This window comes from Mangrovibacterium diazotrophicum (assembly GCF_003610535.1).
In the GTDB taxonomy this organism is placed as follows: domain Bacteria; phylum Bacteroidota; class Bacteroidia; order Bacteroidales; family Prolixibacteraceae; genus Mangrovibacterium; species Mangrovibacterium diazotrophicum.
In genome coordinates, this window is sequence record NZ_RAPN01000001.1 from 1,903,156 (window position 1) to 2,018,498 (window position 115,343).

At 45.2% G+C, this 115,343-nt stretch carries 115 protein-coding genes (2 of these 115 only partly in view); 53 read left to right on the forward strand and 62 right to left on the reverse strand.

Annotation, left to right across the window (positions count from 1 at the left end; genetic code table 11):
* From BC643_RS07290 to BC643_RS07355, 14 genes are all read left to right on the forward strand, one after another.
* On the forward strand, positions 1-559 hold the 3' end of the coding sequence (locus BC643_RS07290; protein WP_120272464.1) for a SusC/RagA family TonB-linked outer membrane protein. Its footprint begins 2,894 nt before the window's first position; 559 of the gene's 3,453 nt are visible here — the last part of the coding sequence; the start codon falls outside the window, past its left edge; it ends in the stop codon at positions 557-559.
* Between the two features lie 31 nt (positions 560-590).
* Positions 591-2,483, forward strand: a complete 1,893-nt coding sequence (locus BC643_RS07295; protein ID WP_120274191.1) for a SusD/RagB family nutrient-binding outer membrane lipoprotein — start codon at positions 591-593, stop codon at positions 2,481-2,483.
* A 239-nt stretch (positions 2,484-2,722) separates the two neighbouring features.
* A complete protein-coding gene (locus BC643_RS07300) occupies positions 2,723-3,955 on the forward strand; it encodes an ROK family transcriptional regulator (protein ID WP_120272465.1) in 1,233 nt (410 codons plus the stop codon).
* Between the two features lie 88 nt (positions 3,956-4,043).
* Positions 4,044-4,550 (forward strand): RNA polymerase sigma factor, encoded by a 507-nt coding sequence (locus BC643_RS07305; RefSeq protein ID WP_120272466.1) that lies wholly within the window; start codon positions 4,044-4,046, stop codon positions 4,548-4,550.
* A complete protein-coding gene (locus BC643_RS07310) occupies positions 4,540-5,085 on the forward strand; it encodes a hypothetical protein (RefSeq protein WP_120272467.1) in 546 nt (181 codons plus the stop codon). The genes BC643_RS07305 and BC643_RS07310 overlap by 11 nt, the downstream gene beginning before the upstream one ends.
* 2 nt (positions 5,086-5,087) lie before the next feature.
* Positions 5,088-5,600 (forward strand): DUF4252 domain-containing protein, encoded by a 513-nt coding sequence (locus tag BC643_RS07315; protein WP_120272468.1) that lies wholly within the window; start codon positions 5,088-5,090, stop codon positions 5,598-5,600.
* A gap of 148 nt (positions 5,601-5,748) precedes the next feature.
* Positions 5,749-6,540 carry a DUF432 domain-containing protein gene (locus BC643_RS07320; protein WP_170154490.1) on the forward strand — a complete coding sequence of 264 codons (792 nt, stop codon included), beginning with the start codon at positions 5,749-5,751 and terminating at the stop codon, positions 6,538-6,540.
* A gap of 11 nt (positions 6,541-6,551) precedes the next feature.
* Positions 6,552-7,409, forward strand: a complete 858-nt coding sequence (locus BC643_RS07325; RefSeq protein WP_120272470.1) for a mechanosensitive ion channel family protein — start codon at positions 6,552-6,554, stop codon at positions 7,407-7,409.
* Between the two features lie 146 nt (positions 7,410-7,555).
* Complete coding sequence (locus BC643_RS07330) at positions 7,556-8,152, forward strand: TetR/AcrR family transcriptional regulator (protein WP_120272471.1); 597 nt, start codon at positions 7,556-7,558, stop codon at positions 8,150-8,152.
* Between the two features lie 4 nt (positions 8,153-8,156).
* Complete coding sequence (locus tag BC643_RS07335; protein WP_120272472.1) at positions 8,157-8,906, forward strand: outer membrane lipoprotein-sorting protein; 750 nt, start codon at positions 8,157-8,159, stop codon at positions 8,904-8,906.
* Between the two features lie 67 nt (positions 8,907-8,973).
* Complete coding sequence (locus BC643_RS07340) at positions 8,974-10,254, forward strand: ABC transporter permease (RefSeq protein ID WP_120272473.1); 1,281 nt, start codon at positions 8,974-8,976, stop codon at positions 10,252-10,254.
* Positions 10,255-10,272: 18 nt separating this feature from the next.
* Positions 10,273-11,493 carry an ABC transporter permease gene (locus BC643_RS07345; RefSeq protein ID WP_120272474.1) on the forward strand — a complete coding sequence of 407 codons (1,221 nt, stop codon included), beginning with the start codon at positions 10,273-10,275 and terminating at the stop codon, positions 11,491-11,493.
* 179 nt (positions 11,494-11,672) lie between these two features.
* A complete protein-coding gene (locus BC643_RS07350) occupies positions 11,673-12,368 on the forward strand; it encodes an ABC transporter ATP-binding protein (protein WP_120272475.1) in 696 nt (231 codons plus the stop codon).
* 358 nt (positions 12,369-12,726) lie between these two features.
* Positions 12,727-13,896: a hypothetical protein gene (locus BC643_RS07355; protein ID WP_147377163.1), complete on the forward strand. Its 1,170-nt coding sequence runs from the start codon at positions 12,727-12,729 to the stop codon at positions 13,894-13,896.
* 96 nt (positions 13,897-13,992) lie between these two features.
* Here BC643_RS07355 and tnpA (BC643_RS07360) read toward each other — a convergent pair whose 3' ends face one another.
* Both tnpA (BC643_RS07360) and BC643_RS07365 read right to left on the reverse strand, forming a co-directional pair.
* Positions 13,993-14,454 (reverse strand): IS200/IS605 family transposase, encoded by a 462-nt coding sequence (tnpA, locus tag BC643_RS07360; protein WP_120272477.1) that lies wholly within the window; start codon positions 14,452-14,454, stop codon positions 13,993-13,995.
* A gap of 440 nt (positions 14,455-14,894) precedes the next feature.
* Positions 14,895-16,007 (reverse strand): TlpA family protein disulfide reductase, encoded by a 1,113-nt coding sequence (locus BC643_RS07365; RefSeq protein ID WP_120272478.1) that lies wholly within the window; start codon positions 16,005-16,007, stop codon positions 14,895-14,897.
* A gap of 511 nt (positions 16,008-16,518) precedes the next feature.
* Here BC643_RS07365 and BC643_RS07370 point away from each other — a divergent pair.
* The 5 genes from BC643_RS07370 to tnpA (BC643_RS07395) all read left to right on the forward strand — a co-directional run bounded on the left by BC643_RS07370 (position 16,519) and on the right by tnpA (BC643_RS07395) (position 25,069).
* Positions 16,519-17,670 (forward strand): COG1470 family protein, encoded by a 1,152-nt coding sequence (locus BC643_RS07370; RefSeq protein ID WP_120272479.1) that lies wholly within the window; start codon positions 16,519-16,521, stop codon positions 17,668-17,670.
* Positions 17,671-17,673: 3 nt separating this feature from the next.
* On the forward strand, positions 17,674-18,630 hold the full coding sequence (locus tag BC643_RS07375; RefSeq protein ID WP_120272480.1) for an ABC transporter ATP-binding protein: 957 nt from the start codon (positions 17,674-17,676) through the stop codon (positions 18,628-18,630).
* A complete protein-coding gene (locus tag BC643_RS07380) occupies positions 18,623-19,651 on the forward strand; it encodes an ABC transporter permease (protein ID WP_120272481.1) in 1,029 nt (342 codons plus the stop codon). Before BC643_RS07375 ends, BC643_RS07380 begins: the two co-directional genes overlap by 8 nt.
* Before the next feature lie 275 nt (positions 19,652-19,926).
* A complete protein-coding gene (locus BC643_RS07385) occupies positions 19,927-24,156 on the forward strand; it encodes a peptidase associated/transthyretin-like domain-containing protein (protein WP_120272482.1) in 4,230 nt (1,409 codons plus the stop codon).
* A 424-nt stretch (positions 24,157-24,580) separates the two neighbouring features.
* Positions 24,581-25,069 (forward strand): IS200/IS605 family transposase, encoded by a 489-nt coding sequence (tnpA, locus tag BC643_RS07395; RefSeq protein ID WP_245994884.1) that lies wholly within the window; start codon positions 24,581-24,583, stop codon positions 25,067-25,069.
* Positions 25,070-25,149: 80 nt separating this feature from the next.
* On the opposite strand, the gene BC643_RS07400 is transcribed toward tnpA (BC643_RS07395), so the two are convergent.
* From BC643_RS07400 to BC643_RS07440, 9 genes are all read right to left on the reverse strand, one after another.
* The gene (locus BC643_RS07400; RefSeq protein ID WP_120272484.1) at positions 25,150-25,701 is read right to left on the reverse strand and encodes a 2-oxoacid:acceptor oxidoreductase family protein; all 552 of its coding nucleotides are present in this window, start codon (positions 25,699-25,701) and stop codon (positions 25,150-25,152) included.
* Positions 25,698-26,513, reverse strand: a complete 816-nt coding sequence (locus BC643_RS07405) for a thiamine pyrophosphate-dependent enzyme (RefSeq protein WP_120272485.1) — start codon at positions 26,511-26,513, stop codon at positions 25,698-25,700. The genes BC643_RS07400 and BC643_RS07405 overlap by 4 nt, the downstream gene beginning before the upstream one ends.
* 3 nt (positions 26,514-26,516) lie before the next feature.
* Positions 26,517-27,611: a 3-methyl-2-oxobutanoate dehydrogenase subunit VorB gene (locus tag BC643_RS07410; protein ID WP_120272486.1), complete on the reverse strand. Its 1,095-nt coding sequence runs from the start codon at positions 27,609-27,611 to the stop codon at positions 26,517-26,519.
* A complete protein-coding gene (locus tag BC643_RS07415) occupies positions 27,608-27,850 on the reverse strand; it encodes a 4Fe-4S dicluster domain-containing protein (RefSeq protein ID WP_120272487.1) in 243 nt (80 codons plus the stop codon). The genes BC643_RS07410 and BC643_RS07415 overlap by 4 nt, the downstream gene beginning before the upstream one ends.
* 194 nt (positions 27,851-28,044) lie before the next feature.
* Positions 28,045-28,605 (reverse strand): Crp/Fnr family transcriptional regulator, encoded by a 561-nt coding sequence (locus BC643_RS07420; RefSeq protein ID WP_120272488.1) that lies wholly within the window; start codon positions 28,603-28,605, stop codon positions 28,045-28,047.
* 12 nt (positions 28,606-28,617) lie between these two features.
* The gene (locus tag BC643_RS07425) at positions 28,618-29,931 is read right to left on the reverse strand and encodes an aminotransferase class I/II-fold pyridoxal phosphate-dependent enzyme (RefSeq protein WP_120272489.1); all 1,314 of its coding nucleotides are present in this window, start codon (positions 29,929-29,931) and stop codon (positions 28,618-28,620) included.
* Between the two features lie 159 nt (positions 29,932-30,090).
* A complete protein-coding gene (locus tag BC643_RS07430) occupies positions 30,091-30,621 on the reverse strand; it encodes a flavodoxin (RefSeq protein ID WP_120272490.1) in 531 nt (176 codons plus the stop codon).
* A gap of 11 nt (positions 30,622-30,632) precedes the next feature.
* A complete protein-coding gene (locus BC643_RS07435) occupies positions 30,633-31,472 on the reverse strand; it encodes a prephenate dehydratase (protein ID WP_211338005.1) in 840 nt (279 codons plus the stop codon).
* 181 nt (positions 31,473-31,653) lie between these two features.
* Positions 31,654-32,922 carry a DcaP family trimeric outer membrane transporter gene (locus tag BC643_RS07440; protein WP_147377164.1) on the reverse strand — a complete coding sequence of 423 codons (1,269 nt, stop codon included), beginning with the start codon at positions 32,920-32,922 and terminating at the stop codon, positions 31,654-31,656.
* 253 nt (positions 32,923-33,175) lie between these two features.
* On the opposite strand from BC643_RS07440, the gene BC643_RS07445 reads away from it, so the two are divergent.
* Positions 33,176-34,684, forward strand: coding sequence for a PepSY-associated TM helix domain-containing protein (locus BC643_RS07445; protein WP_120272493.1), 1,509 nt, complete (start codon positions 33,176-33,178; stop codon positions 34,682-34,684).
* A 95-nt stretch (positions 34,685-34,779) separates the two neighbouring features.
* On the opposite strand, the gene tamL is transcribed toward BC643_RS07445, so the two are convergent.
* The gene (tamL, locus tag BC643_RS07450; RefSeq protein WP_170154491.1) at positions 34,780-37,107 is read right to left on the reverse strand and encodes a translocation and assembly module lipoprotein TamL; all 2,328 of its coding nucleotides are present in this window, start codon (positions 37,105-37,107) and stop codon (positions 34,780-34,782) included.
* 213 nt (positions 37,108-37,320) lie between these two features.
* On the opposite strand from tamL, the gene BC643_RS07455 reads away from it, so the two are divergent.
* Entirely contained in the window at positions 37,321-38,085 is a 765-nt protein-coding gene (locus BC643_RS07455; protein WP_211338006.1) for a TrmH family RNA methyltransferase, read from the forward strand.
* A gap of 70 nt (positions 38,086-38,155) precedes the next feature.
* On the opposite strand, the gene BC643_RS07460 is transcribed toward BC643_RS07455, so the two are convergent.
* The 4 genes from BC643_RS07460 to BC643_RS07475 form a co-directional block, all read right to left on the reverse strand.
* On the reverse strand, positions 38,156-39,712 hold the full coding sequence (locus BC643_RS07460) for an NAD(P)/FAD-dependent oxidoreductase (protein WP_120272495.1): 1,557 nt from the start codon (positions 39,710-39,712) through the stop codon (positions 38,156-38,158).
* Between the two features lie 51 nt (positions 39,713-39,763).
* Positions 39,764-40,543, reverse strand: a complete 780-nt coding sequence (gene porT / locus BC643_RS07465) for a type IX secretion/gliding motility protein PorT/SprT (RefSeq protein ID WP_170154492.1) — start codon at positions 40,541-40,543, stop codon at positions 39,764-39,766.
* Between the two features lie 75 nt (positions 40,544-40,618).
* A complete protein-coding gene (gene ubiE / locus BC643_RS07470; RefSeq protein WP_120272497.1) occupies positions 40,619-41,341 on the reverse strand; it encodes a bifunctional demethylmenaquinone methyltransferase/2-methoxy-6-polyprenyl-1,4-benzoquinol methylase UbiE in 723 nt (240 codons plus the stop codon).
* Entirely contained in the window at positions 41,342-42,379 is a 1,038-nt protein-coding gene (locus BC643_RS07475) for an AIR synthase-related protein (RefSeq protein WP_120272498.1), read from the reverse strand.
* 111 nt (positions 42,380-42,490) lie between these two features.
* Here BC643_RS07475 and BC643_RS07480 point away from each other — a divergent pair, with 111 nt between their 5' ends.
* Positions 42,491-43,249, forward strand: coding sequence for an SDR family NAD(P)-dependent oxidoreductase (locus BC643_RS07480; RefSeq protein WP_120272499.1), 759 nt, complete (start codon positions 42,491-42,493; stop codon positions 43,247-43,249).
* A 138-nt stretch (positions 43,250-43,387) separates the two neighbouring features.
* Positions 43,388-44,467 carry an Ldh family oxidoreductase gene (locus BC643_RS07485; RefSeq protein WP_120272500.1) on the forward strand — a complete coding sequence of 360 codons (1,080 nt, stop codon included), beginning with the start codon at positions 43,388-43,390 and terminating at the stop codon, positions 44,465-44,467.
* A 106-nt stretch (positions 44,468-44,573) separates the two neighbouring features.
* Here the strand turns inward: BC643_RS07485 and BC643_RS07490 are convergent, their stop codons facing one another.
* Complete coding sequence (locus tag BC643_RS07490; protein ID WP_147377166.1) at positions 44,574-45,245, reverse strand: hypothetical protein; 672 nt, start codon at positions 45,243-45,245, stop codon at positions 44,574-44,576.
* A 232-nt stretch (positions 45,246-45,477) separates the two neighbouring features.
* Between BC643_RS07490 and katG the strand changes: the two genes are divergently transcribed.
* Entirely contained in the window at positions 45,478-47,727 is a 2,250-nt protein-coding gene (katG, locus tag BC643_RS07495; RefSeq protein ID WP_211338007.1) for a catalase/peroxidase HPI, read from the forward strand.
* A 451-nt stretch (positions 47,728-48,178) separates the two neighbouring features.
* Here the strand turns inward: katG and BC643_RS07500 are convergent, their stop codons facing one another.
* Complete coding sequence (locus BC643_RS07500; protein ID WP_120272502.1) at positions 48,179-49,390, reverse strand: cation:proton antiporter; 1,212 nt, start codon at positions 49,388-49,390, stop codon at positions 48,179-48,181.
* Positions 49,391-49,606: 216 nt separating this feature from the next.
* On the opposite strand from BC643_RS07500, the gene BC643_RS07505 reads away from it, so the two are divergent.
* Entirely contained in the window at positions 49,607-50,428 is an 822-nt protein-coding gene (locus tag BC643_RS07505; protein ID WP_170154493.1) for a CHAD domain-containing protein, read from the forward strand.
* On the opposite strand, the gene BC643_RS07510 is transcribed toward BC643_RS07505, so the two are convergent.
* The 3 genes from BC643_RS07510 to BC643_RS07520 form a co-directional block, all read right to left on the reverse strand.
* Positions 50,419-51,468: a glycosyltransferase family 9 protein gene (locus tag BC643_RS07510; RefSeq protein ID WP_120272504.1), complete on the reverse strand. Its 1,050-nt coding sequence runs from the start codon at positions 51,466-51,468 to the stop codon at positions 50,419-50,421. The genes BC643_RS07505 and BC643_RS07510 overlap by 10 nt on opposite strands.
* Position 51,469: 1 nt before the next feature.
* On the reverse strand, positions 51,470-51,844 hold the full coding sequence (locus BC643_RS07515; RefSeq protein ID WP_120272505.1) for a DUF6165 family protein: 375 nt from the start codon (positions 51,842-51,844) through the stop codon (positions 51,470-51,472).
* Positions 51,845-52,012: 168 nt separating this feature from the next.
* Entirely contained in the window at positions 52,013-52,987 is a 975-nt protein-coding gene (locus BC643_RS07520; protein ID WP_170154494.1) for a glycosyltransferase family 2 protein, read from the reverse strand.
* Positions 52,988-53,215: 228 nt separating this feature from the next.
* Between BC643_RS07520 and BC643_RS07525 the strand changes: the two genes are divergently transcribed.
* Positions 53,216-54,253 (forward strand): sensor histidine kinase, encoded by a 1,038-nt coding sequence (locus BC643_RS07525; protein WP_120272507.1) that lies wholly within the window; start codon positions 53,216-53,218, stop codon positions 54,251-54,253.
* Between the two features lie 18 nt (positions 54,254-54,271).
* The gene (locus tag BC643_RS07530) at positions 54,272-54,991 is read left to right on the forward strand and encodes a LytR/AlgR family response regulator transcription factor (RefSeq protein ID WP_211338008.1); all 720 of its coding nucleotides are present in this window, start codon (positions 54,272-54,274) and stop codon (positions 54,989-54,991) included.
* Between the two features lie 26 nt (positions 54,992-55,017).
* On the opposite strand, the gene BC643_RS07535 is transcribed toward BC643_RS07530, so the two are convergent.
* From BC643_RS07535 to BC643_RS07705, 35 genes are all read right to left on the reverse strand, one after another.
* Entirely contained in the window at positions 55,018-56,043 is a 1,026-nt protein-coding gene (locus BC643_RS07535) for a glycosyl transferase family 90 (protein ID WP_120272508.1), read from the reverse strand.
* 199 nt (positions 56,044-56,242) lie between these two features.
* Positions 56,243-56,758, reverse strand: a complete 516-nt coding sequence (rplQ, locus tag BC643_RS07540; RefSeq protein WP_120272509.1) for a 50S ribosomal protein L17 — start codon at positions 56,756-56,758, stop codon at positions 56,243-56,245.
* Between the two features lie 6 nt (positions 56,759-56,764).
* Entirely contained in the window at positions 56,765-57,757 is a 993-nt protein-coding gene (locus tag BC643_RS07545) for a DNA-directed RNA polymerase subunit alpha (protein WP_120272510.1), read from the reverse strand.
* Positions 57,758-57,777: 20 nt separating this feature from the next.
* Entirely contained in the window at positions 57,778-58,386 is a 609-nt protein-coding gene (gene rpsD / locus BC643_RS07550) for a 30S ribosomal protein S4 (protein WP_120272511.1), read from the reverse strand.
* 21 nt (positions 58,387-58,407) lie between these two features.
* On the reverse strand, positions 58,408-58,797 hold the full coding sequence (rpsK, locus tag BC643_RS07555) for a 30S ribosomal protein S11 (protein ID WP_120272512.1): 390 nt from the start codon (positions 58,795-58,797) through the stop codon (positions 58,408-58,410).
* Between the two features lie 14 nt (positions 58,798-58,811).
* A complete protein-coding gene (rpsM, locus tag BC643_RS07560) occupies positions 58,812-59,189 on the reverse strand; it encodes a 30S ribosomal protein S13 (protein ID WP_120272513.1) in 378 nt (125 codons plus the stop codon).
* A 27-nt stretch (positions 59,190-59,216) separates the two neighbouring features.
* The gene (ykgO, locus tag BC643_RS07565) at positions 59,217-59,333 is read right to left on the reverse strand and encodes a type B 50S ribosomal protein L36 (RefSeq protein WP_081782363.1); all 117 of its coding nucleotides are present in this window, start codon (positions 59,331-59,333) and stop codon (positions 59,217-59,219) included.
* 10 nt (positions 59,334-59,343) lie between these two features.
* On the reverse strand, positions 59,344-59,565 hold the full coding sequence (gene infA, locus BC643_RS07570; protein ID WP_107820959.1) for a translation initiation factor IF-1: 222 nt from the start codon (positions 59,563-59,565) through the stop codon (positions 59,344-59,346).
* An 84-nt stretch (positions 59,566-59,649) separates the two neighbouring features.
* Positions 59,650-60,993, reverse strand: a complete 1,344-nt coding sequence (gene secY / locus BC643_RS07575; RefSeq protein ID WP_120272514.1) for a preprotein translocase subunit SecY — start codon at positions 60,991-60,993, stop codon at positions 59,650-59,652.
* Between the two features lie 5 nt (positions 60,994-60,998).
* Entirely contained in the window at positions 60,999-61,445 is a 447-nt protein-coding gene (gene rplO, locus BC643_RS07580; protein ID WP_120272515.1) for a 50S ribosomal protein L15, read from the reverse strand.
* 20 nt (positions 61,446-61,465) lie between these two features.
* Positions 61,466-61,645 (reverse strand): 50S ribosomal protein L30, encoded by a 180-nt coding sequence (gene rpmD, locus BC643_RS07585; RefSeq protein WP_120272516.1) that lies wholly within the window; start codon positions 61,643-61,645, stop codon positions 61,466-61,468.
* Positions 61,646-61,651: 6 nt separating this feature from the next.
* A complete protein-coding gene (gene rpsE, locus BC643_RS07590) occupies positions 61,652-62,167 on the reverse strand; it encodes a 30S ribosomal protein S5 (protein ID WP_120272517.1) in 516 nt (171 codons plus the stop codon).
* 5 nt (positions 62,168-62,172) lie between these two features.
* Positions 62,173-62,529: a 50S ribosomal protein L18 gene (gene rplR, locus BC643_RS07595; protein WP_120272518.1), complete on the reverse strand. Its 357-nt coding sequence runs from the start codon at positions 62,527-62,529 to the stop codon at positions 62,173-62,175.
* A 14-nt stretch (positions 62,530-62,543) separates the two neighbouring features.
* Positions 62,544-63,101 carry a 50S ribosomal protein L6 gene (rplF, locus tag BC643_RS07600; protein WP_120272519.1) on the reverse strand — a complete coding sequence of 186 codons (558 nt, stop codon included), beginning with the start codon at positions 63,099-63,101 and terminating at the stop codon, positions 62,544-62,546.
* A 16-nt stretch (positions 63,102-63,117) separates the two neighbouring features.
* A complete protein-coding gene (rpsH, locus tag BC643_RS07605) occupies positions 63,118-63,516 on the reverse strand; it encodes a 30S ribosomal protein S8 (RefSeq protein ID WP_120274196.1) in 399 nt (132 codons plus the stop codon).
* Between the two features lie 27 nt (positions 63,517-63,543).
* Positions 63,544-63,813, reverse strand: a complete 270-nt coding sequence (rpsN, locus tag BC643_RS07610) for a 30S ribosomal protein S14 (RefSeq protein ID WP_120272520.1) — start codon at positions 63,811-63,813, stop codon at positions 63,544-63,546.
* A gap of 3 nt (positions 63,814-63,816) precedes the next feature.
* Positions 63,817-64,374: a 50S ribosomal protein L5 gene (gene rplE / locus BC643_RS07615; protein ID WP_120272521.1), complete on the reverse strand. Its 558-nt coding sequence runs from the start codon at positions 64,372-64,374 to the stop codon at positions 63,817-63,819.
* Positions 64,374-64,697 (reverse strand): 50S ribosomal protein L24, encoded by a 324-nt coding sequence (rplX, locus tag BC643_RS07620; protein WP_120274197.1) that lies wholly within the window; start codon positions 64,695-64,697, stop codon positions 64,374-64,376. The genes rplE and rplX overlap by 1 nt, the downstream gene beginning before the upstream one ends.
* A 17-nt stretch (positions 64,698-64,714) precedes the next feature.
* The gene (rplN, locus tag BC643_RS07625; RefSeq protein WP_120272522.1) at positions 64,715-65,080 is read right to left on the reverse strand and encodes a 50S ribosomal protein L14; all 366 of its coding nucleotides are present in this window, start codon (positions 65,078-65,080) and stop codon (positions 64,715-64,717) included.
* A gap of 2 nt (positions 65,081-65,082) precedes the next feature.
* Entirely contained in the window at positions 65,083-65,340 is a 258-nt protein-coding gene (rpsQ, locus tag BC643_RS07630; RefSeq protein WP_120272523.1) for a 30S ribosomal protein S17, read from the reverse strand.
* Between the two features lie 12 nt (positions 65,341-65,352).
* The gene (gene rpmC / locus BC643_RS07635) at positions 65,353-65,550 is read right to left on the reverse strand and encodes a 50S ribosomal protein L29 (RefSeq protein ID WP_120272524.1); all 198 of its coding nucleotides are present in this window, start codon (positions 65,548-65,550) and stop codon (positions 65,353-65,355) included.
* A gap of 2 nt (positions 65,551-65,552) precedes the next feature.
* Complete coding sequence (rplP, locus tag BC643_RS07640; RefSeq protein WP_120272525.1) at positions 65,553-65,987, reverse strand: 50S ribosomal protein L16; 435 nt, start codon at positions 65,985-65,987, stop codon at positions 65,553-65,555.
* Between the two features lie 26 nt (positions 65,988-66,013).
* Positions 66,014-66,736: a 30S ribosomal protein S3 gene (gene rpsC, locus BC643_RS07645; RefSeq protein WP_120272526.1), complete on the reverse strand. Its 723-nt coding sequence runs from the start codon at positions 66,734-66,736 to the stop codon at positions 66,014-66,016.
* A 10-nt stretch (positions 66,737-66,746) separates the two neighbouring features.
* Positions 66,747-67,160, reverse strand: coding sequence for a 50S ribosomal protein L22 (gene rplV / locus BC643_RS07650; protein WP_120272527.1), 414 nt, complete (start codon positions 67,158-67,160; stop codon positions 66,747-66,749).
* A gap of 37 nt (positions 67,161-67,197) precedes the next feature.
* On the reverse strand, positions 67,198-67,464 hold the full coding sequence (gene rpsS, locus BC643_RS07655) for a 30S ribosomal protein S19 (protein WP_120272528.1): 267 nt from the start codon (positions 67,462-67,464) through the stop codon (positions 67,198-67,200).
* A 15-nt stretch (positions 67,465-67,479) separates the two neighbouring features.
* Complete coding sequence (gene rplB, locus BC643_RS07660) at positions 67,480-68,304, reverse strand: 50S ribosomal protein L2 (RefSeq protein WP_120272529.1); 825 nt, start codon at positions 68,302-68,304, stop codon at positions 67,480-67,482.
* Between the two features lie 9 nt (positions 68,305-68,313).
* Positions 68,314-68,604: a 50S ribosomal protein L23 gene (gene rplW / locus BC643_RS07665; RefSeq protein WP_120272530.1), complete on the reverse strand. Its 291-nt coding sequence runs from the start codon at positions 68,602-68,604 to the stop codon at positions 68,314-68,316.
* 12 nt (positions 68,605-68,616) lie between these two features.
* Positions 68,617-69,246: a 50S ribosomal protein L4 gene (rplD, locus tag BC643_RS07670; protein WP_120272531.1), complete on the reverse strand. Its 630-nt coding sequence runs from the start codon at positions 69,244-69,246 to the stop codon at positions 68,617-68,619.
* Entirely contained in the window at positions 69,246-69,863 is a 618-nt protein-coding gene (gene rplC / locus BC643_RS07675) for a 50S ribosomal protein L3 (RefSeq protein WP_120272532.1), read from the reverse strand. The genes rplD and rplC overlap by 1 nt, the downstream gene beginning before the upstream one ends.
* A 21-nt stretch (positions 69,864-69,884) precedes the next feature.
* On the reverse strand, positions 69,885-70,190 hold the full coding sequence (gene rpsJ, locus BC643_RS07680; protein ID WP_027472457.1) for a 30S ribosomal protein S10: 306 nt from the start codon (positions 70,188-70,190) through the stop codon (positions 69,885-69,887).
* A gap of 23 nt (positions 70,191-70,213) precedes the next feature.
* Positions 70,214-72,322: an elongation factor G gene (gene fusA, locus BC643_RS07685; RefSeq protein ID WP_120272533.1), complete on the reverse strand. Its 2,109-nt coding sequence runs from the start codon at positions 72,320-72,322 to the stop codon at positions 70,214-70,216.
* A gap of 35 nt (positions 72,323-72,357) precedes the next feature.
* Entirely contained in the window at positions 72,358-72,834 is a 477-nt protein-coding gene (rpsG, locus tag BC643_RS07690) for a 30S ribosomal protein S7 (protein WP_120272534.1), read from the reverse strand.
* Between the two features lie 115 nt (positions 72,835-72,949).
* On the reverse strand, positions 72,950-73,330 hold the full coding sequence (gene rpsL / locus BC643_RS07695; protein WP_120272535.1) for a 30S ribosomal protein S12: 381 nt from the start codon (positions 73,328-73,330) through the stop codon (positions 72,950-72,952).
* A gap of 206 nt (positions 73,331-73,536) precedes the next feature.
* Complete coding sequence (locus BC643_RS07700; RefSeq protein WP_120272536.1) at positions 73,537-74,844, reverse strand: HlyD family secretion protein; 1,308 nt, start codon at positions 74,842-74,844, stop codon at positions 73,537-73,539.
* A gap of 4 nt (positions 74,845-74,848) precedes the next feature.
* Entirely contained in the window at positions 74,849-77,038 is a 2,190-nt protein-coding gene (locus BC643_RS07705) for a peptidase domain-containing ABC transporter (protein ID WP_120272537.1), read from the reverse strand.
* A gap of 205 nt (positions 77,039-77,243) precedes the next feature.
* On the opposite strand from BC643_RS07705, the gene BC643_RS07710 reads away from it, so the two are divergent.
* Positions 77,244-77,648, forward strand: a complete 405-nt coding sequence (locus BC643_RS07710) for a hypothetical protein (RefSeq protein WP_120272538.1) — start codon at positions 77,244-77,246, stop codon at positions 77,646-77,648.
* A gap of 68 nt (positions 77,649-77,716) precedes the next feature.
* On the opposite strand, the gene BC643_RS07715 is transcribed toward BC643_RS07710, so the two are convergent.
* Complete coding sequence (locus tag BC643_RS07715; RefSeq protein WP_120272539.1) at positions 77,717-78,736, reverse strand: 2-hydroxyacid dehydrogenase; 1,020 nt, start codon at positions 78,734-78,736, stop codon at positions 77,717-77,719.
* Positions 78,737-79,063: 327 nt separating this feature from the next.
* Here BC643_RS07715 and BC643_RS07720 point away from each other — a divergent pair, with 327 nt between their 5' ends.
* Entirely contained in the window at positions 79,064-81,220 is a 2,157-nt protein-coding gene (locus BC643_RS07720) for an elongation factor G (protein ID WP_120272540.1), read from the forward strand.
* Positions 81,221-81,333: 113 nt separating this feature from the next.
* Here BC643_RS07720 and BC643_RS07725 read toward each other — a convergent pair whose 3' ends face one another.
* On the reverse strand, positions 81,334-82,617 hold the full coding sequence (locus tag BC643_RS07725) for a T9SS type B sorting domain-containing protein (RefSeq protein ID WP_120272541.1): 1,284 nt from the start codon (positions 82,615-82,617) through the stop codon (positions 81,334-81,336).
* Positions 82,618-82,928: 311 nt separating this feature from the next.
* Between BC643_RS07725 and BC643_RS07730 the strand changes: the two genes are divergently transcribed.
* The 21 genes from BC643_RS07730 (at position 82,929) to BC643_RS07830 (ending at position 105,001) form a co-directional block, all read left to right on the forward strand.
* Positions 82,929-85,262, forward strand: a complete 2,334-nt coding sequence (locus BC643_RS07730; protein WP_120272542.1) for an ATP-dependent helicase — start codon at positions 82,929-82,931, stop codon at positions 85,260-85,262.
* A gap of 166 nt (positions 85,263-85,428) precedes the next feature.
* Complete coding sequence (locus BC643_RS07735; RefSeq protein WP_120272543.1) at positions 85,429-86,043, forward strand: DUF4290 domain-containing protein; 615 nt, start codon at positions 85,429-85,431, stop codon at positions 86,041-86,043.
* 24 nt (positions 86,044-86,067) lie between these two features.
* Positions 86,068-87,375 (forward strand): UDP-N-acetylglucosamine 1-carboxyvinyltransferase, encoded by a 1,308-nt coding sequence (murA, locus tag BC643_RS07740; protein ID WP_120272544.1) that lies wholly within the window; start codon positions 86,068-86,070, stop codon positions 87,373-87,375.
* A gap of 112 nt (positions 87,376-87,487) precedes the next feature.
* Positions 87,488-88,012 carry a TlpA family protein disulfide reductase gene (locus BC643_RS07745; RefSeq protein ID WP_120272545.1) on the forward strand — a complete coding sequence of 175 codons (525 nt, stop codon included), beginning with the start codon at positions 87,488-87,490 and terminating at the stop codon, positions 88,010-88,012.
* 161 nt (positions 88,013-88,173) lie between these two features.
* Positions 88,174-88,758 (forward strand): nucleotide exchange factor GrpE, encoded by a 585-nt coding sequence (locus BC643_RS07750; RefSeq protein WP_120272546.1) that lies wholly within the window; start codon positions 88,174-88,176, stop codon positions 88,756-88,758.
* Positions 88,759-88,779: 21 nt separating this feature from the next.
* Complete coding sequence (dnaJ, locus tag BC643_RS07755; protein ID WP_120272547.1) at positions 88,780-89,943, forward strand: molecular chaperone DnaJ; 1,164 nt, start codon at positions 88,780-88,782, stop codon at positions 89,941-89,943.
* A 329-nt stretch (positions 89,944-90,272) separates the two neighbouring features.
* Positions 90,273-91,133 carry an ATP phosphoribosyltransferase gene (gene hisG / locus BC643_RS07760; RefSeq protein WP_120272548.1) on the forward strand — a complete coding sequence of 287 codons (861 nt, stop codon included), beginning with the start codon at positions 90,273-90,275 and terminating at the stop codon, positions 91,131-91,133.
* Positions 91,134-92,033 (forward strand): DMT family transporter, encoded by a 900-nt coding sequence (locus BC643_RS07765; protein WP_120272549.1) that lies wholly within the window; start codon positions 91,134-91,136, stop codon positions 92,031-92,033.
* Positions 92,030-93,319 carry a histidinol dehydrogenase gene (gene hisD / locus BC643_RS07770; RefSeq protein WP_120272550.1) on the forward strand — a complete coding sequence of 430 codons (1,290 nt, stop codon included), beginning with the start codon at positions 92,030-92,032 and terminating at the stop codon, positions 93,317-93,319. Before BC643_RS07765 ends, hisD begins: the two co-directional genes overlap by 4 nt.
* A 15-nt stretch (positions 93,320-93,334) precedes the next feature.
* The gene (hisC, locus tag BC643_RS07775; RefSeq protein WP_120272551.1) at positions 93,335-94,366 is read left to right on the forward strand and encodes a histidinol-phosphate transaminase; all 1,032 of its coding nucleotides are present in this window, start codon (positions 93,335-93,337) and stop codon (positions 94,364-94,366) included.
* Between the two features lie 42 nt (positions 94,367-94,408).
* The gene (locus tag BC643_RS07780) at positions 94,409-94,777 is read left to right on the forward strand and encodes a four helix bundle protein (protein WP_120272552.1); all 369 of its coding nucleotides are present in this window, start codon (positions 94,409-94,411) and stop codon (positions 94,775-94,777) included.
* A gap of 46 nt (positions 94,778-94,823) precedes the next feature.
* Positions 94,824-95,945 carry a bifunctional histidinol-phosphatase/imidazoleglycerol-phosphate dehydratase HisB gene (gene hisB, locus BC643_RS07785; protein ID WP_120272553.1) on the forward strand — a complete coding sequence of 374 codons (1,122 nt, stop codon included), beginning with the start codon at positions 94,824-94,826 and terminating at the stop codon, positions 95,943-95,945.
* Positions 95,946-96,010: 65 nt separating this feature from the next.
* Positions 96,011-96,895 (forward strand): formyltetrahydrofolate deformylase, encoded by an 885-nt coding sequence (gene purU / locus BC643_RS07790; protein WP_120272554.1) that lies wholly within the window; start codon positions 96,011-96,013, stop codon positions 96,893-96,895.
* Positions 96,896-96,906: 11 nt separating this feature from the next.
* On the forward strand, positions 96,907-97,443 hold the full coding sequence (locus BC643_RS07795; protein ID WP_245994890.1) for a TlpA family protein disulfide reductase: 537 nt from the start codon (positions 96,907-96,909) through the stop codon (positions 97,441-97,443).
* Positions 97,444-97,445: 2 nt separating this feature from the next.
* Positions 97,446-98,045, forward strand: coding sequence for an imidazole glycerol phosphate synthase subunit HisH (hisH, locus tag BC643_RS07800; RefSeq protein WP_120272555.1), 600 nt, complete (start codon positions 97,446-97,448; stop codon positions 98,043-98,045).
* 34 nt (positions 98,046-98,079) lie between these two features.
* On the forward strand, positions 98,080-98,451 hold the full coding sequence (locus tag BC643_RS07805) for a four helix bundle protein (protein ID WP_120272556.1): 372 nt from the start codon (positions 98,080-98,082) through the stop codon (positions 98,449-98,451).
* 37 nt (positions 98,452-98,488) lie between these two features.
* On the forward strand, positions 98,489-99,214 hold the full coding sequence (hisA, locus tag BC643_RS07810) for a 1-(5-phosphoribosyl)-5-[(5-phosphoribosylamino)methylideneamino]imidazole-4-carboxamide isomerase (RefSeq protein ID WP_120272557.1): 726 nt from the start codon (positions 98,489-98,491) through the stop codon (positions 99,212-99,214).
* Between the two features lie 91 nt (positions 99,215-99,305).
* Complete coding sequence (gene hisF, locus BC643_RS07815; RefSeq protein WP_120272558.1) at positions 99,306-100,061, forward strand: imidazole glycerol phosphate synthase subunit HisF; 756 nt, start codon at positions 99,306-99,308, stop codon at positions 100,059-100,061.
* Between the two features lie 19 nt (positions 100,062-100,080).
* Positions 100,081-100,695, forward strand: coding sequence for a bifunctional phosphoribosyl-AMP cyclohydrolase/phosphoribosyl-ATP diphosphatase HisIE (gene hisIE, locus BC643_RS07820; RefSeq protein WP_262697256.1), 615 nt, complete (start codon positions 100,081-100,083; stop codon positions 100,693-100,695).
* Positions 100,696-100,832: 137 nt separating this feature from the next.
* The gene (locus tag BC643_RS07825) at positions 100,833-103,736 is read left to right on the forward strand and encodes a PEP/pyruvate-binding domain-containing protein (protein ID WP_120272560.1); all 2,904 of its coding nucleotides are present in this window, start codon (positions 100,833-100,835) and stop codon (positions 103,734-103,736) included.
* On the forward strand, positions 103,733-105,001 hold the full coding sequence (locus BC643_RS07830) for a serine hydrolase (protein ID WP_120272561.1): 1,269 nt from the start codon (positions 103,733-103,735) through the stop codon (positions 104,999-105,001). The genes BC643_RS07825 and BC643_RS07830 overlap by 4 nt, the downstream gene beginning before the upstream one ends.
* Here the strand turns inward: BC643_RS07830 and BC643_RS07835 are convergent, their stop codons facing one another.
* Together BC643_RS07835 and BC643_RS07840 are read right to left on the reverse strand one after the other, a co-directional pair.
* The gene (locus BC643_RS07835; protein WP_120272562.1) at positions 105,002-107,857 is read right to left on the reverse strand and encodes an MFS transporter; all 2,856 of its coding nucleotides are present in this window, start codon (positions 107,855-107,857) and stop codon (positions 105,002-105,004) included. It lies immediately after the preceding gene.
* A 12-nt stretch (positions 107,858-107,869) separates the two neighbouring features.
* Positions 107,870-108,826 carry a serine hydrolase gene (locus tag BC643_RS07840; RefSeq protein ID WP_211338011.1) on the reverse strand — a complete coding sequence of 319 codons (957 nt, stop codon included), beginning with the start codon at positions 108,824-108,826 and terminating at the stop codon, positions 107,870-107,872.
* Between the two features lie 295 nt (positions 108,827-109,121).
* Here BC643_RS07840 and BC643_RS07850 point away from each other — a divergent pair, with 295 nt between their 5' ends.
* Together BC643_RS07850 and BC643_RS07855 are read left to right on the forward strand one after the other, a co-directional pair.
* Positions 109,122-109,943, forward strand: coding sequence for a carboxylesterase family protein (locus BC643_RS07850; RefSeq protein ID WP_120272564.1), 822 nt, complete (start codon positions 109,122-109,124; stop codon positions 109,941-109,943).
* Positions 109,944-110,351: 408 nt separating this feature from the next.
* Positions 110,352-110,921 carry a c-type cytochrome gene (locus tag BC643_RS07855; RefSeq protein WP_120272565.1) on the forward strand — a complete coding sequence of 190 codons (570 nt, stop codon included), beginning with the start codon at positions 110,352-110,354 and terminating at the stop codon, positions 110,919-110,921.
* Between the two features lie 99 nt (positions 110,922-111,020).
* Here the strand turns inward: BC643_RS07855 and BC643_RS07860 are convergent, their stop codons facing one another.
* Positions 111,021-112,226 carry a GNAT family N-acetyltransferase gene (locus tag BC643_RS07860; RefSeq protein WP_120272566.1) on the reverse strand — a complete coding sequence of 402 codons (1,206 nt, stop codon included), beginning with the start codon at positions 112,224-112,226 and terminating at the stop codon, positions 111,021-111,023.
* Positions 112,227-113,690, reverse strand: a complete 1,464-nt coding sequence (pdxR, locus tag BC643_RS07865) for a MocR-like pyridoxine biosynthesis transcription factor PdxR (protein WP_120272567.1) — start codon at positions 113,688-113,690, stop codon at positions 112,227-112,229.
* A gap of 217 nt (positions 113,691-113,907) precedes the next feature.
* On the opposite strand from pdxR, the gene typA reads away from it, so the two are divergent.
* Positions 113,908-115,343 carry the 5' portion of a translational GTPase TypA gene (gene typA / locus BC643_RS07870; protein WP_120272568.1) on the forward strand. It continues 370 nt past the right edge of the window, so the window shows 1,436 of its 1,806 coding nt (coding positions 1-1,436); it begins with the start codon at positions 113,908-113,910; its stop codon lies off the right edge, out of view.

Genomic DNA, 115,343 nt, shown 5'->3' on the forward strand with positions numbered 1-115,343 from the left:
TAGCAAATACGGTACAGCTTATGGCTATACCGAAGCATCTTTGAAATATTCTGCACCTGAATACGGCGGTATTACCTGGACTTCTCAGTACGACAACCAGACATATTCTGACGGTGTTGTACCTGAAGGTATTTTTGCCGGAGGAACAAGCATTACTCTCCCTAGTGGTTCTTCTTATACTGTTGCCGACGGTGGTGAAACCTACGCAGCCCTTTACGAAAAAGGCGTTATTGAGCCAACTCATGCTTCTGCCTGGACCTATTTCAAAAACAGTTGGAGCAGAGGTGTTGTAAACGACGACTGGGTGAAAGAATTGAACTACATTTCTCTTCGTCAAGTTTCGCTTTCATACAACTGCTCTAAACAATTCGCCAGCAAAATCGGCGCAAAAAGCCTGGGCTTCAAACTATCAGGACATAACTTGGGGTACTTGTTAAATACTGCTCCCGGTGGCGAAAACCCGGAATCAGTTCGTGGAACAACAGCGTACTCATTCCGCATGCGTTCATACTCTGCTTTTACAGCAAGCTACATGTTCTCAATTAATGCTTCATTCTGATAACTAAGTTCTCGACTTTAAAACAATGAATATGAATTACAAAAAAATAGCAGCGATGACAGTGATTGCGGCCTCTGCACTATCCTTTAACGGATGTCGCGACAAATTCGCTGAAATAAACTCAGATCCCGCATCTGTTTCCACAGGGGACGTTAACTTTCTGTTCACTCAGGCAGAGCTCAACTTTGAGCCGTCTGGTTATACATTCTGGTTTTACAACGCACCCATGATGTACAAATGGGGCGAGGTTGGTATCGGCTCTAGCGGCTATTCTTCAACTTACCAGGAGACCACCGAATATGGCAGTCAGGGTTCTCAAACGTTGAACGTTCTGAACTATGCCAGAGATATGGAATACCTGGTTAGTCAAATGTCAGAGGAAGACGCTGCAACCTACCAAAACCAACTTGCAGCAGCAAGAATCCTGTGTATCTACCTGGGGATCTTCGACACCGACATGTACGGAGATATGCCTTACAGCGAAGCTTCTCTGGCCCGTTACACCAGTCCATCGTTGTTGACACCGGCTTATGACACCGTTGAAGACTTGTACACCGGATGGTTGGAAGATCTTGAAACATACATGACGACTTTAGCAACATCTGAAGATCAAACCTGGATTGCAAAGCAAGATATCATCTACGGTGCTGATGCTACAAAATGGGCTAAATTGGCGAACTCTCTTCGTTTGAAAATTGCTGTTCGCCTGCTTTCACAAGATAAAGCAAAAGCATTGGAGATTGCTCAGGCAGTCGCTGAAAGTTCAGTTGGTGTGATTGACGGAAGCGATGATGATTTCCTTTTCAACAAAGCTTCTGCCGGTTCTGATGATGGTGATGCAACTTACCACTTTGGTAACTCTATTACAACAATCTATCCGACACAAATGGTTACCAATTTCATGATTGAAAACCAAGACCCTCGTGTTCGTTTCTTCTTCACCAAGAATGATTACAACTCAACAGTAGTACAAGCATTCTTTGACCAAGGAGTAGACTTGCCATCTTTTGTTTCTGATAATGTTGAATACACTGAAGATGCAGAAGGTAACAAAACGTTCACAGGATGGAAAGGTCTGGGCGAACCTTGGGTACGCTACTATGGTATGCCAACTGTCATGAACGCAAACCAGGATAGTCAATACGACGGTTATTTCAAGACAACTCCTTATACTCTGGTAAACTCAGCTGGCGATGTTGAATACAACTATACCGCAACGTCATACATTAACCCAGAGATGATCCAGGGGCGTTATGACTATACTGTTCCAAATGCACCGGATGATACACCAGTAACTGACACAAACGAAAACCCTTGGTATGGTATGTACATGTCAACCGCAGAGGTTAATCTTTATTTTGCCGAGTTGTCGTTATTGGGTGCAACGCTCCCAAGCAGTGCCCAAGACTACTACGAAAAAGCTGTTGAGGCATCAGTTGAAGAATACGATCGTTTGGCGAACCTGAACCAGATTCCATACTATGGAACAACATACGGTTACGACCCATACGACAAAGAAATCGACCTGCAAGATGGCGAAATCGCAACGATGATGGCCATGCCTAACGTTGAGTTTACAGGAACTACTGCTGAGAAACTGGAAAAAGTATATGTACAGGAAATCCTGCATTTCATGTTTGCTCCAACTGATCAGTTTGTTGCTGTTCGTCGTTCTGGAGTACCAACCAGAACAAGTGAATTCTTCCAATGGACTGACTACACAGAACCAGCATACACAGAAATTCCTCGTCGTTTTGAAGTACTTGTTCCGTCGGTTACCGACATCATGTACGAAATCAAAACCGAAGCTTACGCAAGCCAAGGATTTACTGCTGGTACCGGTATCGCAACCAGCTTGCTGAACAGCGAACGGGTATGGCAAGACCTGAATGCTCCGAACTTTGGAGAAGGTCCTAACAATTAATTTGAATAGCCATACGCTATCATTCAATCTATAGAAAGGTTGCAAGTCTGTTTTTGACTTGCAACCTTTTCATTAGAAAACAATCAAATATAAGTATTCGGAATCACAAAAGTCAAGGTAATAATTCAACAAAAGCTGTTATGCCCACCCCTTCATTCTTCCCAAGTAGAAATGCCTTTACACTAGCTTTTCAGTGAAGAAATTATTCATTACTTTCGTGAACCTGCTAAAGTGAACTTATGTCGCCACAATCCCTAAAAAATCCTGCCAACCAAGCTTTGAGTGAGCTGAAGCGTCACAAGCTACGCATGCAAATCATCCGGTTGCTTTACAAAAAGAGCCCGCAATCGGCCGCTCACTTGTGTAAAAAGGTCAACATAAGCCTTCCTTCAGCACGCAGTATTCTGAATGAATTAATTGAAGAAAAAGTTGTCTTCATCACCGGAACGGGTGAATCGAGCGGAGGACGGAAACCTGTTTTGTACAGTTTGAACGGCGAGGCATTCTACATTATGGCTGTCGAGATGGACCAGTACAAAGCCAAAGCAATCTTCCTGAATTGCCTGAATGAAACGTCAGGTGCTCCCGTCGAATTTGAGACGAACATCAACGATCCCGAATTTATCTTCAAACTGGAACAAGCCTTCAACCAACTGCAACAGGATTCCGGTGTCAACAAATCGCGAATTCACGCCATCGGAATCGGCATGCCTGGTTTGATTGACCCCAAAAACGGAATCAACCAAACCATCAAAGATCCCGAAAAGCAAAATATTGCAGAGCGGGTTTCGCGTCATTTTGGATTGGCAACTTACATTGAAAACGACGCCCGTATGCAAACCATGGGTGAATTTGTTTTCGGGAAAGCCAAAAACACACGCAACACCCTGGTCATTAACTGGAGCTGGGGACTTGGTTTAGGGATGATTATCAACGGCGAAATTTTTGAGGGCAGCAACGGCTGCTCGGGCGAATTCAGTCATATCCGCATTGTCGAGGATGGAGATCTTTGTGAATGCGGGAAACGAGGTTGTCTGCAAACGATTGCCGGTGCACGTCACCTACTCGACCTAGCCAGACAAGCCGTTAACGACGAAAACATTTCTCAACTCACCAACGATTTCATCGGACGAACCGACGAACTTACCGTCAAAGACATTATTGCCAGCGCGATCAAAGGCGACGAGTTATCCATCAATCTGATCAACACCATCGGTAAAAATATGGCCTGGGGGCTATCCATCCTCATTCAGCTTTACAACCCGGAGCTAATCCTACTTAGCGGACCACTTTCCGTGCCGAAACAATACCTGCAGGTAACCATCCAACAAGCCCTGCAACAATATTGCCTCAGCAACATCCTCTCCAATGTTAAGATCGAAATCTCGGAACTGGCTGAAAATTCAGGCCTAAAAGGGACCGGAGTTATGGTCTTCAAAAATCTCTTCAACCAACAAGACGCTGTCATCTAGCAACTTCCCACAAAAATACATTCCCCATGTAATGAATTCCTGAGCCGCTCGTCTTACCTTTGAAACAAACAGAGAAACAAACAAGCGGATGCTAGCCAGCGAATTTAAAACAAAGGTACTCCCGCTCAGTAACAAGCTGATGCGTTTTGCCACACAAATGTTGCACGATGAAGAACAAGCGCGCGACATTATTCAGGATGTATTCCTGAAACTCTGGCAAAAGAAAGACTCGTTGCGGGAGGTCGACAACATGGAAGCCTTTGCCATGCGCATGACCCGCAACCGCTGTCTGGATCTGTTTAAAGCGAAAAAGCCGGTTTTGGCCGAGGATGATTTTCTAAAACGAAATAGTACCGAAAGCCGCGACCTGCAAAACGAAATTGAACTATCGGAGTCGGCCTTGCTCGTTCGGAAATTAATCCGGAATTTACCCGACATTCAACGAACAGTGATGCACCTGCGAGACATTGAGCAATACGAATACGAAGAAATTGCCCAAATGACCGACCTGACCGTAAATACCATCCGCGTCAATTTATCAAGGGCTCGGAAAAAAGTGAGGGATGAATTAATTAAAAGAGAGTATGGAAACTAACAAAATAAAAGAATTGCTGGAACGCTACTTCGAAGGGCAAAGCAGTCTGGAGGAAGAACAGTTGCTCCACAGGTATTTTGCTTCAGCAGAAGTCGACGCCGAGCTTCGTCCATACAAAGAGTTGTTTGGTAGCCTGGACGAACTTCAACAAGATCGGGATTCAGTTTTGGAGGATGACCTGATGGACTTCATCCTCGAAAGTGAACACAAGGAAAAGAACAAATTACGTTTCCTGTGGCAAGCCGTTAGCTCTGTTGCAGCAATCCTAATCGTCGCACTGTTGGTTTTCAACTGGCAACAAAGCGATACCAAGTGGGAAGATACCTACAGCGATCCGAACATGGCGTACACTGAGGCCAGCAAAACCCTGCAATATGTTGCCGGGAAGTACCTGGCCGGAATGGAACAACTGAAACCCATGGGCAAAATAAACCAGGCTGTCAAGCCACTCGACAACGGACTTCAATCCGTGAATAAAGGATTCCGCGAAGTGGAATCACTGCAACAGATTCATAAAAAACTAAAACAAGAATAGCTATGAAAGCAACTATGAAATCCATCTTTCGCGCAATGATCTTCGTTCTGCTGCTGGCCCCCATCGCAGCAATGGCACAGAAGAGCCCGGTGGATAAACTATTCGAAAAATATGCCAACCGCGATGGCATTACAACGGTGAACATCAGTGGCGCATTGCTGTCGTTTGCAGCACAAGCCGATGGCAACTCGGCCGAAGCCGACATGATCTCTAAGCTGAAAGGAATTCGGATTCTAACGGTTGAAGACAGCGAGCTTAACAAACAGCTCGATTTCTTCAAAGAAATGGAAGGCGATAGTTTCTTTAAAAATAACAATTACGAATCGCTGATGGAAATCACCGACAAAGATGAAATTGTACGGTTCTATGCCCGCAAAGCCGACGGCGGCAAATTCTCCGAGTTGTTGCTTATCGTTGGAGGCGATGAAAATACACTCATCAGCATCCAGGGGTTGATTGACCCCGCCAACATCGGAAAGATTACCGGAGCACTCGATATCGACATCAACCCATAACAATATTCAGGACACAACAGCAAAGAGCAATTTCTGAAAGGGGGTTGCTTTTTCTTTTTTATTTTCTGCTGTTAACTTCCGTTGTGAGCCTGGTTATATGGAATCAGTCAAAATAATTTATTTTTGTGTGAAGCATTTAAATAATCCCATGCCAAGACAAAAAAACATTTGGGGGAAACACGAAGGAAAACTGAATCAACAAATTCAGTTTGAAAGTGGATTTTGTTCCCTGCAACTTAAATATTTTACCGGTGGCTGGTCTGTGGTCCAGCAAAAAAAAGCGGAACCTGTTGCCGAGGCGACCTTCCAGATCCTGAATGAAGATACAAATTTGCCGGATGCGCATTTGTTTCAAACGGGCCGATCGGCAAACCTGTTCATTCAACCTGCTTTGCCTCCGAAGTCGGTCGTATTCCGGGGTAACAAAAAGATTATCATCCGCCCGCACCAAACCCTGCGAATTTACATCGCCACGCCGATCTACATTCAGCTCTACTACAAGCAAGTTGATGCCGATCATTTTTTGGCAGAATACGAAACCGAGCGCATCACCGACACCTGGTTTGGCGAACCCGACAGCGGATCACCGGCATTTTCAGTTGGCTCGCGCTTCGCGACTACCCCGGAAGAACTGGATGCAACCAAATATGAAATCATCGTGCCTGTCAACATCCAGAACAATACTACACAATTGTTGGATCTTCAGCGCCTGCTAATCCGCGTGGAGCTGATGAATGTTTACCTGGTCGGTGATCACCTCATGGCTGATCTGGAAACCATCGAATTCAAAGGACAGGGACAGGTCGGCAATCTTCACTTCTCGACCGACAAAGCCGTGCATGGTAGCTCGCCACTGCTCATCAGCAAAGCACGACAGGCGTCGAACCGAACCATTTTGGGACACAGTTTCCATTTTATTAAACAAATGACCCAGCTTTAATCACTTGAACTATGGATTTCGATTTTTCCAAATACTTTAATATCGCCAATCTCGACAAAATCATTCGGATTGCCATTTTAATTCTCATATCCGTCATCGTCATTCAAGGGGTGGCCTACCTGGTCAAGCGAAGTATCACTTATCGCCTGTCCAAACAATCCCGAATGATCATCAACCGCATCATCGTTTACACCGGTTATACCCTGCTCTCATTCATGGTACTGAAGGAATTAAACTTCGACATTACCGCGTTGTTTGGTGCTGCCGGAGTGGTTGGTATCATCATTGGTGTGGCCTCGCAAACCAGCATCGGCAACATCATCAGCGGCTTTTTCCTCGTATCCGAAAAGTCGTTCGAATTGGGCGATGTTGTGCGGATCGGCGATAAAGCCGGAACCGTTTACTCCATCGATTTGCTGAGTATCAAAATCAGAACCTACGATAACCTATTGCTCCGGATTCCCAATCAAACGGTTATCAGCAGCGAACTGATCAACGTCACCCGCTTCCCCATCCGGCGCATGGACATTAATGTTGGTGTGGCCTACAAGGAAGATCTCCGGAAAGTCTTTGAAGTACTGAAAGAAGTGGCCCGCAAAAATCCGCTTTGTTTGGAAGAGCCGGAACCACTCATCCTGTTACAGGGTTACGGTGCCAGCAGTATTGATATTCTCTTCGCTGTTTGGTTTGAAAAGAACAACTTCCGGGATGTGAAGAACAGCGTTATCATCGACATCAAAGAAGCCTTCGACCGAGAAGGTATCGAAATTCCGTTCCCGCACGTCAGTCTTTATACCGGCGAAGCCACTAAGAACTTCCCGGTTGAGTTGGTGCAGAAAAAAGAAACTGTCGGAAAAAAGTCATCCTGACGATCATTACCAAACAAGCCCTGAAGGGATAAAATATATTCAAAAGGTGTTTTAATTGACCAACTGGTCATTTTTAACACCTTTTTCTTTGATAAATCACTTCCAGGTTTTAACTTTGACCAACCGTTCAGTCAAAAATAAATTTTATGCCTCGCACTGAAGAACAATTCGAACAAATAAGAACCGAGAAGAAACAGAAAATCATGGAGGTTGCGCTGGAACTATTTGCAACCAACGGGTTTCATGCCACTTCTATGAGCCAGATTGCCAAGCAAGCCGGAATTTCAAAAGGCCTAGCCTACAACTACTTTGAAAGCAAGAATGAGCTGCTGATCGAAATCATAGACATGGGCTTCAACGAGATTACCAATTTCACTTCTGTCAAACAAGATCAACTTGTTACTGAAGAAGAACTGATTGAATTCGTGGAAAGAAGTTTCGATCGGGTTGGTAAAGATATCAAGCACTGGAAGCTTTTTTATTCACTGATGCTTCAGCCTCATATCGTTGAAAATTTCAACGAACGCTATGCACAGGCGGCCGAACCATTCTTCGCCATGATCTACCAGTTTATCGCCTCCAAAGGTAACACGGATCCTGAAGGCGACCTGATGATCATTAGTATGATGATCGAGGGCGCTTTTTTATATGCGGTGGCTGCTCCGGGAATTTTCCCGCTGGAGCAAATGAAGCGCAAAGTCATCGACGGCATTTTCAGAATTGTAGAAACAGGAAAAAAATAAAACCATGAAGCGAATCCTTTCATTTTTCACCTTTTTGCTAATCTGTATCTTTGCACAAGCGCAGGATCTGGATATCAAAACGATCGTTCAACGCGCCGACGAAAAATTCAGGGGGCAATCGAGCGAAAGCACGATGAGCATGACCATTCAACGCCCCGGCTGGTCACGAACAGTAGAGATGAAAAGCTGGACCCTGGGGACCGAGTACTCGATGATTTACATTACAGCACCGGCAAAAGAGCGTGGACAGGTTTTTCTGAAGCGTGAAAGCGAAATGTGGAACTGGATGCCCAACATCGAGCGAACCATTAAAATTCCACCATCAATGATGATGCAATCGTGGATGGGCTCCGATTTCACCAATGATGACCTGGTAAAAGAATCATCGCTCGTCAAAGACTACGACCATAAACTGCTGGGAACGGATGAGATCGAAGGTTACCAATGCTACAAAATTGAATTGTTGCCACATGAAGATGCCGCTGTTGTTTGGGGCAAAATCCTAATGTGGGTAACTAAGGAAGATTACTTGTGGCTGAAAGCGGAATACTACGACGAAGACGGCGAGTTAATCAACACCGAAATTCTCTCCGACATCAAGCACATGGATGACCGCATGATGCCAACTCACCTGGAGATGATTCCCGAGGACAAACCGGGACAAAAAACCATCATGGTATTTGAGCAAATCAAATTCAATGTGGACCTGAAGGAAGATTTCTTCTCCATTCAAAATATGAAAAGAATAAAGTAAGGAGCCCCCTCCGACTCCCCCTTGGGGGAGAGAATTTAACAACGCATTTAGGTAAACTCAAAATAAAATGAAACCAAATAATCAAAAACACGCTCGGGGTTTTCTTTTCTCCCCTCCTCTGGAGGGGCTGGGGGAGGCTTTTAAATTGGCCTGGCGAAACATTTGGCGCAACCGCAAGCGGACGGTCATCACGGTGGCTTCCGTTTTCTTCGGGGTACTGTTGAGCACCTTCATGACCTCGATGCAGGAAGGAACCTATTCGAAAATGATCGACAATGTGGTCAGTTCATACTCCGGCTACATCCAAGTTCATCACCCGGAATACTGGGACAATAAAACGATCGACTACAGCTTCACGCCGAGCGACAGCCTGATTGAAGCACTCGAAAAGAATCCCAAAATCACCTCGTTCGTACCCCGCTTGCAATCTTTCGCACTCCTATCCTATGGTAGCAATACCAAAGGTGGTGCTTTAATCGGCGTCGATCCGGTGAAAGAAAACAACATGAGCAAGCTCTCGCAATGGGTTATTGAAGGAAACTACCTGAAACCCGGAGACGACGGGATTTTACTCGCCGTCAACTTAGCGAAAAACCTCGGCGTCGAAGTCAACGATACTCTTGTATTGATTAGCCAGGGATACCACGGTTCCACAGCTGCGGCACTCTTTCCCGTTCGCGGCATCCTGAAGTTCCCCTCACCAGCCATGAACAACATGGGTGGTTACATCGACCTTAAAAACGCCCAAAACTTCTTTTCGGTTCCCAATCAGTACAGTTCCTTGGTACTGATGGTCACCGATTATTCGGAAGTGAACAAACAAAAGCACCTGCTGCAAAACGAATTTAAGGATCAATACGAAATCATGACCTGGGATGAAATGGATCCGCTCACCAAAAATATGATCGATGCCGACCGGTCCGGAGCCTACATCACTAAAGGGATTCTTTATGCACTGGTGGGATTCGGTATTTTCGGTACTGTCATCATGATGATGGCCGAGCGCCGCAAAGAAATGGGCATCATGATCGCGATTGGTATGCAGAAGAAACGACTTAGCTCCATTCTCTTTTTCGAGATCGCGCTAATCGGGTTCATCGGCGTTTTGGTCGGCTTTGCGGTTAGTCTGCCGTTCATCTCGTACTTCGTCTACCACCCTATTCCGCTGACGGGCGAATCAGCCAAAGCCTACGAAGAATTCGGCTTTGAACCGGCCATGTACTTCTCGGCTCAATGGTTCATTTTTGCCCGACAAGTACTGATCATCTTCATCATCACCCTGCTTGTTTACCTCTACCCGCTGGTGAAAACCTACGGCATGAAACTGACAAAAGCACTTCACGCATAACCTGAAAAAACCAACACAATGATACTCGCAATTGCCTGGAGAAATATTTGGAGAAGCAAAACCCGGAGCCTCGTTATCCTGACCGCGTTGACGCTGGGACTCGCATCCGGCATCTTCTACATGGCCTTTTACAAGGGCATGATCGATCAGCGGATTAACTCGGCGATTCGCACCGAAGCGTCACACATCCAAATCCACCATGCTCAATACTTGCAAAACCCCGACAAGAAATTTGTTATTGCCTCAACGGACTCGGTCATTCAGCTTATTCAAGCTGAAAAAGACGTGAAAGCTGTTAGCTACCGCACCATTGTCAATACCATGATCCAGTCGCCAACAAGCGGATCTGGCGCGAAAGTCACCGGAATTGATCCGACGCAGGAAGCGCAGGTAACCAATCTTCATTCCAAGCTGATTGATGGAGACTATTTCGACACCAACCGCCGCAACCCGATCATCATTGGCAAAAAACTGGCAGACAAACTGAAGGTGAAACTGAAGTCGAAGGTCGTGATTACCCTGCAGGATCTGAATGGCAACATTACCGGGGCCGCGTTCAAAGTCGCGGGAATTTACGAAACCTCGAATACCACCTTCGACGAGATGAACGTTTTCGTTCGCAACGCTGACATCAACCGGGTGCTCGGACTCGACATGAACAGTTGCCACGAGATCGCCATCCTGCTGCAACAAAATGAAGACTTAGCCAGCGTTGAAAGCGACCTGCAAAATGAGCTGCCGAAACTCGATATCAAATCCTGGCGCGAAGTCATGCCCGAAGTCAGCCTATTGGAAAGCAGCTTCGGCCTGACGATGTTAATCTTCATCGGAATAATCCTGCTGGCCCTGCTTTTCGGGATCATCAATACCATGCTAATGGCTGTGCTCGAGCGAACCAAAGAGCTTGGCATGCTGATGGCCATCGGCATGAATCGCATCCGCGTTTTCTCCATGATTATGGCCGAAACGGTGATGCTATCCGTCTTTGGTGGTATGTGCGGCATGGCACTCGGCTGGCTCCTCAACCTCTACTTTGGCGTAAAAGGAATCGACCTCGGCGCATGGTCCACGGCCTACAAATCCATGGGCTTCGAAACCCTCGTTTACACCCGACTCTCGTGGTCCATCTCGCTCGAAATTGGTGCCATGGTATTCATCACCGGCATCATTGCATCCATTTACCCGGCCGTGAAAGCCTTACGTTTAAACCCTGGCGAAGCCATCCGAATCGACATGTAGTAGAAGAAGAGACGTGAGATATGAGTCAAAAGGCACAAGGCAAGCCCAAAAGCCCATTGACTATTACAAATGAAATAGATACAAAACAGAACAGGAGAATCGGGTCTTGGAACTTGAAATTTAAAACGTGGAATTCAAAACCTGCTACTCGAAACGCATAACCCGTAACACGAAACACAATGAAAGTAATTGAAGTCAAACAACTGAAAAAAATATACAACACCACCGAGGTGAAAGTAAACGCGTTAAACGGCGTTGACCTGACTTTCGATGAAGGTGAATTTGCCGCCATTGTTGGCCCTTCCGGATCTGGGAAAACGACCTTGCTGAACATGCTGGGCGGATTGGATGAACCCAGTGAAGGGGAAATCAACATTGACGGAACCAACATTCGGACGCTTTCATCGTCGAAGCTGATCGATTTCCGCCTGCACAACATTGGCTTTGTTTTCCAGGCCTACAACCTGATTCCGGTATTGACTGCATTGGAAAACGTGGAATTCATCATGCAGCTACAGGAGATTCCGAAGAAAGAACGACAACAGCGGGCCCAGGTTCTGTTGGAACAAGTCGGCTTGGGTGACCGGATCAACAGCCGCCCATCGAAACTATCGGGCGGACAGCAACAGCGCGTTGCCGTGGCCCGGGCATTGGCCTCGAAACCCAAGTTTGTGCTGGCCGACGAGCCAACAGCCAACCTCGACTCCAAATCGACAGCTAACCTGCTGGACATTATGGAAGAGCTGAACCGGAAAGAAAACATCACATTCATTTTCAGCACACACGATCAGCGCGTTGTCAACAAAGCACGCCGCGTGATCACCCTCGAGGATGGTCAGATCATCTCCGATGTCCGCAAAGAACAATCAGAATAGACAAGAATAAAAATTGAGATGGAGATGCCGGAAAATAAACTTTCAGACATGACAAGTGACCGTTTTCTCGAAGCGAGCCGGCCTATTTTTATCAAAACCGGAATCAAAATGAAAGCTTAGTGCAAACGAGAAGTTCCGACGACAGGAAGAAATCACTCGTTGAACTTAGCTTTTATGAAGATGGAGATTGCAGATAAAAATCAGCCTTGACTTTTCTGTTTACTCTTTGTGTCAAGCCGGCAGCGTAAAATCCGCCTGATAAGGCAAGAAGACGAACATGAATAACCTCTCAATTAAAAAGAAAATATTGATGAGACTTTCAAAAGGAAACGGATCCGTTGAGTTAAAACATAGAGCGTTGAAACCAAAAATTCTTGCTTTATGCGCTATGTTGATATTGTTCTCAACAACCTCACACGCGCAAGACAGAAACTGGACGCTCACCGGCTATGTGAAGGATCTGTTTATGTACTACCATCCCAAACAGATACCCGGTTTCCAGATCGACAACCAGTATACCAACACCATTCACAACCGCCTCAACTTTGCCTGGTATCCGACCGACAAGCTCACGGTCGTCATCGAAAACCGCAACCGGTTTATCAATGGTAATCTGGTTCGCGATTATCCCGAATACCAAAGCTACGTGGCTACCGACAACGGCTTCTTTGATCTGTCGGTGGTGCCTGCAGAGGGAGATTCCTGGTTTCTGCATTGCATGATTGACCGCGCTTACCTTGACTGGACTTCCGGCAAATGGCAAGTCCGGCTGGGACGCCAGCGCGTGAACTGGGGTGTCAACCTGGTTTGGAATCCCAACGATGTGTTTAACTCGTTCTCCTATTTCGATTTCGACTATGAGGAACGCCCCGGCACCGACGCGGCACGAATTCAATATTACACTGGCACCACCTCGTCGGCAGAATTGGTCTACAAACTGGGCAACAATGCCTACGGAATGGCGCTGGCCGGTCTTTACCGCTTCTCTCAATGGAGTTACGATTTCCAGTTTCTGGGCGGTTGGGTTGGCCCCGACTGGATGGCTGGCGTTGGCTGGGCGGGCGACATCAAAGGTGCCGGATTCCGAGGCGAACTGAGCCAGTTTATTCCCCGCGATTCGAACTCGGATTCGGAAGCGGCTACCGTGGCGTCCATTTCTGCCGATTATTCGTTCCCCAATTCGTTGTACCTGCAAATCTCAGGGCTGTACAACAGTTTGGGCGAAAACGACCAATCCGGTGGGCTAAGCCCGATTCTCAATCCGGAGCTAAGTGCCAAATCGCTGTCGTTAGGAAAATACGAGCTGTTTGCCCAATGCTCCTTCCCCATCACCCCCTTGTTTAATGCTGATTTTTCAACGATTATCAATCCCGGCGACGGTTCGTTTTTCCTGGGGCCATCGTTTAGCTACTCGCTCCAAACCAACCTGGAGTTGATGCTTTCCGGACAACTGTTTTTCGGGGATACGACGAGCGAATACGGCTCGGTTGGGCAACTGGCTTTTGCAAGGTTAAAGTGGAGTTTTTAATGTCATCCCTACCAGCGTGAATTCAGCACCAGCGCTGCTAAATACTTGTAGACCGTGCGTTCGTCGAATGAACGAAGGTGCAGCGCACCGAAACGTTTAATCAAAATATTCAAATAAGTAATCGCCGTTATATTGAACATCGTTTTTCTGCAGAATTTCCAAATACTCCTCTCTGAACGATTTCTTTTTGTGATGCTGTTCCTGGCTCAACACATATTTCACCACCGCATCTATTTGTGAGTGTGAATGTGTAAAAGCCCCATACCATTTTTGCCATTCAAATTTACTGTTGGATAAGTTGTTTTGTTTTATCCAGGCGTTACTCGATGTTTTGATATTTTCTACTAAATCGGGGATGAGTTGGGTTAAATTATAGCCGATAAAAATATGAATGTGATCGGGCATGGAGCCAATTGCCAGTAATTTATGATTGTTGTTTTGTATAATTCCCGTAATGTATTTTTCCAGTTCATTAGCCCAGAGCCTGCTGATCAAAGCATCGCGGTTTTTGGGTGAGAATACCAGATGAAAATAGGCTTGTGAATAGGTATTTGCCATCGGAAAACGGTTTAAAAGGTCGCGGTGCGCTGCACCTAATTTTTGTTTGTACTACATAAAGCTACAAATTTTACCGGTGCGCTGCACCTTTGCGACTTCCTGATTTACAACCTGCAAATGTATCGATGCGACGTACCCGTGTTTGTCTTAGTGATATTTAATCCATAAATGTTATCGGTGCGCTGCACCTCTGCTCCGCGTCGCACTCTAAAACCCTACAAATAGATCGGTGCGCTACACCTTGTGAATATGCGTTTCTCCTAAAAGCCGGATCATTTTTAGTAGCAGAGCTGCGAAATACTTGTAGCCACAAATGCGAATAGAGAAATGAAGGTGCAGCGCACCGAAACCTCAATACAAAATCCCCTAGGCCTTGGTTACCACACGATTCAGTCGAGCGGTGGCTTTCATTAAAGTTCAGATGAAGCGCAGGAGAATTGTTAGTTAAATAATTCATCCAGCATATCGTAAAATTCTTGGTCCTCTCCGCTACTTTTCAATACGATGTTCCCTTCCCTATCAATTATAAATTTTGTCGGATAATTGGTAATGCCGTAATTTTCAGTGATTACTTTATTCGCAGCAAAGAGATTTGTCCAGTTCAGTTCATATTTTACAACTGCATTTTTCCAAAGCTCTTCATGATCCTGACAATCTATTCCGATGAATTCAACTCGATCTTTATATTTTGAATAATACTCTTTTAATTTTGGAAATCCTCCCACACAAGAGCCACACCATGTACCCCAGAAATCCAGAACCACATATTTCCCTTTGTAATCAGATAGCGAATGAATTTTACCTGTTGTATCAGGAAGGGAAAACGATGGGGCAGGTAAATCTTTTTTAGACGCAGTCAGTGCATTTGAAACATGAGCACCAAAAATTGAGTTTTTAACTGTTGGCGTGAATCTATTGTAATATTTCTCAATCGTATCATTAGGAAACTTAGCGAGTAAATCTGCAGAGTATTCCCAATCCGAATGTTTGGCTATTATTTGTAAATCAATACTGTCTAATTGATCGTTAACGGATTGTAGTTCTTTATCTAATTCCGCAATCTTATTGCTTCCTTCAGGTTCCTTTTCCTTTTGAATCGTTAATTGGTTAAATCTTTCGGAATACGGAAATTTTGCTTCTTTTACTTGATTCATTTGCCGACCAATATCGTTTCCTGTGATGCTACATTTGATTCCATAATCGGCAAATGAAGCGGAAACCACTATGTCCTCAACGGGTTTTATAAAGAATCGGATATCCCTGTTTTGAAGTTCTTGTTTACTACTTTTTTCTGAACCGAAAAAAGCATTAAACGAATCGCTACTAATTATAACCAAGTGCCACATGTTAACACCATAATTCAGTGTATAGTTAAATTTCCCATCCGTGCACGAGGTGGTGTCAAAAATTGGTTTTGCCCCTTCTTTTAATGGTAAAGCAAGGATATGTATTGTAGCATTGTCAATTCCATCAATTGTTCCTTCAATATGTGACTTTTGAGCAAATGCAATAAGGGATAAAGAAATTAGAAATAAGGTAAGCTTTAGTTTCATTGTTGTAGTTGTAGTGTAGTTTATATAACCAAATAAATATCTCCAGCTATTAACGGGAACTATTTCGTCACCCAATTTACCATTTATATTTTACAAAACATCGATGAGGTAAGCTGCCGTTTAGCGCAGTGCTATTTCATGATTAGCCATGTGAGGAATTGCCCAGACAATCAGAATTCGAAATAGCCTAAAAAATCGTTTTTTACGTTTGAAGACCAACGTGAGTGCTTCCTTTTTCGACACAAATTATATTCATAATAAAAATCTAATAAGATAACACTTAGGCGAAAACAGTCCCCTTTTTCTCGTTTTCTACATCAAAAAGCATATTTTCGCGAGTGCTTTTCACCTTCCTCATCAACAAAACAAATCTCTATAACACTCAGTATCACTGTCAATTTAAAATTTCATTTAATTTTTTTGATATCTTTTAACAGCGAACGAATTTAATTCATGCTTAAACTTGTTGACCGTATTGAGACGTCTAACCAAAATTCATGGAGGAAATTTTATGTCAATACGGAAAACCTTTTCTCGTTTATTTCTCTTTGCCCTGCTGGGCGTAGTCGCAGCAAACTCGAATGCTGCCGACGAAAAAACATCTGTCACACTTTACACGCCGTACACCCAGATTTCGGTTCCCCCCGGCCAATCGATCAAGTATACGATTGAGCTGATCAACAACACGCCCAACGTGCTGGATGACAACATCCGGATTACCGGCTTGCCGCGGAGTTGGGACTACAGTTTGAAATCGGGGAACTACAACATCGAGCAACTGGCGGTGCTACCCGGTGACAAGAAGACCTTTACACTCGACGTTCAGGTTCCGCTGAAAGTCAACAAAGGCAACTATCATTTCACTGTTTCGGCCGGAGCTGACAACCAGCTTCCACTGACGGTGACTGTTTCCAAACAAGGTACGTTCAAAACGGAATTTACCACCGACCAGGCTAACATGTCGGGGCATTCCAACTCGTCGTTTACCTTCAAGGCAAACCTCAACAACAGTACCGACGACAAACAGGTTTATGCGCTCGAAGCACACTCGCCACGTGGTTGGGACGTGACTTTTAAAGCCAACTACAAGGAAGTTGCCTCGGTAAATGTTGACGAAAACAGCACCAAGGATGTGACCATCGAGATTAAGCCGCCGGCAGAAGTTGAAGCCGGCAGGTACAAAATTCCGGTGACTGCAGCTACAAACGGCATGACTTCGCAGCTGAACCTGGAAGTAGTGATTACCGGATCGTACGGTATGGAAATGAGCACACCAACAGGCTTGCTGAGTACCAAAGTTACCGCCGGCGATGAGCGCACGCTCGACTTAGTGATCCGCAACACGGGAACGGCGCCGCTGGAAGACATTAAACTAAGCTCGGCCAAGCCGTCGGACTGGGATGTTTCGTTTGATCCGAATGCCGTGATCCGCATTGAGCCCGGTCAAAAAATGACCGTTCATGCCAAAGTCAAAGCTTCGAAAAATGCCATTGCCGGCGACTATGTTGCCAAAATTACGGCAAAAACACCCGAAGCAACTTCCAATGCTGAGTTCCGCATTTCGGTTCGCACCCCCACTATCCTGGGAGGCATGGGCATCCTTGTGATTATGCTCGCCCTCGGAAGTGTGACCTTTTTGTTTCGCAAATACGGAAGGAGGTAAGTTGTGAGTGAGTCAATTATTGAGCTCGTCGGTCTGACCAAAAAATACGGATCGTTCACAGCCGTTGACCAACTCAACCTGGAGATCCGTAAAGGGGAAGTTTTTGGTTTGCTCGGTCCCAATGGTGCCGGTAAATCAACCACCATCCTGATGATGCTGGGATTGACTGAACCCACTTCAGGCACGGTACGCGTGTGCCAGACCAACTCGACCGAAAATCCGATTGAGGTCAAACGGAGAGTCGGTTACCTGCCCGAAGATGTGGGTTTCTACCAGGATCGCACTGGCTGGGAAAACCTGATGTTCATTGCCCAGCTAAACGGCTTGTCGCCCAAAGAATCGGCCGACCGGGCCGAACAATTGCTGAAACGTGTCGGGCTGCTGGAGCAGGCCAACAAGAAAACCGGTGCCTACTCTCGCGGGATGCGTCAACGCCTGGGACTGGCCGAGGTGCTGATCAAAAATCCGGAAGTGATTATCCTCGACGAACCCACCTCGGGCATCGACCCCAAAGGAATCCAGGAGTTCCTCGAGCTGATCGTTCAGCTGAGTAAAGAGGAAGGCATTACGGTGCTGTTCTCCTCGCACAACCTGCATCAGGTGCAGCAAGTATGTGACCGCGTGGGCATTTTTGTTCGCGGAAAGCTGATTGCCGAGGGACATATTCATGAGTTATCGCGACAGCTGTTCGAAAATGAACCGTACACCATTCATGCTGAAATTGCTCCAACCGAAGCAGTTAAAAGCAAGGCTTTGACCGAGAAGCTGCAACAGCTGGAAGGTGTTCTCACCCTGCAACAGAACGGGGCCAAAATGCAGTTGGGCTGCTCGGCCGACATTTCTGAAAATATTGCCCGAACCATCGTTGAAAGCGGAGCCGGATTGCGGTCGCTGCACCAACGCGAACACGGGCTCGACGATATTTATAACCGCTATTTCCAGGGAGGTGCCTATGCGTAACATCAACCTTGCGATTGATTTGAAAAGCGTTACTGAACCAACAAAAACCCGGCAGCGAAAACTCAGCACCAAGCCCATTCACCCGTTTCGGGTACTGGTGCAAAAGGAAGTTTCGGACCAGGTTCGAAGCTGGAAGTTTGTTATCTTACTTGCTATTATTGCACTCACCTGTCTGGGATCGTTGTACACCTCACTAAGCAACATCGGGCATGCCATTAAGCCCAATGATCCGGATGCTGAATTCCTTTTTTTGAAACTCTTCACGCTGACTGACGGCTCGTTGCCATCGTACACGGTGTTCATCAGTTTCCTGGGGCCGTTGCTGGGTATCAGCCTGGGCTTCGATGCCATTAACTCGGAACGCAACCGGGGTACACTGAGTCGGGTGATGGCCCAGCCCATCCACCGCGACTACCTGATCAATGCCAAGTTCATGGCATCATTGATTGTTATCAGCGTGTTGTTTTTCGCACTGGGATTCCTGGTCATGGGACTTGGGATGACCATCATCGGCATTCAGCCCACTGCGGAAGAATTCTGGCGAATCGTTTTCTTCATTGTGTTGAGCATTTTTTATGTGGCTTTCTGGCTCAACCTGTCTATTTTCTTTTCCGTCAGGTTTAAGCAGGCTGCTACATCGGCGCTGGCCGGTATTGCCGTTTGGCTGTTCTTCAGTGTCTTCTTTGTCATGATCATTAACCTGATCAACAAGGCAAGCATGCCGTCGCCTTACGCAGCACCAGCTTTCATTATGGGGCATGAGCACCTGATGTTGAACCTGACACGCATCTCGCCAAGCACTTTGTTTAGCGAAGCAACGTCAACCATGCTGATGCCATCGGTACGCAGCCTTGGCCCGTTAACCGTGCAACAAGTGCAGGGAGCCATACCAAGCCCGCTGCCACTGGGGCAGAGTTTACTATTGGTATGGCCACAGGTTACCGGCCTCATTGCTGCAACTGTTGTGTGTTTTGCCCTCAGTTACGTCAGCTTTATGCGCCGCGAAATTCGCTCTCGTTAGTTGTCCATACATATCCCTTTCATTCCTAAAGCCGGTCTGTTGAGATCGGCTTTTTCATTTTCTGCGGTCGCCATTTTCAGAATGGGAAGAAAAGCTATCGAGGGCGTTCACCTGTAAAAAGACTGTTTCCCTGAGTTTTTCACTCAGCTGCGAACTTGTACGAAAACAAATTTTCCTAAAACAACATTAAATCCAGAAAACTTCATCAACCCCTATTAAACATTTTGTAAATTTAGAAGTCTAAAAACCTCGAACGACTACTAAAGCTACTACTCATGCAATCAAAACTTAAACTGGTTTTGCTCTTCATCGTCATCAGCGTATGCAAAGCCTACCCACAGAACAATTTCCCACAACAAGCAGTGAGCCAACTCAACCGGTATATTCTGGGCAATATTCAGGAGAAGCTTTATGTCCAGACCAACTCAAACCAATATCTTCCGGGTGATACGGTTTGGTTGAAGCCCAGCCTGGTAAATGCGATTAACCACAAACCAGTTGGTATCGAATACCTGTTTTATGTTGATCTGATTTCACCCGACAACAAACTTGTCGCTCACCAGCTTCTCACGCTGGAAAACGGTTTTTCCCAGGGGGCACTTATCCTCGATCAAAAGCTTGCAGCCGGCAAGTACAAACTGCTGGCCTACACGAACTATATGCGGAATTTTGACGCCGACTTTCTCTTCCAAAAAACAATTACGGTGTTATCCAATGCCAACGATCAAACAGAATGGGAGTTCAGCTCCAAAATCAAAGCAACGGAAAACGGCGACTCCGTTTATGTGAAGATGTACGCTAAAACCCGCAACGGGCGCGAGCTCAATGAATCGATTAACGTTTACCTGCAATTGGCCCGCGGGACGATTCTGGGTGGCAGTTGCCCGCTTATCAACAATGCCGGAAGCTTTCACTTTTTTGTTCCGGATTCATTGAGACTTCCCGTTGCACTGCTATCGGTAAAGCCGAAAAGAGCGACAACTGCTTCTGAGAAATATCGCATCAGCTTGTCGGTTCAACAGCCCGATCTTCAGTTCCTGCCGGAGGGTGGCAACCTGGTTCCGGATCAGGAAAACCGAGTCGCATTCAGATGCGTTGATTCTGATGGTAATCCACTAAATGTAGAAGGTGCGATAATAAAGAATGATGGAACAACTGTCTGCTCGTTTGCCACCGAATACGAAGGCACAGGTAGTTTGAACTTGCCCCCAAAAGCCGGACAAACATATTCAGCCCTGATTACCTACCGGGACTCAGTTTTCAGCTACAACTTGCCCGAGATATACGAGAATGCTTACAGTTTGCAATTAATCGAACAGGATGCAGACAGCGTCCATTTTGCCATGCTAAAAAGCGGCGATACCACGCCCAACTTCCTGTTACTGGGGCACTGCCGCGGCAATACCAAATACATGGGAACCGGTGTTTTGGAAAGCCCGCGAACCGAAATCACTGTTCCAACCAAAGACTTCCCCGAGGGCATTCTGACTTTCACCCTTTTTGTCAACCGCATTCCTTTGGCCGAACGACTGGTTTACCTGGACAAAGACGAGGAAATCCGCTTCAAATTGATGAAATCGTTGACAGCAGATTCCAATGCAACTTCCAATTACAGGCTTCAGGCTTCCCGCAAAGACGGTAGCCCGGTCAATGGTAACTTTTCAGTTGTTGGCTGGAACAGTAAACTCGAAAACTCGCTGGACAGCCTGGAAAATATCCACAACTACCTCCAGCTTTCATCCGACTTGCAAGGTGAAGTTTTGAGCAATACGGAGGTCTTCAATTCAACCAATCCAAACAGAAACCACCTACGCGACCTGATGCTGATGACCTACGGTTGGCGTCGGTTTAACTGGGTAGATATTATGAGGTTTGGGAACGAACAACTCGCCTATCAACCTGAAAAAGAGCTTTACATGCAAGGGACGATATACCGCGCACTGAGCGGGAAACCTGTTCCCGAAAATTTTGAAATATCAATTGTACTTCAACAGAAAAACTCTGTGCATATTGACAAAACCGCTACAGATTCAAACGGTCGATTTCGTTTCACAATTCCCGCTTTTGCTGATTCGGCTAATTTGACTTTTCAAACTAAAAATAAGAAAGAAAAACCCAAGGACTACCTTGTTGATTTAGAAACAAACCTCGAACAATTCCACATCAATTCCATCAATTTCGATAAAGTAACCAAGATCTATTCGGCCCCATTAGTATCCAACCGCGCTTCCGTGTCAAAGGTAGAAGAACTCAGTAACGCCGCCAAAGAAGCTAATGCAGCCGATTTAATTGCCGAGATTCATCCGCCCCGAAAGGATAACTATTACTATCCCGGAAAGGACACCTTTCTGATTGAAGAAGTGGAAGCCCGGTCAAACTATATCAACAAAAGAGATTCTCTAATCGATCTAATTGGTCAATCCGACGCTGCCATTGAATCGACGCAGCTTCGCCAGATCATCGAAGAACGCCCCTGGTATTCCAATATTTGGGATTTGCTGGACGATCAGATTCCCGGCCTTAAAATCGAGCAAAACTTATTTGACCCAGCAGGAATCAAGGAAGGTTTCTTTGTCGAAGGCATTCAATACAATCTTGTATTTTCAATTGATCCTTCAAGAAGCATTTACTTCAGGGTACCTGATAATCCTTCTGGTTACTTGTATATTTTCGTTGACCATGACCTGGTCAATGACTCGCGGATTCCGAAGTATACTTACCTGGAGAACATGGATCCGGGCGAAATTGAATCCATCGATTTCATAGCCCGTCCAAAATACTACGATGCGAGCCTCAATTCCAGCAAATCAACAACCGATATCATCGGAAACATATTGCGGGAAAATATCGGGGAAGAAATCGATAACCATCTTTCAACCGATGTATCAACACTCATCTTTGATTTGACACGAAAGCTCGACGACCGTATTGCCTTTCCGCCCTCCTTCCTTTTTATCCGGACGAAGTCGAAATCCGGCCTCATTTACGACCGTGCCAAAGGGCTGCAATCGCTTTTCCTCACCGGAATTTCACCTCAACGGGAATTCTACGTCCCCAAGTACAGAGCTTCCGCTAGCAATCCGGCTAACCAATTCCGAAAAACAGCTCTTTGGGAACCTGAAATCGTAACCGACACAGCAGGATTCGCTACAATCTCCATCCCTACAGGAGTAATTAATTCAAATACCATCCTGCAAATTCAGGGTATTTCGGCACTGGGAGAAAGCGGCTCTCAGACATTTACCTTTGAAGAAACAGAAGAGCCGGTTAGAAATCTGTCGGCAGCACCACCAGTTGCCGAAAGTAAGAAATCACTATCGGGAGAAACCAATCCATTTGCAAATCTCAACCTGTTTTATGGCCAAATTACCGATGCTGAAACCGGGTCCCCAATCTCGTTTGCCGACCTGAGCCAGGCTTCGCCGTATTACCACGAATGCACCAACAGCGCCGGCGAGTTTTTCATTTCAGCCGACAGGTTGAAAAAGGATCAGCCGATTCAGGTGTCATCACCGGGCTATCAATCGCAAAATATTAGCCTACCAGCCGATAAAAATTCGGTTATTCATATTGAACTGAAAAAAGAACCAATTGCAAAGGCAGAAAAGTCAACCAAAGCGATCAGCATTGTTCGGAACGCGATTCGCAGTTCACGACAACTTTATGCCTCTGAAGAAACTTACCAGGGCTACAACCGCGAAACTGTGGCTATTGATGGCAATGTTTACGGCATTTACGAAATGGCCTTCAACTATTCCAACGCCGGCTCTCCCGGCATCCCTTCCGCCATTCGATTCGAGACCGCCAAGTTCAAAAACATGGAGGATAAAAACGGGCATAAGCTGATGATGCTGAAGCCCAATCACCGCAGCTTATTCTATCCGCTGAAAGCCGACGTGCTGGCTATGGCACCCGAGTTCTGGCAAGCAGGAAATTCCGATGATTTCGACTACGAAGAGATCGGTCAAGTTGAATACGACGGTGAACCTTGCTACAAAATACAATTCAGGCAGAACGATAAATTGGTTCTGGCGCTGCAAAGCGGCATTCTCTATATTGGCAAACAAAGCGGAGCCCTGCGCTACGCAGCCTGGGGTACTTCGCCCGATAAGCGCAAATATGTCAGCTACACCAGCTACCTGCAATCCAACCCGATGGAATACGATGTGCAGGTAACAGACGACTACAACGAGGCTAGCTACGCTATGCAAAACGGACAACTTCAGCTACAGGGAACCAGCAGACAATTAACTGTTTTAGTGAATGGGCAAAACTACCTGCAGTTCAACAACCGGTTGTCAATCGTCGGGAAAAGCCAACGGAGCTATAAAAATTTAACTCAGAAAAATTCCGACCTGTTGATTGAAGACCTTCAAAGTAAACACATGCTAGTAAAAGATGCAGCTTACCAAATTGAGCCTTGGGTGAACCAGGGAATCGTCAAACCGGAGCAAAAGTTAATGAATGATGCAGCGTATTTGCATGATATTGGCTTGTACAGGTAGAAGACATTTAAAATCATGAGTTAATGACGGGCATTTGTCCGTCATAGCTTTTTTGTCGTTCTGAGACTTCTTGCCGAGCCGAAATTTTCGAAAAGTTGAAACGTTTCAATTTTCGGGTTTCGAAATTTTCGACAGGAAGAAAATAACGGATTTGAGCCTTTCGAAATTTTCGACAGGAACAAACGGCAAAAAAAGGCTGTCCAAAAGACCAGTGAGCTTTTTTGCCAGCCTCTTTTCCTGCATCGTTTTTATTTCACCCCTTCAGGGTTGGTCTTATTCTGCCAATTCTATTCTAAAATAATACCATCCCTTCGGGATTGAGAAAGATTCCGCATAGAGAATAAAAAACATATCAAAGGCAAAATCCGAAGGATTGAAATTATTGTAGAAATGCTGTAATTTTAAGGAAACGAACCCCAAAGGGGTGAAATATCAGACTAAGCCAACAACCATGCCCGGAACCTATTCCAAAATCTATATCCAAATCATTTTCGCGGTAAAAGGCAGGACAAACCAAATTAGCACAAACTGGCAACACGAACTTTACAGCTACATTGCAGGCATTGTTAAAAACAAAGGGCACAAACCAATCATTGTCAACGGGGCAAAAGATCACATTCATATATTTGTTGGATTAAATCCGTCGAGAGCTCTATCCGATTTGGTGAGAGATATCAAAAATAACTCAAGTAACTTCATCAACTCAAAAGGATTTCTACCCGGAAAATTCGCATGGCAGGAGGGTTATGGCGCATTTTCATACTCTGAGTCACAAATCGAGCACGTGTATCAATATATTCTGAACCAAGATAAACACCACAAAACAAAGACTTTCAAGGAAGAATATATCGGATTCTTGTCTAAGTTTCAAGTTGACTACGACGAACGTTACCTGTTTGAATGGCTAGAATAAACTGTGCTTTTCAACAAAAAAGCCTGCCTTGCGTGCAAGACAGACTCTTCTATTCAATATAGGCGATAAAAATAAAAATGTCAAAGTTCCAGAACGGGTTCCAGGTGTTCCTGCCCGGCTTCAATCGCTTCTAGGTTCATCGGGATCAGTTTATGGTGACGCTCGGGAAGTGATTTTTCCAGTCCTTTGCGAATACTATCGAGTGCCACAACCGGCTTCACTCGAAGGTAAGCTCCAAGCACCACCATGTTGAAGGTTTTCACGTTGCCCATCTCGGCGGCAATTTTGGTCCCGTCAATTTTGTAAATATTGATATCGGTACGTGTTGGCGGGTGTACAATTCCATTGGGGTCGTACAACAAAGTACCGCCCGGCTTCACCTCGTGTTCAAACTTATCCAGCGACTGCTGATTCAGGATGATGGCTGTATCGAACTCGTGCAGAATGGGCGAACTGATTCGGTCGTCGCTCAGGATGACTGTCACGTTAGCTGTTCCGCCACGCATCTCCGGTCCGTAGGAAGGAAACCAGGTTACCTCCTGCCCTTGCATAACACCCGAATAGGCCAGAATTTTTCCCATGGATAGCACGCCCTGACCACCAAATCCGGCTATGATAATTTCTTCTGTCATACTAATTCAGATTTAAGGTTTTGTTGAAAATAAGCTTCCGGTCCCGCTTTCTCGCCGTCTTTGATATCTCCGATCGGGTAGAACGGGAACATGTTATCTTCCATCCATTTGTTGGCTTCGATGGGCGTCAGACGCCACCCGGAGCTACAGGTGGAGACCACCTCAACAAAGGAAGTTCCTTTTTTCGCCATCGCATTTTCAAACGCTTTTTTCAGCGCTTTGCGGCACCGGCGCGATGACGCGGGTGTGTGAACCGATTGACGGGTCACGTAGCTTGTGCCCGGCAGCTGACCAATCAGCTCGGTTATTTTCAACGGATAACCATTGCGATCCAAATCCCGGCCACAAGGTGTAGTTGCGGTGACTTGCCCCAGCAAAGTGGTTGGCGCCATCTGCCCACCGGTCATCCCGTAAATGGCATTGTTAATGAAAACCACCACGATATTCTCGCCGCGGTTGGCTGCGTGCATAATTTCGGCTGTACCAATCGACGCCAAATCACCGTCCCCCTGATAGGTAAACACGACCTTTTCGGGGTTCACGCGTGAGATTCCGGTAGCAACGGCCGGCGCACGACCGTGAGCAGCTTCGTGCCAGTCAATATCGATGTAATTGTAGGCGAACACGCTACAGCCCACCGGCGACACGCCAATGGTTTTATCCTGGATTTCCAGTTCTTCGATGACTTCGGCCAACAGTTTGTGCACTACCCCGTGACTACAGCCCGGGCAGTAGTGCATTATTTTATCGTTGAGCAACTTTGGTTTCGAATAAATCAGGTTTTCTTCTTTGATGATATCCTTTAGTTCCATGGCTTACCCTCCGATTAGTTTTTTTTCCAACGCTTCAACCACTTCGCCCGGTGAAGGAATGATACCTCCCATCCGTCCGAAGTACAGCACCGGCTTCGACTCGCCGGCACAACCAACAGCCAGCCGAACATCTTCGATCATTTGTCCGGCATTCATCTCAACAGTCAAAAATCCCTTTACCCGTTTGGCCAATTCTGCAATCGGCTTGCTAGGGAAGGGGAACAGCGTGATCGGACGAATCAGGCCAACTTTCAGCCCTTTTGCCCGTGCAATATCAACAGATTTTTGGCAGATGCGTGATGAAGATCCAAAAGCCACGAGGATGTACTCGGCATCGTCGCATTGAATCATTTCATAACGAACTTCCTCGTCCTGCATCTTCTGGTATTTTTGCTGAAAACGCAGGTTATTTTGTTCCATCAGGGCTGAATCCAGCTCTAATGATGTAATCACATTTTTGGAACGATTGGCTTTCTTGCCGGTGGTTGCCCAGCTTCCGTATTCAACCTCTATTTCAGCATCCGATTTTCGTGGGACGAATTCGCTCAGCTCTACTTTTTCCATCATCTGACCGATAGCACCATCAGCAAGAATCATCGCCGGATTCCGGTATTTGAAGGCCAGTTGAAAAGCCAGTTCCACAAAGTCATTCATCTCCTGAACCGAAGATGGTGCCAAAACAATCAGGCGGTAGTCGCCATGTCCTCCCCCTTTGGTCGACTGAAAATAGTCGGCCTGTGAAGGTTGGATGGTCCCTAAGCCCGGCCCGCCACGCTGCACGTTGACAATGACGCAAGGCAGCTCTGCCCCTGCTATGTACGAGATTCCTTCAGCCATCAGGCTGATCCCCGGACTCGACGACGAGGTCATTACTTTTTTTCCGGTGCCTGCAGCACCATAAACCATATTAATGGAGGCCACTTCACTTTCGGCCTGTAAAACCACCATGCCGGTTTCGTCCCATGGCTCGCGGGCCATCAGGGTTTCCATTACTTCCGACTGTGGCGTGATGGGGTAACCAAAGTAAGCATCGCAGCCGCAACGAATCGCAGCTTCGGCAATCACCTCGTTACCTTTCATTAATCTTAACTCTTTCATAGTTCAGCATTTTGAGGTTTCTTCACTCGGTAAACCGTAATGCAGGTATCCGGACATATGACCGCGCAATTCGCGCATCCGATACATGCTTCCGGATTGTCCATAAATGAATAGTGATATCCCCTGCTGTTGACTTGCTTGTTCTGCGCCAAAACCTGGTGAGGGCAAGCGACCACACACAGGCCACATCCTTTGCAGGCTTCAACATCAACCACAACAGCACCGATTACATTTGCCATAGTTTTATTGTTTTAGATAGCGGTCTTTTCATACCGTTTCCACCAATTTGCTCATAGTTTTACAGAAAAAACATGACAAATTTTAGACGTGCCGCACAACATGAAAAGGCCGTTCGGTGATAAACCTTTGTTCACTCTCTCACAAAGCTATTCGATAGCGACAGCTTAGACCGCAACAATTGTTGCAAAACCGATCAAATCTTATTGAGTATACGAGTGAAGATGTTGCGATGGATACCTAAGTACGAAGCAACATGTTGGCGCTGTACGCGGGAAACAATTTCACTATGTTCTTTAACAAACATTTTTACCCGCTGCGATGCCGTAAGTGATTGAAGGGTGTGAACACGACGGAGGGCCATAACATAACTTTCCTCGGCCATGATGCGCACAAGCCGGTGAAGATCCGGGTGCTTTTCGAGCAAGTCGTCGTACTCGCTACGGTCGATATAAATCAATTCGGAATCTTCGTAAGCCCGAATAATTTCGGTCGATTCCTGCCCTGTCATAAAAGTTTCGTGACTGCTGATGATGCCATTGTCGGGGCAATAGAAAAAGCGGGAGATCCACTCTTGTCCCGACTCGGAAGTATAAGAGGCGTATAGCAGTCCGTTCAGCAACAAACCCAGCTTACGATTGGGTTCGCCGTAGTCCAGAAATACTTCGCCTTTTTTCAATTGAATTGGCTGGCGAGAAGCGAAAAAATCTTTGAGTTGCTCAAATGTTTGCTTGTATCCCGATCCAATGCCAGTCATATTCTGAGTTTATTAATTTAGAGGAAAATCGTTGTGGAATTGGACCAATCGTTTTTCCAGATCGTCAAACTGATCGCGGCTCACATGTGACACACAGGCGCGCAAGCCTTCTTTTTCACTACCTGTGTTTTTCAAGCTGATGGCGCTAACCCCGTAATAAAGCAGATTGTGCAACAATTCTTCGCCAGTCATGCCCGGGTAGCCAACCGTGAAGTAAAAGCCATCGGCCACCAATTGATCGCCGTCTTTTTCATACACGATATGAAAACCATTTTTCAGAAAAAGGTCTTTCATGATTCGGGCTTTCTCGCCATATTCCTTCACATCGTCCACAAAATTGAACTTGCCCTCGTTGGCCGCTTTAAACATGGCTGCCAAAGCGTATTGCGCCGAATGGCTGGTTCCGGATGAGATGGCATAAAGCACACGCTGCGTAATGGTATTTCCAAACGAATTACTGTGGAAACGCGGCTTCAGGTTTTCGTAATCGCGATTGTACAAAGCATCTGAAATGACCATGATGCCAATACGCTGACCGGCGTAGGAGAATATTTTAGAGCTGGAAATGAACAGCACGTAGTTGTCGGTGTAATGTGCAACCGTTGGCTGGTAGGGCGGCTCACCCGGTGTGTACAGGTTCTGTCGGAAATCCATGGCGAAATACGCCAAATCCTCCATCACAATCACATCGTACTTAGTAGCCAATTCGCCAATAATTTGCAATTCAGCCTCGGTAAAACAAATCCAGCTTGGGTTATTCGGGTTTGAATAAACAATCGAATTGATGTTTCCTTTGCTCAGGATACTTTCGAGTTTTGTCCGAAGACCTTCGCCACGGTAACTGAACACATCGAAAGTTTCGTAACGGCAGCCCATCACGAACATCTGCTGCTTTTGCACCGGAAAGCCCGGATCGATAAACAGCAACGTGTCCTTCTTCGGATCTACGTGACTGGCAACCATAAAGGCCGAGTAAGTTCCCTGCATGGAACCAACGGACGGAATGCAACCCTGCGGCTTCACATCCACATTCATGAATAATTTTACAAAACGGGAAGCTTCTTCTTTCAACGGTTTGATACCGTCGATCATCGGGTACTTGGAGGCTACGCCCGATTTCAGCGCTTCAATTTCAGCCTCAACACCGACTTTGGCTGGTGGCAATCCGGGAACCCCCATTTCCATCCGAATAAACTTATCCGAACTTTTTTCTTCGACCGCATTGACCAGTGCTACAATTTCGCGGATCGTCGCATTTCCGACTTCGTCAATACGCAGTTGAGAAATACATTCATCAACCAGTTCCCGACTAAAAGGTGTGCTCATTGTGTAAAATCTTTCAGAAACCGCCACGCGCGGTCGTTAGTTTTTTCAGATCGATGGCAACTCTGCTGCGTCTATAGCAACAAAAGCCATTTGCATACAAATGTACCGCAATACAACTTGCCCGCAAATGACTATTCTTATTTTTTAAAGGTGATCTTCTTAGAGACCGAAAGCAGCTTTCACTTCAGCCGCCCAGGCAGCTACGCGTTCGTCGGTCAATTCCGGTTCAAAATCTTCGTCAACCGGCAGTCCCACGAATTTGTCGTCGACCAAAGCTTCCGAATCATCAAACTCGTAGCCTTCGGTATCAACAGGAGCAACAATAGCAGCATCAGGACTTACACTTTTAATTTCTTTGTACAAGCGTCCCATAGCATTCACAAAATGTCCAGGGTATGTAATGTGGTCGCCCAAACCAAAGATCGCGATGGATTTTCCGGCGTAGTCAGCCTGAGAGATTTCAGGAAAAAACTTAGCCCAATCGGTATTTGAATATTCAGAATCCCAGGTTTCTTTACCAACTGTTGAAATTCCGAAAATGATTTTATCGTATTTTTCAATATCGGCCGCAGAAGCATCGTTTACCGATACCAGATCAACTAATTCCTCGCCGATAGCAGCCTGTACCTTTTGAGCTACCCGGTGAACTGATCCTTTCTCTGGGCCAAAGAATAATCCTACTTTACTCATATTACTATTTTTTACTGGTTAGTGATTTCCATTTCTGCACGGACATATTCCCCTAAAATAGACAAACTGGAAACATTTTTCAAGATTCGGTGGATCGCTTTTTCATAATTTTCCTCGGCGTTGAACTCAACGTCCACATGAATGGTGTATTCGTTTGGCTTACCCACAATCGGAATCGACTGAATTTTATTCAGGTTGATCTGATTTTCAGCAAAAATATTCAAAACGCGAGCCAGAGCTCCGTAATAGTGCCCAACCTCGAAAGCCAACGAGGCCTTGTTCGCACCACCATTTTGGTTGGCGTGTTTGCTCAGCACCCAAAAACGGGTATAATTTTTCTTGTTGGTTTCGATGCCGCTGTCCCAAACGTTCAGCCCGTAAATTTCGGCTGTACGCAGGTTGCCAATAGCTGCAGCATCCATCAGTTGGTCTCTCACCAGGATCTTGCCGGACATGGCCGTATCCTGATTTTCAATAATGCGGGCATTCGGAAAGTATTTTTCAATGTATTCCACACACTGACGAATTGCCACCGGATGCGAATAGATGGTTTTTACATCTTCACGCTTTACTCCCGGCAACGTCATCAAATTGAGTTGAATATGCACGTATGTCTCGCCAATAATTCTTAAATGATAATCGCGAATCAGGGAGTAGTTTTGCAGGATGCTTCCGGCAATTGAGTTTTCGATGGCCATCACCGCAATGTCCACCTGGTCGGTATCCACCAATTCGCACACACTTTGAAATGAACGGCATTCCACAATTTCAATTTCATCTGTTCCGAAATATTTTCGGGCAGCATCTTCGTGGAAAGAACCCGCCACTCCTTGTATTGCAACTTTCTTCATAATTACACAGTAGTTTTAAAATCCTCCTTGGATTTTTGATCGGCACAAGTTACACAAAAAAGCCGCTCGAAAGGCGGCAGTAAAAAGAACAACAGGGGAAAATTAACACAAAGTCATCTTCATGTTTAATTTTCCCCTGTCCCTATTTTGAGATTCCCCGTATTGGGAATTTTACAGTCGCCTAAAAAGCGTAGACCATCGACAAACTAACGCGCTTGTTGGTTGTCCAGTGTGTATCGGCATAGGTTCCGTCGCTGAAATCGAAACCACCAATTCCATAGTTAGCCGATGTTACCTCGCACTCGGCTACAAAACGCAATTTCGAGATGTTGTAAGCCAGGTGAACAGATCCTCTGGCTGCTTCCTGAATATTCGGCAATAAACCGGCGGTTAAAGCTGCTCCAGAGTTGTTGTATACTTCGTCGGTTGTACCCAGGTTCTTCAGGTAGGCGACGAACATTCCAACCTGCCATTTCTTACCGTAAACGATGTTCAGCAAGCTTGAACTGGTGTTGTAATTGGTATACGTTTCGGCACCGGTTTCAGCGTCTTTTGTTGCCACGGCATAACCACCCAAAATACACAGGTGAGTCATGTTCTGTCCGTAGAATGTTTTGGCAGTCAACTGAAACATTTCACTCTGATACTTCAGGTAACCCATTGCAGCTTTACTTGTCAGGTACTCATCGGCTTTGTAAGTTCCGGCTGTTCCTGTTGTGCTCATGCGAGGTTTTATTTGCTTGATCTCGCCACCTGCACCAATTGTCAGTCCGTTTGATTTATATTCCGCTGTCAGCGTCAGCTCCGGCCAAATACCGTTTCTTTTTGCCTGGTTTGCTGTTGAATAAGAACCCGAGTCGAACGACTTCGAAGTATACTGACTTTCGTAAACGGCAGCTGCTGCAACCGACATTTTTCCGAAGTTATAATCGTATCGAACTTGCGGCGAACGATTGAAAGCCTGAAATGGTGCACCGGTGTTAAATGCTCCCACTGCCGGGAAAACGCCTCCACCAAAGAAAGGGTGCCATCCCTGGCCAACCATTAACTTGTCCTTTTCCCAGTTGAAGACAACGTAGGCGTGACGAATACGAAACAAAGTAGGTTCAGACTTGGTGATACCGCCAAAATCAAATTCGAAAACAGCGCTGGTTTTTGCCCCCAACAATTCAGGTCCCTGAATTTTCAAGCCCAAACGCGACGCCAAAGCCGTGAGGTTGGCACTGGTTTGCTCATTCAAATCTTCGCCATTCGCGTCCTGTCCGGTGTAAAGTGGAACCAGGTAAAAGTCTTCGTGAGCAACATCATTGCCTTTGTAAGTATCCAGGTAAAAATCGGTGCGGACAAAGCCGTAGAAATTTAGTTTGAAGTCGTCTTTGCTAATATCTTGCGCAAAAACAGAAATACATAGAAAGAACGCCACGAGCGCTCCCGTAATCTTTTTGTACATGAGATAAATCCGGTTAATTGATGGTTTTTCTTTTCCGGGAAGAATGCTCGGAACTCGGCCAATTTCACAATTCACAAAACTTGTCCTGCTTTCATCCTCTCAAATCGGCCGCAAATGTATTCGCTTTCGATGCATAACCATCAAGTCGGCATGTACTTTAACCCTGATTTTACATTTTATTTAAACAAAATACCTCGTTTGTAACATCGGTTACAGTGTGCAAGCTTCGAGGAACACTATTTTAGCACGAACTATGAAAAACAGATCGCTGAGGCTTTTTCGTAAACTACATAAATGGCCGGGGATCGTTATCGCGGTTCTGGCCATTCTTTTTGCCCTGTCCGGTGTCGTCATGAATCACCGGTCGTTGTTTTCATCGGTTGATGTGAACCGAAGCCTGTTGCCACCCGGCTACCAGTATGAAAACTGGAATCTGGCTGCGGTGAAAGGAAACCTGGTTACACAGGATAGCAGCGAGCTCATTTACGGGAGCATCGGCGTTTGGAAGCGAAATGGTGAAGATTTTTCGGACTTCAACCAGGGATTTCCCGATGGAGTTGATCACCGGAAGATTTCCAAGCTCGCCCAAATGCCCGATGGCGATTTGTTTGCAGCCACCCTGTTTGGACTTTACAAACGCCCGGCGAAAGGCGAAAACTGGGAGAAGGTTGCAATACCGATCCGGGAGGAACGCCTGACCGACCTGTTTCTGAAACAGGACAGTCTGATCGTTCTCAGCAGAAGCCTTCTTCTTAAATCAGCCAACGGAAAAGATTTTGAATGCATCCGGTTGCCTGAGCCGGAAGGCTACTTGCGAAAAGCGGGGCTCTTCCAAACCTTGTGGCAACTGCACAGTGGTGAGCTGTTCGGCTTGCCCGGTAAGCTTTTCGTGGATGTGCTCGGCCTGGTCACCATCTTTTTAGCGGTCACTGGCCTGCTGCATTTTTTCTTTCCCAAGATTGCGCGACGACGCAAGGAAAAGCAAAAAGCAACGCAAAAGCTCACGGCCGCACGGCGCCTCAACCTGCGCTGGCACAATGTAGTTGGTTATGTAGCAATCGCCTTTTTGATCATCAATACAACTGCAGGAATTTTCCTGCGCCCGCCACTGTTGATCCCGATTGCGTACTGCAAAGTCGGCCTGATTCCCGGCACAACACTCGACAACCCGAATCCCTGGTTTGACAAGCTGCGCTGTGGCACTTGGGATGAGGAGCTCGGAAAATTCATCCTTTCAACTTCCGAAGGCTTTTACTTCTTTAATGAAAGTTTGAACGAAAAGCCTCAACCGGCAACGATCGAGCCGCCAGTAAGCGTGATGGGGTGCAATGTCCTGCAGCAAACCGCTCCTGCTCAGTATTTGGTTGGTTCATTCAGCGGCCTGTTTATTTGGGATATTCGGAAGAATGTAGTTGTAGATGCGTTTACCGGGAAGACTCCTATCAACACCGGCGGACGCCCGATTTCCGACCACCTGATTAGCGGTTATGCTGAAACGTCTGAAGGTGATCACATTCTTTTCGATTACAGTCAGGGAATGCAAAACCTGGGAGAAAACCGGAATTGGGAAATGCCCGCTAATATTCTGGCTTCTTCCCCGTTTTCATTGTGGAATACAGCCCTGGAAATTCACACTGGACGCATCTTTGAACACCTAGTTGGGCCATTCTACATTCTGTACGTTCCACTTTCGGGTTTGTGCCTGTTAATGGTACTGATCAGCGGATTCCTGATTTGGTGGAAAGCCTACAAAGGCAAATGAAATATGGGAGAAATTCCAAAGGACAAATTCCAAAATCCCAGATTCAATAAATGATGAATGCTCAATATCCAATAATGAGCAACAAGCAACCAGTATCAGAACGGATAGCCGATTGCGAAGTTGAAGTTAAGTTGATCGCCTGAAAGTGGATAATTTCCGAAAATGAATCGTTTTCCGGCAGGCAACGAGGGGTCGCGCATTTTCACACCGAGATCGAAGCGGAAAACGAAGTAGTTGAAATCGAAACGCAGACCGGTTCCTGTACCAATCGCGATTTGTTTGTAAAACTGATTGAACTTGAACTGAGCACCTTCCCGGTTATCCTTCGAATTGATCGCCCAGATATTTCCTGCATCCAGGAAGAAAGCTCCTTCGATAAAACCAATCAGGCGGAAACGGTATTCCAGGTTGCCCTCCAGCTTGATATCGGCAGATTGGTTCGGGTACTCATCCGAGGCTGCTTTGTATGTTCCCGGCCCCAACGTGCGTACCTGCCAGGCACGAATTCCGTTGGCACCACCGCCAAAGTACTTCTTCTCAAACGGCATCAAATCGAAGTTACCGTAAGGCAATGCAACCCCCAGAAATGCGCGACTAACGAACGAGTTTGCCTTGTCCGGTCGGTAACCAAACCGAAACTCCAGGTCAGTTTTCAAATACTGTGCATAGCGGTTTCCAAACACCCGGTAATAACTCGTCGTTTCGCCGGTCGTTTCATCCACCTCCTCGTATTTCGAACGCCCCGTTAAATGAACCAAGCCCGAAAGAATGTTACCTGCCGACTCGGCCGTCCATCTAAAATAATGGTAAGTATAGTCTTTCTCCGTATTCTGGGTATTATCCACCAAGGCATAATTGATCGCCATAATCAAGTGCGAAGTGAAACTGCTCTTGATATACAAGTCCTCAATCGAATTAATAAAATCCTCGTTAAACTCGGTCATGTCTACCAGGTTCCAATCAAAAACATTGAGGTAATTGGTACGGAAAGCCTTGCTCTTCCAGACATAGCCCGCCCGCATAGTGGTAATGGTCCGGGTGTAATCGGGACGCCGCTGGTAGTTGTAACCGGCAGAGAAAACCGTTTGCGGAACCTGGTAATTAAAAAAGCGTTTGGCATTAAACGGGCTCAAAAACTTCGGGAGCGTAATGGAAGCCTCCAAACCCAACTCGCGGGTATTGAAGTTCAATGCACTATTCGAAATAAAAGCCTCTTGCCGTTCATAAGCCGATTTCAGGGTGATGTTGAGAAGCTCGGCTCCGCGGAACAAGTTTAAATGCTGGTAGCTAAGATTACCCGCAACCCCGAGGTTTCCCGAAGAGTTGGTTCCCTCAACCTCCACCGTAAAACCCTGCCGCGGCAACGAATTCAATTGAATGTTGGCATCCAACACCCCAACCGAATCATTGCCCAATTCCGGTACCGGATCAAAACTCATATTCACCAGCTTAAACTGCTGCAATTGGTTCAACGAACGAAAAGTCCGCTCCACATTCAGCAACGAATAGTAGGTACTGTCCTTCAATCGGTTTACATTCTCCAGCAACTCCGGTTTGTATTTCAGCTTTTTGTGGTAAATAAAGGTGTACGGCGGTTCGAAAATGGTATCTGTCGGTGCATCCTCCGGATCACCGAAGGCCTTCAGCGGCGTAAATACCGTATTGTATTTATAGTTGCGCACTACAAACTTCCGAAGGTGCTGCACGCTTTCTTTGGTATCTTCCAAATCCGCATCGCTGATTTGAATCGTCAAATCAACCTGTTTGTTGTTTAGCGCCGTGTCTGCCACGTACTGAATGTGGTCGGTACTGAAACCATAATAGCCTTTGTTTTTCAGTAATGTCGCCAGCCTGGCCCGTTCGCTGTTCAACTGGTCAACATCAAAAATGTCGCCTGACTTCACCACCTGTTCGGCCGTGTCTGCTAAAATGGTCGGTTCCAGTTTCCAGTCTTCAATTTCGTAATCGTAATTTCGAACGATATAAGGATCTCCGGTCCGAATATCAAAAATGAGATGTGCTTTGCGTTTGCGCGAATGATAAATCACCGTATCGCTTACTGCAGCATCATAATATCCTTTGTTTTGCAGGTACACCTTCAGGTGTTGAAGCGAACGATCGGTTTGATAATCCTGGTAAATGACAGGGGCCTCCCCGATTCGTTTAAACCAGTCATTGTCTTTTTTCTTCGACGATAAGTTATACAAGCCCAGGTGAAATTTGAAAAACCCGAGGATTTTAAGGTTTTCGGTTTGCCGAACCTGCTTTTTCAGGTCTTCCTTGCTGACCGCTTTATTGTCAACATTAATGTCAACCTTGTTCAGCAAATAATTTCCTTCGGGCACAAACTTAGTGGAAGAACAGGCAGAAACCACAACCACCAGTAGCACCACCAGTAGTCTTTTCCTATATTTCCACGCCATCAAAGTCATAATTTCGCTGTCTTTCTGTTTTCTGTAATTAATCAATCGAACCGTCTGACTGCAAAGATTGAAAGAATTTTGAATTTAGAAGAGAAATCTCCAGAAATGCTGGAAATTTCCTTTGAGACCACCCACCAACAAAAATAAATACATCGTTTGGCTATCAAATCTTTTCAAGCTTTATATTTTTACCCTCTCAAGCAAATTCTGTTCATGCTAAGTAAAAACAAGATCAAGTTTATCCAGTCGCTGGCGCGCAAGAAGAACCGCGAGGCCGAGAAGCTGTTCCTGGTTGAAGGTGATAAAATGGTCGTCGAAGCATTGGAGTCGTCGCTTTCGGTTCGGCTGCTGGCTGCCACCGACGATTTTTTAGCCACCAATAGCCGGATCGCACGAAAAGCCGCCGAAGTTGTTGACGCCACCGCAGAGGAGATCCGCAAAGCGAGTTTGCTGCAATCGCCGCAACATGCATTGGCCGTAGTGGAGATGCCGCAAACCGGATTCGAGCAATCGATGCTTACCAGTCAACTTAGCCTGGCACTCGATTTTATCCAGGACCCTGGAAACCTGGGCACCATCATTCGCCTGGCCGACTGGTTTGGCATTGAACACCTGCTATGCTCCGAAAACACGGTCGACTGTTTCAACCCGAAAGTGATCCAGGCCAGCATGGGCGCTATTTTCCGGGTCAAAGTGCATTACCTCAACCTTCCCGAAGTGCTGAAAAAAGCACAAACTGAAAAATTACCGGTTTACGGTGCTTTCCTTGAAGGGGAAAACATTTACGAGCACAACCTAGGCAAGGCGGGCATTTTAGTCATGGGTAACGAGGGAAATGGCATCAGCCCGGAAGTGGAGCAAACCGTTACCGACAAGATCCACATCCCGTCCTTCGCCACCAACGGAACCGGTAGCGAATCGCTCAACGTGTCGATGGCCACCGGAATTTGCTTATCGGAATTTCGGAGAAGGAATTAGTATACAGTCGCAGTTTTCAGTCATTCAACTTCGATATTGTCCACAGCTGAACACTGAGACTGATCACTGATCACTTCTTAGCTCTCTCTACAAACGCTTCGGCGCAACGCTCACCATCAATGGCCGACGACGCGATCCCTCCGGCATAACCGGCACCTTCACCACAAGGATAGAGATTTTTGATGCGAATGTGTTCCAGCGTATCTTCATTTCGGGGAATACGCAAAGGCGACGACGTGCGCGACTCAACACCCACTACAACCCCCTGATCGGTATGAAAACCGTAGGCCTTTTTGTCCATTTGTACAATACCTTCGCGCAACCGCGAACTGATTCGTTTGGGCAGTTTGTCGTGCAAAGCCGATGACACCAATCCCGGCTTGTAAGATGATTCCGGCAAATCGGCCGATTTCCGTCCAGCCACAAAGTCGCTGATGCGTTGGGCAGGAGCAAACTGGGTATTGCCATTCAGCTGAAAGCACAATTTCTCAATCGACTTTTGAAACTCCAGACCGGCAAAAACACCCAAATGCTGAAATTCTCGCAAGTCTTCCGGACGTACCTCAACCACCAGGCCAGAATTAGCAAAGGGTGAGTTCCGTTTTGATGGAGACATCCCGTTGACCACCAACTCGCCGGGAGAGGTTGCTGCCGGCACAATAAATCCACCGGGGCACATACAGAAGGAGTACACGCCGCGATCATTCACCTGCTCGACAAACGAATAAGTTGCCGCCGGCAAGTACGGTCCGCGTTGCGGTTGATGATATTGAATGCTATCGATCAATTCCTGCGGATGTTCGATCCGCACACCCATGGCAAATGGTTTTGCTTCCAGGTTGACGCCATTTCGGTAAAGCATTTCGTAGATATCGCGTGCCGAGTGGCCGGTAGCCAGAATAACTGCCGCACAATCGAAGCGGGTGCCATCATTCAGCACCACCCCAGTACATTGGTCACCTTTCAATATTAAATCGGTCACCCGTGTGTTAAAATGGATTTCGCCACCACTGGCCAGAATCTGTTCACGAATCCGGGCAATTACCCCGGGCAGTTTATTGGTTCCGATGTGGGGATGGGCGTCAATCAGAATCTGCGGATCGGCTCCAAACTGAACCAAAATCTCCAGAATCTTTTCAACACTTCCCCGCTTCTTGGAGCGTGTGTAGAGTTTGCCGTCCGAGAAAGTTCCGGCACCACCTTCGCCATAGCCGTAATTCGAATCCGGATCGACCAAATGCTCGCGATGGATTTTGGCTATGTCACGTTTGCGATCGCTCACGTTCTTGCCACGTTCGAACACGACCGGCTTGTAGCCCAATTCAATTAAACGCAAGGCCGCAAACAAACCTGCAGGGCCACTGCCTACAATTCCGACCGGCGTTTTTCCGGCCACATTGCCGTAATGGTAAGTTTGATATTGAGCCTCGGGTTCCTCACCTAGGTAGACCATTACCCCAAGGTTAATCTTGATTTGTCGCTGGCGCGCATCAATAGAACGACGGCGAACGACAATCGCGGTAATCTCTTCGGGATCAACTCCCAGTTTTGTGGCTATAATCGGGCGATAATACTGCTCCTCCGAAGCTTGTTTCGGCGTCAGCGATAAATTGAAATCTTTCTTCATGAATCGTCAAAACTCTAAGCCGCAAAAATAGGGATAAAAAGGCAGAGTCAGTTATTCGAAATGGAAACTGAGGGTAAAGATATGCGAGCTGATGCTTTTGATGGACTGCGAGTAGTATTGACGTTGCTCAATGGGCGTGTCGCCAATGAGGTTATTCAAGCCAAGACTCACTTTCAATTCGGTTGAAAAACGGAAGAAACGCAGGTAACTGTCCAGCCCCACCCCGGCCTCGAGGTAAAGCCCGCCTTTTTTCAACTGCACCAAATCTTCCTCACCCGACTTCGAAATATCGAGTCGGTAAGCAAAACCACCGATGATGTAGGGGCGCTGGTTGTTCAATCGGCTCGACTTATATTTGACCATCAGCGGAAAATCAAGGTAAGTCGATTTGACGGATACAACTTCCAAATCAGTTGTTCCGGCATAGATATCGTAAACCGGCAGGTATTCGCCATTCTTGGTGAATGTCAGGCGGCGCTCGCCAAATGAAAGACCGGGAAGGAAGCGTAAATCGAAATATTCACCCAAACGCAGGTTGATTACCACCGCTACCGTCAATCCGGGAACCGTTGTAGCAATGTCGGTCCGAACGGTATCCACCATGGTCACCTGTCCGCCTTCAGGGTTGGTAAAATCTTTCTCAACAAATTCAGGGTTAGCTCCAATCGGCGACCAGCTCTCCAACCGGTAATCCTGCACATTCATACCCAAACTAAACCCGAAGTGAATTTTCTTATTGTCGAAATTTGTCAGGTTCAGCACATGAGGCTTCTGCGCGTAGCTTGCCAGGCCAATCAGAATAAACAGGTAAAGTGTTATTTGTTTTTTCAAAGGATACACGTTTGCATTCTTATTCAAAACACGAATTTTACAAAAATATTGTCCGGTGTACCTTGAAAACAAAATTTATTTCCGGCCCAGGTAAATGGTCGCAATCCCCATGGTCAGGCGCCACTGGCGGCTTTCGGAAAAGCCGACTTTAGCCAGAACTTTCAGAAATTCCTGATCGTCAGGAAATGCCATGACCGACTCGGGCAAATAGCTGTAAGCCGAAGCATCCTTGGAGATCATACCTCCAAGGCGAGGCAGAATATGAAAGAAGTAAAATTTGTACAGTTGCTTAAACGGAAAATATTTGGGCTTCGAAAATTCGAGTACAATCGCCACGCCCCCCGGACGCAAAACCCGGTAAAATTCCTGCAGGCCTTTCTCCAGGTTCTCGAAGTTACGCACACCAAAAGCAACGGTAATCGCATCGAAGGACTGATCCTCGAAAGGCATGTCTTCAGAATCGCCTTTTTTGAAGCTGATCAGGTGATCCAGTTTCAGGCGTTTCACCTTCTCGATTCCCACCTTAATCATTTGTTCCGACAAGTCGAAACCAACGATTTCCTTCGGCTGGATGCGTGAAGTTTCAATGGCAAAATCACCGGTTCCGGTCGCCACATCGAGCACTCTCGATGGATCATACCCTTTTAAAATCCGAACCGCTTTTTTCCGCCACAACTTGTCTATACCCAAACTTAAAAAATGATTCAGGAAGTCATATTTGGGAGCAATATTATCGAACATCTGCTCGACCTGCTGCTTTTTATTTTTCTCGGAACCCTGATAAGGAGAAACTGTCATCTAAGCTAGAGGATTCATTTTGTCAATAAAGCCGAATGATTCGTCATCGATTCGGATTTCACCTTTGGTTACGTGCCCCAAGGTGAAGAACGGCAATTTAGTCGTGCTCATGTAGTCAACAAAGTCATCGGCTTTGTCCTGCGGCACCCCAACGATCAATCGTCCCATCGATTCGCCAAACAGGAAGGCATCGCGTCTGATTTCAGCATCTGTTGTAATGTCGAAACCAAGCTTTGCCGGCATGCCAGCGCGTAACAATGAGAAGAACAAACCACCTTTTCCAACGGGGCTGGCCGAGCTGATCAAGCTTTTTTGAATCAGGCCGCACATCACTTCGTGCAGTTTGGCTTCGGTATCGATGTCGAAAACAGGCAAATCTGAATCAACCATCTCGTGGTAAAATTCCAGGTATTCTGATGAGTTGATATCGTCGTAGGATTGTCCGATCATAAAGATATTATTGCCTTTCGATTTAAACTGGTGAGTCAACACCTTGTCTTTGTCGTCCACACTTCCCATCATGCTGATGATGATTGTTGGCATCGCCGGGCCATGAGTCGTGTAATGGTCGAAGCGTATTTTGCGATCAGAGACTTTAATCCCAAACTTAGTCGCTGCGTTTTCCAGCCCTTTTTTCGCACCGGATGCAATGAACTGGCCGTTCGGGTCAGCAATATTAATATGGTAAAGGAATGCACTTACAGCTTGCGGCTTTGCACCAAAGCAAATCATCCGGCGGGCTGCACGGCTGATCAGAATCTCAGTGGCTGCTTTCGGGTTTGCTTCCAGGTGGTGATGAAAAGCATGCGTTGTCATCGACATCACCTGTCCGCTGTCGGTCGTAAAAATACCGGCATCGTCGGTGTCTTCATCCGCTAAACTTTCAAGCTCAACACCTTCTTCACTAAAATCGTTGAAATAATTAACCGGTGCCAAATTCGGATTCACCATTAGGTTAAAAACAATTTCATGAATATCTTTGGGCTCTTCAATCTGATCGATTGAGAATACCTCTTTATTTTCAGTAATTTCAGCCATAATAGGTTTATTTAAAGCTTGAATAATGAAAACAAAAATAGTCAAGTAGTTGATTTTTCCATAAGAATTGGGAATTTTAATTTGCTTTTGACTGTTTCAATTTGACACAATATGACAAAGAAAATCGCCTTAATAACCGGAGCAACAGCAGGAATTGGACTTGAAACAGCCCGTATTCTGGCAAAAAACAACTACAACCTGATCCTTACCGGGCGTCGTCTGGAGCGTTTGGAAGAAATCAAACAAGAACTCACGCTGGAAGGCGCTGCTGTGATCTTGCTTCATTTCGACATTCGCCAAAAGGCAGAGGTCGACAGCGCTTTGGATTCGATTCCTGGGAACTGGCGCAAAATTGACGTGCTGGTCAATAATGCAGGTTTAGCTGCCGGTTTAGCCCCAATCAACAGTGCCGACGTTGCCGACTGGGAACAGATGATCGACACCAATGTAAAGGGGCTCCTTTACGTTTCACGCACCGTTTCGAACTGGATGATTGCACAAAAGAGCGGCCACATTATCAGCATCAGCTCCATAGCCGGCAAAGAAGCCTACCCCAACGGAACCGTTTATTGCGGAACAAAACACGCTGTGTCGGCCATTAGCAAAGCAATGCGCATTGAACTGGCTCCGCACAACGTGAAAGTGAGCACGGTTTGCCCGGGAGCAGTCGAAACCGAGTTCTCGCTGGTACGTTTTAAAGGCGATGAAGAACGAGCTGCCAAAGTTTACGAAGGCTTCACGCCCCTGTTCGCGCAGGATATTGCTGAAACCATCTACTTTATTGTTTCACGTCCGGCACATGTCAATATCGACGATATCCTGGTGATGCCAACCGCCCAGTCGTCGGCTAGGGATTTTGTAAGAGAATAATTAACTGAGTATTGAGTAACGAGTCATGATTTGCGAGTAAAGAAGAAAGCGTGTCATTCTGGATTCATTTCAGGATCTGCCGGATCCTATTACTTCGTGTCTCATGTCTAATTTCTAAAAGTCTAATATCTAAATAAGATGACGATATCTGCATCATACCTGAAGGAATTTACCAAACAGGTTTTTGTAAAAATGGGTTGCCCCGAAGCTCAGGCTGAGGTGGCTGCCAACTGCTTAAATCAAGCCGACTTGCGCGGAGTCGACTCACACGGGGTTGCACGCCTGAGCGGCTATATTCGTTTGTGGGAACAAAAGCGTTTGAATGCTACCCCAAACATGAAAATCGTACATGAAACACCATCAACCGCTGTGTTGGACGGTGATTTGGGTTTGGGTTTAGTTACCGCCCCCGAAGCCATGCGCATTGCCATGGAAAAAGCAAAAACAGCCGGTAGTGGCTGGGTAGCCGTGAAAAACTCGAACCACTTTGGTATTGCCGGCTTTCACGCCATGATGGCTTTGGAAGAAGACATGATCGGCTTCGCACTAACCAATGCGAGCCCATTGGTGTCGCCAACATTTTCGCGAAGCCGCTACCTGGGAACAAACCCCATCGCCGTAGCCATTCCTGCTGCCACCGAACCACCATTGGTGATTGACATGGCAACAACAACAGTTGCCAATGGCAAACTGGAAGTATTGCAACGTAAAGGCGAAGAAATGCCCATTGGCTGGGCCCAGGACAAAGACGGGAATCCAACAACAGATCCGACGATTTTAAAACAAGGCGGCTCCATGTTGCCTCTTGGCGGCGACCGCCAGCACGGAGGTCATAAGGGTTATTGTTTGGGTGCTTGGGTTGATATCTTCTCGGCGGTGTTATCGGGTGCCAACTACGGCCCTTGGGTACCGCCATTTGTTGCCTTCCTCGATCCTCCGGCAAACCCGGTTGGCGACGGAATTGGCCACTTTGTTGGTGCATGGCGCGTTGACGCCTTCCGCCCGGCCGACGAATTCAAAGCACACATGGACAACTGGATTAAAACCTTCCGGAGCGCTGAAGTTTCCGATGGACAAGAGCGTGTTCTTGTGCCCGGTGATCCTGAACGCGAGATGACTGAAGAACGTTTGAAAAACGGTGTTCCGGTGCAACAGGCTGTGATTGACGACCTCAAATCACTCGCTGAAAAGTTCGGACTGAATTTCGAGCCGAAATAAAAGAGCCAACAATAAAACACAAAAGGCTGAGATTGAATTCTCAGCCTTTCTCATATCCCTAATTAATTTGCTCCCGAATTTTCCCTACCATTCGGAAAGTGTACTTTTACCTCCGTTTGGTTTGTTTACAATCGACATAATCCTTGACGATTTGAGTCAATTCATCATCATTGAATCCCACCCGAGCTAATTTTAAACACACCTCATCACAATCCTGAAAGGCATAGTTTAGTATTCGAAGGTATTCATTTTTAACACCATGAAAAGTTTTGACATTCGTAAAAGACTGATTGGCCGAAACAAAAAACTCTTGTTCTTTCTTTTTAACTGCGACTGAATTTGTCAGTAAAAAACTCGCTGTATCAGTCTGAAGCATATAGGCATAAACGTAGCGCTTGATTCCGTCAAGTTCCTGCGGCGGCAACGACAATTTATACAATGACAGTTCTCCGTCAAACAATAATTTCCAGAAGCCGTCATACTCTTTACTAAAACCGCCAATAACTTTTTCATTTGTGAATGACCTATAGCTCAAATCCTTCGATCCAAGATAAAACCCTTCAAGATCAGCCGCGGTGTAACGACTTTCGATCGATGGATCTTGATTGCTGTAAAATCGAATGCCTTTGCACATGTCAATCTCGCTTCTCTTTTTCAAAACACCGTAAATGGTGTCTCCGTCGATTGTTATAACATAGGACTCCGAATCCTTTTTAGTCTGACAAAATCCACTCAGCGTAAGCAGCAATAAAGCTGCAATCAAACAACTTTTAATCATACTTCTATTAAATGTTTTATTGTTTTCTCCCTCCATGACGAACAGTATAATCGCAAAATTAAAAACTGAACTTAACGAAAGAAGGAATTTGATCAATTTAATCAGATTGACACCCTAATTCATAAGATTTCGGAATAGACTTAAGTTATACTCAATCAAAAATTTCAATAGGCACAAGCGGAAATATTGTCGTAACTTAGATGGAAACCTGTAAAATAAAAATTAATAAAGCATGGAAAACAAGACAAATCCTCACACATCTGCCTACGACATGAATAGTGAAAGCAAATGCCCGGTTACAGGAGCTCACGGAAAACACACCGCAGGTGGCGGAACTTCGAACCGCGACTGGTGGCCTAACCAATTGAATTTAAATATTCTTCGCCAAAACTCATCCCTATCAAACCCGATGGGCGAAGATTTCAATTACGCTGAAGAATTTAAAAGCCTCGACTTAGCGGCTGTAAAAAAAGACCTGGAGAAACTGATGACAGACTCTAAGGAATGGTGGCCGGCCGATTTTGGGCATTATGGACCTTTCTTCATCCGCATGGCCTGGCACAGTGCCGGAACCTACCGTACCGGTGATGGCCGAGGTGGTGCCGGAGCCGGACAACAGCGTTTTGCTCCGCTGAACAGCTGGCCCGACAACGTCAGCCTCGACAAGGCCAGACGGTTGATTTGGCCGATCAAACAAAAATATGGCAAGAAAATATCCTGGGCCGACCTAATCATCTTGACTGGGAACGTCGCACTGGAATCGATGGGCTTTAAAACCTTTGGTTTTGGCGGTGGCCGCGAGGATGTTTGGGAACCTGAAGTTGACGTTTACTGGGGAGCCGAAAAAGAATGGCTGGCAACCAGCGAAAAACCGGATAGCCGCTATTCGGGCGACCGCGACCTGGAGAACCCATTGGCTGCCGTACAAATGGGCTTGATTTACGTGAACCCGGAAGGGCCCGACGGCAATCCCGACCCGATTGCTGCTGCAAAAGATATTCGTGAGACATTTGCCCGCATGGCGATGAACGACGAAGAAACCGTTGCATTAATTGCCGGTGGTCACACTTTCGGAAAAACACACGGTGCCGGCGACGCTGCCCTTGTTGGGCCGGAGCCGGAAGCTGCCCCAATGGAAGAACAAGGACTGGGCTGGAGAAGCAGTTTCGGTTCAGGAAAAGGAGGCGACACCATTACCAGTGGGCTGGAAGTTACCTGGACTAAAACACCGACCAAATGGAGCAACAACTTCTTTGAAAACCTCTTTGACTACGAATGGGAATTAACCAAAAGCCCGGCCGGAGCACACCAGTGGAAACCAAGAGGACAAGCAGGCGCAGGAAGCGTTCCTCATGCCCACGATCCAGAAAAACGGATTGCACCGTCGATGCTGACCACCGACCTTTCACTCCGGTTTGATCCAATCTACGAAAAGATATCACGCCGTTTCTACGAAAACCCGGATGAGTTTGCCGACGCCTTTGCCCGCGCCTGGTTCAAATTGACTCACCGTGACATGGGACCACGCGTCCGCTACCTCGGCCCGGAAGTTCCTACAGAAGATTTGTTGTGGCAAGACCCGATTCCGGAAGTCACCCATCAGCTTGTTGACAAAAAAGATATCGCCGACCTAAAAGCCAAAGTATTGGCTTCAGGCTTATCGGTTTCGCAACTGGTATCAACAGCCTGGGCGTCGGCTTCAACTTTCCGTGGGTCCGACAAACGAGGTGGTGCCAACGGTGCACGCATTCGTTTAGCACCGCAAAAAGACTGGGAAGTCAATAACCCTGCTGAACTGAGTAAAATACTCGGAATCCTCGAAGGTATCCAAGCGGATTTCAACAAAGCCCAAACCGGTGACAAAATGATTTCGCTTGCCGATATGATTGTTTTAGCCGGATGTGCTGGCGTTGAGCAGGCTGCTAAAAACGCTGGATTCGATATCACTGTACCTTTTGCTCCGGGACGTGCGGACACCACCCAGGAACTGACCGATGTGGAAGCATTTGATGTTCTGGAGCCCGAAGCTGACGGATTCCGGAATTACCTGAAACGGAAGTTCTCAATTCCGGCAGAGAAACTATTGATCGACCGGGCTCAATTGCTGACGTTGACAGCTCCGGAAATGACCGTTTTGATCGGAGGTATGCGTGTTCTGGGCACCAATTTTGGTGGAACAAAACACGGTGTTTTCACCGATAGCGTCGGATCATTAACCAACGATTTCTTTGTCAACCTGCTTAATATGGACACTGTTTGGAAGCCCACAAGTGACGATAGAGATCTGTTTGAAGGCTGCGACCGCAAAACCGGAGAGTTGAAATATACGGCATCCCGTATTGACCTGGTTTTCGGGTCGAACTCGGAATTGCGGGCACTCGCAGAAGTATATGGCTGCACGGATTCTCTTGGAAAATTCGTCTGCGATTTTGTGGCCGCCTGGGACAAAGTGATGAACCTTGACCGATTCGATCTGAAATAGTCAGATTATCATCAAAGGCTTTTAGGAATACGACCAATAAGGAAGGTAGCTTGGCAACGGGCTGCCTTTCTTCATGTATGGACAAGATCCAAATCCCAAAAAAAGAATTACGAGCTAAAAAAAGGACAAGAAAAAAGCCGGTAGAATTACCGGCTTGGAATGCTTGTGCGCTTAAGAGTGGAATGAAAGAGAAAAATAAAACTGGTTTAACTATACGTGGTATATTCTAAAAGCATAACAAAGTTAAGCCACAGGCACCATTCAAATCAAGAGCATTTTGCCACCATTGTATGAATAGCCCTTTTTGCTGTTCAAACAGACTGCTTCACCAGTTTAAACGATATTTTCAGCGATTAAGCCAAATAGAAATTTGATCCAAAACAGTAAAAATGCCAGACAATACCGGCATTTCACCATTTCCGGAAGTCTTCAATACAAACCGGTATGTTACTCATTCAATCTCACCAGCCTTTTTCAAAGAATAGCGGGAGGCGATCGGGCCAATAATTTCGTGAATCAACGCTGCACCAATTACAATTCCCATAATCATCGAGGCTGTATCCTTGAATCCGTCTTGTTTGGTCAGTAAAAGCGCCAAACCAATAACAATACCTCCTTGTGGTAAAAGCCCGCCACCGGTATACTTCTTTACGTTTGGACTAAGGTTGAAAAAGAGACCTCCGGTATAAATTCCGCCAAATTTACCAATTGCCCGGGCAACAATGTAAATGACAATCAGCAGAAAACTGCCTGTGATTGACGATAGTTGCAAATGCAAGCCCGACAAGGTAAAGAAGACTACGAAAATCAGCTCGTCAGTGTATCGTTCAATCAACTTAAATATTTTATCTGCAATCGGATTGAGATTAGCGACCACAGCCCCCAGAGCCATCGTGGAAAGCAGAGACTCGAACCCTAAATACTCGGAGATACCGTAACTCAGCGATACCAAACCAAAGGTCAGCACAATCAGTGTCCCCTCGGGTTGTTTGGTGAATATCTTAACAACGAAGTTGAATAGCAATCCGATGAGGGTCCCGATAAGCAGCGCACCTCCAATTCCTTTTCCAAGCTCCTGCATAACGTCGCCAAACTCAAGACTATTCTTCCCCAAAAAGAAAGTTGCAAAAGAAGTGACCAGCGTGTAAATGACGATTCCAACCAAGTCGTCGAATGCGGCGATCTCCAACATGGTTGAACTGACTTCACCTTTGGCCTGGTACTCGTGAATAACTGCCAGCGTAGCCGAAGGATCGGTTGGTGCAGCCAATGATGCCAACACAAGGCTTACCGCCAAGGCAATGTATACCGATTCGAAACGCGGGATTATAAATTGAAGCGCCAGAAATATGAAGATGAATGTACTGGCAAACGCGAAAAGCGACTCCAGCAAAGTAAGTGAGAACACGGTTTTACCCGTCGCTTTCAACTTCTGAGCAGACAATGAACCGCCAATCGAAAAAGTTATAAACGACAGGGAAATCGAAAGCAACGGATCAGTGTGATCCACAAAATCGCTCGACATGATCCCCGACAGATCCGGATTAAGAAGAATTCCGGCCAAAATATAACCTGATATTTTGGGCAGCTTCACCTTTCCTGCGAGTTCACCCAAAATATAACCCGTAAAGATGAGTACTCCTACGCTCAACACAACATTCATGACAATGGTAATTTATTGGATTTGGCTTTCTGCATTCGAAAGCGGTTAGTCAGTTTGTTGGACAGCTAAAGTTACCAAGGAACAATGGAAATCGAAAGCACGGAAAGCTTTTATTTCCCTTCCGACTTTGAGAGAACTACTCAAAAACATTTGTACAAATCCGAAGTATTAGAAATTGAATACCGGAATTCAACCTTGCAAAACAATAGGAGTACAATGGCAAACAGTTTGGCTGAAACATACAGGCGACATGCAGAAGACTTTTGGGAAAACCTGCAAAAATGCGTTTCGTTAGTGAATGACAAGGATATTCACCAACTGCGTTTGTCTGTAAAGCATATGCGGGCCATTTTTAAGCTGGCAGGATTTTTCAAAGAATGGCCGTATCATTTTACATTGGAATTTGGTGAAGTGCACGAGATTTTCGAGATCGCCGGACGACTTCGGGAGATTCAGATGAATCGGAAAATACTCGGAAAACTGAAAGAAATGGATCTTTCTAACTACAAAATGGCCCTGATTGACCAGGAGACGCAATGTAAAAGGGAACTATTGGAATTATTGGAGAACTTTTCGACTGATCGGTACGGACAAGTAACAGAATACTTCACTGCGCTTATCGAGACCATTGAGGAAGACAAATTGTTATCGGATACCGAGCATTTCATTCAGCAGCAGGAACAACAAATAGCAGAGCTTAGAGCTATTTCAACGGGTTTCGAAAATTATCACCGGATTCGGAAACACTTGAAACAAATTGGGATTGTGCTACGCTACGCGTCTGACAAAGCAGAATCTCCGCGCAATCAAATCTATCGATCCGAATTTGATAAATTAGAAACAATGCTTGGCTCATGGCACGATACGGAAGTCTTTAAAAACTCAATTCAGCAGTTTGCCGAATCCACAACCGACAAACCAAACAAGGAGATAGCGAAGGAATTAATTTTGCTGCTAACGGAAGCAAACAAGCTGTGCGCAACTGAAATTGGCGGGCTACTGGATAAACTGATCCGCCATCGCGAAAATCAGCGTTGAAGCGGATGGTCCAGCAGAAAACCGACTCGCTCTGCGACCTGGTTTACCGAGATGTATTTCATGCAGCGAACATCGCCGTAAATACACTTCTTATTCCCGAATACAGAACACGGACGACAACGCAGTGCATCACCTCTGTATTGAATCATGTTTTCATCGGGCTGGTGATAAGGCGCGAAACCAAGCGATGGATGCGTCGCTCCCCAGACCGAAACAACCGGAATTCCGGCCATTGCCGCCAGGTGCATATTGGCCGAGTCCATTGAAACCATCAAATCAATCAGGGGCAACAACTTGACTTCATCAGCCAGTTTGACGTACCGCCCGGCAACTACACAGTTCGGGAACGCCGACGCCAAATCGTCTAAAATCTCCATCTCTTCCTTCCCGCCCCCAAATAAAACGACTTTCGAATTGGGGATTCGCTGTAACAACGAAATCAGCTCACGGGTCTTTTCAACACCCCAGACTTTCTGTTTGTGCTTGGCAAAAGGTGCAATTCCAACCAGCACTTTTGTCTCGGCAGCATCGATTTTCAGCAATCCGAGCGCTTCGCTCCTTAAGCCAATTGGGAACAGCGGAGGAGGCGGAAGGATGAAACGAAAGCCTGCGCTGGAAAAAGCAGCTGCGTAGCGATCTATTGACGAAGGCAGTGTTTCGTGCGACTTGGTCTTCACGGCATGCTTCTTCTCTGCTCGCCCCTTATTCAGTTTATGAACCGAATAGCCACCGCGCCGAAAATAAAAATTGAGAATGTGCGTACGCAAAACCTGGTGCAAATCGAAAACATGGTCGGGATTGATTTCCTTTTTCAACTGTCGGTAAAGTCTGAACAAACCGCGCGCTCCCTTGTGCTTGCCTTTCAAATCGGCAGCCACCAAATGCAGTCGGTCTATTCCTTCGAATACAGGAAAAAGAAAAGGACGGGTCAGCAGGTAAATCTCCAGTTTCGGGTTCGAATCGAGCAAACCTTTCAAAACCGGGAGCAACATCACCACGTCCCCCATCGCCGAAAAACGATACACCAAAATTTTCGTCATACTATGCGTAATCTTCGTATGATTTTTCTTCAATTAACGACGAACCGGTCAGCTCGTTAATTTTGCGCTTCACCTCCGAACGTTTGTCATTGGTAAAGTATACCGAACGAGCCACCTCGATAAATTCGGCGCCAAAATCTTTTGCTTTTTCCAATTCGCGGATCCGGTCCTCAATATCCCACAACTGCTTGTTGATCGTTAAAAGCTCTTGATAAAGCGGATGGTCTTTCGCAATAATTTTGCTCACTGCTTCGTCCAAAACAGCGAATTCAGCCTTCAGGTTTACCAATTTCTTTTCGTCCTTGATATTTTCCAGTTTGATTTCAATAATCGTCAATTTATCAGCGATTTCGCCATTTGATACTTCTATCTTCATCTCAGTTTAATGTTAGATTTTCAATGAATATTACGGGAACAAAGTTAATCATTTCCCGCGAGCAGCAAGCAATCTGCAGTTTCAGTCAACCTTGGGATAGCTGACTCAATGTAAGTCGTTTCAGGGCTTCCGGGTATCGAAACCGAATTATATTTAAAAACAGGTCGGTCATTTTTTGAAGTTCATCGCGCGGGGACTCATCCAACTGCGATTTACAATTGCATTGAAGTAATAAGTCAGCAAACGAACGTACAAACGCCCGTATGCCCGTAGTTTTCGGTTGAAAAAAAAAGGAATACTCAGCAAAGCCGGCAACAGTTTTCCAATCAATCCACCAATGATGGTAAACAGGTGCATTACAAAAGCTTTCAGCCCTGTGAAATGACGGGACACGTAAACATGCTTCGAGATGCGCACTTCAGCCTTAGTCAGCGCTGCCGTTTTAGGATTGATCCGGGTGGCACCACCATGATTGTGGATCATCGAGAATTTGTTTGTCAAGGCCACCTTTCCCCCGAGATCACACACCCTGCGACACAACTCTACATCTTCGTAGTACAGCCAGTAATCTTCACACCACCCTCCGGTCTGCCTGAAGTGATCCGCAGAGATCATCATCACCGAACCGGATACCCAATCGGGGAAGATCAGCTCTTTCGTGCTCGCATGCTTTTCAGCCAATTCCCGCTTATGCACCTTTTTATAGATGGATCGCGGAATTCCGTTGAGTGTTGCCAAATCGGGAAACAGGTTGTACGGATTCTCCTCCTTGCCTGCATTATTTTTCTGACGACAAGACAACAACATGATATTGGGCCGAGTCGTCAATTCCTCCAACATGCCCCATATTGCTTCTTTGTTGGCGATGATGTCCGAATTCATAAACAGGAAATACGAACCGGAAGCATGAGCCGCTCCGACATTGCAGCCATTTGAAAAACCATTGTTCCCGCTATTCAAAATGAAACGGACAAAGGGGAACAGCTGCTTAAACTCGTCCAATTTACCGTCATTGGAACAATTATCTACAACAATCACCTCCAATTCATTTTGCGCAGAAGCGACTCCCTGCAACGATTCCAGACAGTTGCCGAGATGTTTCCACCCGCGGTAGTTTACAATGATGACTGATAGTTTGACCACAATTAACGTTTCCTATTTCGGACAAAAATAGATTAAAGCCCGAATAATACTCTATTTCCAGTAAAAAAAGAGCCTACCCTAAAAATAGCGACTTACCTCTTACATCCGGATTTCTCTCCCGGTCGGTTATTGGATTCGGAGCCAATACAACAAAAAATATGTAAATTGCTGTAATTTTTCACGAACTTATTCGTCGATAAACCGACAATATGAACCAGAGAATGCTGCATGCCTAAACCCGAAAAATACCGCAAACTCAAAAATACAGGCCATATCCTGTTTTGGATCGCTAGTCTGGTCTTTGCCCTTCTTTCGTTCGATATTGTTTCGGAACACAAACTCAATATCTCCCCGGATTTAATTCTCAAGGCAATTATTTTGAACATGGGCTTTGCGCTCTCCGTCTACATCAACTTTTACCTGCTTATCCCGCGGTTCCTTAAAAATCAAAAATACATCTTTTATACCTTCTGGTTAATCCTGACTTTGTTTGTGGCATCGTTGGCTGCAAGTCTGATCCTGTCGTGGGTTGACCAGCGAAATTTTACCCGGCTCCTGCTCTCTGCCAATTTTTTCACGTCGGCAGGCTACGTTTTGATTACTTCGCTGGCTAAGTTCCTGGCCGACTGGATCGAGCTTCAGGATATTTGGTTACGCTACAACAAGGCCGAACGGCAACGCCTGGAGGCAGAGCTGAAAACACTGAAAGCACAAATCAATCCGCACTTCCTTTTCAATAGTTTGAATAACATTTACTCGCTCGCTTTGATCAAGTCCGACAAGACCCCTCACCTGATTTTGAAACTGTCGGATTTAATGCGACACGTGCTTTACGAATCGCGCGAAAACTTCATTCCGCTAAAAAAAGAGATTTCATTTGTAACAAATTTTATTGAATTGCAACGTATTAGACTGAGTGAACAGGTAAAAATCCGATATGAACTGAAAGGAGAAGTGTCGGAGCGAAAGATAATGCCGCTTATTTTCGAGCCGTTTTTGGACAATGCATTCAAGCATGGCCCCAAGACATCAACCGACGATGTTTTTATCGATATTCGGCTCGATATCCGGCAGGACGACCTGACTTTTGAAGTCAGGAACAGTTGCAACCCGGAAATGATCGGCAAAGCGAAAGGTGCCCATGGCGTTGGACTGGAAAATGTGGGCCAACGACTTGAGATGCTATACGGAAGCAAAGACTACAAACTCGATATCAACACTGCAGAAAACGTCTTTGCTGTCAAACTAAACGTAAAATTGAAATAAACGCTGAAATAGAAAAACATGCTGGTAAAAGCGATAATTGTTGACGACGAGCCACTGGCAAGACAAGTGATTTTGGAATATGCGAAAGACATTCCGAACCTCGAAATAGTGTGCACTTGTCCGAACGCATTGGAAGCAAACAAAACGATCAAAGAAACGCAGGTTGATCTGATGTTCCTGGATGTTGATATGCCGATATTATCTGGTCTGGACTTTTTGAAAAACATCACCCATGCCCCGCTAGTGATACTGACGACTGCTTACACCGATTACGCACTAGAAGGCTACGAACTGAATATTCTGGATTACCTGAAAAAGCCTTTTGGATTTGACCGCTTTTTTAAAGCATTTCAAAAAGCTGAGGAACAACTGAGCCTGTTGCAACTAAAAACAAGTTCGCAAAAAGATAATGCCAAACCGGAGTACATTTTTATTAAATCGAACAAAAAGACAGTCCGTGTTCAAATTGAAGATATCCGCATTATTGAAGGTTTAGGCGACTACATCAAAATACACTTGAAAGATCAGCACCTGGTCACTAACCTTTCGATGAAAAAGATGGAAGAGTTACTGCCGGAGAATGATTTCATTCGAATCCATAAATCCTTCATCATTCGGTTAGACTCGATCCAGGCGATAGAGGGCAATCAAGTTGAAATTATCAAGCAAAAGCTACCAATCGGGAACAACTATCGCCAAAGTTTTAATGAATTGATTGAACGTCGTATTATCAAGTAAAAGAGAAACAACTGTCGCAGGATGTTCTAGTTTGCTCCTGCGAAAGGCCCCTGCCCTGTCATATCGAAATACTTCTTGATAACCATCAGCGAAATCAGGCTTTCCCGTTTTTTGTTTTTAAACTGCTTCACGTAGTTGTTCGCGTTCTGGATAATCTGCAATGCCTCATCCTCGTGCTCGATGTAATAGCTCAAACGTTCCTGCAAATCGCTGTAATCCGACTTAATTTCTACATAGTGATAGTCGGGAATCAACTTCCCCTCCATAAACCAGGTTTCGTAAATTGGCTTCGGCATTACGGCCAACGAGTTCGACGACATCACCCACTTCAAATTAGTTGCTACATCGTTTCCTTCGAGACACAAAATAAACTTGTAGTTCAAATGTTCGCGTAAAGTAATCTTCGGTAACTGCCACCGGTGACTATCTTCATTCAGGTTGATCTGTCCAACATTGCACATCGGATGATCGAAATACATTTCCAAGAACTTTTGTCGATGCGGCTGGCTCACAGCAGAACGCCCAATCAGCATGTCCTTCTTTTCGGCAAAGGGAACCGGGTCGTTCACAAATAAGAAATGCCGTGCTTTAACCAACTTTAACACGACTGAGTTTCTGTTGTCGCCATGAATAGGGCGGCTCTTCACAAATGCTGGTAAATCGGGAACTGTTGTTACGTCACCAAACAAAAAGTTAGCACGTTTTTTAAAGCTAAAATACCGAATATACTGATAGCTGTCGAAATAGTAAACACGCTGCCGCTCGGGTAGCTTATAATCCTTCAACGATTCGAGTTTGTCTTTAATCGTACTACATTCTGTCAGTTTATTGTAGTAATTGACCCGCTCGTAAACGTAATCAGCATCGAAAGCTTGAATGCGCTTTAGCTTGAAACGCAGTATAAACTGCGACCAAAACCGCGGTACAAGAAAACGGGAAAAAACGACGATATAATAGACTTGTTTCAGGTTCTTCTGAGTCAAACCCCACAAGCTATAGCGCAACTTTGTTAGTTTCTTGCTTCGTTTAGACGAATCAATACGATCAACCATGCCTTGTTTTTAAATGTGTATTAAAAGCTCTCCATCACTTCTCAAAGGTGTCATCAAAGAAAGAGGCTTTGTCTACCGCCACAAAAGTAAAAAAACTTTGTTTCCTCGACCTTTTATTCACTAAAACGACCCAATCCTTGGGGAACAAAAAAAGCTGACCAATAGGTCAGCTTTTTCTATGCAATTTGGTTTAAAAACCTTACTCAGCTTTTGGTTCTTCAGCTTGAGCCTCGTCAGCAGCAGGTGCTGCAGGAGCTTCAGCAACCGGTGCAGCAGGAGCTGTTTCAGCTTTCTTGCTGGCGCCACGGCGAGAACGACGTGATTTCGTTTTGGCTTCTTTTGCTTCAAGCATGTTTTCGTTGAAGTCAACCAATTCGATAATACACATTTCTGCGTCGTCACCTAAACGGTTTCCGGTTTTCAGGATTCTTGTATAACCTCCAGGGCGTTCAGCTACTTTTTCTGCTACATCGCGGAACAGTTCTGATACGGCTTCTTTGCTCTTCAAGTAACTGAAGACAATACGACGAGAGTGAGTCGTATCACTTTTTGCCTTTGTAATAAGCGGCTCAACATATATCTGTAATGCTTTCGCTTTAGCTGTTGTCGTGCTAATTCTCTTATGGAAAATCAAAGAGTTAGCCATGTTTGACAACATTGCTTTGCGATGAGCACTTTTTCTTCCCAGATGGTTGAATTTTTTATTGTGTCTCATTTGTGCTTATTCCTTGTCTAATTTATATTTACTAATATCCATTCCGAATGTCAGATTCAACGCATTCAGCAGGTCATCCAACTCTGTCAGAGATTTCTTACCGAAGTTACGGAACTTCAACAAGTCGTTACGGTTGTAAGTAACCAACTCGCCCAAAGTTTCAACATCAGCAGCTTTCAAACAGTTCAGTGCACGAACTGAAAGATCCATATCTACCAATTTCGTTTTTAGAAGCTGACGCATGTGCAGTACTTCTTCGTCGAATTCTTCGTTGGCAAATTTCTCGTCTGAGTCCAAAGTAATTTTCTCGTCAGAGAACAGCATGAAGTGGTAAATCAGAATTTTAGCAGCTTCTTTCAACGCATCTTTCGGATGAATTGAACCATCAGTTTTGATTTCCAAAACCAACTTTTCGTAGTCAGTTTTTTGCTCAACACGATAGTTTTCAACTGCATATTTCACGTTACGGATCGGCGTGAAAATCGAGTCAATCGGAATTAAACCAAACTCAGCATCTACCGGCTTGTTTTCAGCGCCAGGAACATAACCACGACCTTTGTTGATGGTGATTTCCATTTGCACTTTAACATCAGCTTCCATACGGCAAATAACCAATTCCGGGTTCAGAACACGGAAACCGGTCATAAACTTGTTGATGTCGCCGGCAGTAAAGGTTTCCTGTCCAGTAATGGTGATAGAAACTTTCTCACTGTCAAGATCTTCAACTTCTCTTTTGAAACGAATTTGCTTTAGGTTAAGGATGATTTCAGTTACGTCTTCCATCACGCCTTTAATGGTCGCAAATTCGTGGTCTACGCCTTCAATCTTTACAGTTGTGATTGCGTAGCCCTCCAAAGATGATAACAGGATTCTGCGCAAGGCATTACCGATTGTAATACCATAACCAGGTTCCAATGGACGGAATTCGAATTTACCGAACCGCTCATCAGATTCTACCATTATTACTTTGTCAGGTTTTTGGAACGCTAATATTGCCATAATAATACTGAGTAATTTTATTATTTAGAATACAACTCGACGATTAGTTGTTCTTTAATGTTTTCAGGAATTTCTTCCCGTTCCGGACGGTTAAGGAACTTACCGGTCATTGCTGAACCATCCCATTCCAACCAAGCGTATTTGTTGTAGCGGTGTGAAGTCAACGCATCGGCAACTACTTCCAATGATTTTGATTTTTCACGAACGCCAACCACGTCACCAGGACGCAACTGGTAAGAAGGAATGTTTACGATTTCGCCGTTAACAGTGATGTGTTTGTGAGAAACTAGCTGACGAGCAGCAGCTCTTGTACGTGCCAAACCAAAACGGAAAACAACGTTATCCAAACGAGATTCGAGCAATTGCAACAATACTTCACCGGTAATACCTTTAGAAGCTGATGCTTTGTGGAACAGGTTCGCAAATTGTTTTTCCAAAATACCGTAAGTGTATTTTGCTTTTTGCTTTTCCTTCAACTGCAGACCGTATTCTGATTTTTTACGACGACGGCTTGCTAACCCATGGAAACCCGGAGGGTAATTTTTCTTTTCTAATACTTTATCAGGTCCGAAAATCGGTTCACCGAATTTCCGGGCAATTTTGGATTTTGGTCCAGTATATCTTGCCATTATTCTACCAAATTAAAAAGATTAAACACGTCTTCTTTTTGCAGGACGACAACCGTTGTGCGGCATTGGAGTCACGTCAACGATTTCGTTTACCTGGATACCAACGCTATTGATAGCACGGATAGCAGATTCACGACCATTGCCCGGTCCTTTAACGAAGACTTTAACTTTTCTAAGACCCAAATCATATGCAGTTTTTGCACATTCTTCGGCAGCCACCTGTGCAGCGTAAGGCGTATTTTTCTTCGAACCTCTAAATCCTTTTTTACCAGCCGATGACCAAGAAATAACTTCTCCGTTATTATTAGTCAAAGAGATGATAATGTTGTTGAATGAGGAATGAACATGCGCCTGGCCAGTCGCTTCTACATTAACGACTCTCTTTCTTGTAGTTCCAGTTTTTTTTGCCATAACTTAACTATCTATTATTTAGTGGCTTTTTTCTTATTAGCTACAGTTTTCTTCTTTCCTTTACGTGTACGAGCGTTGTTTTTAGTGCTTTGTCCACGTACTGGAAGGCCAATACGGTGACGGATACCACGGTAGCAACCGATGTCCATCAATCGTTTAATGTTCAACTGGTTTTCAGAGCGAAGTTCACCTTCTACTTTGAAATTGTTGCTGATAACTGAACGGATAGCTGCGAACTGGTCATCATCCCAGTCAGCTACTTTCATATCAGGAGAAACACCAGCTTGTTCGAGGATATAGCGTGAACGGGCCCGGCCGATGCCGAAAACATATGTCAAGGCTATTTCTCCTCTTTTATTATCAGGAATATCAACTCCAACAATACGAGCCATAAAAAAAATTTTTACAAAGTTAATTAATTATCCTTGACGCTGTTTGAACTTAGGATTCTTTTTGTTGATCACGTACAAACGGCCTTTTCTGCGTACAATCTTACAGTCGGCACTGCGTTTCTTAATGGATACTCTTACTTTCATGATTCCTTATTTAATTTTTATATCTAAAAGTAATTCGTCCTTTAGTCAGATCGTAAGGTGACATTTCCACTTTCACCTTATCTCCAGGAAGAATTTTGATATAATGCATACGCATTTTACCAGAGATATGCGCTGTTATCACGTGTCCATTTTCAAGTTCAACCCTGAACATGGCATTTGATAATGCTTCAATGATTGTTCCGTCTTGTTCTATCGAGGCTTGTTTTGCCATAGTTTACTTATCTCTTTATTTTTATAACCGGTACAGTTCCCTGTACCGGTTGATATATTCTTTTAAAGAAAGATGTTAAGACTATTAATACATTGCCGCACCACCTCCTGTACGTCCTTTAATCCGACCTGATTTCATCAGACCATCATAATGGCGCATCAAAAGATGACTCTCAATTTGTTGTAATGTATCGAGTACAACACCTACCAAAATTAACAGTGATGTACCGCCATAGAAGTAGGCGAACTGGGTGTTAATTCCGGCCATCATAGCGAAAGCTGGCAGAATAGTTACAATACCCAGGAAAATAGATCCCGGTAATGTAATGCGAGACATAACGGTATCGAGGAATTCGACTGTTTTCTTTCCTGGTTTAACACCGGGAATAAAACCACCGTTCTTTTTCATGTCTTCAGCCATCTGCACAGGGTTTACTGTAATGGCGGTGTAAAAGTACGTAAACAAAACGACCAATACAAACTGAGAGAAATTATACCAAAAGCCAGTGTGATTGGACATTGCAGATGCAAAGCCGCTCATGCTGTCAGAGTTGGCAAAGCCGGCAAGGCTAATTGGAACAAACATGATAGCTTGGGCAAAGATAATTGGCATTACCCCAGCAGCATTCACTTTTAACGGTATGTACTGACGTACGCCCCCATATTGTTTGTTACCCACAATTCGTTTAGCGTACTGAACAGGGATACGGCGGGTACCTTGTACCAGCAGAATACTTCCCATGAACACGACGAACAGGAATACAAACTCAATTAGGAACATCACCATACCACCACCTTGTTGTTCGAGGCGCGAAATAAATTCGGCGAAGACAGCAAATGGCAGACGGGCGATAATACCGATCATGATAATTAATGAAATACCGTTACCTATTCCTTTATCGGTGATGCGCTCGCCCAACCACATAATGAACATCGACCCAGCTGTCAGAATAATTGTTGATGTTACTTTGAACATCCAGCCGCTAACAGCGAAGGCTTCTGCCGGTAATTGAAATGTTAAGTTGGCCAAATACGCAGGTGCCTGGAATAAAAGAATCAACACGGTCAGATAACGAGTTATCTGGTTGATTTTTCTTCTTCCTGATTCCCCTTCTTTTTGTAAACGCTGAAAATATGGAACGGCTATTCCCAACAGCTGAATTACGATAGAAGCAGAAATGTAAGGCATGATCCCTAAAGCAAATACGGATGCGTTTGAGAATGCACCTCCCGAGAACATATCCAATAACCCCAGCAACCCATCTGAAGTCTGTTGTTTTAATTGACCCAGTTGTGCAGGGTCGATTCCCGGTAAAGCTACATACGATCCTAATCGATAAATTAACAAAAGAAATAAGGTTAATCCCAAACGGGCTCTCAAATCTTCGATTTTATAGATATTCTTTAGGGTTTCGATAAATTTTTTCATTCGGTTTAGAGTATTTCAGTGGTTCCTTCTAATTTTTCGATGGCTTCTTTTGCGCTTTGAGAAAAGGCATGAGCTTTAACTTCCAATTTTAATGTTAAAGATCCATTTCCCAAAATTTTTACGCGGTCATTTTTTGAAGCCAGACCAGCATCAACCAAGGTTTGCACATCAATAGCTGAAAGCGATTTGCTTTCAGCCAATGTTTGCAATGTTTCCAGATTGATGGCTTTATATTCTACCCTGTTTACATTTTTGAATCCGAATTTCGGTACCACACGTTGCATCGGCATTTGACCGCCTTCGAAACCACGCTTGCGGCTATAGCCTGATCTGGATTGGGCACCTTTGTGACCTCTTGTAGAAGTACCGCCATGTCCCGAACCCTGACCGCGACCAATACGCTTTTCCCGTTTAACGGATCCTGTTGCAGGTTTAAGATTATTTAATTCCATAATTTCAATCCTAAAAAAATTTAAATTTCTTCGACTTTCACTAAGTGTTTCACTTTGTTTACCATCCCCATGATCGCTGGAGTAGCTTCATGTTCAACAGAGTGATTCAACTTTTTAATACCGAGAGCTTCTACTGTTGCTTTTTGGCTCTTTTCGGAACCAATAATGCTCTTCACTAAAGTAACTTTAATTTTAGCCATAGTTCCTTATCCTTTAAATACTTTTTCCAATGAAACACCTCTGTGCTGAGCTACAGTGTAAGCATCGCGCATTTCAAGCAATGCATTGAAAGTAGCTTTTACCAAGTTGTGTGGGTTAGACGATCCTTTTGATTTCGCCAGGATGTCGTGTACACCAACACTTTCCAGTACAGCACGCATCGCACCCCCTGCTTTTACCCCGGTACCGTGAGATGCCGGTTTCAGGAATACGTTAGCGCCGCCAAATTTAGCAACTTGTTCGTGAGGAATAGTACCTTTGTTGATAGGAATTTTCACCAGGTTCTTTTTCGCAGCGTCAACGCCTTTAGCGATGGCAGCTGTTACTTCACTTGCTTTACCAAGTCCCCAGCCTACGATACCGTCTTCGTTACCAACAACAACAATTGCAGAAAAGCTGAATGTTCTACCCCCTTTGGTTACTTTAGTAACACGGTTAATAGCAACTAACCGGTCTTTCAATTCTATGTCTGTCGTTTTGACTTTTTTGATATTTCCTGACATAATTCTTAAAATTTAAGGCCACCTTCACGGGCAGCATCAGCTAATTGTTTAACTCTACCGTGATACAAATAACCGTTACGGTCGAATACTACGTCGATAATACCGGCAGCAGCAGCTTTTTCAGCTAAAGCTTTACCTACAAGGCCAGCTTTTTCTGATTTTGTGCCTGTAGCAGCAGTAATATCTTTATCCAATGAAGAGACTGACAACAAAGTTGTACCTGCCAGGTCGTCGACCAATTGGGCATAAATTTGTTTGTTGCTGCGGAAGACATTCAAACGAGGTCTATCTGCAGTTCCGGAAACGATTTTCCGGATTCTCTTTTTTATTCTAAATCTTCTTTCTTGTTTCGTTAAAGCCATGGTTTCAAATTTTACTATTTAGCACCTGCAGATTTACCGGCTTTGCGACGCAATTGTTCACCAGCGAATTTCACACCTTTACCTTTGTAAGGTTCCGGAGCACGCAGAGAACGGATTTTTGCGGCAACCTGGCCAATAAGCTGTTTGTCACAGCTTTTCAGAGTTACGGTTGGGTTGCTACGCTTGTCGGTAACAGCTTCAACTTTTACTTCTGCCGGAAGTTCCAAATAAGTGTGGTGAGAGTAACCAAGTACCAAGTCCAACAATTGACCTTGGTTTTCTGCACGGTAACCAACACCGACTAACTCTAATTTAATTTCGTAACCAGCAGAAACGCCGATAACCATGTTGTTGATCAGGGCACGGTACAGGCCGTGCAGTGCACGGTGACGTTTCTGATCGGTTGGGCGTGTAACCGTCAATTGGGTTCCTTCTACTGCTACTTCAATCTCAGGGTCTACCTGCTGCGAAAGCTCGCCCAGTTTTCCTTTAACGGTTACCAGGTTTTCTGGAGTTACGTTAATGGTTACACCGGCTGGAATTTCAATGGGTAATTTACCTATCCTTGACATTGTTTTTCCTCCTTGATTAATAAACGTAACACAATACTTCACCACCTACGCCTTGTGCCTGAGCTTCTTTGTCAGTCATAACACCTTTAGATGTAGATAGAATTGCAATTCCCAAGCCGTTTAATACACGAGGAATGTTCTCGCTATCGCAGTATTGTCTCAAACCAGGTTTAGAAACTCTTTTGATTGATTTGATGGCTGGAGTCTTTGTTTCAGGGTGATATTTCAAGGCGATTTTGATATTGCCTTGGTAGTTCACCTCTTCTTCAAATTTGTAGTTCAGGATATAACCTTTGTCCTTGAGGATTTTGGTCATTTCCTTTTTTATGTTTGAAGCAGGAATATCAACTACGCGGTGTTTCGCTTTTTGGGCGTTACGGATGCGAGTCAAGAAATCTGCTATTGGGTCTGTAATTTTACTCATTACTTTACGTTTAAACGATTACCAACTAGCTTTTTTAACTCCCGGAATCAATCCTGCAGATGCCATTTCGCGGAAGTTGATACGTGAAATACCAAACTGACGAATGTATCCTTTCGGACGACCGGTTAATTTGCAACGGTTGTGCATACGTACCTTTGAAGAGTTCTTAGGTAATTTTTGCAAACCGACATAATCACCTTCTGCTTTAAGTAGTGCCCTTTTTTCAGCGTATTTTTCAACCAGTGCTGCGCGTTTAACCTCGCGGGCTTTCATTGATTCTTTTGCCATTGCTTAGTTCTTTTTTACGTTTTTAAAAGGTAAACCTAATGCTTTCAATAAGGCGAAGCCTTCTTCATCTGTTTCTGCAGAAGTAACGAAAGTAATGTTCATACCGTTGATACGGTTAACCTTATCAATGTTGATCTCAGGAAAAATGATTTGTTCCGGGATACCCAAGGTGTAGTTACCTTGTCCGTCCATTTTGCTCTCGATACCTTTGAAGTCACGAGTACGTGGCAAAGATACGTTTACAAGACGATCCAGGAATTCATACATGCGCTCTTTACGGAGTGTCACACGAACCCCGATTGGCATTTTTTTACGCAGTTTGAAGTTTGAGATGTCCTTTTTTGACTTGGTTTGAACTGCTTTTTGACCAGCGATCATTGTCATTTCTTCAGTAGCAACTTCAATGATTTTTTTGTCGGCAATTGCAGCTCCAACCCCTTGGTTCAGGACGATCTTTTGCAACTTCGGAACCTGCATAACAGATTTGTATCCAAACTCTTGCTTCAAAGCTGGTACAACTTCTTCCGAATATTTCTTCTTAAGTGTTGGTGTATAAGCCATTACTTAATCTCCTCTCCAGATTTTTTTGAATAACGAACTAATTTACCGTTGTCGCCGAGTTTCCGACCGATGCGAGTGCGAGATCCAGATTTAGGATCAACCAACATCAGGTTAGAAATGTGGATTGGCGCTTCCTTTTCAACAATACCACCTTGTGGGTTTTCCGCATTCGGTTTGGTATGTTTTTTAACCATATTAACGCCCTCCACAATTGCTCTGTCTTTGTCGCGGATTACTTCCAGGACTTTTCCTTGACGGCCTTTGCTGTTACCGGCAGTAACGACAACTGTGTCTCCTTTTTTGATATGTAATTTCTTCTGCATTTCTTTTCTTTTATGCATTAAAGTACTTCTGGCGCAAGTGAGATGATCTTCATGTTTGCTTCACGAATCTCTCTTGCAACAGGTCCGAAAATACGGGTACCGCGCATTTCGCCAGCGTTGTTCAACAACACAACAGCGTTATCATCGAAACGAATGTAAGAACCGTCTTGACGACGAACTTCTTTTTTCGTACGAACAACGATCGCTTTCGACACAGTTCCTTTTTTCATATCACTACTTGGGATAGCACTTTTTACAGTAACTACCACAACATCGCCCAACGATGCATAGCGCTTTCTTGTACCGCCCAATACGCGAATACAAAGCACCTCTTTGGCACCGCTGTTATCGGCTACTGAACATCTTGATTCCTGTTGTATCATGATTACTTAGCTCTTTCTAAAATTTCAACTAATCTCCAACGTTTGCTTTTGCTCAATGGACGAGTTTCCATGATTTTCACAGTGTCGCCAACGTGGCTATCTCCTTTTTCATCATGAGCGTAGAATTTGGTCGTTTTGTTAACGAATTTACCGTAGATCGGATGTTTTTCTTTCGTCTTTACGGCAACGACAACGGTTTTCTCCATCTTGTCGCTAACAACTACCCCGATACGCTCTTTTCTCAGATTTCTTGTTTCCATTAATTACACAAATTAATTTTGATTTAATTCCCGTTGACGCAATACCGTCTTCAGGCGTGCAACATTTCTCCGGGCAACTTTAATTTTCATTGGGTTATCCAGAGGAGATACAGCATGGTTCATGTTCAGACGTACCAAGGTCTCAGTTTCAAGCTGGATTCTTTCCAGGATTTCCTTGTCTGTTAATTCTTTAATTTCTGAAGTCTTCATAATTAGTCTTCTTTTTCAGTTTCAACATAATCACGTCTAACAACAAACTTTGTTCTCACAGGTAACTTCTGAGCTGCCAAACGAAGGGCTTCTTTTGCCATTTCGAATGGAACGCCATCGGCCTCAATCAAGATACGGCCCGGGCTTACCGGTGCAACAAATGCTTCAGGAGCACCTTTACCTTTACCCATACGTACTTCCGCAGGCTTCTTGGTAATAGGTTTATCGGGGAAAATGCGGATCCAAATTTGACCCTGACGTTGCATGTGACGGGTTACCGCAACCCTCGCCGCTTCAATTTGGCGACCGGTAATCCAGTGTTCATCCAACGTTTTTATTCCGAAAGAACCGAATGCCAATTGGTTTCCGCGTTGAGCGTTACCTTTCATCCGGCCTTTTTGGACTCTTCTAAATTTTGTTCTTTTCGGCTGTAACATCCTTTTTTAATTAAAAGGTTTTCGAATTATTTTCTTTTCTTTTTGAAACCGCCGCCTCTGTTTCCGCGTGGGTTACCACCCGGTGCATTGGATTTTTGTCCAACGTTTGGAGACAAGTCGCGTTTTCCGTAAACTTCGCCTTTACAAATCCAAACTTTAACACCCAACAAACCTGTTTTAGTCAAAGCTTCTGCCAAAGCGTAGTCGATGTCGGCACGCAATGTGTGCAGCGGAGTACGACCGTCTTTGTACATTTCGGAGCGTGCCATTTCAGCACCGTTCAAACGACCAGAAACCATTACTTTGATTCCTTGTGCTCCCATTCTCATAGTAGAGGCGATAGCCATTTTCACAGCACGACGATAAGCGATCTTACCTTCAACTTGACGTGCGATATTGTTGGCAACGATACGGGCATCGAGTTCAGGACGTTTAATCTCGAAGATATTGATCTGAACTTCTTTGCTGGTGATCTTTTTCAACTCTTCCTTCAGCTTGTCAACTTCCTGACCACCTTTGCCAATAATAATACCTGGGCGAGAGGTGTGAACAGTAATGGTAATCAGCTTCAGGGTACGCTCGATAATGATCTTTGAGATACTTGCTTTTGCCAAACGGGCATTCAAGTATTCACGGATCTTGGTATCTTCAACCAGCTTATCACCATAATCGTTTCCACCGAACCAGTTGGAATCCCATCCACGGATAATTCCTAAGCGATTTGCGATTGGATTAACTTTTTGTCCCATGTATTACTAATTATGCGTTTTCGTTTTCAATGTTTTTACTATCGAGGCAAAGTGTTACGTGGTTCGAACGCTTGCGAATGCGGTGTGCGCGGCCTTGTGGAGCCGGACGAAGACGCTTCAATTGGCGTCCACCATCAACAGCGATAGTTTTCACATACAAATTACTTTCCTCCAAACGAGTTCCTTCGTTTTTTGCCTGCCAGTTTGCAATGGCTGACATCAACAGTTTTTCAACTTTTCTGGAAGCTTCTTTTGACGAAAACTTGAGTAAATCAAGAGCGCGGTTTACTTCAACGCCACGCACCATGTCTGCAACAAGGCGCATTTTGCGAGGTGAAGTAGGGCAATCTTTCAATACTGCAACGTATTGCGTCTTTTTAGCCTCTTTAAGTTCGTTTGCTTTATTTCTTTTTCTAGCACCCATCGTGATTTCTTTTAATAGTTATTAAGAAACTCAGGAATTACCTTTTGTTTCCGCCGTGTCCCCTGAATGATCTTGTAGGTGCAAATTCGCCTAATTTATGGCCAACCATGTTCTCAGTTACATAAACCGGAATGAATTTATTTCCGTTGTGTACTGCGATGGTGTGTCCTACAAAGTCAGGAGAGATTACTGATGCTCTGGCCCAAGTCTTGATTACAGACTTCTTACCTGCTTCATTCTGAGCTAAAACTTTCTTTTCAAGTTTATACGCAATGAAAGGGCCTTTTTTTAATGAACGACTCATATTCTTCTCCTTTTATTATTTCTTGCGTTTTTCTACGATATACTTACTGGAAGCTTTTTTCGGCGCACGGGTTTTGTAACCTTTTGCCAACAAGCCTTTGCGAGAACGTGGGTGTCCACCTGAAGAACGGCCTTCACCACCACCCATCGGGTGATCAACAGGGTTCATAACCACACCACGAACGCGAGGACGACGTCCTAACCAACGAGAACGACCAGCTTTACCAGAGCGTTCCAAGTTGTGTTCAGTGTTACCAACAGTACCAACAGTAGCCTTGCAAGAAACAAGTACCATTCGAGCTTCGCCGGAAGGTAATTTTACGATAGCGTATTTTCCTTCACGAGAGGTCAATTGTGCATAAGTACCTGCACTACGTGCCATCACGCCACCTTGTCCAGGGTGAAGTTCAATGTTGTGAACCAACGTACCCAGAGGAATTTCAGCTAGTGGAAGGGCATTACCGATTTCAGGAGCGATACCAGAACCGCTTAAAACTGTTTGACCTGCTACCAAACCATTTGGAGCAAGCATGTAACGTTTTTCACCATCGGCATAAACCAACAATGCAATACGAGCCGAACGGTTCGGGTCATATTGAATTGAATCTACACGTGCAGGGATACCGTCTTTTTCGCGTTTGAAATCGATCACACGGTATCTCTTCTTGTGCCCACCACCTATATACCTCATTGTCATACGTCCTTGGTTGTTACGACCGCCGGACTTTTGAACGGGCTTCAACAATGATTTTTCAGGCGTTGATGCAGTAATCGTATCAAAGGCACCAATAATTTTGTGCCGTTGACCCGGAGTAACTGGTTTTAATTTTCTTACTGCCATTTCTATTTATTATATATTACTATAAAAGTCAATTGCATCTCCTTCAACCAATGTTACAACTGCTTTTTTAAACGCAGCTGTGCGACCGCTGATAACACCACCTTTTGTATAACGGCTTTTGTTTTTACCGCCATAAACCATGGTATTAACCGCAGCTACATTAACATTATAAAGAGCTTCAACCGCTTTTTTAATTTCTAGCTTGTTAGCATCTTTTTTGACGATAAAACCATAACGGTTCAGGCTTTCGCCTTGTGCCGTCATCTTTTCCGTCACGATGGGTTTAATTAAAATATTCATTTTTTATCCCCCTTAAATCTTAAATTGTTCCTCAATCTTACCAAGTGAACTTTCCAACAAAACAACTTTGCCAGCGTTCATGATTTGATAAGTAGTTAATTCAGAAGCAGTTACAACAGAAACACCCTCTAAATTTCTGGAGGACAAATATATGTTTTTATTTTGTTCTGGTAAAACGAAAATCAACTTTTTATCGTTAATTTTCAGATTGTTGCTGATTGAAACAATTTCCTTTGTTTTCGGAGCTTCCAGTACAAAATCTTCCAGAATCAGAATATTGCTGCCTTGAGCTTTGTAAGTCAATGCTGATTTACGTGCCAATGCTTTAACTTTCTTATTCAATTTGAAGTCGTAGTTGCGAGGACGAGGACCGAATACACGACCACCACCACGGAACAACGGAGATTTGATGCTACCTGCACGGGCACCACCTGTACCTTTTTGTTTTTTAATTTTCTTGGTACTTCCGGCAATCTCACCGCGCTCTTTTGCTTTGTGAGTCCCTTGACGTTGTGCTGCCAAAAATTGTTTTACATCCAAGTAAATGGCATGGTCGTTGGGCTCAACACCGAAGATCTGGTCGCTCAATACAACTGATCTTCCGGTTTCTTTTCCGGCTGTATTTAATACTTGTACTTCCATTACTGATAAATAATTACGGTTGAACCTTTTGCTCCCGGAATTGAACCTTTTACGATCAACAGGTTTGATTCAGGGATTACTTTCAATACTTTCAGGTTTTGAACTGTTTTGTTGTTACCACCAGTGCGACCAGCCATACGCATACCTTTGAATACGCGAGATGGGTAAGAAGATGCACCGATAGAACCTGGAGCACGCAGACGGTTGTGCTGACCGTGAGTAGACTGACCCACACCACCGAAATTGTGACGTTTAACAACACCTTGGAAACCTTTACCTTTGGTAACACCTGTGATGTCAACCCAGCTCTCTGCGTTAATTACATCAACAGTAATGGTATCGCCGAGCTTATACTCGCCGTCAAAATCACGAAACTCGACTACGTCACGTTTTGGTTCTGTGTTTGCTTTTTGGAAGTGACCGAACTCAGCTTTGCTGGTGTTCTTTTCTTTTTTACTTCCGAAGCCAACTTGTACCGCTTCGTAACCATCGGTTTCTACCGTTTTCACTTGTGTAACAACACAAGGACCGGCTTCAATCACAGTGCATGGAATATTTTTTCCCTCAACACTGAATACGGAAGTCATTCCGATTTTTTTACCGATTAATCCTGTCATTTTTTTCTTTTTTACAGGTTATCAAACTTTAATTTCTACTTCAACGCCACTAGGTAATTCTAATTTCATCAGGGCGTCGATGGTTTTTGCTGTAGAGCTGTAAATGTCAATCAAACGTTTGTAAGAAGACAACTGGAATTGCTCACGTGATTTTTTGTTCACGAAAGTTGAACGCAACACTGTGAAAACACGTTTGTGTGTAGGGAGCGGAATAGGTCCGCTCACTACAGCACCAGTAGTTTTTACAGTCTTAACGATCTTTTCAGCCGACTTGTCAACCAAGTTGTGATCATACGATTTCAGCTTAATTCTGATCTTTTGACTCATAATGAGATGAATAAAAAATTATTTTATAATAATTCTGCTTTACCTTTCAATTCCTCCAATACGGCAACAGCCAACTGACGTGGCACTTCTTCGTAGTGAGAGAAAGTCATAGACGATGTTGCGCGACCTGAAGACAGTGTACGCAATGTAGTCACGTAACCGAAGATTTCTGACAGAGGCACAGTTGCTTTAATTAAACGCGCACCTGATTTCTCTTCCATACCTGAAACGTTACCACGACGGCGGTTCAAGTCACCGATGATATCACCCATGTATTCTTCAGGAGTTACGATCTCTGCTTTCATCATTGGCTCAAGCAATTTTGGTCCAGCTTGCGATGCAGCTGATTTGAATGCTTGACGAGCACAAATTTCGAATGACAATTGGTCAGAGTCCACCGCGTGGAACGAACCGTCCAGCAATTCTACTTTCAAGCTGTCCAGCGTAAAGCCAGCCAACGGACCGTTCACCATTGCTGATTCGAAACCTTTTTGTACTGAAGGGATGAATTCGCGAGGAATACGACCACCAGTTACAGAGTTGATGAAAGTTAAACCTTCTTTACCTTCGTCTGCAGGACCAACCTTAACGATGATATCGGCGAATTTACCACGACCACCAGATTGTTTTTTGTATACTTCACGTAACTGAACTTCCTTGCTAACGGCTTCTTTGTAGGCAACCTGAGGTTTACCCTGGTTACATTCTACTTTGAATTCGCGTTTCAGACGGTCGATGATGATCTCCAAGTGAAGCTCACCCATACCACGAATTACAGTTTGACCTGTTTCTTCGTCAGTGTTTACTTTGAAAGTTGGATCTTCTTCAGCCAATTTAGCCAATCCGAGTCCCAACTTGTCCATATCTTTTTGAGTTTTTGGCTCAATAGCGATACCGATTACCGGTTCCGGGAAGTCCATTGATTCCAATGCTACCGGGTGATCCAAATCAGACAATGTATCACCGGTACGGATATCTTTGAAACCAACCGCAGCACAGATGTCACCAGCTTCAATCAGGTCACGTGGGTTTTGCTTGTTAGAGTGCATTTGGAACAAACGTGAAATACGCTCTTTTTTACCTGTACGTGAGTTGTAAACTGAATCACCTGCGTTCAGAACACCTGAATAAACACGGATGAAGCACAAACGACCTACATAAGGGTCAGTTGCGATTTTGAACGCCAAACCAGCCAAAGGTTCGCTCACATCCGGGTTACGCATTACTTCTTTACCAGTCTCGATGTCGATACCTTTAATCTGACCGTTATCCAATGGGCTAGGCAGGAATTCGCAAACTGCATCCAACAAACGTTGAACACCTTTGTTTTTGAATGCTGAACCACACATCATCGGAACAATCAAACCTTGGATTGTAGCTTTACGGATAACCGGGATCAAATCTTCAGCTGTAATAGAATCCGGATCTTCGAAGAAACGTTCCATTAAAGCTTCGTCCAATACAGCAACTTCTTCAATCAAATTAGCGCGGTATTCAGCCGCTTGCTCTTCCATATCAGCTGGAATATCTTGAATTTCGAAAGTTGAACCGTTATCACCTTGATCAGTATAAACGATTGCTTTATTTTCCAACAAGTCGATTACTCCCAGGAAGCTTTCTTCTGCACCGATTGGAATTTGCACAGGAACCGGGTTTGCACCCAATTTAGTTTTTACCTGTGAAACTACATCGAAAAAGTCAGCACCTGAACGGTCCATTTTATTAACGAAACCAATACGAGGTACACCGTACTTTTCAGCTTGACGCCATACAGTTTCTGACTGAGCTTCTACACCACCAACAGCACAGAACAAAGCTACAGCACCGTCCAATACACGCAATGAACGCTCTACCTCAACAGTAAAGTCAACGTGTCCCGGAGTATCGATGATGTTGATCTGGTGTTGAATATCCTGGTACTTCCAGAACGTAGTAGTAGCAGCAGAAGTGATGGTAATACCACGTTCTTGCTCTTGCTCCATCCAGTCCATAGTAGCAGCACCATCATGTACTTCACCAATACGGTGAGTCAGACCTGTGTAATACAGAACCCGCTCAGTCGTTGTTGTCTTACCGGCATCGATGTGAGCCATGATACCGATATTCCTTACATATTTTAGATCTCTAGCCATGTTTACCTATTTTTATATATTGTGCTATCTCTTAATTAAAAACGGAAGTGAGCAAATGCACGGTTTGCTTCGGCCATACGGTGAGTTTCTTCTTTCTTCTTGAAAGCACCACCTTCTTCGTTGTACGCGGCTTGAATTTCAGCAGCCAATTTATCAGCCATTGATTTGCCTGAGCGTTTACGTGCAAATAAGATCAAGTTTTTAATTGAGATAGAAACTTTGCGTTCCGGACGGATTTCCATTGGAACCTGGAAAGTTGCACCACCTACACGGCGGCTTTTTACTTCGACAGCCGGAGTTACATTCTCCAAAGCTTTTTTCCACACATCAAGTGGAGCGACTTCGTCGTTTTTCATACGGTTTTCAACGATAGTCAATGCATCGTAGAAAATTCCGTAAGCGATCGATTTCTTACCGTCGATCATCAAGTCATTTACAAAACGTGTTACAAGAACGTCGTTAAATTTTGGATCAGGAAGAGTGATCCGCTTCTTTGGTTTTGCTTTTCTCATTGCAATTTTTCTTTAGTGTTATTCGAATTGGTTGTGACTAAAATTGAGCTTCAGTTCCCCAGGCCTCTCCCGGATCATTTACTCAACCAAACCACTAAAACTCTACTCTATCAAATTATTTCGCTGCTTTAGGACGTTTAGCACCATACTTAGAGCGACGTTGTGTACGGTTGGCAACACCGGCCGTATCCAAAGCACCGCGAATTAAGTGGTAACGTACCCCTGGTAAGTCTTTCACACGACCACCACGTACCAAAACGATAGAGTGTTCTTGAAGGTTATGACCTTCTCCCGGAATGTAAGCATTCACTTCTTTTCCGTTTGTCAAACGAACACGAGCTACTTTACGCATAGCCGAGTTCGGTTTTTTAGGAGTTGTAGTGTACACACGCACACATACGCCCCTTCTCTGCGGGCAAGAATCCAATGCAGGAGATTTACTCTTTACTACATTTGATTGTCTTCCCTTTCTAACTAACTGCTGAATTGTAGGCATACAACTATTTAATTTATAATAATTAAGTTTCTACTTTTAAAGACTGTAAAAGCCCTGATTTTTCGACTAATACAATCACAAATTCGTTCGCATTTGGATAGAACCCTCCAAAAACGGTTGGCAAAAGTACTAATTTTCAACAAAGAACAATAGCTTTTCCTACTGTTTTTTGATATTTTTTAGAAAATTCTTAATTGGGTATCAGGCTAATCCATGACTTTGGACCTGAGAAGCGACTTGATTGGGTTAAAGAAACGCTGGATCAACCGGAGGTCTTCGGTAATAATTTCCGCGTCTCCCTTCATCTCCTGGCTAAACACCAACGGAATGTGATAGTTGGTTTCCAGGTTTTGCGGAAGTTCTATTTCGGCAATGTAATTATCGTTGGACGGAACCAGTGAGATCGATTTGACAACTCCCTTCACCATACCATATTCCATGTAGGGGAAATTATCAAACTGAATATTTACCTGCTGCCCGGGTTTTACTTTACCGGCACCAAGCAGCGGCAAACTAACCCGGCCAATAATCCGGCTTTCGTGGAAAGGCACAACCGTAAATACAATTTCGTCGGTTTTCACCTGCTGGTTCTTGCTCCAATAATTGGTAAACGTCACTTTGCCATCAATTGGCGTTTGCAGTACGAACGCTTTAAACCAATAGTCGAGCCGGCTCTTTAGAATATTGTTCGATTCAATAATTTCAGTTTGAAGCTTTTGCTTTTGATCTTCATACTCCTTCTGCGCGCCAATCACATCCTGCTCCAGCTCAATGATATCTTTCTGTGTTTCGGCCAAACTTGTGCGCAATTCATTAAAACTGTACTTCTTTTGCAACATGGCCGATTCCGACGCTTTGTAATCAACCAACGAAAGCACTTCTTTTTTATACAAAACTGAATCGCGCTGAAATTGCTCCATCGCAATATGATACTCATTCTCCAGGATCTGGCGTTGACTCCACAAGCGATCGTAATAAATACGCTGCATTCGAACTTGCTGCTCCAGCGACTTCACTTTCTGCGGATAAAATCCTAAGCGAATGAAACTGATGTAATTATTATACAAGCGCAAGAACGAAGAATAATCCGACTGAATGTCACCCAAACGGTAATCCGGAGTTAATACCTTATAATATATCGTATCAAATGAAATCAGGAAACGGTCTACACCAGTGAGCGCTTCTTTCAACATTAAAACGTCGTCGTAATTGGCAGCATTCTCCAAAATAGCGATCACATCACCCCGCTCTACCGTATCTTTATCATCAACCAAAAGATGATCGATACGCCCCGTGGTACGGGCGACAATATGCGCCGGCGGATTCTCGGAAAGCACAACAACTCTGGCCCGAATGATATCCGGATAATGGAACAACCAGCTACCGAGCACCAGCAACAACAGAAAGATCAACAGAGCTGTCTGTCCGCTGCGTAGTAACCACGAGGGCGATTTGCCGATGATTTCCTGAACCTCATCGCTGCGCGTAATATTATGTCCGTCGTGTCTTGGCATTCAATTAACTTCCGAGTTCCAATTGGTTTTTCACTAAATTATAATAGGCTCCGCGTTTGGCGGTCAATTCTTCATGATTTCCGAGCTCGATGATTTCACCGCGCTCAAGCACAACAATCTGGTCAGCATTTTTCACCGTACTTAACCTGTGCGCCACCACAATTACCGTTTTGCCCTGATAAATCTCGTTCAGGTTTTCCATGATCACTTTTTCGTTGTTAGCGTCCAAAGCATTGGTCGCCTCATCGAAAAACAGGTAATCGGGATTCTTATAGATTACACGGGCGATCAAAATACGCTGCTTCTGCCCCTGACTCAAACCGTGACCATCTTGTCCAATTTTTGTATTAAAGCCAAGAGGCAATCGCTCGATTAGATCCATCAGGTTAGCCATCTTGGCGGCAAACAGCAAACGCTGTTTATCCAACCGCTCTACACCAACGGCAATGTTGGAGGTAATCGTATCCGAAAAGATAAATCCATCCTGCATCACGGCGCCGACTTTGGTACGCCACCACTGTTGCGAGAAATTTTGCAGATCGGTCTCGCCTACCCTGATCTTTCCGTCAACCGGAGGATAGAACCCAAGCAGCAACTTCACCAACGTAGTTTTACCGCTACCGCTGGTACCAACAATTGCCGTGATCTTATTATCAGGTATCGTCAAATTGATACGATCAAGCACCTTGGGCGAGTGGGGACCTTCATACTGGAAAACCACATTTTCGAGATACAGTGTTTTATCCAGCGGCATGGTATTCAGCAAAGGCTTATCTTTCTCTTCTTCTTCTTTCTTATTATGAATTTCGCCCAAACGCTCCAAACTAATTTTAGCCTCCTGCGCAAGGTGCATAAAATTAATGAGCTCATTCAGTGGACTGTTCATCTGCCCAATAATAAATTGAACAGCCAACATCATCCCCAGTGTCATATCACCATTTAACACAGCCATGGCCGCTACAACAGTGATTAATATGTTTTTGGTTTGGTTGACGAAAACAGATCCCGCCTGCTGATACTGATCAACAGACAGATTTTGCACATTCACCCTGAACAGACGGGCCTGTATTCGTTCCCACTCCCAGCGTTTCTGCTTTTCAAAATTATTCAGTTTAATTTCCTGCATTCCGTTGATCAGCTGAATCAGCATACTTTGATTGTCGGCCATTTGCGAGAACCGTTTGTAATCGAGTTCCCGGCGTTTCCGCATAAACAGCCACACCCAAAAAATATAAAGCAAAGAACCGATCAAAAAGATTAACAGAATTACCCAGCTATAGATTGCCAAAACAATGGCGAAGACAGACAAACTAATGACTGAAAACAACACCCCTAGGGTTTGTGTCGTCAAAAATCGCTCAATGCGCCGGTGATCCTGAATACGCTGCATCAGGTCGCCTATCATTTTGGTATCGAAAAAGCCGATTGGCAATTTCATCAACTTAATGAGGAAATCGGATATGATGGAAATATTAATCCGTGTTGAAATGTGTAGCAGGATCCAGGAACGAATAAACTCAATCGACATCTGGCCAATGAAAAGAACCATTTGGGCAATCAACACCAGGTAAATGAAATCCAGATCCTGGTTATTGATACCAACATCAACCAAACTCTGTGTTAAAAACGGAAATATCAACTGGATGATACTTGCTGCCACCAGCCCTACGAGCAATTGCGATATCAGTCGTCGATGCGGACGCAGGTAGCGAAACAAAAAAGAGAAACCACCTTGCGGTTTCTTTTCATCTTCGCGTTCGTAAAAGGCAGGAGTTGGTTGCAACAACAGGCAAATCCCTTTGCTCACTCCGTCCTTGGCGGTTGCCAGCCAATGTTGTTTAAACTCGGCGTCGGTATATTTCACCAACCCGAAAGCCGGGTCGGCCACGTGCATTTTCCCCTTCCCGGCGTCGTACAAAACCACAAAGTGATTCTGATCCCAGTGCACAACACAGGGCTTGGGCACATCTTTCACCAGTTGCTCAAAGGTGACCTTGGTTCCCATCGACCGCATGCCAATCGCCTCAGCCGCGTCGCTAATCCCAAGCAACGAAACTCCTTCCCGTGAAATGTGTGATTGATCCCGAAGATAATCGAGCGGTATGCTTTTCCCGTAGAATTTTGCAATCATTCGCAGGCAAGTTGGCCCACAGTCCATTGCATCAGGTTGTTTAAAATGAGGGAAACGGGACATACACGCAGAGTTAATTGCAATAAATATAGGGTGAAATAAAGCTCCCTCGACCACCACCCCCAACAACTTATCCACAAATCCCCGTTAATACCTTGAAAAACCGACCGACTTCAAGCCCTTTAAATTCAAATCGAAATGGTATATTTGTAATACCAATTATTCAACACCTACATCTGGATGCATTTGCTCCAGCCCGACCAAAGCAATGGAAACGAAAGACGAAAAAGCAAAAGAAACAAAATTTACTTACGAATTCGACGAACAGACAGGCATTCTCTTCAAGTATTATTTCGGGCCCGTTAGTTTGAAATCGCTCACCTCCTCCTGGGACGATGCCATCGCAAAACAACTTATTCCCGCTAACACCAAAGGATTCATCCTCGACTACAGAAAAGGATCTTTGCAAATAGGATTGAATGAGTTCACCGCAATTCCTGAATACTACAAATCTCACCCCGAAATCTTCGAAAACAAAAAGATAGCAATCATCGTCGACAAACCGAGAGAGATTGTTGTCCCCATGCTAGTCAGAGAACAAGATTCCGGCTACGAATCAAAGCCCTTTGCAACAGTGGAAGCAGCAAAGCAATGGATACTGGAGAGTCGGTAGTTACCCCAAACTACTCAACAGCCTCTCCATCCATTCCAACATGAAAAACCGCAAAAACAAGTGCTGTTCTATTTCGAATAAACCACCTCGTTTACCAGTTTTTTACCATCAAAGAAATCGCGGATATTATCCAAGGTAACTCCGGCGATATTCATCAAAGCTTCCCGCGTAAAAAAGGCTTGATGAGAGGTAATAATTACATTATTGAAGGTCAGCAAACGAGCCAAAGTATCGTCGAACAAAACACGATCCGACAAATCCTCGAAGAAATATTCGCTCTCTTCTTCGTAAACGTCCAAACCAGCAGAGGCAACTTTCCCTGACTTCAAACCGTCAATCAAATCCGAAGTTCGAATCAGCTTACCACGACCGGTATTGATAATCATCACACCTTTTTTCATCAAAGCGATGGCATCTTTATCGATCAGCCATTTAGTTTCCCGAGTCAACGGGCAGTTCAGCGAAATAACATCCGACTTTTGCAACAGGCTATCCAGATCAACGTAGGTAAACCCAATCTCTGATGCCAGCTTCTCATCCGGGTAGGGATCGTAAGCCAACACTTCCATATCAAAACCTTTCAGGATTTTCACCAATGCTTTCCCGATCTTTCCGGTTCCAATTACCCCAGCAGTTTTTCCTTGCATGGTAAAGCCCATCAAGCCATTTAGCGTAAAGTTCGCATCGCGGGTTCTGAAATAAGCCCGGTGAATCTTCCGGTTCAGCGTCATCATCAGTGCAACGGTATGTTCGGCAATTGCATTTGGCGAATAGGCAGGCACCCGAACAATTTGCATTTTCCCTTTAGCGTGCTTCAAATCCACATTGTTAAAACCGGAACAACGCAAAGCGACCAACTTTACGCCAAACTCAGAAAGCTGATCAATAACTTCCGCAGATATAATGTCGTTCACAAACACCACCACAACATCGGCATCCTTGGCCAAAATACAGTTATCGGGAGTAATATGATATTGGAAATATTTAATGCGGTAACCATAATCTTCGTTCAGCTGATTAAAAACTTCACGATCGTAGGGTTTCGTATCAAAAAAGGCAATCAACGGCTTTGATTTTTCTTCACTCATCACTTAAACAGATTAAAATGGTTTTTAGGAATAGAAGAACATATCTGGCCCCTAAAAGTTCGCGAAAAGAATCTCCTAAACGAATCAAACCCTATGATTGACGGGCATTCCACCTTCGCCACGAAACACCTAATCACACCGCATACTATTTACTGAAACTTATCGAATTACACAACAAAAACTCATTTCCAGGTCGACTTTTCAATAACATATTTTAACGATCGACAAGCGCCAATTTGTTAAGAAATTATTACTAAATTTGAGAGCATCCGAACAAAACAAACCACTTTTGAAACGATTTTTTCTAACCAATAAAAATCAACAAACATGAAAGTATATCAGACAAACGAAATCCGGAACATTGCTTTAATTGGCAATGCCGGCAGTGGGAAAACCACCCTCGCAGAAGCCATGCTGCTTGAGGGTGGAGTAATTAACCGCCGGGGCGAAGTAACAGCCAAAAACACCGTATCGGATTACCAGCCCATCGAGCAGGACTATGGCAACTCCGTTTTCTCTACCGTACTTCATACCGAATACAACAATAAAAAAATCAACATCATCGACACCCCGGGAATGGACGATTTCCGAGGGTCAGTAATTTCCGCTCTTCATGTGGTTGGCAGCGCCCTTGTTGTTGTCAACACACCACACGGAATCGAGTCAGGAACTGAATCTGCTTACCGAATTACGCACAACGCACACAAGCCTGTGATTTTCCTGTTCAATCATCTTGATCACGAAAACGCCAACTACGAACAAACATTGGAACAGGCAAAAGCCAACTACGGCGCCAAAGTCACCCCGATCCAATACCCGGTCAATGCCGGACCCGGTTTCGACACAATTATCGACGTGTTGAAAATGAAACAATATAAATTCCCGCTGGATGGCGGACCGGCCCAAATAACCGAAATCCCGGAAAATGAAAAAGAACGGGCTGATGCACTGCACAACGAATTGGTAGAAATGGCAGCCGAAAACGACGAGGGACTAATGGAACTCTATTTCGAAAAAGGGACATTAACCGAAGACGAAATGCGCCAGGGAATCAAATTGGGCATGATTGAACGTTCTCTATTCCCCGTATTCTGCGCCGGCGCCAAACACGATATCGGTGTGAGCCGCCTGATGGAATTCATCACAAACATCACACCTTCGCCTGCTGAAGCAGTTGAAGTTCCCGAAGTGAACGGCAAACACCCCAAAGTTGACCCATCGGATCCAACTTCACTCTTTGTTTTCAAAACAACCATTGAGCAACATGTTGGCGAAATCACCTTCTTCAAAGTAATGAGCGGAACCGTAAAAGAAGGCCAGGATTTGACCAACTCGAAATCAGGAAACAAGGAGAGAATCTCCCAAATCTTCGTCAATGCCGGTAAAAACCGTACCAAAGTGAGCGAAATGATCGCCGGCGACATCGGTTCAACCGTCAAACTAAGGGAGACAAAAGTGAACCATACCTTAAGTGAAAAAGAAGCAGCATACAATTTCAAACCAATTGAATTCCCTTCATCACGACACTCAGTTGCTCTTTACGCAGTTAACGAAGCTGATGAAGAAAAGGTAGGCGAAATGTTCGCCAAGCTTCACGACGAAGACCCAACCTACGTTGTTGAATACTCGAAAGAACTGAAACAAATGCTGATTCATTGCCAGGGCGAGTACCACCTGAATGCATTGTACTGGTACTACAAAAACATTTTCAAAATCGATATCGAATTTAAAGCACCGAAAATTCCCTATCGCGAAACCATCACCAAATCGGCCCAGGCTGACTATCGTCACAAAAAGCAATCGGGTGGCGCCGGCCAGTTCGGAGAGGTCCACATGATCATCGAGCCCTACGAAGAAGGCTCGGAACCGAAAACCTCATTCAAAATGAATGGCAAAGATCAAAAGCTTTCTGTTCGCGATACACAGGAACACCCGCTTCCATGGGGTGGAAAATTGATCTACCACAACTGTATCGTCGGTGGTTCAATTGACGCACGTTTTCTGCCGGCAATACTGAAAGGTATCATGGAAAAAATGGAAGAAGGTCCCCTCACCGGATCGTACGCCCGCGACATCCGGGTTTATGTGTACGACGGAAAAATGCACCCGGTTGATAGCAACGAAATCTCGTTCAAACTGGCAGGGCGCAACGCTTTCTCGCAAGCCTTTAAAGAAGCAGGGCCAAAAATCCTGGAACCAATCTATAATCTCGAAGTTGTTGTTCCAAGCGACCGCATGGGTGATGTCATGAGCGACCTGCAAGGTCGCCGCGCATTAATCATGGGCATGGGCAGCGAAAAAGGTTATGAAAAGATTGAAGCAAAAGTTCCGCTGAAGGAGATGTACAAATATGCGACATCCCTGAGCTCACTGACACAAGGGAGAGGCCGTTTCTCGATGAAATTTGACGGATACGAAAAAGTTCCGCAGGAAGTACAGGAAGAATTGCTAAACACCTATGCTGCCGAATTAGTAGAAGACTAAAAGTCACCTTTTCTAATCATACAAATAATTTAAGTGTACTGTTGAGAAAGCCCGGATTTGCCATCCGGGCTTATTTTTTTTTTAGCAGATAATTCGATTAACCCAATGAGCGGCTATTTCCCTCGAAACAAGTGAAAAAATCCCTGGGCTTTTCGCTTGCGATCGTCTCGCCCTCGCCCTTCTACGACATAGTAATAAACCCCGGGACTCGCATAACGACCACCAATCTTTCCATCCCAACCTAAATCTGCGCCATCATTATCAAAGGTTCCCAGGTTGCTTCGACTAACGGAAAAGACTTGTTTCCCCCATCGATTGAATATTTTGATATCAATGCTCTTCATGGAGCTGTATTTAATTAAGAAAGTCTCATTCGTACCATCATTGTTAGGCGTGAAGAAGTTGGGAGCTTCAATAAACGATGAATCCGCGATGATATAGTAATCCAGGTAAGTCGTATCCCGACAAACCGCCGATGACGAATTCTTCGTTGCAACCAGCTTCACCATATACTTACCTGTACTTTGGTAGGTATAAACCGGATTTTGATCCAAAGCTACGTCCATGATACTGTCGGAAACTGATCCCTGCGATTCCGCTTCGTCAATCATTTCATACAAATCCCGGTAAAAAAACCATTCATACTCGTCAGCATTCGTCGACTGGTTAGTGAAGTTAACAGTCAAAGGCGCTTCCGCTGCAGTCGAATTATAATCGGTCACAAAAGCCGCTTCCGGCACAATCGACTCGTAATAAACATCCGCTTCACCGGAACAGCCAAACTGGTCGTACACCGTCAGCTTGTAGGTTGCACTTTCGGCCGGCGGATTGTAAATTGCCGGACTCAGCAACGAACTTTGCAAGTCAGAGCCTGCCTCCCATTTCACCTGGACATTTTTATACAACTGAAGCGTTCCACCGGTTCCCAAATCATTATAAGTTGAGCTAGCCTCGGTAAAAGCACCGGTTAGCTGGAAATATTCACAAGTTGACTCGGAAATCGAAGCCGAAACCTCGTACCAACTATTGAAAACCCAGGCCGTATAAGTTTCCGTGTTGCCGCCCGAAACCACATTCACCCGATAACAACCATCGGCTAAATTATTAATCGTAGAACTGACCGCATTGGAGTTGTCAGACTGAAAAGCCTCGAACGAATTCGTTCCGGAATTATACTTCAACCACTCGTAATTGGCAGGATCTCCGCTTGAATAGGCCGCTGTCAAGGCTCCTACTGAGCCACCTTGCTGACTGCAAAAAATATAGATATTATCCTGAGGGCCGGTGCTGTAAGAAGTTGTTGCAACACCATCTGAATTTGCGGTTATTTGAGCTCTCAAAGTACCACCCAACAAACACATCGTCAGGCATAGGAAACAGGAAAACAAGCGCTTCATTTTCAAGAGAATCGTTTTTAATTTCGTGAATCTAACAATATTAACGCACAAAAAGCCGGAATCTTTTGTATCCCATCAGATTTATTTTCATTCTCAAAAACACAGGCAACAAGCGACTTACAAATATTCTTTTAAATTCTTGTTGAAAACTATCGGCAGCCTAAACAATGAATACGGGAAATAGGTTTTACTTTTGAACCACATAAAGATGGATGAATTACTCTCCGCTTAATATCAACTTAAAAGGAAACCGAAATTTTAACAGACAAGTTGTTTAATGCCGGTTTCGATAGAAGACCTGAAAAGATTGCATGAATTATTTGGATGGATTAAATGAAGCCCAACGGGCAGCCGTTGTCAACATTGACGGACCGTCATTGGTTATCGCCGGAGCCGGCTCCGGAAAAACCAGAGTACTTACTTTTCGTATTGCCCACCTGTTGCAACAGGGCGCAAAACCCGGAAGTATTCTATCACTGACGTTCACCAACAAAGCGGCACGCGAAATGAAAGAACGTATTGCAACCATTGTCGGCCACTCAACAGCCCGCAATTTATGGATGGGTACGTTTCACTCTATTTTTGCCCGCATTTTGCGCACCGAAGCAGAAGTGCTTGGCTTTCCGTCCAACTTCACCATTTACGACTCGGCTGATTCGAAAAGTTTGTTGAAGACGATTTTGAAGAGCATGCAGCTCGACGAGAAAGTTTACAAGCCCAACGTGGTTGCCGGACGTATTTCGGCAGCAAAAAACAGCTTGATTACCCCACCCGCATACCAGCAAAACGGGCAAATTATGGAATACGATATGAGTATCCGCATGCCACGAATTGCTGAAATTTACAAGGAATACGAAAAGCGATGCAGATTGGCCGGCGCTATGGACTTTGACGATTTGTTGCTGAAGACAAACATTCTTTTCCGCGATCACAAAGACATTCTGGCAAAGTACCAGCAAAAATTCGATTACCTTTTGGTAGACGAGTACCAGGATACCAACTTTGCGCAGTACCTGATTGTGAAAAACCTGGCGGCACTGCACCAGAATTTGTGTGTAGTTGGCGACGATGCACAAAGTATTTATTCGTTCCGTGGCGCGCGAATTGAAAACATTCTGAACTTCCAGAAAGATTACCCGCAACACAAGATCTTCAAACTCGAACAAAATTACCGTTCGACCCAAACGATTGTGAACGCGGCCAATAGCGTGATTGCCAAGAACAAACGCCAGATACCAAAAAATGTATTTTCAGATAATCCGCATGGCAACCGCATCAAGGTCTTCTCGGCTTTGACTGATAACGAAGAAGGCTACCTGATTGCCAATGAAATCAGCGAAACGCGCATGCGTCACCACTACAACTACCTGGATTACGCCATTCTTTACCGGACCAACGCGCAGTCGCGTATCTTTGAAGAAGCCCTGCGAAAACGAAACATTCCTTATAAAATATACGGTGGCTTATCCTTCTACCAACGCAAAGAAATCAAGGATCTGCTGTCTTATTTTCGACTGGTTATCAACCCAAAGGACAACGAAGCACTGAAACGAATCATCAACTACCCGGCACGCGGGATCGGTGATACCACTTTGGCAAAACTGGAACAGGCAGCCTTGGCCGAAGGCGTTTCAATTTTCGAAGTAGTCAAAAAAAGTCCACAGGAAAACCCTGCAGGGCTAAACAAAGGAACACTCAGCAAGCTCGTTGAATTCTCCGGCATCATCCAGCAATTTGAAGAGAAAACCGAGATTGCCGATGCCTACGAATTGGCCGGATTGATCGCCACGCAAACGGGCATCATGAAAGACCTGTACCGTGATCAAACGCCGGAGGGCCTGAGCCGTTTCGAAAACATCCAGGAATTGTTGAATGGTATCCAGGAATTTACCATCAATGCCCGCGAAGAAGGGTCGCCAAATGCACTGGGAAATTACATGGAGGACGTTGCCCTTTTGACCGACCAGGACAGCGACAAAGAGGAAGACCGCGACAAAGTAACCCTGATGACGGTGCACTCATCCAAAGGTCTGGAGTTTAAAAACGTATTTATTGTTGGGGTTGAAGAAAACCTGTTTCCTTCGGCGCCAATGGGCGGTGCCAGTCCAAGTATTGAGTCGTTTGAGGAAGAACGTCGTTTGTTCTACGTGGCACTTACGCGTGCTGAGGAAAACGCTTACCTGAGTTTCGCCAAACAACGGTACCGTTGGGGAAAACTGGATTTCTGCAACCCGAGTCGTTTCATCACTGAAGTTGATCCCAAGTTTTTGGATTTACCGGAGGACAATGGTATTGGCTACGAACGGGAACCGACTGTTGCAGGTGGTTACGCCGGTTTCAGAAAACCGCAACCGGAACAACCTGCAGCACCGACACAGCCTGGACGACAAACGGCAGCCAATCCGCAAGCGATGAACCAAAAGCTGATGCAGCTGCGTGAAGCCAAAAAACAAAATCAAAACTTTGATGGCGACGACCCGCGCGATATCCAAAGCGGAATGACCGTGGAACATCAGCGTTTTGGTAAAGGAAAAGTACAACAGGTAGAAGGTGCGTTCCCGAATTTGAAAGCAACCGTTTTCTTCCAAAATGCCGGACAAAAGCAGTTGTTGTTGAAATTTGCGAAGCTCCGAATCGTCCGCTAACGAAGGGTTTAAAGGGTGAGTTTTTAGTGTAAAAGATTTGGCAGACCGATTATTTCGATTAGATTTGCAGATAAGAATCACCTTCACTACTGATAATCAGTAAAGAATATTACCCGATTGACTCAACCTTAAGTTGACCTCAGTTTTTATTATTGAACATTTTTGCATGGATTACAATTCAAATCGTAAGAAAATGCCCCTACCCGAATATGGGCGCAATCTTCAAAATATGGTCGATCACATTATGACCATCGAAGATCGGGAAGAAAGAAATCGTGCAGCTCGCACCGTCATCGATATTATGGGAAACATGTACCCTTATCTGCGTGACATCAACGACTTTAAGCATAAGCTTTGGGACCACCTTGCAATCATGTCCGATTTCCAACTTGATATCGATTATCCTTACGATCCGCCACGTCGCGAAACATTCAACGAACCACCTCAACGGATTCCGTACGCAGTTGGTCGCATCAAATTACGACACTATGGCAAAATCCTTGAATCATTGGTTGACAAAGCCAAAAATTATGAATCGGGAGAAGAAAAGGAAGTGTTGATCAAACTCTTGGCGAACCACATGAAAAAAAGCTATTTAGCTTGGAACAAGGACGCCGTAGACGACGAAAAAATTTATGAGGATTTGGAAATTCTATCCAAGGGATCAATTAAACGAAGTGATCTTGGGCTGACAGAAACCAAAGATTTGCTTTTCCGTCCTCGTAAAAAGCAACAACCGCAAAACAACAACAACCGCAACCAAAAGAAGCATCGTAAATAACCACGATTAATTTATTACTCCGGAATGGCAACATTTCATATTGAAGGGGGCAAAAAATTAAAAGGGACACTAGAACCGCAAGGCGCGAAAAACGAGGCCCTGCAGATCATCTGTGCCACCCTGCTTAGTCCCGAACCGATCACAATTACCAATATTCCCGAAATTCGGGACGTTCTGAAACTAATCGAATTATTGGGCGAACTTGGCGTAAAAACCGAGAGACTTGCCAAAGGTTCTTACCGATTTCAGGCCGATAACATCAATCTCGACTATTTACAAAGCGAGCGTTTTTCGCAGCAGGCGATCAGCCTACGAGGATCGATCATGATTGTTGGGCCGCTGTTGGCTCGTTTTGGCGAAGCATACATCCCTCAGCCGGGTGGCGACAAAATCGGACGCCGCCGTTTGGACACGCACTTCGTGGGTCTGCAAAAACTGGGGGCCGAATTTAAATTCGACGCGGAGAAGCATTTCTACAGCGTTAAAGCCCAAAAACTTTCAGGAGCTTACATGTTGCTTGATGAAGCTTCCGTTACCGGTACGGCAAACATCCTCATGGCTGCCGTATTAGCTGAAGGAACAACAACCATCTACAACGCGGCCTGCGAGCCTTACCTGCAACAGCTTTCCAGAATGCTGGTCAGCATGGGAGCAAAAATCTCCGGAATTGGCTCCAACCTATTGAATATCGAGGGCGTTTCGTCCCTGAAAGGGTGTGAACACCGAATCCTTCCCGACATGATCGAGGTTGGTAGTTTTATTGGATTGGCAGCCATGACTGGCTCTGAAATAACGATTCCGAATGCAGGAATTGAACACCTGGGAATTATCCCCGACTCATTCAAACGTCTGGGAATTAAAATGGAAATCATTGGAGACGACATTCATATTCCGGCACAGGACGAATACGAAATCGAAACATTTATCGATGGCTCCATCATGACTATTGCCGATGCTCCGTGGCCAGGATTGACACCCGACTTGCTCAGTATCTTCCTGGTAGTGGCAACTCAAGCGAAAGGCAGCGTACTCATCCACCAAAAAATGTTTGAAAGCCGTTTGTTCTTTGTCGACAAGTTGATTGACATGGGTGCGCAGATCATTTTGTGTGACCCGCACCGGGCTACCGTGATTGGTCTAAATAAAAAAGTACAACTACGTGGTACGACCATGACCTCGCCCGATATTCGTGCAGGGGTTGCGCTGTTGATTGCAGCTTTGTCGGCTCAAGGCAATAGCAAGATCTCCAATATCGAACAAATCGACCGTGGTTATGAGCAGATTGACAGCCGGTTAAATGCCATTGGTGCAGCCATTGAACGGATCAACTAGAAGAAGCATATTTGTTAAGATTTCTAAACGAGTGTTTGGAATTGATCCATTCGGCTTAAATTTTGTTTGAGAGGCAGAATGAATATATTTGAATTTTAATACATTGCGCTTTATGAAACAAAAACTGGTTATTGCAATGCTTTTCATGATTGGATTGGCATTGCCTCAAATAGTAGATGCTCAAGCAAAAATTGGTTTAAACATTGGCGATAAAGCACCCGAGATTGCGGAAAAGACCGCTAACGGGAAAGAGCTGAAATTATCCTCGTTAAAAGGAGAAATGGTTCTTATCGACTTTTGGGCGTCCTGGTGTGGCCCTTGCCGACGCGAAAACCCAACCGTTGTTGATGCCTATAAAAAGTTCAAGGACGAGAAATTCAAAGACGCAAAAGGCTTTACGGTCTACAGTGTGTCACTCGACAAATCGAAAGATGCTTGGTTAAAAGCCATTGAAGATGATAACCTGGTTTGGGAAAACCACGTGAGCGACCTGAACGGATGGAGTGCCAAATTTGCAGCCGTCTATGGTGTTCGCAGTATTCCGGCCAACTTCCTGATCGATGGCAACGGTATCATTGTTGCCAAAAACCTGAGGGGACCAGCACTGGAAGCAGCCTTGAAAAGTATGTTGAAATAATTGCTAAATACGCAATAAATCAGGAAGGTGGTACTTGGTACTGCCTTTCTTTTTTTAATTTTGTCAGCTTTTCGTGGAAAATCAATGTCAAATTGTCCCAAAAACAAGCTGGCAGCATTTTTGTAATTTGTCAGTCTGTTAAATAAAAAAATGTATTCAACATGGCAGAAGAAAAAGTTGTAAATGAGCAAGAAAACGGTGCTGAAGAGATAACAAAAGAGCAAAAAGAAGCACCTGAAAACACTGCTAAACACGAAGATAAACACGACAAAAAGTCAAAGAAAGATAAAGCGCACGACGAAATTGAGAAATTGCAGAACGACCTGGCCGACATGAAGGATAAACACATCCGTCTGCAGGCTGAGTTCGACAATTTCCGGAAACGTACGCTGAAAGAAAAAATGGAACTGATGAAGTCGGGCGGCGAATCTGTACTGATGAACATCATTCCGGTTATTGATGATTTGGAACGAGCCTTGGTTGCCTTCAGAGATGTGGAAGACGAAAATCCACTGAAACAGGGAGTCACCTTGATTTACAACAAGTTTCAGGAGTTCCTGAAACAAAACGGTATCAAAGAGATTGAGGCGAAGGAAAAAGACTTTGACACGGACCTTCACGAAGCCATTACCAAAATTCCGGCTCCGACTGAAGAGTTGAAAGGCAAAGTGGTCGATGTAATTCAAAAAGGATACCTGTTACACGAGAAAGTTATTCGCTTTGCCAAAGTTGTAATCGGCGAATAATAAAGAAAAACCCTGAGGAGCATGACAAAAAGAGATTATTACGAAATTTTAGGCGTTAGCAAAGATGCTTCGGCGGAAGAAATTAAAAAAGCTTACCGCAAAAAGGCAATTCAATATCACCCGGATAAAAACCCGGATAATAAGGAAGCCGAAGAGAAGTTTAAAGAAGCAGCCGAAGCATACGAGGTATTGAGCAACCCGCAAAAGAAACAACGCTACGACCAATACGGACATGCCGGAATGGGCGGAGCTGCCGGAGGTGGATTCGGTGGTCATGACATGTCGATGGACGACATCTTCTCGATGTTCGGCGACATTTTTGGCGGTGGTTTCGGTGGCGGATTCAGCGGTTTCGGTGGATTCAGTGGCGGCCGCAGTCAGGGTAAACGCGTTCACCGCGGATCGGATTTGCGGGTAAAAGTTACTCTCAGCCTGAAGGACGTTGCAGAAGGCGTTGAAAAGAAATTGAAACTCAAGAAATACGTTACCTGTGATACCTGCCACGGCTCCGGAGCACAAGGCGGTTCTGACTACACCAGCTGTACAACCTGCCACGGTAGTGGTCACGTAACGCGTGTAACCAACACATTACTGGGCCAGATGCAAACCACTTCGGCTTGCCCCACATGTAATGGCGAAGGACAGATTATTAAAAACAAATGTACAGCCTGTCATGGCGAGGGCATTGTGCGTGGTGAAGAAGTTGTGACCTTCAAAATCCCGGCTGGGGTTGCTGAAGGAATGCAGTTGAACGTTTCGGGTAAGGGTAATGCCGGACGTCGCAACGGCGTAAATGGTGACTTACAGGTGGTTATTCAGGAAGAACAACATCCGGAATTGATCCGCGACGGAAACAACCTGATATATAACTTATTCCTGAGCATGCCTGATTTTATACTGGGAACAACCGCCGAAATCCCAACCATCGAAAGCAAGGTAAAAGTGAAGATTGAAGCCGGAACACAACCGGAAAAAATTCTTCGTCTGCGCGGAAAAGGTCTACCCGAAGTGAATGGTTACGGAACCGGTGACTTACTGGTACGCATCCATGCCTGGACACCGAAAAAAATTAGTGCGGAAGAAAAGAAAATGCTGGAAAAATTGCAGCAGTCAGCCAACTTCCAAACAACTCCGGGATCAGGCGACAGAAACTTCTTTGAGAAGATGCGCGACATATTCGATTAAATTGATCAATTCGATAGATCTCAAGCCTCCGCTGACGGAGGCTTTTTTATTTCCAAGAAGTCGCAAATCCACTTTTCCCAAAAAACAAACAAAAGTCATTTCTTAATTTTAAATTAACAACAAAACCCTTGGTTCAGTTTCATTTTATAACTATACTTGCATCGTCAAAAAAATAAAAGAAATGAAATTCAACTTAGGACATCACGGCCACCATCATCTTTTCCTATTCAACGGTAGGCCGTAATTCTTTTGTCTTAATTGAAATGAAAATATTAACCCAAAGAAGGCTTACCAGATGGTAAGCCTTTTTTATTTATTTAGACCTGATCATGACAAATTTGAAGATTGCTGTCCAAAACAAAGGACGATTGTTTGAAGATTCGATGGATCTGATTAAAGAAACCGGAATCAAATTCTCTTTGGGAAGCAGCCGCGTACTTCTGGCTTCGGCTAAAAACTTTCCAATGGAAGCACTTTTCCTGCGCGACGACGACATTCCGCAAACCGTTGCCGACGGGGTTGCCGACATTGGTATTGTTGGCGAAAACGAAGTGCTTGAAAAGAAAATGGACGTTGTTGTTGCCAAACGTCTTGGGTTCAGTAAATGCCGCTTATCGCTGGCCATCCCGAAATCAGACGACTACAAAGGACCGGAATATTTTAACGGCAAGAAAATCGCCACTTCTTACCCGGTTATTCTGAAAGACTGGCTCAACAAAAACAATGTAAACGCCGAGATTCATGTCATCACGGGTTCTGTTGAAATAGCTCCCGGAATTGGTTTAGCCGACGCTATTTTTGACATCGTCAGCTCCGGTTCAACGCTGGTTGCTAACCGTCTGAAAGAAGTAGAGGTAGTGACGCCATCTGAAGCACTTTTAATCGCAACTCCGAATCTTTCTGCGGAAAAACAAGCCATCCTCGACGAACTGATCTTCCGCTTGGAGTCTGTTCAACGTGCTGAAGGAAAAAAATACATCGTTCTGAATGCACCGAAAGAAAAAATCGCAGCAATTTCCGCCATTCTTCCCGGAATGAAAAGTCCGACTGTTACGCCGCTAGCCGAAGAAGGATGGGTGTCCCTGTCGTCGGTAATTGCTGAAAAAGAATTCTGGGAAATCATCGGCAAACTGAAAGAAGCCGGAGCCCAGGGAATTTTAGTGATGCCAATCGAAAAAATGATTTTCTAAATGAAAACCAGAAGCGCCATATTGTTCCTTGTGCCCACCCTCATTTGGGGGTCCACCTGGTATGCTATCAAATTCCAGGTGGGAACAATTGATCCGCTGGTTTCCGTCTCGTACCGTTTTATGCTGGCCGGAATTCTGTTGCTAGCGTACTGCAAAATTGCCGGGCTGAATCTGAGATTCAACATCAAGCAACATGGTATGATTGCCCTACTTGGCTTACTCCTGTTTGGAGTAAACTACTGGATGGTTTACGAGGCCGAGACAATTCTGACCAGCGGACTAGTCGCCGTCATGTTTTCAATTATTATACTGGCAAATATTTTCCTGAATGCCTTGTTGTTGAAAGGTGTGATACGAAAAGAGGTTTTGCTGGGTGCAAGCCTGGGAATACTGGGAACAGCTCTGCTTTTTAAAGACGACCTCCTTAGCTTCAACCTCAACAATCAAAACCTGAAAGCACTCTTAATCTGTATTGCAGGTGTGCTTTTTGCCTCATTGGGCAACATCACTTCGGCCTTAAATCAACGCAACAAATTGCCGGTCATTCAAACCAATGCATTCGCTATGACCTACGGCGGACTGATGATGTTTGGAACCGTACTCATCCTGCAAAAAGAAATCGCTTTCGAGTACACAACCAGCTACGTGCTTTCGCTGTTTTACCTGGCAATATTCGGTTCAATCATCGCCTTTTCAACCTATCTGCAGTTGCTGGGCGAAATTGGTCCCGACCGATCAGCCTACGTGGCGTTAATTACCCCGGTAATCGCCTTATTCATATCCACCTTTTTCGAAGGTTACGAATGGAAAATGGCCGGGATACTGGGCGCCGGGCTTTTAATTGCAGGGAACGTGATTGCCCTCAAAAACAAATTGATCAAAAAACAAATTCGTGCATGAAACGCTATATTAATCCATCTCCCGCAGAGTGGCCACAAATTCTGGCAAGGCCGCTGTTCAATGCCTCCGACCTGGCAGGCAGGGTGCAACTTATTTTAGATGAAATTAAAGCTGAAGGTGAAGCTGCCGTTCGTCGCTATACTGAAAAATTCGACGGCGTAGTTCTCAGCAATATCGCAGTTACCAACGAAGAAATCGAGGAAGCGGTTGCGCTGACTGATTCAGAACTGAAAGCGGCCATCGAAACGGCAGCCGGGAATATTCATCGTTTCCATGCACAACAAAAAGTAGAACTGAAGAAGGTTGAAACCAGCCCGGGTGTGGTTTGCTGGCAAAAAGCCGTGGCCATCGAAAAAGTTGGCTTGTATATTCCCGGCGGCTCTGCCCCACTCTTTTCGACCGTATTGATGCTAGCTTTGCCGGCGAAAATTGCAGGCTGTAAAGAAATTGTTCTTTGCACTCCTCCCGGAAAGGATGGCAAAATTAACCCAGCAATTTTATTCGCAGCGCAGTTGGTCGGTGTAACAAAAATATTCAAGCTGGGTGGTGTACAAGCCATCGGTGCGATGGCTTACGGAGCCGGAGAGGTTCCGAAAGTCAACAAAATTTTCGGCCCCGGTAACCAATACGTGATGGCTGCCAAGCAGCTTATCAGCATCAGCGATGTGGCAATCGACATGCCAGCCGGACCATCTGAAGTAGCCGTAATGGCCGATGAGACAGCCAATGCTGCCTTCATTGCCAGCGACCTGCTCTCGCAAGCTGAACACGGACCTGATTCACAGGTGATCCTGGTCACCAACTCCGAAAAACTGATTGATGAGGTTGACCTTGAACTGGAGAAGCAATTAAAAGAACTGAGTCGTGCGGATATCGCTGTAAAAGCATTGGACAACAGCGTTGCCATTCTGTTGAATTCAGAAGAAGAAATGATTGAAATGATTAACGAATATGCTCCTGAGCACTTGATCATTTCGATGCAAAAATACCTCGAGGTAGCCGAACTGATTACCAACGCAGGATCGGTTTTCCTGGGAAATTATACCCCGGAAAGCGCCGGCGATTATGCCTCGGGAACCAACCACACATTGCCAACGAACGGCTGGGCTCGTTCGTTCAGCGGTGTTAATCTCGACAGTTTCACAAAAAAAATAACCTTCCAGGAAATCTCAGAACAAGGAATTCAAAAACTCGGCCCGGTTATCGAAACCATGGCTGCAGCCGAACAACTGGATGCACACAAAAATGCAGTAACCCTGCGCTTAAAAGTACTTTCAAACAAGTAATGGAGATCAAAAACGATGAACTTAGATAAACTCTTACGCGCTAACATTAAAAACCTGAAACCATACTCGTCGGCAAGAGACGAGTTTTCGGGTGAAGCGATGGTGTTTTTGGATGCAAACGAAAACCCCTACAATGCGCCTTACAACCGTTACCCTGATCCGCTGCAACGTCAGTTGAAAGAGAAAATATCGGCCATCAAAGGTTGCACCCCGGATAAAATTTTCCTGGGAAATGGCAGCGACGAACCAATTGATCTCCTTTTCCGGGCTTTTTGCGAACCGGGCAAAGACAACATCGTCTCTATCGACCCAACATACGGCATGTACCAGGTTGCTGCGGATATCAATAACATTGAAGTACGCAAAGTAAGACTGAAAGAAGACTACAGTTTCTCAGCAGACGAACTATTGGCTCAAGCGGATGAAAATAGCAAACTGGCTTTTGTTTGTTCGCCCAACAACCCAACAGCAAACCTGATGGATCAAGGGGAGATGCTGAAACTCATTCTGAATTTCAAAGGTCTGGTTGTTGTTGACGAGGCTTACATCGACTTTGCGCCCGGTGCCAGTTTGTTGCCCGAACTCGATAAATATCCGAACCTGGTCATCTTGCAAACATTCTCAAAAGCATGGGGAATGGCAGGAATCCGATTGGGAATGGCCTTCGCTTCGCCGGAAATCATCAGCATCTTCAACAAAATTAAATACCCTTACAACATCAACATTCTGACGCAGCAAAAAGCGTTAGAATTGATCGAGCAAGAAACAGAGAAGAACGCCTGGGTAGAAACGCTTTTAGCTGAACGTTCAAAACTTGGCGAACAACTGAAAGCCTTTCCTTTTGTTGTAAAAATCTACCCTTCAGATGCTAACTTCCTGCTGATAAAAATGCACGATGCTCGCGGCATTTACGATTACCTGGTTGAAAATGGCGTGATCGTTCGAGACCGCTCCAAGGTAATTTTGTGCGACGACAGCCTGCGAATCACAGTTGGTTCGCCGGAAGAAAACGAGATTCTGCTTGAGAAACTAAACGATTTAATATAGAAAATAACCAATATTGAATATTCAATAACTCAATATCCAAGAATGAACACGGAATCGAGAACCTTTGACTTAGAAGACCGTTTAATCGACTTTGCATTAAAAGTTGATGAAATCGTCGAAAAACTTCCCAACACGAAGTTAGCCAATCATTTGGCAAGTCAGGTTGTTCGAAGCAGCACTGCTCCTGCACTGAACTACGGAGAAACGCAGTCTGCTGAATCGCAGCGGGATTTCATTCACAAAATGCAAATAATCCTGAAAGAACTTCGGGAGACAAGGGTAACATTAAAAATTATCCTCCGCAAACCGTTACTACCTTGCGATAGCGTTGATTCTGTTCTAAAACAAAACGAAGAATTGATAGCCATTTTTGCGAAAAGCATAAAAACGGCCAAGTCGCGACTGTCTTAATTGGATATTTTACATTGTTTATTCATTATTCGAAATTATTGATACTATGAAGAAAGCTCTTTTCATCGATAGAGACGGAACCCTGATTATTGAGCCGGCAGACGAGCAAATCGACTCGCTGGAAAAGCTGGAGTTCCTGCCCAAGGTTTTCCGCAACATGCATTTCATTGCGAAAAACCTCAACTACGAGTTGGTGATGGTTACCAACCAGGATGGTCTAGGAACAGCCTCGTTCCCTGAAGACACATTCTGGCCGGCACACAACAAAATGCTGAAAGCGCTCGAAAATGAGGGTGTGGTTTTTGACGATATTTTGATCGACCGCCATTTCCCGCACGATAACGCGCCGACTCGCAAACCAGGCACAGGTTTGATGGGCAAATACATGGACGGCAGTTACGATTTAGCCAACAGCTTTGTTATTGGCGACCGTTTGACCGACATCATGCTGGCGAAAAACCTTGGAGCAAAAGGCATCCTGATCAGCGACGGTTCATTGGTAGATGAAATGAAAGAAAAAGGGCTGGACGATTTTTGTGCATTGGTGACCAACGACTGGGACGATATATACGCCCGCGTTGCAGCGCCGGAGCGCACCGCCCGCGTTGAGCGAAATACCAAAGAAACAAAAATCCTCGTCGAGCTGAACCTGGATGGAACCGGCAAAGGCAAAATAAGCACCGGGCTCGGCTTCTTCGACCACATGTTGGATCAAATTGCCCGTCACGCCGGAGTTGATCTCACGATTCAAGTGGACGGCGACTTGCAGGTGGACGAGCACCACACGATTGAGGACACCGGACTGGCACTGGGAGAAGCTTTCAAATTAGCTTTGGGCGACAAGCGTGGCGTTGAACGTTACGGCTATTGCCTGCCAATGGACGACTGCTTAGCACAAGCAGCCATCGACTTTGGCGGACGTCCCTGGATTGTTTGGGATGCCGAGTTCAATCGCGAAAAAGTCGGCGACATGCCAACGGAGATGTTCTTCCACTTCTTCAAGTCATTTTCCGACACCTCGCTTTCGAACCTGAACATTAAAGCCGAAGGCCAAAACGAGCATCACAAAATCGAAGGAATCTTTAAAGCCTTGGCACGTGCAATTAAAATGGCAATTAAGAAAGATGTGTTTAACTTTGAGCTTCCTTCAACCAAAGGAACCCTCTAGATTGATTATTGATTAATGATTTTGGAAGTAACTGAAAACTCCCAACTGCAAACTATAAACTCAAAATGAAAAGCATAAAGCAACTTCGTGAAAAAAAGAATACAGCAATTCTTTTAATTCACTGTCCTGACAAACAAGGAATTTTGGCGACAGTAACCGAGTTTTTGAATAAGAATAACGGCAATATTATTTACCTGGACCAGTACGTGGATCGCGTTGAAAAGATTTTCTATATGCGCGTTGAATGGGAGCTTGAGGGCTTTGACATCCCGGCTGACAAAATCGAGGAATACTTTGATACCCTGATTGCATCGAAACTGGAAATGGACTATTCCATCCACTTCTCGAAACAAATTCCTCGCATGGCCATTTTTGTATCGAAAATGTCACATTGTTTGTTCGATATTCTTTCGCGGTACACTGCAGGAGAGTGGGATGTTGAGATTCCGATGATCATCAGTAACCACATGGATCTGGAATCGGTTGCCAAGCGTTTCGACATCGATTTTCATTATATTCCAGTGACCAGTGAAAACAAAGCGGAGCAGGAGGCTAAAGAAATTGAATTGCTGAAACAGCACGAGGTTGACTTTATTGTACTGGCCCGCTATATGCAAGTTCTTTCGGCCGACTTTGTAGATCAGTTCCCAAATAAGATCATCAATATTCACCACTCGTTCCTGCCAGCTTTTGCCGGTGCGAAACCTTACCATGCAGCACACCAGCGTGGTGTGAAAATCATTGGAGCTACCAGCCACTACGTAACCAGCGAACTGGACGGCGGCCCGATCATCGAGCAGGATGTTACCCGCTGCAGCCATATCGACACTGTCCCCCGCCTGGTGCGCAAAGGGCGTGATCTGGAAAAAATAGTCCTGTCGCATGCGGTATTCAAACACATCCAACGAAAGATATTAGTATACAAAAATAAGACGGTTGTCTTCAATTAAACGACTTTAACATGTTTCAGAAACTTTCGAAGCTAAAAGCTATTTGTGCAATCATTATGGGACTAATCGGAATTCAGGCGTGTGCGCAGGACGATTACGGATACATCGTCAAAGTTGGAGAACAAGCTCCGGATTTTGAAACGACAACACCCGAGGGAACGACTATGAAACTGTCGGATCTGAAAGGCAAAGTGGTGATGTTGCAATTTACCGCCAGTTGGTGTGGCGTTTGTCGCAAAGAAATGCCCCACATTGAAGCGGACATTTGGGACAAACACAAGGCCAACCCGGATTTTGCCCTGTACGGGGTTGATTTGGACGAACCTGCTGAGAAAGTCGAAGCATTTGCCCGGCAAATACCGGTGAGCTACCCCCTCCTGCTTGACCCACAAGGTGGAGCCTTCTACAAATATGCTGAAAAAGGAGCCGGCGTCACCCGCAACGTTATCATCGACAAAGAGGGTAAAATTGTCTTTCTGACGAGGCTTTTCAAACAAGAAGAGTTTGACCAGATGAAAATTGTGATCGACAAACTACTGAAAGAATAGCAATGAACTTAGTTATTATCAAATACAACGCCGGGAATATCGAATCGGTCAACAACGCCTTGCAACGTTTGGGCGTAACAGCCGAAATCACTGGCGACCACGAAAAAATTAAAGCGGCCGACAAGGTCATTTTCCCGGGAGTTGGCGAAGCCAGTACAACGATGGCTTTCCTCAAACAAGAAGGTCTGGACAAACTGATCCCGTCACTCAAACAACCGGTATTGGGTATTTGCCTCGGACTTCAGTTGATGTGCAGCCATTCGGAAGAAGGCGATACCCCTTGCCTCGGTATTTTCGAGGAAAAGGTGAAACGTTTTCAACCCGAACCAGGAATGGAATTCGTCACCAAAGTGCCGCACATGGGATGGAACACAATTACCAAGCTGAAAAGCGGCCTATTCGACAGTTCACTGGAAGACCAGTTCGTTTACTTTGTTCACTCTTACTATGCAACGGTTGGAGAACACACCGCAGCTGTTGGTAATTACATTAATCCGTTTAGTGCAGCCTTACACAAAGACAATTTTTACGCAACCCAGTTTCACCCTGAAAAGAGCGGAACCATTGGCGCTAAAATTCTTGAAAACTTTATAAAACTATAATAAGATTGCAGATTAACGATTATCGATTGATCGAATGACACCGAAAGAACTTGAAGACAGATTGATTCAGTTTGCGATAGGAATCATTAAACTATCCGAGAAACTAGACCTCAACATTGCAGGAAGGAGACTAGCTGATCAAATTGTACGGTCCGGCTCTTCGGTTGCTCTCAATTACGGAGAAGCGCAAAGTGCTGAATCACCCCGTGACTTTGTTCACAAAATGGGGATTTGTTTGAAAGAATTGAGAGAGACATTCATCAATCTCAGAATCATAGATGGAGCAAGTCTTTGCCCGGACACCGAAATCATCGCTGAATTGTTGCAAGAAAACAACGAGCTAATTTCAATCTTCGTTAAAAGTATCGAAACTTCGAAAAAGAAACATTCAGATTTTAATCGTTAATCATCAATCCATAATCTCTAATCGTTAATTCATAGATATGATCACAATAATACCTGCCATTGACCTGATCGACGCCAAATGCGTAAGACTTTCGCAGGGCGATTACAATCAGAAAACCGTTTACAATGAAAATCCGCTTGAAGTAGCTAAAATGTTCGAGGATGCCGGAATTACCCGTCTTCACCTGGTTGACCTGGACGGGGCCAAAGCGAAACACATTGTCAACTACAAGGTACTGGAAACCATCGCATCGAAAACCAACCTGGTAATTGATTTTGGTGGCGGGTTGAAAAGCGATGAAGACCTGCGCATTGCCTTCGAAAGCGGTGCACAAATGGTAACCGGCGGAAGTATCGCAGTGAAGGACAGAGAGACCTTCCTGAGTTGGATTGAAAAGTACGGAGCCGAAAAGATTATACTTGGAGCTGATGCCAAGGACAAGAAAATCGCCGTGAGCGGCTGGCAGGAAGTTTCGGAACTGCCGATCCTCGAATTTATCGACGGTTACACACAAAAAGGCATTCAGAAAGTGATCTCAACTGATATCGCCCGCGATGGCATGCTGTCAGGACCTAGCATTGAGCTTTACAAAGAAATTTTAGAGCAATTCCCGAAACTGGAATTGATCGCCAGTGGCGGAATCGCTTCGATGAAAGATATTATTGAACTGGACGAAATGGGCGTACCCGGCGTCATTACCGGCAAAGCCATTTACGAAAACAGAATCAGTTTGGAAGAAATTAAAAAGTACATCAGTAAGTAGTAAATGAGTCTGGAAGTTCTGGCAACAAACACATCTTATGCACTTATGAATTTCAACTCAAAACTTTAAACTGAAAACTCAAAACAGTCAGATGTTAGCAAAACGAATAATACCATGCCTGGATATCAAAGACGGTCAGACCGTGAAGGGCATCAACTTTGTCAATATTAAAAGCGTGGGCGACCCGGTTGAACTGGGGGCCATGTATGCCGAACAGGGAGCTGACGAGCTGGTTTTCCTCGACATTACTGCCACACACGAAGGACGCAAAACCTTTGTTGACCTGGTAAAACGCATTGCCCGCGAACTGAATATTCCGTTCACTGTTGGTGGTGGAATCAGCGAGATCAAGGACGCCGAAGCACTTTTGAGTGCCGGTGCCGACAAAATCAGCATCAACTCATCGGCTGTGCGCAACCCAAAACTGATTGACGATCTGGCCCTCAACTTCGGAACGCAATTCGTTGTTGTCGCCATCGACGCAAAAAACTACGATGGTCGCTGGACGGTAACTGTCAATGGAGGCCGCATTCCAACCGACAAAGAACTGTTCTCGTGGGCAAAAGAAGCTGAAGATCGTGGTGCCGGAGAAATCCTTTTCACCTCTATGGATCACGATGGAACGAAAGCAGGCTTTGCCAATGCCGAATTGTCGAAAATGGCCGACATGCTGAAAATCCCGATCATCGCATCGGGCGGCGCCGGTAACATGGACCACTTTGTGGATGTTTTCGCAAACGGCAAAGCTGACGCGGGTTTGGCAGCGAGTATCTTCCACTACAAGGAAATAGCGATCCCCGACTTGAAACATTACCTGAGCAATAAGGGTATCCCCATTCGTCTGTAACAAATTTCAAAAACGAACAATAAGCAAACAAGATATGAATGCATCAATTGATTTTTCAAAAATGAATGGCCTGGTTCCGGCCATCATCCAGGACAACAACACCAGCAAAGTGTTGATGCTTGGTTTTATGAACGAAGACGCGCTGGCAAAAACCGAGGAGCTGGGCAAAGTAACTTTCTTCAGCCGCACGAAAAACCGTCTTTGGACCAAAGGTGAAGAAAGCGGAAACTTCCTGAATGTTGTTTCGATCGCCTCAGACTGCGACAACGACACGCTGCTGATTAAAGTGAACCCGGTTGGACCGGTTTGCCACACCGGAAGCGACACGTGCTGGAATGAAAGCAACTCGGAAGACGTGATGTTTTTGAAATACCTGCAGGATTTCATCGACAAGCGTAAAGAGGAAATGCCGGAAGGCTCGTACACCACTTCATTGTTCCAAAAAGGAACGCGCAAAATTACGCAAAAGGTAGGTGAAGAAGCCGTTGAAACCATCATTGGCGCTATGGCAAACGACGATGAAAACTTCCTGTACGAAGGAGCAGACCTCCTTTACCACCTCATCGTTCTGTTAACACACAAAGGTTACCGGATAGAAGATTTGGCTCGCGAACTGATGAAAAGACATAAATAGACGAGACCTCTGAAAAGCTTCGAATTTGGATTCGAAGCTTTTTTTATGCCATACTGGTATCACAAACTTAATTTCGAACTAGTGTAAATCGCTGACGGAAATTGATAACTTTGATTTATACCATTTAAAGAAGTGATATGAAAGTCAGGTTGTTTTATTTTCTTCTCTTGATTATTGGTTTTAGTTTCAACGGACACACACAAGCACTTACTAACGACGAGCTTAGCAAACTGGTAGGCACTCTGAAAAAAGACCCCAAAGGCCCATACCAGCAGATTTTGTGGTTTTGTAAAGACGGTTCGACAGTACTTCCGCAACAGCGCTGCCCCGAACCCGGCGGTGTGCAACGCGCCCGCTATAAAGATGAAATCATCAAGTTGGGCAAAACCAATCACATCTTCCTGGGTCAAATCCTGGCCACAACGCCCAACGAAGATTTTTGGGATGCGGAAAACAATCACTCCCGACTAAAACAGTACATCCTCGAAAAATACCTGCAGAGTGTCGACAACGGCTGGGTTCTGCGCCGTGCGCAGTACTACCGCGGAGCCATTCAGGCCGAAGATGAAAGTGCCTGGGGAATCCAGTTTTTAACCTGGCTGTTGGGGAATAATGATGCGATTAACGACCAGTTCTTTCTGATCCGGGAAGCCGCACGTACCATCCCTCATGCACAGGAAACACGCAACCTGCAAAATATCCGCTCGTTGTCACTACTGATCGCGGAAGGCAATCCGACCTTCTCAGATACCCGGATTAAAATTCACGGGCAACCGGATCATACCGACCTGGAACGGGTGAAAAATTACCGCAGTCAGAACTACGACCAAATGTCGGACGCCTCGAAAGAGCAGATTGACAAACTCGTATTGGCTCTGGAAGAATACTACAAACCCATTGTATTGAAAGATCTTCAGAAGATGGCTGCACACGCATCACCTGTGTCCGAACTGCGAAAAGCTGTTTTTGAATTTGCCGATGAGCAAGCTGAAACAAAAGGAGAAGCGCGGATAAAAGCGATCAGCCAATTGCTTTTCAAAATCCGGATTGACTTGCAAAAAGAAATTCCCGAAAACCGCCTGCCGTTTCTCGATATTTCAATCAAACTGGAAGAAATTCTGTTTACCGAGCTAACCAACTGGAAACCTGAAAACCTCAAAGAGTTGATCCGCCTGAACGAAAATTTGGGACTGGCCGCAACCGGTTGTGGTTACCTGGAAAACTGGGAGTGGGAATCCATCAAACCTAGTTTGCACAATCAGCAGCCAACCGAAATTTCGTTTGATCAGTTACAAAAACTGCACGACAGCGCCAGAGGTGTGATCGAATGGGGAACAGCCATGAACCGTGCCGTGTTCGGCCCGACAATCAAACTTTTTGGTGATTTTGAGCCACTGGCTTATCACTTTGCCGACGACCGAATCCGCTCGTCAATGCTACTCCCCATGGGAGCTTCGATTGGCCGAATGGGCGACTTTATTTACGCGCTATCCAACCAATCCAACCAGGTGATGGACATCGATAACCAAAGCCACTTCCGCGGTTTGAACCCCGGTTTTGCCAAAGGCGAATTGGTTGTTGTTGAAGGAAACACACACGATCTGGAAGTTTCGAGAGATAAAATTTACCTGTTCGACAGCCCTCCCTCCGACCTGAAACCGGTTGCCGGAATAGCGACCGTTTCCGAAGGGAACATGGTTTCGCACGTGCAGTTGCTCGCCCGCAACCTGGCAATCCCCAATGCTGTGCTATCTGGACAAAACCTGGCTGATCTGAAAAAATACTCCGGCACTACCGTCTTCTACGCCGTGTCGCCCAAAGGCAAGGTCATCATGAAACCAGCCGAACAAATGACTGATGAAGAGAAAAAACTGTTCGAGGTGAAAAAACGGAATGAGGAAAAAATTACCATTCCGGTCGACCGGATCGAGCTCGATGAGGTTAAACTGGTAAATCTTCGCAATGTAAATGCAAACAGTTCGGGCAAATTATGCGGTCCCAAAGCGGCTAACCTGGGACAACTGAAGCAGCTCTTCCCTGACCATGTTGTGGAAGGATTGGTGGTACCGTTCGGCATCTTCCGAGAGCACATGGATCAGCCAATGCCCGGAACCGACGGTTCGTACTGGCAATTCCTGAATAAAACATTCCAAGCCGCAGCAGCCAAACAAACCGACGGTCTGTCGAAAGCAGAAATCGATGAATATGTGCTGGCTCAACTTGCTATTCTTCGTGAAGCGATTAAAAAAATGGAGCTGCTCCCAGCTTTTAAAGAAGATCTAAAGACACAATTTCAATCTGTACTGGGTAGTCCGTTGGGAAGCGTCCCCGTTTTCCTGCGTAGTGATACGAACATGGAGGACCTGAAAGAATTTACCGGTGCTGGTCTGAATCTGACACTCTTCAATATTCTGGATGCGGATAAAATTATCCAGGGCATCAAGGAAGTTTGGGCTTCACCCTACTCCGAGCGAAGCTACAAATGGCGTCAAAGCTATTTGCTCAACCCGGAAAACGTCTACCCTTCTATCCTGATTATTCCGAGCGTCGACGTGAATTACTCGGGTGTCCTGATTACAAAAGGGGTGCAGTCGGGTAAAGCCGACGAACTCACTATTGCTTTTAGCCGGGGAGCGGGTGGTGCTGTGGATGGACAGGCTGCGGAAAGCTACGTACTGCAGGCTGACGGTAAAAACCGGTTGGTTGCTCCGGCACGTGAACCCGAATACACGAGTTTGCCAATTACCGGCGGGACAGCAAAAATTGCCTGCACGTTCGAAACACCGATCCTCTCCACCGAAAACATGAACCAGATCCGGGTGTTTGCCGAAACCTTAAAACAGGAAATGCAAATCACCCCCGGGGTGCACAGCAATGGGCCATGGGACGTGGAACTCGGCTTCAAAAACGATAAGCTGTGGTTGTTCCAGGTTCGTCCGTTTGTGGAAAACAAAATGGCTAAATCAACCGGATACCTGAATTCAATTTCCGGAGGAAGCGACATTCCGAAAGCTATTTCACTTAACACGATTTTAAAATGAAGATAAAAACTGCCGCTCGTTCAGCGCTCATTGCACTTTTACTGCTCTTCACGGTGGTTGAAGCGTTGCCTTATCCAATCGACGGGTATGCCTATTCCGGAATTCGTCGTCTGCTGCGACTGCAGAAAATTATCGATGGTGAAGTAAAAGACACAAAGCCAATCCCCGGGGCTTTAAAGTCGATTAACGATATCAAACTAAACCTTCTGGGTACCAAAGGAGACAGCTTGGTTACGCTGCCCGATGCTGACAAGAAACTACAGCAGCAGTTAAGCAGCTTGTTCCCGAATCTGGACGAAAGCTACTCGGTAGCGTTGATGGATATCACACCGGGAAAGAAAATCCGTTATGCCGGTCGTCAGGAAACAAAAGGATTTCAGCCCGGAAGTGTGGGCAAACTGGCCGTTTTGGCAGGCTTGTTTACGGAGTTGGCCAACCTTTACCCCGACTCGTACGAAAAACGTATTGCGCTGCTGAAAACGAAAATGGTTCGTGCCGGCACCTGGGGAAATTTTGATTCGCACACGGTTCCTTTTTATAACCCGGAAACCGGAGAGTTTTTTAAACGAACAGTTCGCGAAGACGATGTATTCTCGTTGTTTGAATGGGCCGACCACATGTTGTCGGTGAGCAATAACAGCGCGGCCAGTATTGTTTGGCGCGAAGTAATGCTGATGCGGGCCTTTGGAAAAGACTATCCAGCGTTGACCGAAGCAAAAGCAACCGAATATTTCACCACAACCCCTAAAGCAACTTTAAAAACGCTCGCCAATGAGGTTGTGAACGCGCCACTTCGCAAGCTGGATATCACGGAAGACGAATGGCGGCTAGGCAGCATGTTTACACAAGGTGCGAAGAAAATTGTTCCCGGCGAGGGCGGCAGTATTGGCACGCCGCGAGGCTTGATGAAATACCTCGTTGCCATGGAACGCGGAAAAATTGTCGATCAAAAATCCAGCCTGGAGATCAAACGCCTGATGTACATGACCGACCGCCGTATTCGCTACGGCTCCTCTCCCCGACTGACCAATGCAGCCATTTATTTTAAGTCGGGTAGTTTGTATAAGTGCAAACCCGAAGAAGGTTTCGAATGCAAAAAATACATGGGCAATGTTGAAAATTACATGAACTCGGTGGTGATTGTTGAGCAACCAGATGGCACAATTTACATGGTTGCCCTGATGTCGAATGTGCTGAAGAAGAACTCGAATCTGGATCACCTTGGACTTGGAAGCAGCATTGACGATCTGATCCGAAAGAAATAGTTAATTGGCTGAAAGCATCGCATTCTTCGCCTTCAACGCGAAAAAACGAACTTTCGGGTTCCGAACCTCCAGGTGCTTTTCAGCCAAAAGCAAGTAGCTTCGATCCGCTTTTTGTTCGAGCAAATAAAACACAGCGAGTTTCACCTTCACGTCAACACCCTCAAGCAGCATTTTGTAACAGGTAAATTCATCCGGTTCTTTTTCCATAAACAAGCCGATAATTGGCTCTGTCATCGAATGTGAAACCGAGGTTTCGAGAATCGGGATCAGCACTTTTTTCAGGCGGGTTTCCAGCAGATTATCCAAAAAATCAACGGCGTTCATGCGTACTTCGGCTTTTTCACTCTGAATTCCTTTGTAGGCCGTAAAAATATCTTCGGGCGGATAACGCAATTCCAACAACCTGAAAATTCGCTCCAGGCTTCCATCCAGCCGGCGCTCCAGCAAATTGATCAAACTTTTCCGGGCCTCGGTAATATTCTCCGGTTCCGCCACCTCCTCCTGGTGATTCGAAAAACGGGAGTTGAGCACGATCAGGCTATTCTGATACAAATGCGCTTCTTCCACAATTCGGCTCATCACCAGCCGCTTGTCAAAATGCAGGTTCGGAAAACTCTGTTTAATCACCGTCAGCGCCTTCAAACTCTCCAGATGCACCAAATAGTCTTCGTAGTCTAGCAGATAAAACAAGAACGAGATCGATTTCTGGCTATTAATTTTTTCGGCGACCATCGGCAACTTGCGAACAACATCCACCTGAATGTCTTCCGCCTCAATCATCTGCTGGAAAAAGGAGAAAACCTGGATGCCAAAATTAGCGAGTGCCTGCACCGCCAACGCGGAATAAGCTGGTTGGGTTAAAGCTTCGACCAACCGACCGATAAATTGCGGATGGGCAGCATTTCCGGCAGCTACAACTGCCAGCTTTACCACTTCGGGCCTGGGTGAAGCGAAAGCCTCCTCAATGTATCTGAAATAAGCTGTTGCTGATGAGAGTCCAATCGCCTGCAGCACGAATTGTCGCTGTTCATCCATCTCTGCCGCCGTTGTATCCTCGTCAAGCAAAGCAATCTGCTTTTGTAAATGTTTGCCGAATGAAAACCAATTCTGAAGTTCGTAATTCCCCCTTGTTTCGCGAGCCAACGCCAAAAGGGCAGAGCGTCGAATTTCAGGGTCTTGGTGATCAAGGTATGCTTCCAGCATCTCGACGCGGTTGCCTGGTGCCAGGGTCAGCAGATACTCCAATGCATTCACTCGCACCTGCGAATCCGGATCACTGATCAGCTGATTCATTTTCCCGGAAAGGTTGTGATTCAGGTAAGTTCTCAAGTTTACGATCACTTCAGCCCGAACCAGCGCAGAAGGATGATCCAGTAACTTTTTAAGGCCCTGGTAAAATCGCTCATCCGGCACCTCCCGTACTTTTTGAATCACGTAAAGCAACTGTTTTTCGTTCGCGCTGTCCAATTGGCGCACCAATCCCCCAATCACAGATTCCTCCGTTCCCTTCTTCCTGCTCGACTGTTCTGCAGCCACTTTCGGGCTCAGTTTCAGTTTGAACGATTTCAAATATTCCTTGCGCACCTGCAAGGCAAAATAGCCCCACAGCAGAAGTAAACCGATAATGATCAGGCTGATCCAATTGGTCGACAGGTTGAACGCATTCACCAGAAAGATTAGAATTAAACCACCAATCCCGGTAGCAGCACTGTCAACAAAAACATCAATAAACGACTTGGTTTTATTTTTAATTTCAACAGGAATCGGCAGTGCAAGCAGTTCGGTGGCCGACTTGTTAATCGACTGTTTCAAACTGGCATCGCTGAATTTGATAAAAACGGCAACGCCCAAAACCGGGAAGAACAACATAAGCACAGCTCCCAAAAAAATCGCACCCGGCAGGAACAGCAAAGACGTCCCAACACCAAACACCCCAACCACTCGCCGGGTAACAAACAGCTGAATAAAAAGAGACAACAGGTTGAAGTTGGAAAACCAGAACCCAAAAAATGAAGTCAACTTATCGGGATCGGGAATGGCCAGCGATGCAATCGCGCTGAACTGGTAATCGACCAGTTTAGCAACAATAACGCCAACACCGATAATCCCAGCCATGAAAGTCAGGTGCCGCGACTTGCGTATCAGCCGGTATGGATTCTCCGGTATCGTATCCTCTTTCACTTTCAATTGCTTGAAGTGCTTGGTTTCCGAATCGCGTTCGGCCCACATCCTCCTGGTAATCCAAATTGACGGTAATAAAACCAACATGCTCAAAAAGATCAGGTTTTCGCTCCCCAACGAACGTGCAATAATTGAAGTGAGGTAGCCCCCGAAAATGCCACCGCCAATGGCACCCGCCCCGATAAAACCAAAAACCCGCTTGGCTTCGCGGGGATTAAAAATAATATTGGCCAGAATCCAGAATTGCGAGGAGGAAACAACAGCGAACAAAGCGACCCAAACGTAAAACAGCAACAGGACAACCTGCACCAAAACATTCAAGCGCAATAACACCCCAAATATAAAAAGGCAAACCACCGAGCCAATAAGGGTCCGTACCATGATGTTGCCAAAAGACCGGGTTGACAAAATTTTGGAGTAAAACCAGGAAATCACAATCGCCAAAACCGCCACCAAAATAAACGCCATTGGCAGATAAGAATAGCCAAACGAAGAAAGGAACAGCGAGTTGGCAATAGGCTTTATAATGAGAAGCGTGGTAATAATCAAAAAAACATTGAGCTGCATCAGCAATACCCGCCGATATTCTCCCATTCGAATATCAAACGACTTATTCAGAAAATAAATAAATGCTTCTTTGAAAACGCCGGTTACTGAGCTCTCAAAATTCTTCATCGGTTAGCGATCTTATTTACCTAAAGATAAAGCTTCATCGCATTCGTCCAACACGTCCTCAACAGTATATATTAATTGGCGTAAAATTCTTTCTCCATCATCATCCTGCAGCAAACCCACCAGGATAAAGCGATCATTTTCCCCCCACACCAAAATTGAATCGGCGTGATAGTTTTTCCAAGTGCCAGATTTTCGGAACAACTTGGCATTGGGGCGTATCTTCTCAATTGAGTTAACAAATTTGTGATGAATCTCGGGATCGATCATCATATCCAGCATTTGCTTCGAACGATCGTAGCTAACCAACTTGCCTTGTATCAGCATATAATAAAAACGACAAACCTGGTCAGCGGTCGCAGCATGACTTATTCCTTTAATTGGTTCGGGCACACGTGTGCCTGTTTTGGCATAGCGCTTGCCAACCCACAAACCACCCCCTTGCTCCGGATCGTAAAGTTTGTATTCCGGCGATGTGACTACCTCCCGAATTTTATCGTAGCCCAGCAAATCAATCAAACGTGTGGTTGCCTCATTGTTTGAGCGGCTAATCATCAACCGCATATCATTATGTATTGCCGGCGTTTCTTTCAACTCCCCTTTTTCGAGTGCATCAGCAGTTGCCAGCAAAACGGCAATCTTGGGCAGGCTGGCCGCATACATAATTTCGTCTCCATTAATACTGGCAAAACGAATATTATTTAAATCGCGAAGGTCGACCAAACCAACTGCCATCATTTTATTGTCAATCAACTTTTTCCATTTGCCGTTTTTGTCAATCTCGGCATCGAGCTTTTTCTGCAAATCGCCATCTCGCAATTCCGACAACGGCTTTAGCTCGGTATCTTTTCCCAGCACCAAGGGCAAATTTAAGTTCATGTTCAGGTTGCGCTCCTCCGCTGCACGGTGACCACAGCCCACGAGAACGTTAATGTTCAGCAAAATGAATGTAACAATAATTCGGGCTCTCATACTTCAACTCCTTTTCCAACAACAACACAACGAGTCTTTAACAAACTGACTATTAAAAATATCACACTTCGAAAACCTTCTGAAATCAGCTTCGAAATCGCCTCAAATGTAGTAACAATTCCGAACCCGCAAACTTTTTCAAATAAATTCTTAAACATGAACGAAACACTGATCTACAACCAGATAACAAAACAAAAGGCGGATTTCGACGGAAATTTTTAGCTAAAGATTGTTAACAGAGCTTCCCGATTCTGCCGATTTCTTATTTTCGCCTTCGGATTATGGTATAAAGTATATGAAAATAAGCACCCTAAGAACATTTTTTTTAATCGCCATTGCTCTAGTCTTTCATCTGTCGTCTTCTGCAGCTGATCCGGAGCTCAAAAAGGTGCATTATAATTACCTTACATACTTACCCGAGAACTACGATAGCACACAAGCTAATTTGTATCCGGTTATCATCTATCTGCATGGTCGATCAGTTTCCGGCACTGACTTGAACCGGGTGCGCCGTTACGGACTTCCCTATTTCCTGGACCACGGTAAAAAAATGGACTTTATTGTCGTTGCGCCGCAATGTCCCTGGGGCAAACGCTGGTCGAGCGAAAACTGGCTGGACTCGATGATGGTGGAGTTGAATACCAAGTACCGGATTGATAACGACCGGATTTACCTGACAGGAATGAGCCTGGGCGGATTCGGAACATGGGAACTTGCCAACATGTATCCGAATCGGTTTGCAGCTATTGCGCCCATGTGTGGCGGAGGCAATACTTCCTGGGCCGACAATATCTACCACATACCAACCTGGGTTTTTCACGGAGTGCAAGACCGATTGGTACCCGTTCTGAGATCGGATCAGATGGTGAAGGCGCTGGAAGCGCACCACGCATTGGTTAAATATGACCGATTGACTAAAAAGGGACACGACTTGAGCCGCCTCTTTGATGATAATGAAATTTACAGTTGGTTCGCCCAATTCACCAGGCGACCGTTAAATGAGGAGGATGAAAAATCGCTCAAACCATTGGAGCCGATTTGGGTTACCGAAGTTGAACCTTTGGACAAAATAACACATCCTGATTTTACAGAAACGCCCGAGGGCGGAGTCTTTTAATCCAATTTCAATTTACGCTTCATTGTATTCCGTTTTTGGGGACGAAGGAACGACGAAAATTTACATCCCCATTCTTCACTTATATTAACAGATGGAGATCTAGTTCACTTATTAGTATAGGCCGCCAGCCTTCACTAAATCCAGAAATGATTTTCAACAGCCCCATCAACAGCGCTAATCATATCGAGAGTTATCAACCCGAATCTCACCGCACGACAACAACTTCATTTCCAAGAGATCCGAAAAAATTGCACTTGTTCCTTTTTGCTCCTAATTCCAATTTCTTTTTAAAATAATCGTGGCATTTCACAAACCTCTGCAAAGTTCCCTCGTAGTAACGGACATCAATGTCTTTTAAAGACACAAAGAACTGGTTTTCAAACCAAATTAAACACTAAATTCTTTACTATGAGACACCTACTTTTCTCCCTGTTGTTTCTCGTTGGATTAATTGGCTGTACAACCCAAACTGAGAAAAAAGAAGTCGCCGAAACACCTCCTACTCAAGAAGAAATTATCGCAAGAGGCCGCTATTTAGTATCGAGTATCGGTTGCGAGGACTGTCACACACCAAAAGTGATGTCTGATCACGGTCCGATTCCTGATCCGGAAAATCACTTTGCCGGACACATGGAAGGCGACCTGCGCGACAAAGTAGCCAAAGACGCCTTGTCGAGCTGGCTATTATTCAATATGAGTCTGACCTCAGCCGTTGGACCTTGGGGAATTAGCTACGCTGCAAATATCTCATCTGATGAATCGGGTGTCGGAACTTGGACAGATGAACAGTTTATTCGCGCGATGCGGGAAGGACAATACAAAGGGTTGGAAGGAACCCGCAAGTTACTGCCTCCAATGCCTTGGCAGAACTTTTCGAATTTAACGGACGATGATCTAAAGGCAATGCTTGCTTACCTGAAAAGCACCAAGCCAATTCGAAACGTCGTTCCCGAACCTGTAAGTCCCGCAGATTTCTGACGCTGACAAACCTGAATTCACCACATAACAGATATAAAAAAAGCGGACTCAGCAAGCAATGCTGTCGAGTCCGCTTCAATTTTTAAAGTCACTCTGTATTCAACCAATATTGAGCCGTTCCATGGCATTCGCCGGCTTTGACAGACCGGTGAAACCATATTGCTGATAGAGACCATGTGCATCGGCCGTGCCTAAGCCCAGTCGACTTAAGTTTTTCAAGTCGGGGTGATTGACAATGGCTTCGATTAACTTCTTGCCGATCCCCTTTCCACGATGCTGTTCCAAAACGAAAACATCCATCAACCACCCGAAAACCGAATAGTCTGTCGCTACACGGGCAAATCCAAGTTGGTTTCCGCTTTCATCATAAGCTCCAAAACAGAGGGAGTTCTGAATTGACTTCTGCACAATATCCCGACTTCTTCCCTTCGCCCAATACGAGCGTTCACTCAAGAATTCGTAGATCAGTGAGACATCAAGTTTTGTTTTATCAGTTGAAATGCTAATCTGGTTCATTATTCTTGCATTTGGTAATTTATAATAAGCTGTTGTTTTCTTGACTTCAAATCCCAGTTTAGTTGCCAATTTTGCAGAAGCTGCATTGCCTTCACGACAAGCCCACAGGGGCGTCAATCCATGCTGCAAGCAGTGTTCGATTAGCGCAGAACATGCAATCGGAGCCAGTCCCAGCCTTTGATAATCCTGTTGGGTTTCTATTCCAATTTCCAACTCGTCACCTTCGACAAAAGCCGAAAATGCGGTCGAAACCGGAACACCATCTTTAAGGATCGTGTATCCCAAACCAATTTCAGCAAACTCAGTGGCTCTGCTCCAAAAATTGGACGGCACCACCATTCCTTTCATCTGCTGAAACAGAATTTCATCTGTCCTAGCCAATTGATATTCGCTTTCCGCTGGCTGCATAAACAGCCTGAATTTCGCCGGGTTAAACTGAAAGTTCAACCGCCTATCCTTTTCCACTTCCCCGCCCAACAGATTCTCCAACACGGAATCCCACGCAACAGGAGAAGCTTGCAGCCACTCAGCTTGGTGTCGAAGTTTCTTAGAGTCTAAGAGGTAAGATCTGAGCTTTTGATTGAATGCCTCGTTTTGACTATTGCCCCATAGCAGCAACATGCCGTAGTTGTGCCGAATCAGAAAGGTCGAAGGTCGTTCGGGATTATCGACATAAATCTCGCCGTCAACCTTGCAATTGGCAACCGCCAAAGCAAAAAGATGATTAATCGGCACCTCTTTCAAGCTCGGCAAAACGAGCTTGTATTGAGTCGGTTTCAGTTTATACATTTAGTTGAAATTTTGAATGACCTCTGCAATTCGTTTGATCCCTTCCACAATCTCATCCTCTTTTCTGTGTGCGATCGATAGTCGAAAATGTGCCTTTTCCGGATCCGCCGCGAAAAATCGGCTTCCGGGCGAAACCGCAACACCCGTACCTATCAGCTTCTGATTCAATTCGGCTTCCCTTTCCAGCGGGAAACAAGTCGTCAGCCAGATAAGGTAGCCTCCCTCAGGCCTTGTGAACTGAACCTGCTGCTGCGGAAGAAACTCCCGACAAGCGGCTAATGCTAGCTGCATCCGTTTCCGGTAAGCGCGATGGATTCGCTTTTTGTGCAATTCATAAAATCCCTGATCACAAAAACGGAAAACAGCTGCTTGGGTCAAAGGGCTACCCGACAGGTCTGTTACTTCCTTCATCCGCCTGAGTTTTTCGGCCAAGGTAACCGGCGCCACAATCCACCCAATCCGCAGGCCTGGAAAAAGAATCTTGGAAAAAGTCCCGAGGTAGATGAGCTGCTGCTTTCGATCCATTGATTTTACCGGAAGCACAGCTTTCCCGAAATATTTCATCTCTTCTTCAAAGCCGTCTTCAACCAGCGGAACTCCGTAGCGTTCGCAAATACGAAGCAGGCGTTCCCGGTGCGATTGGGACGTTGAGATCCCCGTCGGATTGTGAAAAGTTGGCATCGAATAAATCAGTTTGGGCTTTTGCTTCCGAAGCGATGCTTCCAATTCATCTAAATTCATGCTCGCCGAGGTCATTGAAATGCCTTGCACCTTTAATCCCAGGTAATTCATCATCGTCAAAGCCGATGCGTAAGTCGGGCTCTCCACAAATACACAATCACCCGGATTTGTCAGCAAACGACAAACCAGTTCAATTCCGTTCTGCATGCCATTGGTCAGGACAATCTCATCGGCCGAAGTATGAATGCCGTGTTGTTTCATCTGCCGGGCCAAAAGCTCGCGCAAAGGCAGGTAGCCCGCCGGATCGCCATATTGCAGAACAGAGGCACCTTCAGTTTGAATTACCGCGTTCATACTCCGTCGAAAATCCTCGACAGGCAGCAAATCGGAATCCGGGCTGAGCGATCGAAAATCAATCAGTCCATCCAACTGTGCCGAAGAAAACAACCGAGTTTGGCTGATCGACATGAAAGCATCCGACAAATGCCCTTCCCAGCCGAAACGATCGACAACAATCTCAGCTTGTTGTTTTACCGGATCGATTCGTTTCCGAACCCTCGAATAGCCGCCCGCGACCGCTTCAATGTACCCGGCAGCCCAAAGCTCCTCGTAAGCACGGTAGACTGTTGCCCGATTCACGCCGACATTTTCGGCCAGTTTACGGGTCGAAGGAAGTACCTCTCCTTCCTTCAGCCCTCCCGACTCAATCAGGCTCCGAATCTGATCAACAATTTGTTCAAACAATGGGTGACGACTCTTCGTATCAATGGTTATTAAAATCATAAGACAAACGTATTCCTATTTTGGACTATCTGAAACAGCCAATTTACACATTTATTCAATAGTCCAATCATGGAATTATGAGGCTAGAACGAGATAAACAGTCTGATTTTTAAACTAATTCCGAACCAGCCTGTTAAGTTACCGTCAATAAATTTACACCTACGGTGCCTGCAAACGAAATAAAACTATCTTTGCGCCACCAATTTTGGATTATTATATGCAGAAGATTAGAAACATCGCGATTATCGCACACGTTGACCACGGCAAAACGACTTTGGTTGACAAAATCATTTACTACTGTAACCTGGTTAAGGATCACGAAAAACGTGAAGACCTGATTCTCGATAACAACGACCTGGAACGTGAGCGTGGTATCACCATTTTGGCGAAGAACGTTTCGGTAACCTACAAAGACGTTAAGATCAACATCATCGATACTCCGGGCCACGCCGACTTTGGTGGCGAAGTAGAACGGGTATTGAACATGGCCGACGGTGTGCTTCTGCTAGCCGATGCTTTTGAAGGTACAATGCCTCAAACGCGTTTCGTGCTATCCAAAGCGTTGGCCTTGGGTCTGAAACCAATCGTTGTTGTTAACAAAGTAGACAAACCGAACTGTCGTCCGGAAGAAGTGCACGAACAGGTTTTCGACCTGATGTTCAGCTTGGACGCGACCGAAGATCAGTTGGATTTCCCAACAATCTATGGTTCTGCTAAAGAAGGTTGGATGACAACCGACCTTGCAACAAAAACCGACAACATCGGACCTCTGCTCGACGCGATTTTGGAACACATCCCTGCTCCGAAGGAAAACCCGGGTACGCCGCAAATGCTGATTACTTCATTGGACTATTCAGCATACGTTGGACGTATCGCGATTGGTCGTATCCACCGTGGTGAATTGAAGGAAGGCATGCAGGTAGCATTGGCAAAACGCGATGGCTCTATCAAAAGAAGCAAAATCAAAGAAATTCATACTTTCAGCGGTTTAGGACGTCAAAAAGTTGAATCGATGCACGATGGCGATATTTGTGCCCTGGTTGGTATCGAAGGCTTCGACATTGGCGACTCGATCTGCGACTTTGAAAATCCGGAACCATTGGATCCGATTGCGGTGGACGAACCAACAATGAGTATGGTTTTCACCATCAACGATTCTCCGTTCTTCGGTAAAGAAGGAAAATTCGTGACTTCACGCCACATCAAAGAACGTTTGGACAAAGAGTTGGAGAAAAACCTGGCTCTTCGTGTCGTTCAAGGCGAATCAGCTGACTCATTCACGGTTTACGGACGTGGTGTACTTCACTTGTCTGTATTGATCGAGACTATGCGTCGCGAAGGTTACGAGCTACAGGTTGGACAACCGAAAGTGCTTTTCAAAGAAATTGGCGGTATCAAATGCGAGCCAATCGAAGAAATGCACGTGGACGTGCCAGACGAGTACAGCGGTAAAGTTGTTGAAATGGCAACCGTTCGTAAAGGTGAAATGCAAAATATGGAACGCAAAGGTGACCGTATTCACCTGGAATTCCTGATCCCTTCACGCGGTATCATTGGCTTGCGTACCAACATGTTGACTGCGACTGCAGGTGAGGCTGTGATGACACACCGTTTCATTGAATACCAACCGATGAAAGGTACTATTGAAGGACG

Bases quoted from the DNA above. Each gene is read 5' to 3' on its own strand.
- BC643_RS07295 (WP_120274191.1), top strand. From the start codon at position 591: ATGAATTACAAAAAAATAGCAGCGATGACAGTGATTGCGGCCTCTGCA.
- BC643_RS07300 (WP_120272465.1), top strand. From the start codon at position 2,723: ATGTCGCCACAATCCCTAAAAAATCCTGCCAACCAAGCTTTGAGTGAG.
- BC643_RS07305 (WP_120272466.1), top strand. From the start codon at position 4,044: ATGCTAGCCAGCGAATTTAAAACAAAGGTACTCCCGCTCAGTAACAAG.
- BC643_RS07310 (WP_120272467.1), top strand. From the start codon at position 4,540: ATGGAAACTAACAAAATAAAAGAATTGCTGGAACGCTACTTCGAAGGG.
- BC643_RS07315 (WP_120272468.1), top strand. From the start codon at position 5,088: ATGAAAGCAACTATGAAATCCATCTTTCGCGCAATGATCTTCGTTCTG.
- BC643_RS07320 (WP_170154490.1), top strand. From the start codon at position 5,749: ATGCCAAGACAAAAAAACATTTGGGGGAAACACGAAGGAAAACTGAAT.
- BC643_RS07325 (WP_120272470.1), top strand. From the start codon at position 6,552: ATGGATTTCGATTTTTCCAAATACTTTAATATCGCCAATCTCGACAAA.
- BC643_RS07330 (WP_120272471.1), top strand. From the start codon at position 7,556: ATGCCTCGCACTGAAGAACAATTCGAACAAATAAGAACCGAGAAGAAA.
- BC643_RS07335 (WP_120272472.1), top strand. From the start codon at position 8,157: ATGAAGCGAATCCTTTCATTTTTCACCTTTTTGCTAATCTGTATCTTT.
- BC643_RS07340 (WP_120272473.1), top strand. From the start codon at position 8,974: ATGAAACCAAATAATCAAAAACACGCTCGGGGTTTTCTTTTCTCCCCT.
- BC643_RS07345 (WP_120272474.1), top strand. From the start codon at position 10,273: ATGATACTCGCAATTGCCTGGAGAAATATTTGGAGAAGCAAAACCCGG.
- BC643_RS07350 (WP_120272475.1), top strand. From the start codon at position 11,673: ATGAAAGTAATTGAAGTCAAACAACTGAAAAAAATATACAACACCACC.
- tnpA (WP_120272477.1), bottom strand. From the start codon at position 14,454: ATGGCAAATACCTATTCACAAGCCTATTTTCATCTGGTATTCTCACCC.
- BC643_RS07365 (WP_120272478.1), bottom strand. From the start codon at position 16,007: ATGAAACTAAAGCTTACCTTATTTCTAATTTCTTTATCCCTTATTGCA.
- BC643_RS07370 (WP_120272479.1), top strand. From the start codon at position 16,519: ATGTCAATACGGAAAACCTTTTCTCGTTTATTTCTCTTTGCCCTGCTG.
- BC643_RS07380 (WP_120272481.1), top strand. From the start codon at position 18,623: ATGCGTAACATCAACCTTGCGATTGATTTGAAAAGCGTTACTGAACCA.
- BC643_RS07385 (WP_120272482.1), top strand. From the start codon at position 19,927: ATGCAATCAAAACTTAAACTGGTTTTGCTCTTCATCGTCATCAGCGTA.
- BC643_RS07400 (WP_120272484.1), bottom strand. From the start codon at position 25,701: ATGACAGAAGAAATTATCATAGCCGGATTTGGTGGTCAGGGCGTGCTA.
- BC643_RS07405 (WP_120272485.1), bottom strand. From the start codon at position 26,513: ATGGAACTAAAGGATATCATCAAAGAAGAAAACCTGATTTATTCGAAA.
- BC643_RS07410 (WP_120272486.1), bottom strand. From the start codon at position 27,611: ATGAAAGAGTTAAGATTAATGAAAGGTAACGAGGTGATTGCCGAAGCT.
- BC643_RS07415 (WP_120272487.1), bottom strand. From the start codon at position 27,850: ATGGCAAATGTAATCGGTGCTGTTGTGGTTGATGTTGAAGCCTGCAAA.
- BC643_RS07420 (WP_120272488.1), bottom strand. From the start codon at position 28,605: ATGACTGGCATTGGATCGGGATACAAGCAAACATTTGAGCAACTCAAA.
- BC643_RS07425 (WP_120272489.1), bottom strand. From the start codon at position 29,931: ATGAGCACACCTTTTAGTCGGGAACTGGTTGATGAATGTATTTCTCAA.
- BC643_RS07430 (WP_120272490.1), bottom strand. From the start codon at position 30,621: ATGAGTAAAGTAGGATTATTCTTTGGCCCAGAGAAAGGATCAGTTCAC.
- BC643_RS07435 (WP_211338005.1), bottom strand. From the start codon at position 31,472: ATGAAGAAAGTTGCAATACAAGGAGTGGCGGGTTCTTTCCACGAAGAT.
- BC643_RS07440 (WP_147377164.1), bottom strand. From the start codon at position 32,922: ATGTACAAAAAGATTACGGGAGCGCTCGTGGCGTTCTTTCTATGTATT.
- BC643_RS07445 (WP_120272493.1), top strand. From the start codon at position 33,176: ATGAAAAACAGATCGCTGAGGCTTTTTCGTAAACTACATAAATGGCCG.
- tamL (WP_170154491.1), bottom strand. From the start codon at position 37,107: ATGGCGTGGAAATATAGGAAAAGACTACTGGTGGTGCTACTGGTGGTT.
- BC643_RS07455 (WP_211338006.1), top strand. From the start codon at position 37,321: ATGCTAAGTAAAAACAAGATCAAGTTTATCCAGTCGCTGGCGCGCAAG.
- BC643_RS07460 (WP_120272495.1), bottom strand. From the start codon at position 39,712: ATGAAGAAAGATTTCAATTTATCGCTGACGCCGAAACAAGCTTCGGAG.
- ubiE (WP_120272497.1), bottom strand. From the start codon at position 41,341: ATGACAGTTTCTCCTTATCAGGGTTCCGAGAAAAATAAAAAGCAGCAG.
- BC643_RS07475 (WP_120272498.1), bottom strand. From the start codon at position 42,379: ATGGCTGAAATTACTGAAAATAAAGAGGTATTCTCAATCGATCAGATT.
- BC643_RS07480 (WP_120272499.1), top strand. From the start codon at position 42,491: ATGACAAAGAAAATCGCCTTAATAACCGGAGCAACAGCAGGAATTGGA.
- BC643_RS07485 (WP_120272500.1), top strand. From the start codon at position 43,388: ATGACGATATCTGCATCATACCTGAAGGAATTTACCAAACAGGTTTTT.
- BC643_RS07490 (WP_147377166.1), bottom strand. From the start codon at position 45,245: ATGATTAAAAGTTGTTTGATTGCAGCTTTATTGCTGCTTACGCTGAGT.
- katG (WP_211338007.1), top strand. From the start codon at position 45,478: ATGGAAAACAAGACAAATCCTCACACATCTGCCTACGACATGAATAGT.
- BC643_RS07500 (WP_120272502.1), bottom strand. From the start codon at position 49,390: ATGAATGTTGTGTTGAGCGTAGGAGTACTCATCTTTACGGGTTATATT.
- BC643_RS07505 (WP_170154493.1), top strand. From the start codon at position 49,607: ATGGCAAACAGTTTGGCTGAAACATACAGGCGACATGCAGAAGACTTT.
- BC643_RS07510 (WP_120272504.1), bottom strand. From the start codon at position 51,468: ATGACGAAAATTTTGGTGTATCGTTTTTCGGCGATGGGGGACGTGGTG.
- BC643_RS07515 (WP_120272505.1), bottom strand. From the start codon at position 51,844: ATGAAGATAGAAGTATCAAATGGCGAAATCGCTGATAAATTGACGATT.
- BC643_RS07525 (WP_120272507.1), top strand. From the start codon at position 53,216: ATGCCTAAACCCGAAAAATACCGCAAACTCAAAAATACAGGCCATATC.
- BC643_RS07530 (WP_211338008.1), top strand. From the start codon at position 54,272: ATGCTGGTAAAAGCGATAATTGTTGACGACGAGCCACTGGCAAGACAA.
- BC643_RS07535 (WP_120272508.1), bottom strand. From the start codon at position 56,043: ATGGTTGATCGTATTGATTCGTCTAAACGAAGCAAGAAACTAACAAAG.
- rplQ (WP_120272509.1), bottom strand. From the start codon at position 56,758: ATGAGACACAATAAAAAATTCAACCATCTGGGAAGAAAAAGTGCTCAT.
- BC643_RS07545 (WP_120272510.1), bottom strand. From the start codon at position 57,757: ATGGCAATATTAGCGTTCCAAAAACCTGACAAAGTAATAATGGTAGAA.
- rpsD (WP_120272511.1), bottom strand. From the start codon at position 58,386: ATGGCAAGATATACTGGACCAAAATCCAAAATTGCCCGGAAATTCGGT.
- rpsK (WP_120272512.1), bottom strand. From the start codon at position 58,797: ATGGCAAAAAAAACTGGAACTACAAGAAAGAGAGTCGTTAATGTAGAA.
- rpsM (WP_120272513.1), bottom strand. From the start codon at position 59,189: ATGGCTCGTATTGTTGGAGTTGATATTCCTGATAATAAAAGAGGAGAA.
- ykgO (WP_081782363.1), bottom strand. From the start codon at position 59,333: ATGAAAGTAAGAGTATCCATTAAGAAACGCAGTGCCGACTGTAAGATT.
- infA (WP_107820959.1), bottom strand. From the start codon at position 59,565: ATGGCAAAACAAGCCTCGATAGAACAAGACGGAACAATCATTGAAGCA.
- secY (WP_120272514.1), bottom strand. From the start codon at position 60,993: ATGAAAAAATTTATCGAAACCCTAAAGAATATCTATAAAATCGAAGAT.
- rplO (WP_120272515.1), bottom strand. From the start codon at position 61,445: ATGGAATTAAATAATCTTAAACCTGCAACAGGATCCGTTAAACGGGAA.
- rpmD (WP_120272516.1), bottom strand. From the start codon at position 61,645: ATGGCTAAAATTAAAGTTACTTTAGTGAAGAGCATTATTGGTTCCGAA.
- rpsE (WP_120272517.1), bottom strand. From the start codon at position 62,167: ATGTCAGGAAATATCAAAAAAGTCAAAACGACAGACATAGAATTGAAA.
- rplR (WP_120272518.1), bottom strand. From the start codon at position 62,529: ATGGCTTTAACGAAACAAGAAAGAAGATTTAGAATAAAAAAGAGAATC.
- rplF (WP_120272519.1), bottom strand. From the start codon at position 63,101: ATGTCAAGGATAGGTAAATTACCCATTGAAATTCCAGCCGGTGTAACC.
- rpsN (WP_120272520.1), bottom strand. From the start codon at position 63,813: ATGGCAAAAGAATCAATGAAAGCCCGCGAGGTTAAACGCGCAGCACTG.
- rplE (WP_120272521.1), bottom strand. From the start codon at position 64,374: ATGGCTTATACACCAACACTTAAGAAGAAATATTCGGAAGAAGTTGTA.
- rplX (WP_120274197.1), bottom strand. From the start codon at position 64,697: ATGCAGAAGAAATTACATATCAAAAAAGGAGACACAGTTGTCGTTACT.
- rplN (WP_120272522.1), bottom strand. From the start codon at position 65,080: ATGATACAACAGGAATCAAGATGTTCAGTAGCCGATAACAGCGGTGCC.
- rpsQ (WP_120272523.1), bottom strand. From the start codon at position 65,340: ATGGAAACAAGAAATCTGAGAAAAGAGCGTATCGGGGTAGTTGTTAGC.
- rpmC (WP_120272524.1), bottom strand. From the start codon at position 65,550: ATGAAGACTTCAGAAATTAAAGAATTAACAGACAAGGAAATCCTGGAA.
- rplP (WP_120272525.1), bottom strand. From the start codon at position 65,987: ATGTTACAGCCGAAAAGAACAAAATTTAGAAGAGTCCAAAAAGGCCGG.
- rpsC (WP_120272526.1), bottom strand. From the start codon at position 66,736: ATGGGACAAAAAGTTAATCCAATCGCAAATCGCTTAGGAATTATCCGT.
- rplV (WP_120272527.1), bottom strand. From the start codon at position 67,160: ATGGGTGCTAGAAAAAGAAATAAAGCAAACGAACTTAAAGAGGCTAAA.
- rpsS (WP_120272528.1), bottom strand. From the start codon at position 67,464: ATGAGTCGTTCATTAAAAAAAGGCCCTTTCATTGCGTATAAACTTGAA.
- rplB (WP_120272529.1), bottom strand. From the start codon at position 68,304: ATGGCAGTAAGAAAATTAAAACCAGTTACTCCGGGTCAACGGCACAAA.
- rplW (WP_120272530.1), bottom strand. From the start codon at position 68,604: ATGAATATTTTAATTAAACCCATCGTGACGGAAAAGATGACGGCACAA.
- rplD (WP_120272531.1), bottom strand. From the start codon at position 69,246: ATGGAAGTACAAGTATTAAATACAGCCGGAAAAGAAACCGGAAGATCA.
- rplC (WP_120272532.1), bottom strand. From the start codon at position 69,863: ATGACAGGATTAATCGGTAAAAAAATCGGAATGACTTCCGTATTCAGT.
- rpsJ (WP_027472457.1), bottom strand. From the start codon at position 70,190: ATGAGTCAAAAGATCAGAATTAAGCTGAAATCGTATGATCACAACTTG.
- fusA (WP_120272533.1), bottom strand. From the start codon at position 72,322: ATGGCTAGAGATCTAAAATATGTAAGGAATATCGGTATCATGGCTCAC.
- rpsG (WP_120272534.1), bottom strand. From the start codon at position 72,834: ATGAGAAAAGCAAAACCAAAGAAGCGGATCACTCTTCCTGATCCAAAA.
- rpsL (WP_120272535.1), bottom strand. From the start codon at position 73,330: ATGCCTACAATTCAGCAGTTAGTTAGAAAGGGAAGACAATCAAATGTA.
- BC643_RS07700 (WP_120272536.1), bottom strand. From the start codon at position 74,844: ATGCCAAGACACGACGGACATAATATTACGCGCAGCGATGAGGTTCAG.
- BC643_RS07705 (WP_120272537.1), bottom strand. From the start codon at position 77,038: ATGTCCCGTTTCCCTCATTTTAAACAACCTGATGCAATGGACTGTGGG.
- BC643_RS07710 (WP_120272538.1), top strand. From the start codon at position 77,244: ATGGAAACGAAAGACGAAAAAGCAAAAGAAACAAAATTTACTTACGAA.
- BC643_RS07715 (WP_120272539.1), bottom strand. From the start codon at position 78,736: ATGAGTGAAGAAAAATCAAAGCCGTTGATTGCCTTTTTTGATACGAAA.
- BC643_RS07720 (WP_120272540.1), top strand. From the start codon at position 79,064: ATGAAAGTATATCAGACAAACGAAATCCGGAACATTGCTTTAATTGGC.
- BC643_RS07725 (WP_120272541.1), bottom strand. From the start codon at position 82,617: ATGAAGCGCTTGTTTTCCTGTTTCCTATGCCTGACGATGTGTTTGTTG.
- BC643_RS07730 (WP_120272542.1), top strand. From the start codon at position 82,929: ATGAATTATTTGGATGGATTAAATGAAGCCCAACGGGCAGCCGTTGTC.
- BC643_RS07735 (WP_120272543.1), top strand. From the start codon at position 85,429: ATGGATTACAATTCAAATCGTAAGAAAATGCCCCTACCCGAATATGGG.
- murA (WP_120272544.1), top strand. From the start codon at position 86,068: ATGGCAACATTTCATATTGAAGGGGGCAAAAAATTAAAAGGGACACTA.
- BC643_RS07745 (WP_120272545.1), top strand. From the start codon at position 87,488: ATGAAACAAAAACTGGTTATTGCAATGCTTTTCATGATTGGATTGGCA.
- BC643_RS07750 (WP_120272546.1), top strand. From the start codon at position 88,174: ATGGCAGAAGAAAAAGTTGTAAATGAGCAAGAAAACGGTGCTGAAGAG.
- dnaJ (WP_120272547.1), top strand. From the start codon at position 88,780: ATGACAAAAAGAGATTATTACGAAATTTTAGGCGTTAGCAAAGATGCT.
- hisG (WP_120272548.1), top strand. From the start codon at position 90,273: ATGACAAATTTGAAGATTGCTGTCCAAAACAAAGGACGATTGTTTGAA.
- BC643_RS07765 (WP_120272549.1), top strand. From the start codon at position 91,134: ATGAAAACCAGAAGCGCCATATTGTTCCTTGTGCCCACCCTCATTTGG.
- hisD (WP_120272550.1), top strand. From the start codon at position 92,030: ATGAAACGCTATATTAATCCATCTCCCGCAGAGTGGCCACAAATTCTG.
- hisC (WP_120272551.1), top strand. From the start codon at position 93,335: ATGAACTTAGATAAACTCTTACGCGCTAACATTAAAAACCTGAAACCA.
- BC643_RS07780 (WP_120272552.1), top strand. From the start codon at position 94,409: ATGAACACGGAATCGAGAACCTTTGACTTAGAAGACCGTTTAATCGAC.
- hisB (WP_120272553.1), top strand. From the start codon at position 94,824: ATGAAGAAAGCTCTTTTCATCGATAGAGACGGAACCCTGATTATTGAG.
- purU (WP_120272554.1), top strand. From the start codon at position 96,011: ATGAAAAGCATAAAGCAACTTCGTGAAAAAAAGAATACAGCAATTCTT.
- BC643_RS07795 (WP_245994890.1), top strand. From the start codon at position 96,907: ATGTTTCAGAAACTTTCGAAGCTAAAAGCTATTTGTGCAATCATTATG.
- hisH (WP_120272555.1), top strand. From the start codon at position 97,446: ATGAACTTAGTTATTATCAAATACAACGCCGGGAATATCGAATCGGTC.
- BC643_RS07805 (WP_120272556.1), top strand. From the start codon at position 98,080: ATGACACCGAAAGAACTTGAAGACAGATTGATTCAGTTTGCGATAGGA.
- hisA (WP_120272557.1), top strand. From the start codon at position 98,489: ATGATCACAATAATACCTGCCATTGACCTGATCGACGCCAAATGCGTA.
- hisF (WP_120272558.1), top strand. From the start codon at position 99,306: ATGTTAGCAAAACGAATAATACCATGCCTGGATATCAAAGACGGTCAG.
- BC643_RS07825 (WP_120272560.1), top strand. From the start codon at position 100,833: ATGAAAGTCAGGTTGTTTTATTTTCTTCTCTTGATTATTGGTTTTAGT.
- BC643_RS07830 (WP_120272561.1), top strand. From the start codon at position 103,733: ATGAAGATAAAAACTGCCGCTCGTTCAGCGCTCATTGCACTTTTACTG.
- BC643_RS07835 (WP_120272562.1), bottom strand. From the start codon at position 107,857: ATGAAGAATTTTGAGAGCTCAGTAACCGGCGTTTTCAAAGAAGCATTT.
- BC643_RS07840 (WP_211338011.1), bottom strand. From the start codon at position 108,826: ATGAGAGCCCGAATTATTGTTACATTCATTTTGCTGAACATTAACGTT.
- BC643_RS07850 (WP_120272564.1), top strand. From the start codon at position 109,122: ATGAAAATAAGCACCCTAAGAACATTTTTTTTAATCGCCATTGCTCTA.
- BC643_RS07855 (WP_120272565.1), top strand. From the start codon at position 110,352: ATGAGACACCTACTTTTCTCCCTGTTGTTTCTCGTTGGATTAATTGGC.
- BC643_RS07860 (WP_120272566.1), bottom strand. From the start codon at position 112,226: ATGTATAAACTGAAACCGACTCAATACAAGCTCGTTTTGCCGAGCTTG.
- pdxR (WP_120272567.1), bottom strand. From the start codon at position 113,690: ATGATTTTAATAACCATTGATACGAAGAGTCGTCACCCATTGTTTGAA.